99 protein-coding genes, 1 tRNA gene and 1 pseudogene (1 of these 101 only partly in view) are annotated in these 115,343 nt (G+C 71.2%); 39 read left to right on the top strand and 62 right to left on the bottom strand.

The features are described 5' to 3' along the window. On the bottom strand, positions 1–202 hold the beginning of the coding sequence (locus ACZ4N4_RS16820; protein WP_453570021.1) for an MDR family MFS transporter. It extends 1,403 nt beyond the left edge of the window; the window shows 202 of its 1,605 coding nt (coding positions 1–202); the start codon lies at positions 200–202; its stop codon lies beyond the left edge, outside the window. A 159-nt stretch (positions 203–361) separates the two neighbouring features. Here ACZ4N4_RS16820 and ACZ4N4_RS16815 point away from each other — a divergent pair, with 159 nt between their 5' ends. Then, positions 362–961: a TetR/AcrR family transcriptional regulator gene (locus tag ACZ4N4_RS16815; RefSeq protein ID WP_467589042.1), complete on the top strand. Its 600-nt coding sequence runs from the start codon at positions 362–364 to the stop codon at positions 959–961. Positions 962–974: 13 nt separating this feature from the next. On the opposite strand, the gene ACZ4N4_RS16810 is transcribed toward ACZ4N4_RS16815, so the two are convergent. Next, on the bottom strand, positions 975–1,526 hold the full coding sequence (locus tag ACZ4N4_RS16810) for a M23 family metallopeptidase (RefSeq protein ID WP_467589040.1): 552 nt from the start codon (positions 1,524–1,526) through the stop codon (positions 975–977). Positions 1,527–1,972: 446 nt separating this feature from the next. On the opposite strand from ACZ4N4_RS16810, the gene ACZ4N4_RS16805 reads away from it, so the two are divergent. After that, positions 1,973–2,575, top strand: coding sequence for an HAD family acid phosphatase (locus ACZ4N4_RS16805; protein ID WP_453570030.1), 603 nt, complete (start codon positions 1,973–1,975; stop codon positions 2,573–2,575). Between the two features lie 128 nt (positions 2,576–2,703). Here the strand turns inward: ACZ4N4_RS16805 and ACZ4N4_RS16800 are convergent, their stop codons facing one another. Next, the gene (locus ACZ4N4_RS16800) at positions 2,704–5,229 is read right to left on the bottom strand and encodes an ATP-dependent Clp protease ATP-binding subunit (RefSeq protein WP_217559641.1); all 2,526 of its coding nucleotides are present in this window, start codon (positions 5,227–5,229) and stop codon (positions 2,704–2,706) included. 430 nt (positions 5,230–5,659) lie between these two features. On the opposite strand from ACZ4N4_RS16800, the gene ACZ4N4_RS16795 reads away from it, so the two are divergent. Beyond that, positions 5,660–6,451 (top strand): SCO3374 family protein, encoded by a 792-nt coding sequence (locus ACZ4N4_RS16795; RefSeq protein WP_467589037.1) that lies wholly within the window; start codon positions 5,660–5,662, stop codon positions 6,449–6,451. Here the strand turns inward: ACZ4N4_RS16795 and ACZ4N4_RS16790 are convergent. The 10 genes from ACZ4N4_RS16790 to ACZ4N4_RS16745 form a co-directional block, all read right to left on the bottom strand. Then, positions 6,430–6,765, bottom strand: coding sequence for a histone-like nucleoid-structuring protein Lsr2 (locus tag ACZ4N4_RS16790; RefSeq protein ID WP_351317758.1), 336 nt, complete (start codon positions 6,763–6,765; stop codon positions 6,430–6,432). The genes ACZ4N4_RS16795 and ACZ4N4_RS16790 overlap by 22 nt on opposite strands. A gap of 278 nt (positions 6,766–7,043) precedes the next feature. Next, positions 7,044–7,577 (bottom strand): amino-acid N-acetyltransferase, encoded by a 534-nt coding sequence (locus ACZ4N4_RS16785; protein WP_351712168.1) that lies wholly within the window; start codon positions 7,575–7,577, stop codon positions 7,044–7,046. A gap of 9 nt (positions 7,578–7,586) precedes the next feature. After that, positions 7,587–8,000, bottom strand: coding sequence for a BlaI/MecI/CopY family transcriptional regulator (locus ACZ4N4_RS16780; RefSeq protein ID WP_467589138.1), 414 nt, complete (start codon positions 7,998–8,000; stop codon positions 7,587–7,589). 180 nt (positions 8,001–8,180) lie between these two features. Further along, complete coding sequence (locus ACZ4N4_RS16775) at positions 8,181–8,372, bottom strand: hypothetical protein (RefSeq protein ID WP_450761454.1); 192 nt, start codon at positions 8,370–8,372, stop codon at positions 8,181–8,183. A 117-nt stretch (positions 8,373–8,489) separates the two neighbouring features. Next, entirely contained in the window at positions 8,490–9,095 is a 606-nt protein-coding gene (locus ACZ4N4_RS16770) for a hypothetical protein (protein ID WP_450761985.1), read from the bottom strand. A gap of 137 nt (positions 9,096–9,232) precedes the next feature. Further along, positions 9,233–10,030: a type III pantothenate kinase gene (locus ACZ4N4_RS16765; protein ID WP_351714172.1), complete on the bottom strand. Its 798-nt coding sequence runs from the start codon at positions 10,028–10,030 to the stop codon at positions 9,233–9,235. 4 nt (positions 10,031–10,034) lie between these two features. Next, a complete protein-coding gene (gene nadC / locus ACZ4N4_RS16760; RefSeq protein WP_450761456.1) occupies positions 10,035–11,012 on the bottom strand; it encodes a carboxylating nicotinate-nucleotide diphosphorylase in 978 nt (325 codons plus the stop codon). Between the two features lie 5 nt (positions 11,013–11,017). Beyond that, positions 11,018–12,739, bottom strand: a complete 1,722-nt coding sequence (locus ACZ4N4_RS16755) for an L-aspartate oxidase (protein ID WP_467589031.1) — start codon at positions 12,737–12,739, stop codon at positions 11,018–11,020. Further along, the gene (gene panC, locus ACZ4N4_RS16750) at positions 12,736–13,737 is read right to left on the bottom strand and encodes a pantoate--beta-alanine ligase (protein ID WP_453570043.1); all 1,002 of its coding nucleotides are present in this window, start codon (positions 13,735–13,737) and stop codon (positions 12,736–12,738) included. Before panC ends, ACZ4N4_RS16755 begins: the two co-directional genes overlap by 4 nt. Further along, positions 13,734–14,672, bottom strand: a complete 939-nt coding sequence (locus ACZ4N4_RS16745) for a Rossmann-like and DUF2520 domain-containing protein (RefSeq protein WP_453570046.1) — start codon at positions 14,670–14,672, stop codon at positions 13,734–13,736. The genes panC and ACZ4N4_RS16745 overlap by 4 nt, the downstream gene beginning before the upstream one ends. Positions 14,673–14,858: 186 nt before the next feature. Between ACZ4N4_RS16745 and ACZ4N4_RS16740 the strand changes: the two genes are divergently transcribed. After that, entirely contained in the window at positions 14,859–16,052 is a 1,194-nt protein-coding gene (locus tag ACZ4N4_RS16740; protein ID WP_467589027.1) for a threonine aldolase family protein, read from the top strand. Positions 16,053–16,143: 91 nt separating this feature from the next. Here the strand turns inward: ACZ4N4_RS16740 and ACZ4N4_RS16735 are convergent, their stop codons facing one another. Continuing rightward, on the bottom strand, positions 16,144–16,350 hold the full coding sequence (locus tag ACZ4N4_RS16735; protein WP_467589024.1) for a hypothetical protein: 207 nt from the start codon (positions 16,348–16,350) through the stop codon (positions 16,144–16,146). A gap of 102 nt (positions 16,351–16,452) precedes the next feature. On the opposite strand from ACZ4N4_RS16735, the gene ACZ4N4_RS16730 reads away from it, so the two are divergent. Continuing rightward, positions 16,453–17,553, top strand: a complete 1,101-nt coding sequence (locus ACZ4N4_RS16730; protein ID WP_467589021.1) for a DUF5937 family protein — start codon at positions 16,453–16,455, stop codon at positions 17,551–17,553. A gap of 35 nt (positions 17,554–17,588) precedes the next feature. On the opposite strand, the gene ACZ4N4_RS16725 is transcribed toward ACZ4N4_RS16730, so the two are convergent. Together ACZ4N4_RS16725 and ACZ4N4_RS16720 are read right to left on the bottom strand one after the other, a co-directional pair. Beyond that, positions 17,589–18,263: a response regulator gene (locus ACZ4N4_RS16725; protein WP_450761467.1), complete on the bottom strand. Its 675-nt coding sequence runs from the start codon at positions 18,261–18,263 to the stop codon at positions 17,589–17,591. A gap of 88 nt (positions 18,264–18,351) precedes the next feature. Continuing rightward, the gene (locus tag ACZ4N4_RS16720; protein WP_467589019.1) at positions 18,352–19,557 is read right to left on the bottom strand and encodes a sensor histidine kinase; all 1,206 of its coding nucleotides are present in this window, start codon (positions 19,555–19,557) and stop codon (positions 18,352–18,354) included. Between the two features lie 118 nt (positions 19,558–19,675). On the opposite strand from ACZ4N4_RS16720, the gene ACZ4N4_RS16715 reads away from it, so the two are divergent. After that, positions 19,676–20,698 carry an SAM-dependent methyltransferase gene (locus ACZ4N4_RS16715; RefSeq protein WP_453570061.1) on the top strand — a complete coding sequence of 341 codons (1,023 nt, stop codon included), beginning with the start codon at positions 19,676–19,678 and terminating at the stop codon, positions 20,696–20,698. Between the two features lie 103 nt (positions 20,699–20,801). Here the strand turns inward: ACZ4N4_RS16715 and ACZ4N4_RS16710 are convergent, their stop codons facing one another. Beyond that, on the bottom strand, positions 20,802–21,953 hold the full coding sequence (locus tag ACZ4N4_RS16710) for an NADH-quinone oxidoreductase subunit D (RefSeq protein WP_453570064.1): 1,152 nt from the start codon (positions 21,951–21,953) through the stop codon (positions 20,802–20,804). A 31-nt stretch (positions 21,954–21,984) separates the two neighbouring features. Between ACZ4N4_RS16710 and ACZ4N4_RS16705 the strand changes: the two genes are divergently transcribed. Next, positions 21,985–22,488: a PH domain-containing protein gene (locus ACZ4N4_RS16705; RefSeq protein WP_453385273.1), complete on the top strand. Its 504-nt coding sequence runs from the start codon at positions 21,985–21,987 to the stop codon at positions 22,486–22,488. Next, positions 22,485–23,813 (top strand): PH domain-containing protein, encoded by a 1,329-nt coding sequence (locus ACZ4N4_RS16700; RefSeq protein ID WP_467589015.1) that lies wholly within the window; start codon positions 22,485–22,487, stop codon positions 23,811–23,813. Before ACZ4N4_RS16705 ends, ACZ4N4_RS16700 begins: the two co-directional genes overlap by 4 nt. Before the next feature lie 142 nt (positions 23,814–23,955). Here ACZ4N4_RS16700 and ACZ4N4_RS16695 read toward each other — a convergent pair whose 3' ends face one another. Both ACZ4N4_RS16695 and ACZ4N4_RS16690 read right to left on the bottom strand, forming a co-directional pair. Further along, positions 23,956–25,140 carry a hypothetical protein gene (locus ACZ4N4_RS16695; protein ID WP_467589012.1) on the bottom strand — a complete coding sequence of 395 codons (1,185 nt, stop codon included), beginning with the start codon at positions 25,138–25,140 and terminating at the stop codon, positions 23,956–23,958. Between the two features lie 97 nt (positions 25,141–25,237). Continuing rightward, positions 25,238–26,365 carry an alpha/beta hydrolase gene (locus tag ACZ4N4_RS16690; protein ID WP_467589009.1) on the bottom strand — a complete coding sequence of 376 codons (1,128 nt, stop codon included), beginning with the start codon at positions 26,363–26,365 and terminating at the stop codon, positions 25,238–25,240. Positions 26,366–26,589: 224 nt separating this feature from the next. On the opposite strand from ACZ4N4_RS16690, the gene ACZ4N4_RS16685 reads away from it, so the two are divergent. From ACZ4N4_RS16685 to ACZ4N4_RS16660, 6 genes are all read left to right on the top strand, one after another. Continuing rightward, positions 26,590–28,401 (top strand): phosphatidylglycerol lysyltransferase domain-containing protein, encoded by a 1,812-nt coding sequence (locus tag ACZ4N4_RS16685; protein ID WP_453570073.1) that lies wholly within the window; start codon positions 26,590–26,592, stop codon positions 28,399–28,401. Positions 28,402–28,513: 112 nt separating this feature from the next. Next, positions 28,514–29,512, top strand: coding sequence for a dihydropteroate synthase (gene folP, locus ACZ4N4_RS16680; RefSeq protein WP_467589005.1), 999 nt, complete (start codon positions 28,514–28,516; stop codon positions 29,510–29,512). Then, positions 29,509–30,012, top strand: coding sequence for a nuclear transport factor 2 family protein (locus ACZ4N4_RS16675; RefSeq protein ID WP_360492231.1), 504 nt, complete (start codon positions 29,509–29,511; stop codon positions 30,010–30,012). The genes folP and ACZ4N4_RS16675 overlap by 4 nt, the downstream gene beginning before the upstream one ends. Before the next feature lie 333 nt (positions 30,013–30,345). Continuing rightward, positions 30,346–30,705 (top strand): dihydroneopterin aldolase, encoded by a 360-nt coding sequence (gene folB / locus ACZ4N4_RS16670; protein ID WP_351748877.1) that lies wholly within the window; start codon positions 30,346–30,348, stop codon positions 30,703–30,705. Next, entirely contained in the window at positions 30,702–31,313 is a 612-nt protein-coding gene (gene folK, locus ACZ4N4_RS16665) for a 2-amino-4-hydroxy-6-hydroxymethyldihydropteridine diphosphokinase (RefSeq protein ID WP_453570077.1), read from the top strand. Before folB ends, folK begins: the two co-directional genes overlap by 4 nt. 50 nt (positions 31,314–31,363) lie before the next feature. Beyond that, entirely contained in the window at positions 31,364–31,852 is a 489-nt protein-coding gene (locus tag ACZ4N4_RS16660) for a DUF3180 domain-containing protein (RefSeq protein WP_467589001.1), read from the top strand. Positions 31,853–31,868: 16 nt separating this feature from the next. Here ACZ4N4_RS16660 and folE read toward each other — a convergent pair whose 3' ends face one another. The 6 genes from folE to dacB form a co-directional block, all read right to left on the bottom strand. Then, positions 31,869–32,474, bottom strand: a complete 606-nt coding sequence (gene folE, locus ACZ4N4_RS16655; protein WP_450761489.1) for a GTP cyclohydrolase I FolE — start codon at positions 32,472–32,474, stop codon at positions 31,869–31,871. Positions 32,475–32,609: 135 nt separating this feature from the next. Continuing rightward, positions 32,610–34,649, bottom strand: coding sequence for an ATP-dependent zinc metalloprotease FtsH (gene ftsH, locus ACZ4N4_RS16650; protein WP_453570080.1), 2,040 nt, complete (start codon positions 34,647–34,649; stop codon positions 32,610–32,612). 209 nt (positions 34,650–34,858) lie between these two features. Continuing rightward, positions 34,859–35,419 (bottom strand): hypoxanthine phosphoribosyltransferase, encoded by a 561-nt coding sequence (gene hpt / locus ACZ4N4_RS16645; protein WP_360492421.1) that lies wholly within the window; start codon positions 35,417–35,419, stop codon positions 34,859–34,861. A gap of 49 nt (positions 35,420–35,468) precedes the next feature. Then, positions 35,469–36,563 (bottom strand): tRNA lysidine(34) synthetase TilS, encoded by a 1,095-nt coding sequence (gene tilS / locus ACZ4N4_RS16640; protein WP_453570083.1) that lies wholly within the window; start codon positions 36,561–36,563, stop codon positions 35,469–35,471. Between the two features lie 192 nt (positions 36,564–36,755). Then, positions 36,756–37,889, bottom strand: coding sequence for a zinc-dependent metalloprotease (locus tag ACZ4N4_RS16635; RefSeq protein WP_453570085.1), 1,134 nt, complete (start codon positions 37,887–37,889; stop codon positions 36,756–36,758). Between the two features lie 142 nt (positions 37,890–38,031). Beyond that, positions 38,032–39,630: a D-alanyl-D-alanine carboxypeptidase/D-alanyl-D-alanine endopeptidase gene (dacB, locus tag ACZ4N4_RS16630; RefSeq protein WP_467588996.1), complete on the bottom strand. Its 1,599-nt coding sequence runs from the start codon at positions 39,628–39,630 to the stop codon at positions 38,032–38,034. Between the two features lie 124 nt (positions 39,631–39,754). Here dacB and ACZ4N4_RS16625 point away from each other — a divergent pair, with 124 nt between their 5' ends. Further along, positions 39,755–40,246 carry an inorganic diphosphatase gene (locus ACZ4N4_RS16625; protein WP_020941402.1) on the top strand — a complete coding sequence of 164 codons (492 nt, stop codon included), beginning with the start codon at positions 39,755–39,757 and terminating at the stop codon, positions 40,244–40,246. A 173-nt stretch (positions 40,247–40,419) separates the two neighbouring features. After that, positions 40,420–42,075 (top strand): threonine/serine exporter family protein, encoded by a 1,656-nt coding sequence (locus tag ACZ4N4_RS16620; protein WP_453570090.1) that lies wholly within the window; start codon positions 40,420–40,422, stop codon positions 42,073–42,075. Positions 42,076–42,169: 94 nt separating this feature from the next. On the opposite strand, the gene ACZ4N4_RS16615 is transcribed toward ACZ4N4_RS16620, so the two are convergent. Further along, complete coding sequence (locus ACZ4N4_RS16615; protein ID WP_467588991.1) at positions 42,170–43,165, bottom strand: DedA family protein; 996 nt, start codon at positions 43,163–43,165, stop codon at positions 42,170–42,172. A gap of 138 nt (positions 43,166–43,303) precedes the next feature. On the opposite strand from ACZ4N4_RS16615, the gene ACZ4N4_RS16610 reads away from it, so the two are divergent. Continuing rightward, positions 43,304–43,687: a YbjQ family protein gene (locus ACZ4N4_RS16610; protein ID WP_467588989.1), complete on the top strand. Its 384-nt coding sequence runs from the start codon at positions 43,304–43,306 to the stop codon at positions 43,685–43,687. 57 nt (positions 43,688–43,744) lie between these two features. Here ACZ4N4_RS16610 and ACZ4N4_RS16605 read toward each other — a convergent pair whose 3' ends face one another. After that, positions 43,745–44,506 (bottom strand): MerR family transcriptional regulator, encoded by a 762-nt coding sequence (locus ACZ4N4_RS16605; RefSeq protein WP_453570099.1) that lies wholly within the window; start codon positions 44,504–44,506, stop codon positions 43,745–43,747. A gap of 129 nt (positions 44,507–44,635) precedes the next feature. On the opposite strand from ACZ4N4_RS16605, the gene ACZ4N4_RS16600 reads away from it, so the two are divergent. After that, complete coding sequence (locus tag ACZ4N4_RS16600) at positions 44,636–45,922, top strand: ion channel protein (protein ID WP_467588986.1); 1,287 nt, start codon at positions 44,636–44,638, stop codon at positions 45,920–45,922. 34 nt (positions 45,923–45,956) lie between these two features. Beyond that, a complete protein-coding gene (locus ACZ4N4_RS16595) occupies positions 45,957–47,366 on the top strand; it encodes a glutamate decarboxylase (RefSeq protein ID WP_467588984.1) in 1,410 nt (469 codons plus the stop codon). A 46-nt stretch (positions 47,367–47,412) separates the two neighbouring features. Here the strand turns inward: ACZ4N4_RS16595 and ACZ4N4_RS16590 are convergent, their stop codons facing one another. From ACZ4N4_RS16590 to ACZ4N4_RS16580, 3 genes are all read right to left on the bottom strand, one after another. Next, positions 47,413–47,952, bottom strand: coding sequence for a DinB family protein (locus ACZ4N4_RS16590; protein WP_453570107.1), 540 nt, complete (start codon positions 47,950–47,952; stop codon positions 47,413–47,415). A 103-nt stretch (positions 47,953–48,055) separates the two neighbouring features. Further along, on the bottom strand, positions 48,056–49,516 hold the full coding sequence (locus tag ACZ4N4_RS16585) for an aldehyde dehydrogenase family protein (protein ID WP_467588981.1): 1,461 nt from the start codon (positions 49,514–49,516) through the stop codon (positions 48,056–48,058). 161 nt (positions 49,517–49,677) lie between these two features. After that, the gene (locus ACZ4N4_RS16580) at positions 49,678–50,502 is read right to left on the bottom strand and encodes a helix-turn-helix domain-containing protein (RefSeq protein WP_467589134.1); all 825 of its coding nucleotides are present in this window, start codon (positions 50,500–50,502) and stop codon (positions 49,678–49,680) included. A gap of 333 nt (positions 50,503–50,835) precedes the next feature. On the opposite strand from ACZ4N4_RS16580, the gene ACZ4N4_RS16575 reads away from it, so the two are divergent. Beyond that, entirely contained in the window at positions 50,836–51,336 is a 501-nt protein-coding gene (locus ACZ4N4_RS16575; RefSeq protein WP_467588978.1) for an ATP-binding protein, read from the top strand. Between the two features lie 90 nt (positions 51,337–51,426). Here the strand turns inward: ACZ4N4_RS16575 and ACZ4N4_RS16570 are convergent, their stop codons facing one another. Next, entirely contained in the window at positions 51,427–51,645 is a 219-nt protein-coding gene (locus tag ACZ4N4_RS16570; protein ID WP_453570542.1) for a DUF397 domain-containing protein, read from the bottom strand. Positions 51,646–52,574: 929 nt separating this feature from the next. Here ACZ4N4_RS16570 and ACZ4N4_RS16565 point away from each other — a divergent pair. Then, positions 52,575–53,105 (top strand): hypothetical protein, encoded by a 531-nt coding sequence (locus tag ACZ4N4_RS16565; protein WP_453570113.1) that lies wholly within the window; start codon positions 52,575–52,577, stop codon positions 53,103–53,105. Between the two features lie 172 nt (positions 53,106–53,277). Then, positions 53,278–53,793, top strand: a complete 516-nt coding sequence (locus ACZ4N4_RS16560) for a DUF4232 domain-containing protein (protein WP_467588976.1) — start codon at positions 53,278–53,280, stop codon at positions 53,791–53,793. Between the two features lie 152 nt (positions 53,794–53,945). On the opposite strand, the gene ACZ4N4_RS16555 is transcribed toward ACZ4N4_RS16560, so the two are convergent. Next, entirely contained in the window at positions 53,946–55,076 is a 1,131-nt protein-coding gene (locus ACZ4N4_RS16555) for a DUF2786 domain-containing protein (protein ID WP_467588974.1), read from the bottom strand. Positions 55,077–55,219: 143 nt separating this feature from the next. On the opposite strand from ACZ4N4_RS16555, the gene ACZ4N4_RS16550 reads away from it, so the two are divergent. Together ACZ4N4_RS16550 and ACZ4N4_RS16545 are read left to right on the top strand one after the other, a co-directional pair. Next, on the top strand, positions 55,220–56,032 hold the full coding sequence (locus tag ACZ4N4_RS16550) for a Clp protease N-terminal domain-containing protein (RefSeq protein WP_467588971.1): 813 nt from the start codon (positions 55,220–55,222) through the stop codon (positions 56,030–56,032). Between the two features lie 67 nt (positions 56,033–56,099). Further along, entirely contained in the window at positions 56,100–57,788 is a 1,689-nt protein-coding gene (locus ACZ4N4_RS16545) for a bifunctional 3'-5' exonuclease/DNA polymerase (protein ID WP_467588968.1), read from the top strand. On the opposite strand, the gene ACZ4N4_RS16540 is transcribed toward ACZ4N4_RS16545, so the two are convergent. Both ACZ4N4_RS16540 and ACZ4N4_RS16535 read right to left on the bottom strand, forming a co-directional pair. Then, complete coding sequence (locus ACZ4N4_RS16540; protein WP_467588965.1) at positions 57,789–61,124, bottom strand: AfsR/SARP family transcriptional regulator; 3,336 nt, start codon at positions 61,122–61,124, stop codon at positions 57,789–57,791. A 400-nt stretch (positions 61,125–61,524) separates the two neighbouring features. Further along, the gene (locus ACZ4N4_RS16535; protein WP_467588962.1) at positions 61,525–62,418 is read right to left on the bottom strand and encodes a glycosyltransferase family 2 protein; all 894 of its coding nucleotides are present in this window, start codon (positions 62,416–62,418) and stop codon (positions 61,525–61,527) included. An 859-nt stretch (positions 62,419–63,277) separates the two neighbouring features. Between ACZ4N4_RS16535 and ACZ4N4_RS16530 the strand changes: the two genes are divergently transcribed. After that, complete coding sequence (locus ACZ4N4_RS16530) at positions 63,278–63,436, top strand: hypothetical protein (protein ID WP_467588960.1); 159 nt, start codon at positions 63,278–63,280, stop codon at positions 63,434–63,436. A gap of 88 nt (positions 63,437–63,524) precedes the next feature. Here ACZ4N4_RS16530 and ACZ4N4_RS16525 read toward each other — a convergent pair. From ACZ4N4_RS16525 to bldG, 11 genes are all read right to left on the bottom strand, one after another. After that, a tRNA-Thr gene (locus tag ACZ4N4_RS16525) sits at positions 63,525–63,601 on the bottom strand. Between the two features lie 106 nt (positions 63,602–63,707). Then, the gene (locus tag ACZ4N4_RS16520) at positions 63,708–65,321 is read right to left on the bottom strand and encodes an alpha/beta hydrolase (protein WP_467588957.1); all 1,614 of its coding nucleotides are present in this window, start codon (positions 65,319–65,321) and stop codon (positions 63,708–63,710) included. Positions 65,322–65,516: 195 nt separating this feature from the next. Then, the gene (locus tag ACZ4N4_RS16515; protein ID WP_453570136.1) at positions 65,517–66,722 is read right to left on the bottom strand and encodes a DNA polymerase III subunit delta'; all 1,206 of its coding nucleotides are present in this window, start codon (positions 66,720–66,722) and stop codon (positions 65,517–65,519) included. Positions 66,723–66,973: 251 nt separating this feature from the next. Beyond that, entirely contained in the window at positions 66,974–70,270 is a 3,297-nt protein-coding gene (gene tmk, locus ACZ4N4_RS16510) for a dTMP kinase (protein ID WP_467588954.1), read from the bottom strand. A 180-nt stretch (positions 70,271–70,450) separates the two neighbouring features. Further along, positions 70,451–73,273, bottom strand: a complete 2,823-nt coding sequence (gene topA / locus ACZ4N4_RS16505) for a type I DNA topoisomerase (RefSeq protein WP_467588951.1) — start codon at positions 73,271–73,273, stop codon at positions 70,451–70,453. A gap of 255 nt (positions 73,274–73,528) precedes the next feature. Next, complete coding sequence (locus tag ACZ4N4_RS16500; RefSeq protein ID WP_467588948.1) at positions 73,529–73,726, bottom strand: hypothetical protein; 198 nt, start codon at positions 73,724–73,726, stop codon at positions 73,529–73,531. A gap of 629 nt (positions 73,727–74,355) precedes the next feature. Next, entirely contained in the window at positions 74,356–75,885 is a 1,530-nt protein-coding gene (locus ACZ4N4_RS16495; protein ID WP_453570147.1) for a DUF7059 domain-containing protein, read from the bottom strand. A gap of 133 nt (positions 75,886–76,018) precedes the next feature. After that, the gene (locus tag ACZ4N4_RS16490) at positions 76,019–76,627 is read right to left on the bottom strand and encodes a small secreted protein (protein ID WP_467588945.1); all 609 of its coding nucleotides are present in this window, start codon (positions 76,625–76,627) and stop codon (positions 76,019–76,021) included. Between the two features lie 363 nt (positions 76,628–76,990). Next, positions 76,991–79,399, bottom strand: coding sequence for a sodium-translocating pyrophosphatase (locus tag ACZ4N4_RS16485; RefSeq protein ID WP_453570151.1), 2,409 nt, complete (start codon positions 79,397–79,399; stop codon positions 76,991–76,993). Positions 79,400–79,726: 327 nt separating this feature from the next. After that, the gene (locus ACZ4N4_RS16480) at positions 79,727–80,161 is read right to left on the bottom strand and encodes an ATP-binding protein (RefSeq protein ID WP_450761553.1); all 435 of its coding nucleotides are present in this window, start codon (positions 80,159–80,161) and stop codon (positions 79,727–79,729) included. Positions 80,162–80,398: 237 nt separating this feature from the next. Continuing rightward, on the bottom strand, positions 80,399–80,740 hold the full coding sequence (gene bldG / locus ACZ4N4_RS16475; RefSeq protein ID WP_010986038.1) for an anti-sigma factor antagonist BldG: 342 nt from the start codon (positions 80,738–80,740) through the stop codon (positions 80,399–80,401). Between the two features lie 83 nt (positions 80,741–80,823). Between bldG and ACZ4N4_RS16470 the strand changes: the two genes are divergently transcribed. Next, a complete protein-coding gene (locus tag ACZ4N4_RS16470; protein ID WP_453570154.1) occupies positions 80,824–83,292 on the top strand; it encodes a DEAD/DEAH box helicase in 2,469 nt (822 codons plus the stop codon). Between the two features lie 5 nt (positions 83,293–83,297). Here the strand turns inward: ACZ4N4_RS16470 and ACZ4N4_RS16465 are convergent. From ACZ4N4_RS16465 to ssd, 7 genes and pseudogenes are all read right to left on the bottom strand, one after another. Further along, positions 83,298–83,630: pseudogene (locus ACZ4N4_RS16465) on the bottom strand (Rv3654c family TadE-like protein); the annotation flags it as partial. Continuing rightward, on the bottom strand, positions 83,627–83,947 hold the full coding sequence (locus ACZ4N4_RS16460; protein ID WP_453570157.1) for a TadE family type IV pilus minor pilin: 321 nt from the start codon (positions 83,945–83,947) through the stop codon (positions 83,627–83,629). The pseudogene ACZ4N4_RS16465 and the gene ACZ4N4_RS16460, both read right to left, overlap by 4 nt. A 28-nt stretch (positions 83,948–83,975) precedes the next feature. Further along, entirely contained in the window at positions 83,976–84,155 is a 180-nt protein-coding gene (locus tag ACZ4N4_RS16455; protein ID WP_453570160.1) for a DUF4244 domain-containing protein, read from the bottom strand. 63 nt (positions 84,156–84,218) lie between these two features. Next, on the bottom strand, positions 84,219–84,998 hold the full coding sequence (locus ACZ4N4_RS16450; RefSeq protein WP_467588939.1) for a type II secretion system F family protein: 780 nt from the start codon (positions 84,996–84,998) through the stop codon (positions 84,219–84,221). After that, positions 84,995–85,855, bottom strand: a complete 861-nt coding sequence (locus ACZ4N4_RS16445; protein ID WP_467588936.1) for a type II secretion system F family protein — start codon at positions 85,853–85,855, stop codon at positions 84,995–84,997. Before ACZ4N4_RS16445 ends, ACZ4N4_RS16450 begins: the two co-directional genes overlap by 4 nt. 19 nt (positions 85,856–85,874) lie before the next feature. Beyond that, positions 85,875–87,056: a TadA family conjugal transfer-associated ATPase gene (locus tag ACZ4N4_RS16440; protein ID WP_467588934.1), complete on the bottom strand. Its 1,182-nt coding sequence runs from the start codon at positions 87,054–87,056 to the stop codon at positions 85,875–85,877. Further along, positions 87,053–88,147, bottom strand: coding sequence for a septum site-determining protein Ssd (gene ssd, locus ACZ4N4_RS16435; protein ID WP_467588931.1), 1,095 nt, complete (start codon positions 88,145–88,147; stop codon positions 87,053–87,055). The genes ACZ4N4_RS16440 and ssd overlap by 4 nt, the downstream gene beginning before the upstream one ends. A 582-nt stretch (positions 88,148–88,729) precedes the next feature. On the opposite strand from ssd, the gene ACZ4N4_RS16430 reads away from it, so the two are divergent. Then, positions 88,730–89,554 (top strand): HAD family hydrolase, encoded by an 825-nt coding sequence (locus tag ACZ4N4_RS16430; RefSeq protein WP_467588928.1) that lies wholly within the window; start codon positions 88,730–88,732, stop codon positions 89,552–89,554. A gap of 399 nt (positions 89,555–89,953) precedes the next feature. Here the strand turns inward: ACZ4N4_RS16430 and ACZ4N4_RS16425 are convergent, their stop codons facing one another. Next, on the bottom strand, positions 89,954–90,778 hold the full coding sequence (locus tag ACZ4N4_RS16425; protein ID WP_467588925.1) for a Fic family protein: 825 nt from the start codon (positions 90,776–90,778) through the stop codon (positions 89,954–89,956). Between the two features lie 101 nt (positions 90,779–90,879). On the opposite strand from ACZ4N4_RS16425, the gene ACZ4N4_RS16420 reads away from it, so the two are divergent. Then, complete coding sequence (locus tag ACZ4N4_RS16420; RefSeq protein ID WP_467588923.1) at positions 90,880–91,860, top strand: ATP-binding protein; 981 nt, start codon at positions 90,880–90,882, stop codon at positions 91,858–91,860. 46 nt (positions 91,861–91,906) lie between these two features. Here ACZ4N4_RS16420 and ACZ4N4_RS16415 read toward each other — a convergent pair whose 3' ends face one another. Beyond that, positions 91,907–93,169 carry a polysaccharide deacetylase family protein gene (locus tag ACZ4N4_RS16415; protein WP_467588920.1) on the bottom strand — a complete coding sequence of 421 codons (1,263 nt, stop codon included), beginning with the start codon at positions 93,167–93,169 and terminating at the stop codon, positions 91,907–91,909. Positions 93,170–93,508: 339 nt separating this feature from the next. On the opposite strand from ACZ4N4_RS16415, the gene ACZ4N4_RS16410 reads away from it, so the two are divergent. The 6 genes from ACZ4N4_RS16410 (at position 93,509) to ACZ4N4_RS16385 (ending at position 101,502) form a co-directional block, all read left to right on the top strand. Continuing rightward, positions 93,509–95,911: a bifunctional SulP family inorganic anion transporter/carbonic anhydrase gene (locus ACZ4N4_RS16410; RefSeq protein ID WP_467588917.1), complete on the top strand. Its 2,403-nt coding sequence runs from the start codon at positions 93,509–93,511 to the stop codon at positions 95,909–95,911. A 171-nt stretch (positions 95,912–96,082) separates the two neighbouring features. Further along, a complete protein-coding gene (gene acs / locus ACZ4N4_RS16405; RefSeq protein ID WP_453570288.1) occupies positions 96,083–98,041 on the top strand; it encodes an acetate--CoA ligase in 1,959 nt (652 codons plus the stop codon). 192 nt (positions 98,042–98,233) lie between these two features. Further along, complete coding sequence (nhaA, locus tag ACZ4N4_RS16400; protein WP_467588913.1) at positions 98,234–99,622, top strand: Na+/H+ antiporter NhaA; 1,389 nt, start codon at positions 98,234–98,236, stop codon at positions 99,620–99,622. A 170-nt stretch (positions 99,623–99,792) separates the two neighbouring features. Further along, positions 99,793–100,278 (top strand): phage holin family protein, encoded by a 486-nt coding sequence (locus tag ACZ4N4_RS16395; RefSeq protein WP_453570293.1) that lies wholly within the window; start codon positions 99,793–99,795, stop codon positions 100,276–100,278. Next, positions 100,275–101,195 (top strand): alpha/beta fold hydrolase, encoded by a 921-nt coding sequence (locus ACZ4N4_RS16390; protein WP_450761583.1) that lies wholly within the window; start codon positions 100,275–100,277, stop codon positions 101,193–101,195. The genes ACZ4N4_RS16395 and ACZ4N4_RS16390 overlap by 4 nt, the downstream gene beginning before the upstream one ends. Before the next feature lie 127 nt (positions 101,196–101,322). Further along, complete coding sequence (locus ACZ4N4_RS16385; protein WP_351713367.1) at positions 101,323–101,502, top strand: hypothetical protein; 180 nt, start codon at positions 101,323–101,325, stop codon at positions 101,500–101,502. 4 nt (positions 101,503–101,506) lie between these two features. Here ACZ4N4_RS16385 and ACZ4N4_RS16380 read toward each other — a convergent pair whose 3' ends face one another. The 3 genes from ACZ4N4_RS16380 to nth form a co-directional block, all read right to left on the bottom strand. Further along, positions 101,507–102,706, bottom strand: a complete 1,200-nt coding sequence (locus ACZ4N4_RS16380) for a MarP family serine protease (protein WP_467589131.1) — start codon at positions 102,704–102,706, stop codon at positions 101,507–101,509. 13 nt (positions 102,707–102,719) lie between these two features. Then, positions 102,720–103,427, bottom strand: a complete 708-nt coding sequence (locus ACZ4N4_RS16375; RefSeq protein WP_453570297.1) for an NUDIX hydrolase — start codon at positions 103,425–103,427, stop codon at positions 102,720–102,722. A 97-nt stretch (positions 103,428–103,524) separates the two neighbouring features. Then, positions 103,525–104,571, bottom strand: a complete 1,047-nt coding sequence (gene nth / locus ACZ4N4_RS16370; protein ID WP_467588908.1) for an endonuclease III — start codon at positions 104,569–104,571, stop codon at positions 103,525–103,527. Positions 104,572–104,823: 252 nt separating this feature from the next. Here nth and ACZ4N4_RS16365 point away from each other — a divergent pair, with 252 nt between their 5' ends. Together ACZ4N4_RS16365 and ACZ4N4_RS16360 are read left to right on the top strand one after the other, a co-directional pair. Beyond that, entirely contained in the window at positions 104,824–105,498 is a 675-nt protein-coding gene (locus tag ACZ4N4_RS16365) for a Crp/Fnr family transcriptional regulator (protein ID WP_018547939.1), read from the top strand. A 104-nt stretch (positions 105,499–105,602) separates the two neighbouring features. Continuing rightward, positions 105,603–106,433 (top strand): nucleotidyltransferase, encoded by an 831-nt coding sequence (locus ACZ4N4_RS16360; RefSeq protein ID WP_453570302.1) that lies wholly within the window; start codon positions 105,603–105,605, stop codon positions 106,431–106,433. A 178-nt stretch (positions 106,434–106,611) separates the two neighbouring features. Here the strand turns inward: ACZ4N4_RS16360 and ACZ4N4_RS16355 are convergent, their stop codons facing one another. From ACZ4N4_RS16355 to ACZ4N4_RS16340, 4 genes are all read right to left on the bottom strand, one after another. Continuing rightward, complete coding sequence (locus ACZ4N4_RS16355) at positions 106,612–107,442, bottom strand: MBL fold metallo-hydrolase (protein WP_467588904.1); 831 nt, start codon at positions 107,440–107,442, stop codon at positions 106,612–106,614. A 2-nt stretch (positions 107,443–107,444) separates the two neighbouring features. Beyond that, the gene (locus ACZ4N4_RS16350) at positions 107,445–108,320 is read right to left on the bottom strand and encodes an NUDIX hydrolase (RefSeq protein ID WP_467588902.1); all 876 of its coding nucleotides are present in this window, start codon (positions 108,318–108,320) and stop codon (positions 107,445–107,447) included. A 164-nt stretch (positions 108,321–108,484) separates the two neighbouring features. Next, a complete protein-coding gene (locus ACZ4N4_RS16345) occupies positions 108,485–108,952 on the bottom strand; it encodes a RidA family protein (RefSeq protein ID WP_360492406.1) in 468 nt (155 codons plus the stop codon). Beyond that, a complete protein-coding gene (locus ACZ4N4_RS16340) occupies positions 108,949–109,107 on the bottom strand; it encodes a DUF4177 domain-containing protein (RefSeq protein ID WP_019992579.1) in 159 nt (52 codons plus the stop codon). The genes ACZ4N4_RS16345 and ACZ4N4_RS16340 overlap by 4 nt, the downstream gene beginning before the upstream one ends. Positions 109,108–109,259: 152 nt before the next feature. On the opposite strand from ACZ4N4_RS16340, the gene bagA reads away from it, so the two are divergent. Both bagA and ACZ4N4_RS16330 read left to right on the top strand, forming a co-directional pair. Further along, a complete protein-coding gene (bagA, locus tag ACZ4N4_RS16335; protein WP_453570309.1) occupies positions 109,260–110,237 on the top strand; it encodes an ATPase BagA in 978 nt (325 codons plus the stop codon). Next, a complete protein-coding gene (locus ACZ4N4_RS16330) occupies positions 110,234–111,802 on the top strand; it encodes an ArsA family ATPase (protein WP_467588898.1) in 1,569 nt (522 codons plus the stop codon). Before bagA ends, ACZ4N4_RS16330 begins: the two co-directional genes overlap by 4 nt. A 155-nt stretch (positions 111,803–111,957) precedes the next feature. On the opposite strand, the gene wblA is transcribed toward ACZ4N4_RS16330, so the two are convergent. Beyond that, positions 111,958–112,296 carry a transcriptional regulator WblA gene (wblA, locus tag ACZ4N4_RS16325; protein WP_132856581.1) on the bottom strand — a complete coding sequence of 113 codons (339 nt, stop codon included), beginning with the start codon at positions 112,294–112,296 and terminating at the stop codon, positions 111,958–111,960. Positions 112,297–112,877: 581 nt separating this feature from the next. Between wblA and ACZ4N4_RS16320 the strand changes: the two genes are divergently transcribed. Further along, entirely contained in the window at positions 112,878–115,190 is a 2,313-nt protein-coding gene (locus ACZ4N4_RS16320) for a transglycosylase domain-containing protein (protein WP_467588895.1), read from the top strand. Positions 115,191–115,343: the final 153 nt, after the last annotated feature.

Here is a 115,343-nt window from a genome sequence, read left to right as displayed (position 1 = left end):
GATGTTCGAGGCCGCCCAGGTCACCCACGATCGTCGGCATCGCCGTACCGACGATCATGTTGTCGAGCATCGCGAGCATCATCGCGATCATGAGCGCGAGGATCACGACCCGCACGCTCCTGGGCTGTTTCGCCGACGCATCCGCCGCGACCGGTGCCCCCGGTGACTCCTGGCCGGTGCCGGCCGCCTGGGTGTCCGCCATCTCTCCCACTCCCCCTGGCGGCAGCTACTTACTTGCCGCCCGGCTAGTTCAGTACACTGGAAAGGTAAACCTGTCACTAGCCGGTCGTCAAGTAAGTTACCGGGCCGGCCGTCGGTATCCGACAGGGCGAGTTTTCGCGGGAGTGCGAGGAGTAAGAGGATGGGCGTCACCATGGACGGCACCAAGCAGCAGCGCCGGGGCAACACCCGCCAGCGCATCCAGGACGTTGCCCTCGAACTCTTCGCCGAGCAGGGCTACGAGAAGACCTCCCTGCGGGAGATCGCCGAGGGCCTCGACGTGACCAAGGCGGCCCTGTACTACCACTTCAAGACCAAGGAAGAGATCCTGGTCAGCGTCTTCGAGGACCTGACGCAGCCGATCCAGGACCTGATCGAGTGGGGCGAGGGCCAGCCGCACACCCTGGAGATCAAGCTGGAGATCGTACGGCGCTACAGCCGGGCGCTCGCCGAGGCCGGACCGCTGTTCCGCTTCATGCAGGAGAACCAGGCGACCGTGCGGGAACTGCGGATCGGCGACACCTTCAAGGACCGGATGCGCGGCCTGCGGAGCATCTTCGTCGACCCGGACGCGCCCCTGACCGACCAGGTCCGCTGCATCAGCGCGATGTTCACGCTGCACGCGGGCATGTTCGTCATGCAGGACCTGGAAGGCGACCCCCAGAAGAAGCAGGAAGCCGTTCTGGAGGTCGCCCTGGACCTGGTGACCCAGGCCCACCAGGGCTCGGATCGCTCCGCCTAGACCATCACGCGCCTCAGACGGTCACGCCCTTGGCGCGGAGGAAGGCGACCGGGTTCACCGCGGAGCCGTAGTTCGGGGTCGTACGGATCTCGAAGTGCAGGTGGGGCCCGGTGGAGTTGCCGGTGCTGCCGGAGAGCGCGATGTGCTGGCCGGTCCTGACGACCTGGCCGACCTTGACGTCGACGCGGGACAGGTGCGCGTACTGCGAGTACTGACCGCCGGTGTGCTTGATGACGACGGCGTTCCCGTAGGCGGGACCGTCACCGGCGCCGTTGCCGCCGGCCTTGACGACGGTGCCGCCGTGCGCGGCGACGACCTGGGTGCCGGTCGGCACCGCGAAGTCCTGGCCGCTGTGCTTGGCGGTCCACAGGCCGCCGGCCTGGGCGAAGCTCGCGGAGAGGGTGTACTTCTTCACCGGGTCGATCCAGGCGGCGGCACTGGAGGTGGCGGCCGACGCGACCCCCGAACCCACCACGGCCGTGACTCCGACACCGGCGGCCAGAACGGCGGCCCGCTTGCGGAGCGAGGACGTACGGGGGGAACGGAGAGTGGCGCGCAGGGACATCGGAACCTCGTGGAGTAGACAACGGGGATCCCCCTCCGGCACCGGCTGAACACTGACAGCCGCCGAACGGGGCATCCCTTGGTAACCCGAAAGCCGCGCACCGCTCAAATGCCACCATCTACGACATGCCCTAGTACCCATATGTAAAGTTGACCCTTTCTTGACAGAGCACCCTTGGCCGGACAGTCAGAGGCCCGCCGTGTCCATCCGAGGGCGGGATGGGGTAAAAAATCCCCTTCCCCGGTCACCCGGGCCCCACTATCCCGGCTAGTAACGGGCATTCCGCCCGTGCGCTATGTCACCGGCGACCGGGACCCGGAGCCGTCGGGATGTGACCCACACCTCGCCCGTTCTACCCGCAAGTAACCCCACGGTTCCCTCCGCGCCATGTCCTCCACTCACCATGCCCCTGACACAGCCGTGGACGTGAGAGGACACCCCCACCGATGACCACAGGCACCTGGACCCGCCGCATGTCCGTCACCGCCGTCTCCGTGGCCGCGCTCGCCGGGATGGCCGCGCCGGCCCAGGCGGCGACGGAGAGCAGCTCCACCACGGTCGACTACGCCACCTGGCAGAGCGACTGCCAGTCCGTGATGGACCAGGCCCTGCCCTACCTGAAGCAGCGCATCGCCGCCGCCAAGCCGGGCGAGCGGCAGGCGATCGTCTTCGACATCGACAACACCACCCTGGAGACCGACTTCGGCTTCAGCTTCCCCCAGCCGGCCAACAAGCCGGTCCTGAACGTCGCCCGGTACGCCCAGGAGCACGGCGTCTCCCTGTTCTTCGTCACGGCCCGCCCGGGCATCATCTACCTGCCGACCGAGTACAACCTCGAACACGACGGCTACGACGTCTCCGGCCTGTACGTCCGCGGCCTCTTCGACCTCTTCAAGGACGTCGCCGCCTACAAGACCGCCCAGCGTGTCGACATCGAGAACAACGGCTACACGATCATCGCGAACATCGGCAACAGCGCCACCGACCTCTCGGGCGGGCACGCGGAGAAGACGTACAAGCTGCCGGACTACAACGGCCAGCTGTCGTAGTCGCACGGAGTTCCGCACCGCGTCCCGCACCGCGTCCCACGCGGCGGTGGGCAGCCTGCGCGGCGGCATGCGAAAGGGGCCGGTGCTTCGAAAAGCACCGGCCCCTTTCTTCGGCGAACCCCGAAGGGCTACGCCTCCTTGCTCAGGTTCGGACCGGCTCCGCCGGCCGCCTGCTCGATCGGCGGGACGTCGGGGAGCGCCGACTTCTCCTCACCCCGGAAGGTGAAGGTCTTGGCGTCGCCCTCGCCCTCGGTGTCCACGACCACGATGTGACCGGGGCGCAGCTCGCCGAAGAGGATCTTCTCGGAGAGCGTGTCCTCGATCTCGCGCTGGATCGTGCGACGCAGCGGACGCGCGCCCAGCACCGGGTCGTAGCCCTTCTTGGACAGCAGCTCCTTGGCGGACTGGGAGAGCTCGATGCCCATGTCCCGGTCCTTGAGGCGCTCGTCCACCTTGCCGACCATCAGGTCGACGATCCGCAGGATGTCCTCCTGCGTCAGCTGCGGGAAGACGACCACGTCGTCGACGCGGTTGAGGAACTCGGGCCGGAAGTGCTGCTTGAGTTCGTCCGACACCTTGTTCTTCATGCGCTCGTAGTTGGACTTCGTGTCACCCGTGGCCGCGAAGCCCAGGTTGAAGCCCTTGGAGATGTCCCGGGTGCCGAGGTTGGTCGTCATGATGATGACCGTGTTCTTGAAGTCCACGACCCGGCCCTGGGAGTCGGTCAGACGACCGTCCTCCAGGATCTGCAGCAGGCTGTTGAAGATGTCCGGGTGGGCCTTCTCGACCTCGTCGAAGAGGACGACGGAGAACGGCTTGCGGCGGACCTTCTCGGTCAGCTGGCCGCCCTCTTCGTAGCCCACGTAACCGGGGGGCGAACCGAAGAGACGCGACACCGTGTGCTTCTCGCTGAACTCCGACATGTCGAGGGAGATCAGCGCGTCCTCGTCACCGAAGAGGAACTCGGCGAGGGCCTTGGACAGCTCGGTCTTACCGACACCGGACGGGCCGGCGAAGATGAACGAGCCACCGGGGCGCTTCGGGTCCTTCAGACCGGCACGCGTACGGCGGATCGCCTTCGACAGCGCCTTGACGGCGTCGACCTGGCCGATGACCCGCTTGTGGAGCTCGTCCTCCATGCGCAGCAGACGCGAGGACTCCTCCTCGGTGAGCTTGAAGACCGGGATGCCCGTGGCCGTGGCCAGCACCTCGGCGATCAGCTCGCCGTCGACCTCGGCGACGACGTCCATGTCGCCGGCCTTCCACTCCTTCTCCCGCTTGGCCTTGGCGGCCAGGAGCTGCTTCTCCTTGTCGCGGAGGGAGGCGGCCTTCTCGAAGTCCTGCGAGTCGATCGCGGACTCCTTGTCCCGGCGGACGGCGGCGATCTTCTCGTCGAACTCGCGCAGGTCCGGCGGAGCGGTCATCCGGCGGATGCGCATCCGGGAGCCGGCCTCGTCGATCAGGTCGATCGCCTTGTCCGGCAGGAAGCGGTCCGAGATGTAGCGGTCGGCCAGGGTGGCCGCCTGGACCAGCGCCTCGTCCGTGATGGAGACCCGGTGGTGGGCCTCGTACCGGTCACGCAGACCCTTGAGGATCTCGATCGTGTGCGGCAGGGACGGCTCGGCGACCTGGATGGGCTGGAAGCGGCGCTCCAGGGCCGCGTCCTTCTCCAGGTGCTTGCGGTACTCGTCCAGGGTGGTGGCGCCGATGGTCTGCAGCTCACCGCGGGCCAGCATCGGCTTCAGGATCGAAGCCGCGTCGATGGCGCCCTCGGCGGCACCCGCACCGACCAGCGTGTGCAGCTCGTCGATGAACAGGATGATGTCACCGCGGGTGCGGATCTCCTTGAGCACCTTCTTCAGGCGCTCCTCGAAGTCACCGCGGTAGCGGGAGCCGGCGACCAGGGCGCCGAGGTCCAGGGTGTAGAGGTGCTTGTCCTTGAGGGTCTCGGGCACCTCGCCCTTGACGATGGCCTGGGCGAGGCCCTCCACGACGGCGGTCTTGCCGACGCCGGGCTCACCGATCAGGACCGGGTTGTTCTTGGTACGGCGGGACAGCACCTGCATGACCCGCTCGATCTCCTTCTCGCGCCCGATGACCGGGTCGAGCTTGGACTCACGAGCGGCCTGGGTGAGGTTCCGGCCGAACTGGTCGAGGACCAGGGACGTCGAGGGGGTGCCCTCGGCAGGCCCGCCGGCGGTGGCGGTCTCCTTGCCCTGGTAACCGGAGAGCAGCTGGATGACCTGCTGCCGCACCCGGTTGAGATCTGCGCCCAGCTTGACCAGGACCTGGGCGGCGACGCCCTCGCCCTCACGGATCAGGCCGAGCAGGATGTGCTCCGTGCCGATGTAGTTGTGGCCCAGCTGAAGGGCCTCGCGGAGCGACAGCTCCAGGACCTTCTTGGCACGGGGGGTGAAGGGGATGTGCCCGGACGGGGCCTGCTGGCCCTGGCCGATGATCTCCTCCACCTGCTGGCGGACCGCCTCGAGCGAAATCCCGAGGCTCTCAAGGGCCTTGGCGGCGACACCCTCACCCTCGTGGATCAGGCCCAGGAGGATGTGCTCGGTGCCGATGTAGTTGTGGTTGAGCATCCGGGCTTCTTCCTGAGCCAGGACGACAACCCGCCGCGCGCGGTCGGTGAACCTCTCGAACATCGTTAATCGCTCCTCAGAGCGGTCAGGCAGTGGGGGGAACTTCCCCTCTCTGTCCTTCCGCAGCTTAGTCCCGCAAGCGGGGACCGCTCATTCCAACTGCCGACACCGTCGATGGCCTCCTGACCCCGAACGCCGACATATGCTCCAACCCGATGGTGCGAGACGATGTTCCCGCAGGCCAGGCAGTTACCCTTTCCTCCAGTACGCCGATGGCGAACGTGAGACGGCCTCGCCTGCGTGTCGCCCCCTCCCACTAGGGATGTCTTACCCGCCCGGACTGACAGTCCATGCCGTATGCCCCCGGTCCCTCCGCTATGGGCGAACAACCTTGCGTCTCTCCGGACCCCCGAAGGCCCCCTCTTCCGGCACTCGGCGCATTCACCCGCACACCCAGCGTAACTTGGGCGGGTTCGCGACGGTTGCACTGGGCATGGCTGGCACGGTCCCTCTGTCCGCTTCAACGGTCCCTCATCCCCGTCGTCCGCTCGGTTCCGGTGTCGATTCCGCCGTCGCGTCCGGTTCCGGTTGCACCCTCGCACCGGGTTCCGGCCGCGCCGTCGGGCCGGACGGGCGGGCGGCCCGGCTCCGGCACTGGTACGAGAACGATCTGGGCTGGGCGACAGTGCCCGAAGCGCCCGGAAAGCCGCTGCGGCTGGTCACGGGCGTGCGTTTCGACGTGCTGGACGTGCCGGCCCCGGCGGGCGCAAGGGCGCTCAGGCATCTGGGGCCGGGCTCTCCGGTGGCACTCCAGGGCGACCGGATGCTGCTGCTGGTGGCCGCGGGCAGCGCGGAGGAGCTGCCGGCGCTGCTGGACTGGCTGGAGTGGGGCGCGCTGGCCCTGGATCTGCGGGCACTGGGCGCGCACGGCCGGATGGACGCTCCGGTACGGCACGAGCCGGTCTCCACCAGGACCCGATCGGTTCCCGAAGCCGCCCAGGCCGCCGAAGGCCCCGAAGAACCGTCGGACCCTCCGGAACGTTCGGAACTTTCGGAATCCGTGCAGGGGGCCGCCTTCTGGTTGCGGCCCCCCGAGTCGGGGTGCGAGGTCGAGGCCTCGCTGCCGAGCATGTCGACGCTGTCGACGAGGTCGGCCATGGGGGGCGTCTCAGGCGCCCCCGATCTCGTACGGCTGGTGGACACGGTGGCCACCGAATGCCACCGGGTCCGGTTGTGGCGCGCGAGCCACGGGCCGGAGGACCGTCAGGCGTTGGCGTCCTCGTAGGCCTGGCGAATCGTCGCCGGAACACGGCCGCGGTCGTTGACCTCGTAGCCGTTCTCCTTTGCCCACGCGCGAATCTGCGCGGTGTCCTGGCTGCCGCCGGCAGCCGCACGGGCCTTTCCACGTCCGCCCGACGCACGGCCACCGGTACGACGACCGCCCTTGACATAGGGGTCGAGAAGGCCGCGCAGCTTGTCCGCATTGGCAGTCGTGAGATCGATCTCGTACGTCTTGCCGTCCAGCGCGAACGTCACGGTCTCGTCCGCCTCGCCGCCGTCGAGGTCGTCGACAAGAAGGACCTGAACCTTCTGTGCCACCGGATTTCCTTTCATCGATAACTTCAGGGCCGGGGGTCCGCGGCGCCCGCCGTTTCGCCGCCCCCTGTTATATGCAGTACTGCAGTACGTCGGAAAGCAAACCGCTTTTGCGGGAAAAACACAAACCCCTGGGAGAGACCGAGGGGCCTGCTCCCGCCCAGAAACATGCGCGTTTCGGACATAGGGCACCGGGGCAAGGCGAGGTACCCGGAATTGGGGCCCGATCTCCCACCCAACTCGCTCCGATGCCTCTTGTCCGCCCCGATCCCTCTGGGCGATCACAGATGCAGAAGCATCCGGCTGTTGCCCAAGGTGTTCGGTTTCACTCGTTCGAGTCCGAGGAACTCAGCGACACCCTCGTCATAGGAGCGCAACAGCTCGGCGTAGACATCGGTGTCCACGGGTGTCTCGCCGATCTCCACGAAGCCATGCTTCCCGAAGAACTCGACTTCGAAGGTCAGACAGAAAACCCGGCGAACACCAAGCCAACGCGCGGTCTCCAGCAACTTCTCCAGCAACTGATGACCGACACCGGCGCCCTTGAGGCCCGGCTTCACCGCGAGAGTGCGCACTTCGGCGAGGTCTTCCCACATCACGTGCAGTGCGCCGCAGCCGACCACCTCGGCGTTGTCGTCGCGTTCCGCGACCCAGAACTCCTGGATGTCCTCGTAAAGCATCACCGTGGCTTTGTCGAGGAGGATGCGGTCACGGACGTACGCGTCAAGGAGCCGGCGCACCGCCGGGACATCGCCGGTCCGGGCCCGCCGGACGGTGATGGCTTTTGCGGTGACTTCGGGGCGCATCGCTGACATGAGCGGACGCTATCGCCCGCCGCGGTCCGCCATGGAGCCGGGGTTCTCCTCTTGCGGGGCTTCCCGGTCTTCGCGTTCTTCCTGCTGTTCCCGCGTATCCGGGCCCTGCACCATCCGTACGGCGTCCCGCAGTGCCTGGCGCTGTTCGTCGCTCATCATCCCGAAGAAGGCGACGAGAGCGGCGGCCGGGTTGTCGCTCTGGGACCACGCGTCGTTCATGAGGGCGGCGGCGTAGGCGGCCCGTGTGGAGACGGCCTCATATCGATAGGCACGCCCTTCGGCCTCCCGCCGCACCCAGCCCTTCTGATGGAGATTGTCCAAAACGGTCATCACCGTGGTGTACGCGATGGACCGTTCCTGCTGGAGGTCTTCCAGGACTTCTCGAACGGTCACCGGGCGGTTCCACTTCCACACCCGCGTCATGACCGCGTCTTCGAGTTCTCCCAATGGGCGAGGCACAGCTCAGACAATAGTGGTAGATCCCACCAATGGCGTGCCGGACGTGCACTTCCGCCAACAAAGGCGAACAAAAAGGGCGTACGACCCGGAAGGCACGGCTGTGACCGTGCGGCGAGTCGTACGCCGGGGTGGTGCGGTCGGCGATCAGGCGTCGCCGCTGGGGGCGGCGGTCTTCGGGCCGCTCTCCCCGCGTGCCGCGCGCGCGAGGGCGGCGTCCACGGCGGCGTCCTCCTTGGCCTTGGCGGCGCCGCCCTGGGTCTTCACGATCACCCGGACCAGACCGATGAAGAAGACGGCCATGACGACCGGGGGCAGGAGCGCGGAGACGTATTCCATGCGTCCAGGGTAGCCACGGGGAACCGGGCGAAAGGTGCGGGGTGGGCGCAGTGTCGCGCAACGCGCGCGAGCTGCCGTTTTCCCCGCCGCTTCCGCGCTGTGCCGCCGGGCGTCCGGTCAGCCGGCGGCGAGCTGCTGCGGCGGCGGGGTGGGCCGGCGCCGGGGGAAGACCTCGCCCGGGGTCGGAATGGGCCGCTTGGGCGCCACGGGCTCGGGGGCCGCGGGCTGCGGGGCGGGCCGCTCGGCGGGCCTTTCCTTCGGCTTCTTCTCCGGCTCCTTGGCCACACCGCCCGGCAGGGCCGTCAGGCGGACCCTGGACGCCGGAACGGCCGGTGCGGGCACCTTGCGGGCGCCCTGCGCGAGCCGGGCCCGCACATCACGCTCCGCGAGCCCCTGGCAACGGTCGAGCAGCGCGGCGGCGCCGGGGTTGCCGCGCAGCGCCCTGAGCGCGGCGAGGTCGTCCGGGGTGGGCCGGTGTCCGGCACTCAGCGCCTCCTCCAGGAGGGTGAGATAACCGGCGACGGTCCCGGGCAGGGCCGCGCGGTACCGGACCAGATCGGCCACCAGGAAGGCACGCAACCGGGCCCCCTCACGCATCGCCTCGTCGAACGACTCGGCGAGCCGATGACAGTCCTTGATGTCCTCGGCGGAGGCGGGACCGGGGTGAAGGGCGAGGGCGAGAGCACGGCGGAGCACACGTAGCTCCTCCGCACCGAACGCCATGCCGCCGCGGGATCCGTATGGCGTGGGCATGGACCGAAGATACGCGTAAATCAGACAAACTCGACATAGGGGGCGGGGTGTGGCGCATCAGGGCCACCCACCTGGACGCCGGGGCCCGTGCCCCCGCCCCCGCCACCTCACATCCGCGAGACGTTCCGCTCGTACACCAGGCGCAGCCCGACCAGCGTCAGCCACGGCTCGTGCTCGTCGATCACCGAGGACTCCCCCAGCACCATCGGTGCCAGCCCGCCCGTCGCGATCACCGTCACGTCGTCCGGATCGTCCGCCAGCTCCCGCGCCATCCGGCCGACCACTCCGTCGACCTGCCCGGCGAAGCCGTACACGATGCCCGCCTGCATAGCCTCCACGGTGTTCTTGCCGATCACACTCCGCGGCCGGGCCACCTCGATCTTCCGCAGCTGCGCGCCCCTGACGCCCAGTGCCTCCACGGAGATCTCGATGCCGGGCGCGATCACGCCGCCGACGTACTCCCCGCGCGCGGAGACCGCGTCGAAGGTCGTCGCCGTACCGAAGTCGACGACGATCGCCGGGCCGCCGAACAGCTCGACGGCGGCGACCGCGTTGATGATCCGGTCCGCGCCGACCTCCTTGGGGTTGTCGGTGAGGATCGGCACCCCGGTCTTCACCCCCGGTTCCACCAGCACCGCCGGCACATCGCCGTAGTACCGCCGGGTGACCTCGCGCAGCTCGTGCAGCACGGACGGCACGGTCGCGCAGATCGCGATGCCGTCGATACCGTCACCGAGTTCGTCGCCGAGCAGCGGGTGCATGCCCATCAGGCCCTGGAGGAGCACCGCCAGCTCGTCGGCGGTACGGCGCGCGTCCGTGGAGATGCGCCAGTGCTCGACGATGTCCTCGCCGTCGAAGAGCCCGAGGACGGTGTGCGTGTTGCCGACATCGATGGTGAGGAGCATGGGGTCACTCCGCCTCGCGCAGATCCAGGCCGATGTCCAGGATCGGCGAGGAGTGGGTCAGGGCACCGACGGCCAGGAAGTCCACGCCGGTGTCGGCGTACGCCCGCGCGTTCTCCAGGGTGAGCCGCCCGGACGCCTCCAGGAGCGCGCGGCCGTGCACGATCGCCACGGCCTCCTCGCACTCCCCCGGCGTGAAGTTGTCCAGCAGGATCAGGTCGGCGCCCGCGTCGACGGCCTCGCGCAGCTGGTGCAGGGTGTCGACCTCGACCTCGATCGCCAGGTCCGGGAAGGCCTCGCGGACGGCCTTGAAGGCCTGCTCGACGCCGCCGGCGGCGACCACGTGGTTGTCCTTGACCAGGGCCGCGTCGGAGAGCGACATCCGGTGGTTGACGCCGCCGCCGCAGCGCACCGCGAACTTCTCCAGGGAGCGCAGCCCCGGGGTGGTCTTCCGGGTGTCCCGCACGCGGGTGGTGGTGCCCTCCAGCGCGTCCGCCCACGCGCGCGTGGCGGTCGCGATGCCGGAGAGGCGGTTCAGGATGTTGAGCGCGCTGCGCTCGGCGGTGAGCAGGTCGCGGGTGCGGGTGGTGATCGACAGCAGCGGCTGTCCGGCCTCGACCCGGTCGCCGTCCTCGACGTGCCGCTCGACCTCGAACTCGTCCGTGCAGACCACGGAGACCACGGCCTCGGCGACCCGCAGCCCGGCGACGACGCCCGCCTCGCGCGCGACGAAGTCGGCGGTCGCCACGGCCTCCTCGGGGATCGTCGCGACGGTCGTCACGTCCACGCCGTTGTCCAGGTCCTCCTGGATGGCCACGTTGGCGATGTCCTCGACCTCCACGGGGTCGAGTCCGGCGGCGGCGAGGAGTTCGGCGAGCGCGGGGTCGAGCCCGCACTCCAGGTACTCCTCGTCGCCCTCGGCGCCGCAGGCACAGCCGTCGCCGCAGCCGCCGCCGTTGGCGAGGGGAAGGTCGTTGGTGCTCACGTCTGTCACTGCTCCTGGGATGGCTGGTGCGGCCGGGTCGGGGGGAAGTCTGCGGTGTCGGTGGTGCCCACGGCCAGCGAGCGGTCCGGATTCAGCCGTACGACGATGTGGCGGCGCCACGCGGTGTCGTCGCGGTCGGCGTGGTCCTCGCGCCAGTGGCAGCCGCGGGTCTCCTGGCGGCGCCGGGCCGCCTCGACGAGCACCCGCGCGACGCACAGGAGGTTGGTGGCCTCCCAGGTGTCGACGCCGGGCTCGGCGGTCTTGCCGTTCTCGGCGAGGGCGTCACGGGCCTCGGTGTGCAGGCGCTGGAGCTGCTCGGCGGCCCTGGCCAGGGATTCCTCGGAGCGCAGCACGCCGGCGCCCTCGGTCATGATCCGCTGGATCGCGAACCGCGCCTCGGGGGCCAGCAGCGGGTGCGCGGGCTTGTCGGGGTGCGGGACCGGGACGGGCACGCGCGCGTGGAGGCGGTTCTCCGCGTGCCGCGCCGTGATGTCGGCGGCGATGCGCTCGGCGTAGACCAGACCCTCCAGGAGGGAGTTGGACGCCAGCCGGTTCGCGCCGTGCACACCGGTGCACGCGACCTCGCCGCACGCGTAGAGCCCGCGCACGGTCGTGCGCCCGCGCGCGTCGGTGCGCACGCCCCCGGAGGCGTAGTGCGCGGCCGGCGCTATCGGGATGGGCTCGGTGACCGGGTCGATGCCGTGCGCCCGGCAGGCGGCCAGGATCGTCGGGAAGCGGTGTTCCCACATGTCGGCGCCGAAGTGCCGGGCGTCCAGGAACATGTGCTCGGCGTCCTGCTCCTGCATGCGCCGCATGATGCCCTTGGCGACGATGTCCCGGGGCGCCAGCTCGGCCAGCTCGTGCCGGCCGACCATGAAGCGCACGCCGTCCGCGTCGACCAGGTGCGCGCCCTCCCCGCGCACCGCCTCGGAGACCAGCGGCTGCTGGCCCTCCGCGTCGGCGCCGAGGAACAGCACGGTCGGGTGGAACTGGACGAATTCGAGGTCGGAGACCTCCGCGCCGGCCCGCAGCGCGAGCGCCACGCCGTCGCCGGTGGACACCGACGGGTTGGTGGTGGCGGAGAAGACCTGGCCCATGCCGCCGGTGGCGAGGACGACCGCGGGGGCGTGCACGGCGCCCACGCCGTCGTGCTGGCCCTCGCCCATCACGTGCAGGGTCACGCCCGCCGTGCGCCCCTCGGCGTCGGTCAGCAGGTCGAGCACCAGCGCGTTCTCGATCATCCGCACGCCCCGCGCGCGAGCCGCTTCCACCAGCGCGCGCGAGACCTCCGCGCCGGTCGCGTCCCCGCCCGCGTGCACGATCCGGCGCCGGTGGTGGCCGCCCTCGCGGGTGAGCTCGATGTCGCCGTCCGCGTCGGTGTCGAAGTGGGCCCCGGTCGAGATCAGCCGCCGTACCGCGTCGGGGCCCTCGGTGACGAGGATCCGTACGGCCCCCTCGTCGCACATGCCCGCGCCCGCGACCAGGGTGTCGTCCAGGTGCTGTTCGGGGGTGTCGCCCTCGCCCAGGGCGGCTGCGATGCCGCCCTGGGCCCAGCGGGTGGAGCCGTCGTCGAGGAGCGCCTTGGTGACGACGACCGTGGTCAGTCCGGCGGCCTCGCAGCGCAGGGCGGCGGTCAGGCCGGCGACGCCGGACCCGACGACCACCACGTCCGCGTCGATGGACCACCCGGGGGCGGGTGCGTGCAGTCGTATGCCTGTGCTGGTCACGAGGCGGCTCCGGGAGCGGCGAAGGTGAGCGGGATGTTGTCGATCAGCCGGGTCGTCCCGACCCGGGCGGCGACGGCGAGGACGGCTTCTCCGGTGAAGTCGTCGTCGATCTCGGTGAAGTCGGAGGGGTCGACCAGGGCGAGATAGTCCAGTTCGAGCGGCGGGTCGTAGTGGACGGCCTCGTCCAGGACCGTCCGCGCGGCCGCGCGGACTGCCGCGGCGGCGTTCGGCACGGCCTTGGCGACGGCGTGCGCGTCGGCCGCCGCGCGGGACTCCCCTATGGCGCTGAGCGCCTCGGCACGCGCCCGCGTGGACGGCACCTCGCGCGCCCGCGCACGCAACGCCTCCTGCGCCGCGTGCCGGTCGCCTCCGGCGAACAGCGCCCGCGACAGCGTGAGCGCCGTGCGGCGCTCGTCGGCCGACAGATAGCGGTTGCGGCTGGAGAGCGCGAGCCCGTCGGCCTCGCGCACCGTGGGTACACCGACGATCTCGATGCCGAAGTTCAGGTCCCGCACCATGCGCCGGATCACGGCCAGCTGCTGGGCGTCCTTCTGCCCGAACAGGGCCGCGTCGGGGCGGGTGAGGTGCAGCAGCTTGGCGACGACGGTGAGGACGCCGTCGAAGTGCCCGGGCCGCGAGGCGCCCTCCAGGAGCGTGCCCATCGGACCCGCGGTGACCCGCACCTGGGGCTGGCCGCCCGGGTAGACCTCCTCGACCGACGGGGCGAACACGGCGTCCGCGCCCGCCTGTTCCGCGATCTTCAGGTCGGCGTCCAAGGTGCGCGGGTAGCGGTCGAGGTCCTCGCCGGCCCCGAACTGCAGCGGGTTGACGAAGACCGTGACGACGACCTCGCCGTCCGGGCCGGCGATCTCGCGGGCGCTCCGGATCAGCGTGGCATGGCCCTCGTGCAGGGCGCCCATGGTCATCACGACGGCGCGGCGACCGTGCCGCACGCGCGCGTGCAGTTCGTCGGCGGTGCGCAGCAGGATGGTGCTCATCGGGGGTTCCCCTCGGTGCCGTGGGTGCCGTTCGTGCCGCCGGCGAGGACGCCGAGGAGGTCCTCGGCGAGTTCCGGCTTCAGCAGGCCCTGGGCGAGCGCCCGGTCGGCCGTGGCACGGGCCATCGCCAGATAGCCGTCGACGGTCTGCGGGGCGTGCCGGCGCAACTCCGTGACGTGCGCGGCGACGGTGCCCGCGTCCCCGCGCGCGACCGGCCCGGTCAGTGCCGCGTCGCCGGAGCGCAGGGCGTTGTCCAGGGCGGCGCCGAGCAGCGGGCCGAGCATTCGGTCCGGGGCCTCGACACCGGCCGTGCGGAGCAGCTCCATGGACTGGGCGACCAGGGTGACCAGGTGGTTGGCGCCGAGGGCGAGGGCCGCGTGGTAGAGCGGGCGGTTCTCCTCGGAGATCCACTCCGGCTCGCCGCCCATCTCGATGACGAGGGCCTCGGCGGCCAGCCGCAGCTCCTCGGGCGCGGTCACCCCGAACGAGCAGCCCGCGAGCCGCTGCACGTCCACCGGTGTCCCGGTGAAGGTCATCGCCGGGTGCAGGGCCAGCGGCAGCGCGCCCGCGCGCAGGGCCGGGTCGAGGACCTTGGCGCCGTATCGCCCGGAGGTGTGCACGAGCAGCTGGCCCGGCCGTACCGCGCCGGTCTCGGCGAGGCCGGCGACCAGGCCGGGCAGGGCGTCGTCGGGGACGGTCAGGAGCACCAGGTCGGCGCGCTGGAGGACCTCGGCGGGGGGGACCAGCGGGATGTCGGGCAGCATCGCCTCGGCGCGCCGCCGGGAGGCGTCGGAGACCCCGGAGACCGCCACCGGGCGGTGCCCGGCGAGCTGCAGGGACGCGGCGAGCGCGGGACCCACCCGGCCGGCGCCGACGACGCCGACGGTGAGCCGCGCGGGGCGGTCACTGGGGTCTGGCTGTTGGACTGTACTCACGCGACGGTGGCCTTCCCGTTCCAGTCCGCTCTGGGTACCGGACGATTTCTCGTCATGTTAACGCTATCGGGTTCGGGCCCAGTTGGCTGTCCACAGGCTGTGGGTGACCCGTCACACCGCCCGGGACGGCCCCCGGTACGGAAAATGCGAGGACCTCCGGCCCGGCGCCACGGCATCATCCACGGCATGAGCGATACGGCGACGACGCCCCAGGACGAGCAGCCGAACGAACCCCGGTCGGCGGAACAGCGGATGCGAGAGCGGCGCGCGGCCGCCTACCGGAAGGCCGATCGCGTCCTCGCGCGCGTGGGCCTGCGCGCCCCCCTGCGCGAACGGCTCGCGCTGCTCCACGAAGCGGCCCCCGACGTGTACGACCTGGACGAACCGGGGGACGTCTACGGCAACGGGATCGTCGCGGCCCTGGAGGAGCGGGTCGCGGCCCTGCTGGGCACGGAGTCCGCCGCGTTCTTCCCGACCGGCACGATGGCCCAGCAGGTGGCCCTGCGCTGCTGGGCGGCCCGGACCGGCAACCCCACGGTCGCCCTGCACGCCCTCGCCCACCCCGAGGTCCACGAACGCGACGCCTTCCGCGAGGTCGCCGGCCTGCGCACGGTCCGCGTCACGGGTGAGCCCCGGCTCCCCACCGCACAGGAGATACGCGACTTCGAGGAGCCCTTCGGGGCGCTGATGCTGGAACTGCCCCTCAGGGACGCCGGTTACGTGTTGCCCACCTGGGAGGAGCTCACCGAGGTCGTGGAGGCGGCGCGGGAGCGCGACGCGGTGGTGCACTTCGACGGCGCACGCCTGTGGGAGTGCACCGTCCGTTTCGGGCGCCCCCTGCACGAGATCGCGGACCTCGCGGACAGCGTCTACGTGTCGTTCTACAAGTCCCTCGGCGGCATCGGCGGCGCCGCCCTGGCCGGCCCGAAGGCTCTGGTCGAGGAGGCGAAGACCTGGCGCCACCGCTACGGCGGCATGATCTTCCAGCAGTTCCCGACGGCGCTCGCGGCCCTGATCGGCCTGGAGCGCGAACTGCCCCGCCTCCCGGACTACGTACGCCACGCGCGCCTGGTCGCCGCCGCCCTGCGCGAGGGCTTCGCCGAGGCGGGGCTCGCGTGGACGCGCGTGCACCCCGAGGAGCCGCACACCCACGAGTTCCAGGTCTGGCTGCCGTACGACGCCGACGTGCTGCTGGAGGCGGCGGCACGGCAGGCCGAGGAGACCGGCACGTACCTCTTCGCCGGCTTCTGGGAGACGAAGGGCCCGGGTCTGTCCATGACCGAGGTGACGGTGTCGGAGGCCGGCCTGGGCTGGACGGCGGAGGAGGTGCGGGCGGCGGTCGCGGAATTCGCGCGCCGGTTGCCCACAGCGCCGCGCTAGGGGCGCGGGGACCCGTGTGTGCAGCCCCCACCGGCGCGCACGCTCCGCCAAGCGCTGCCCGGCACCCCGGTGGGCGACCGGCGCACGCCTCCTACGAGGCGCGCGGGCGCGCCCACCGCACCACGGCGCCCCGGATCCGCCCGCGCGCCGGCCGTCCCGCGACAACCGCACGGAACCGCCGGTAATCGCGTGCCGCGCGCGCCACGAGCACATCGTGCGCGCCGGGCGCGGGCGGCGCGGGCTCCCCGTGCTGCTGAGCGCGGTACGTGTCGAGGAAGTGCTGCTGGACGATGCTCATGGCTCCCCAGCCTCGCGTGCCCGCCGCGCCGCCGTCGTGTCGATTGACGGCGCCCGTCAATCGGGGGAGGCGTTGTCGGTGGCGGGGTGCACGATGGGGGACATGAGCGTACGTATCGACATCGCGGGGCTGCGGCCGGAGAGGGTCGCCGTGGTGCCCTCGCCCCTGGCCGAGCTCGGCATGGCGCTGCACGCGCTGTCGGAGCCGGGGCACCATCCCGGCCTCCAGGGCTGGGTGACGGGCGTGACCGCCCGGATGGAGCCGCATCTGGCCGACCGCCTGTGCGAGGCGGACTTTCTGTGGCGGTCGACGTTCTCGGACCTGTTCCTGCCGTACGCGGCCGTTCCCGGCGCCGTCCCGGGCGGGACGCTGGCCGAGGAGCTCGGCCAGCTGGACAAGCTGACGGACGAACAGTTCGTGGACGCGGCCCTGGAGTTCACCTGCGTGCTCTCCTACGACACGCAGGCGCCGGCCCTTCTGTCGGATCCGGTCGGGCGGCGCAGGGCGCTGGAGGTGGCCGCCTCGCGCGGTCCGCAGCAGGTCCGGTTCGCGCAGCGGCTGCTCGACGATCCGCCGAGTGTGCGCGCGTGGCTGCGCCGGTTCCTGGAGGACTGCGCCGAGGCGTTCTTCGACGAGGCCTGGTCGCGGCTGCGCCACCAGCTGGCGGCCGACGCCCGGCACAAGACGGAGCTGCTGCGCCGCAAGGGGCTGGCCGAGGCGCTGGCCGCGGTCTCGCCGGTCGTGACGCTCGACGAGGCGGGCGCGCGGATCACCGTGGACAAGCTCACCGACGGCCATGCCGTGGTCGACGCCGACGGCCTCCTGCTGGTGCCCACGAGCCTCGGCTGGCCTCATCTGATGGTCCTGCACCGCTACGGCTGGCAGCCGGTGTTGCACTACCCGGTCGGTTCGCCGGAGCTGGCCTCCCCGGCGTCGGTGGAGGCGCTCACGCTGCGGATGGCGGCGCTGTCCCATCCCGTCCGGATGCGGCTGTGCCGGTACCTGGCCCGCAGCGCGTACACCACCAGCGAACTGGCGCAGGTGCACGGCCTTTCGGCACCCGAGGTCTCCCGGCACCTGGGCGTCCTCAAGAAGGCGGGCCTGGTCACCACGCGCCGCCGCGGCCGGTACGTGCTGCACCAGCTGGACGTCACGGTCGTGGCCCGCCTCGGCAGCGACTTCCTGGAAGGGATACTCCGCTAGCCGCGCGGGCCGTACGTCAGCCGCGCGGGAGTGGGTCAGCCGTGGCCGCCGCCCGCGCGGACCAGTCCGGTCTCGTAGGCGAGCACGACCACCTGGACCCGGTCGCGCAGGCCGAGCTTGGTCAGGATGCGGCCCACATGGGTCTTCACGGTCGCCTCGGAGAGCACCAGCCGGCTCGCGATCTCGCCGTTCGACAGGCCCTGCGCGACCAGCACCATGACCTCGCGCTCGCGGTCGGTGAGCCGGTTCAGCTCCTGGTGCTGGGACTCCTTGCCGGCGGAGGGCAGCATCGGGGCGAACCGGTCGAGGAGCCGCCGGGTGGTGGAGGGCGCGACGACGGCGTCGCCGCTGTGCACCGAGCGGATCGCGGCCAGCAGCTCGCCCGGCGGCACGTCCTTGAGCATGAAGCCGGAGGCACCCGCCTTCAGCCCCGAGAAGGCGTACTCGTCGAGGTCGAAGGTGGTCAGGATGAGCACCTTGGGCGGCTCGGGCTCCGAGCAGATGCGGCGGGTGGTCTCCACCCCGTCCAGCTTGGGCATGCGCACGTCCATCAGGACGACGTCCACATCGGCGGACTTCAGCACCTGGAGGGCCTCGACGCCGTCGCCCGCCTCCGCGACGACCTCCATGTCCGGCTGGGCCGCGAGCACCATCCGGAACCCGGTGCGCAGCAGCACCTGGTCGTCGACGAGCATCACGCGGATCGTCATCGGGTCCTCTTCCGTTTCCGTTCGTCGGTCTGTTGCGGGGACTTCCCCGGGGGGCGTGACAGGTGTCAACCGGGGGCGCGCGTCTGTGTCAATGCGCCGGTTTGAGCGGCAGCAGAGCACTGATGCGGAATCCTCCGCCGGGACGGGGCCCCGCGTCGAGCGTGCCGCCGACCATACCGACCCGCTCGCGCATGCCGATCAGGCCGTGCCCCTGCCCGTCGGCGCCGCCCTCCTCGTACATCTCGTGCGGGGCGCCCTTGCCGTCGTCCTCGACCAGCAGGCCGAGTCCGTCGTCGAAGTAGACCAGCCGCACGCTGGCACCCGTGTTGGGCCCGCCGTGCTTGCGGGTGTTGGTGAGCGCCTCCTGGACGATCCGGTACGCCGTGAGCTCGACGCCGCTGGGCAGCGGGCGCGGGGTGCCCTCGACCTTGAAGTCGACGGGCAGGCCGGAGCTGCGGCACTGCTCGATGAGCTCGTCGATCTGCTCGACGTCGGGCTGCGGAACGTACTCGCCGACCTCCTTGTGCTCGCCCGTGCGCAGCACGCCCAGCAGGCGGCGCATCTCGGCGAGGGCCTGGCGGCCGGTGGAGGAGATCGTCTCCAGGGCCTTCTTGGCCTGGTCGGGGGCGACGTCGAGGACATAGGCGGCGCCGTCTGCCTGGACCACCATCACCGACACGTTGTGCGCGACCACGTCGTGCAGTTCGCGCGCGATCCGGGCGCGCTCGGCCGCGACCGCGACCTTGGCCTGCGCCTCGCGCTCCTTCTCGAGCCGGGCGGCACGCTCCTCCAGCTGTGCGAAGTAGGCGCGGCGGGTGCGCATGGAGTCGCCGAGCACCCAGGCGAGCACGAACGGCACCGTCTGGAACACCACGAGGGCCAGGTGCCCGACGAGACTCGTCCTGTCCTGGGGCCACCGGATCTGTGCCAGGGACGCCGCGCACAGCCCCGCGTAGAGGGCGAACCGGGACGCCCAGCTCTCGCCGACCGCGGCGACCGTGCAGACGATCACCAGCATCGCGAAGTTGGCGACCGTCGTCTCGACGTCCAGGATCAGCTGGGCCAGGCCGGTCGCCGCGGCCAGCAGCAGCATCGGCTCCGGGAACCGGCGGCGCAGTGCGACCACCACCCCCATGACCACGGAAACTGCCAGCATGGCGGCGGTCGAACCGTGGTGCTCGGGCGCCCCACTGAGGTTCACGACACTCACGCAGGAAACCCCGAGCAGGACGACGGCCCAGAAGCTGTCGACCCATGTCGGGTTCCTGCGGAGGAAGTCATAGAGGCGCTGCACGTAACCCAGAGTAGGGAAGCGTGATAGGTGCAGGGGTCAACCGGAGGGCCGATCCCTGTTCCGCACACGTACTCCGCAAGGTGGAGAAGGTGATCACCTGTGCGCCTAGTCTGGCCCGGTGACGGATGAGGCGACGCGGGAGACGGCAGACGACTTCCGTGGCTGGCGGGCGGCCACCGAGGCGGCCCTGTACGGCCCTGGCGGCTTCTACCGCCGGCCGGAGGGACCGGCCGGCCACTTCCGTACCTCGGTCCACGCGTCGCGGCTGTTCGCCGAGGCCGTGGCCGAGCTGCTGTGCCGGGTCGACGAGGCCCTGGGGCGCCCCGGGACGCTGGACTTCGTCGACATGGGCGCCGGCCGGGGCGAGCTGGTCGCCGGCGTGCTAGCCGCGCTGCCCGCCGACGTGGCGGCACGCACGCGGGCCCGCGCCGTCGAGGTCGCCGACCGGCCGCCCGGCCTGCCCGACCGCATCACCTGGCTGACCGAACTGCCGCGCACGATCACCGGCCTGCTCTTCGCCAACGAATGGCTCGACAACGTCCCGGTCGACGTCGCCGAGGTGGACTCGGCCGGTACGCCCCGACTGGTGCACGTCCGGCGCGACGGCACCGAACTGCTCGGAGAGCGTGTCTCGGGCGCGGACGCGGAGTGGCTCACGCGGTGGTGGCCGCTGGGCACTGAGCCGGGGCTGCGCGCGGAGATCGGGCTGCCCCGGGACCGGGCGTGGGCGGACGCCGTCACCTGTGTGCGGGAGGGGCTCGCGGTGGCCGTGGACTACGCGCACACCGTGGACACACGCCCCCCGTTCGGCACGCTCACCGGCTTCCGGGAGGGGCGCGCGACGACGCCCGTCCCGGACGGGTCGTGCGACATCACCGCGCACGTCGCGCTGGACGCGTGCACGGCGCTCGATCCGGCGTACGCCCTCCCCGAAGCGCTCTTCCTCACCCAACGCGCCGCCCTGCGCGCTCTGGGCCTCCTCGGCGCACGCCCCCCGCTCACGCTCGCCTCCACCCACCCCGCCGCCTACGTACGCGCCCTCGCGAGCGCCGGCGAGGCCGCCGAGCTCACCGCCTCCGGCGGCCTCGGCGACTTCGGGTGGCTGCTGCAGCCGGTGGGCATCGAGAACCCGCTGCGGTGACCGCGCGTCCGGCACGCAGGCCCCAGCACCACACGCCTGGCACGCCACACGCCCCCCGCCCGGCGCGCACAACCCCATGCCGCAGGCCCCGCGCGCCCGCGCCCTACTTGTCGATGTCCCCCACCACGAAGAACATCGACCCCAGAATCGCGACCATGTCCGCCACCAGCGTCCCCGGCAGCAGCTCCATCAGCGCCTGGATGTTGTTGAACGACGCCGAGCGCAGCTTCAGCCGGTACGGGGTCTTTTCGCCCTTGCTGACGAGGTAGTAGCCGTTGATGCCGAGGGGGTTCTCGGTCCAGGCGTAGGTGTGGCCCTCGGGCGCCTTGAGGACCTTGGGGAGCCGCTGGTTGATCGGTCCCGGCGGCAGCTCGGCGACCCGGTCCAGGCAGGCGTCGGCCAGGTCCAGGGCGTTGTGGGTCTGCTCCAGGAGGCACTCGAAGCGGGCCAGGCAGTCGCCCTCGGCCCGGGTGACCACCCGGAGTGTGTCCTGGAGTTCTCCGTAGGCCAGGTAGGGCTCGTCACGGCGCAGGTCGAAGTCGACGCCCGAGGCACGCGCGATGGGCCCGCTCACGCCGTAGGCGTGCACGGCCTCCGGCGCGAGGATGCCCACGCCCCGGGTGCGCCCGCGGAAGATCTCGTTGCCGAGGACCAGGCCGTCGAAGACGTCCATACGGGAGCGCACGGCGGAAACGGCGGTACGCGCGCGTGCGGTCCAGTCGGCCGGGAGGTCCTCCTTGAGGCCGCCGACACGGTTGAACATGTAGTGCATGCGTCCGCCGGAGACCTCCTCCATGACGTTCTGGAGCTCCTCGCGCTCGCGGAACGCGTGGAAGACCGGGGTGATCCCGCCCAGCTCCAGCGGGTAGGAACCGAGGAACATCAGATGGTTGAGCACCCGGTTCAGCTCGGCGAGCAGGGTGCGCGTCCACACCGCGCGGACGGGCACCTCCATGCCGAGCATGCGCTCGACGGCGAGGACCACGCCCAGCTCGTTGGAGAAGGCCGACAGCCAGTCGTGGCGGTTGGCGAGCATGATGATCTGCCGGTAGTCGCGCGCCTCGAAGAGCTTCTCCGCGCCGCGGTGCATGTAGCCGATCACCGGCTCGGCGGAGACGATCCGCTCGCCGTCCAGCACGAGCTTCAGCCGCAGCACGCCGTGCGTGGAGGGGTGCTGGGGGCCGATGTTGAGCACCATGTCGGTGCTCTCCGCGGCGCCGCCGATGCCGACCGTGGTCTCCGTCGTAGGAGTCATGAACCCAGTCTCTCGTACGTACGCTGACCTCATGGAGACGGGGAGCCCGGCCGGTGCCGGGGCGACGGAGACCGAGCCGGTGTGGACGGGGCTGCCGCCCGGCCTGCTGCGGATGCGGCGGCTGCTGCTGGTGGTGTGGCTGGGGCTGCTCGCGCTCGCCGTGGGCCTGCTGCCGGGTCTGCTCGCGGGGCCGGTGTGGGCGGCCTTCGCGCTGCTGCCGCTGGCCTTGATGGCCTGGGGCTGGGTGCTGATCGGCCGCAACTGGCGTTCCTGGCGGTACGCCGAGCGCGCGGACGACCTGCTGATCAGCCGCGGGGTGCTGTGGCGCGAGGAGACCGTGGTGCCGTACGGGCGCATGCAGCTGGTGGAGGTGACCTCGGGGCCCGTCGAACGGTACTTCGGCCTGGCGAGCGTGCAGCTGCACACCGCGGCCGCCGCCACCGACGCGGCCATCCCCGGCCTCGACCCGGCCGAGGCGGAACGGCTGCGCGACCGGCTCACCGAGCTCGGCGAAGCCCGATCGGCGGGCCTGTGACCGCGCCCGGCGTCGACGGCGTCATACGCCCCGGCAAGGCCGTGGGCGAGCGGCGGCTGCATCCCGTGACGCCGTTCCGGCGGGCGTGGGCGCCGGTCGCGGTGCTCACCGGCTGGGCGGTGCACGACCCGAACCAGGCCCAGGAACAGCTGACGAAGCTGACCACGACCATGCTCCTGGCCGGACTCGCCGTCCTGGTCACGGCGGGCGCCCTGTACGGCTTCCTGAGCTGGTGGTTCACCTACTTCGCGGTGACCGACAGCGAACTGCGCATACGCACGGGGCTGTTGTTCCGGCGCACCGCGCACATCCGGCTGGAGCGGATCCAGGCCGTCGACGTGACCCAGCCGCTGCTCGCGCGTGTGGCGGGTGTCGCCAAGCTGCGCATCGACGTCGTCGGCACCGACAAGAAGGACGAGCTGGCCTTCCTGGGGCAGGGTGAGGCGCGTTCGCTCCGCGCGGAGCTGCTGGCGCGCGCCGCCGGATTCGCGCCCGAGACGGCGCGCGAAGTCGGCGAGGCGCCGGCGCACGAGCTGATGCGTGTGCCCCCGGGCAAGCTCGCGCTCTCCCTCGTGCTGACGGGCGCCACCTGGGGCTCCCTGGCCGCCGCCCTCGTCGTACCGCCGGTGCTGTGGCTGGCCACCCACAGTGTGTGGACGGTCCTCGCCACCGCCCTGCCGCTGCTCGGCGCGGCGGCCACGACCAGTGTGGGGAGGTTCGTCGGGGAGTACGACTGGACGGTCGGGGAGTCCCCGGACGGACTGCGCATCGACCACGGGCTGCTCGACCGCACGCACGAGACGGTGCCGCCGGGGCGGGTGCAGACCGTGCGGATCGTGGAGCCACTGCTGTGGCGGCCGCTGCGTTGGGTGCGGGTGGAGCTGGACGTGGCCGGGTCGGCGAACTCCGTACTGGTGCCGGTCGCGCCGCGCGCGGTCGCCGAGTCGGTCGTCGCGCGCGTGCTGCCCGGTGTGACGGTGCCCGATGAGCTGCCCCGGCCGCCCCGGCGGGCCCGCTGGTGCGTTCCGTTGTGGTGGCGCGGCTACGGGCTCGCGGTCACGGAGACGGTGTTCGCCGTGCGGCACGGGTTGCTGCGCCGGCGCCTGGCACTGGTCCCGCACGCCAAGGTCCAGAGCGTACGGCTGACGCAGGGGCCCTGGGAGCGGCTGTGGCGGCTCGCGGACGTTCATGTGGACACGGGGGCCGACAAGACCGTGACGGCCCGTCTGCGGGACGCGGAGGCGGCCGCTTCGCTGCTGCGGGAGCAGGCCGAGCGGTCCCGGACGGGCCGCCGCTCGGCGCGCCCGGACCGCTGGATGGCCTGAGCACGGTGCCCGAAGGGCGTCGGGGAGGCCCGCGGACGGCCAGCGGAACGCCTGAGCCGGGGCACCCGGCGGGTGCCCCGGCTCAGGACCGGCTCAGGACCGGCTCAGTATCGGCGCGGCTTGCGCGGTGTTGTCGCGGTGGTCAGGAGGCTGCGCTGCGCAGGCCCCCGAGGTTGATCTGCTCGGTCTCGTCGTGCGCGGTCAGGTCGATGATCTGGCCGACGCCCCGGGTCTCCGGGTCGGCGGGCTTGAACTCGGCCTCGGACTCGGCCTTGTGGAGCGCGAGCGCCTCCTGGCCGACGACGTCCGCGAGGTCCTCGTTGTGCATGGAGTCCAACCCGCCGGCGGCCGAGCCCTTCTGGGTGCCGAAGAAGTCGAAGCCGCCGGTGACCAGCGGACGCGGGATGGGCGCGGCCGGCAGCACGGCCACCGCGGTCGGCACGGTGAAGTGCCCGGTGGGCTTCACGGAGTTGGCGGACGGTGCCGACGTGGTGCGGGCGTCCTCCTCCGTAGGCGCCGGGGTGGTGTCCGCCGGCTCGGCAGTGGTGACGGCGGCCGCGCGCGTGTGCCCGTCGACCGCCTCGGGCTGCCCCTGTTCCTCGTCCTCCGGTGCGGACTCGCCCTTCGGCGCGTCGGGTGCGGCGGCCGTCTCCGTCGCGCCCTCGGTGTCGGCGTCGGCGTCGGCCGCCGGTGCGTCGCCCTCGTCGAAGCGGGCCAATGCCACCTTGGCCCGCAGGAACAGCTTGGAACCCTCCGGCGAGAAGACCGCCGGGGTCGTCTCCTCGACCTCCGGCTCCTCGACGCCCGCCGCCTCCGCGGGCTCTTCCGCCTCCTCGGCGGTCCGGGCGGCCGGCAGGGCGTTCGACGGCACGGTGGCCTCGATCTCCAGCAGGCGGCGGCCCTCCAGGGCACTCGCGCGCTCGGTCTCGGCCGTGGCGTAGCGACGCAGCAGGGACGCGTGCTCGTTGCGCAGTCCCGCCAGCTCCGACCGCTTCGCGCGCAGTCGCTGCTCCAGCTTGGCGCGCAGCTCCCGCGACTCCTCGAGGTCGGTCTCCAGCTCGGCGATCCGCTCCTCGTGGCGCCACTCGTCACTCGCACGCGCGCGTGACAGGTCGGCCACCTGCTTGCCCGCCTCGCTGTCCCAGCGGCGCATGACGGCGGCGCCGACGGCCGCGGTCGCCGCGGCTATCGCGGCCAGCGTGCGCAGCACCGTCGGTTGGGAGAACAACCAGGGGCCCAGAGCGCAGACGAGGGAGACACCGGCGATCGCCGAAGGAGGCAACAGCCTGTGCAAAGGCGGGGAATGACGGTGACGTCCACGTGGCATGGCCAGAAACTTACCGCGCGTAGGCGAATCGTGGTGCCCCGGGCCGTAAAAACACGGCGACAACGAAGTCCTCGCATTGCGTCGCCAGGGGCCGCGCTCAGCGGTCGCTCAGCCGGCTGCTGATCCACTGGAGCGTCGCGGGGATCTCGCGGCGCCAGGTGTTGAAGTTGTGGCCGCCGCTGTCGAGGATGATCGACGAGATCCGGGTCAGGTTCGTGGCCTGCACGCGCGCGATGAATTTCAGCGTGTCCTTGTAATTGGTCTCTCCGATTCTGCTGCTGGTGACCAGCAAGGACGTGTCCGGAGCGGGTTGGTGCCCGAGGAGCCACCACAGGTTCGCGCGGTCGCGGAGTTCTCCGTCGCCCTGGAAGAGATCACCGGTCGTGGGGTCGACGGGCGCCTTGTAGTACGGGGACAGGCCTGCGCCGACCGCGTACACGCCGGGGTGGTGCATCGCCAGCTTGAGCGCGCAGTAGCCGCCGGTCGAGTCGCCGACGATCCCCCAGCGTCCCGGCTTCCCGCCGACCCTGTAGTGCGCGGCCACGGCGTCGGGCAGGTCCTTGGCGAAGAAGCTCTCGCTCCGCGGGCCCCCCGGGACGTCCACGCACTCGGTGTCCCGGGGCGGTGCGACCGTGGGCCGCAGCATCACCAGGATCATCGGCCGCATCCGCCCGTCCTTGGCCAGTTGCTGTGCCGTACGCGGGTAGTGCAGTTTGTCGACGAGCGACCGCGCGGTGCCCGGGTAGCCGGTGAGGACGACCGTCACCGGGAACGTGCGGGTGCGGTACTGCGGCTGGAAGTACTCCGGCGGCAGGTACACGTAGGCGGGCGTGGCGATGTGGGTGGTTCGGCCGACGATGTCGACCTGCTGGATCTGACCGGCCGACTGTGGCTGCACACCGGGGGCGCCGTGCACGCGGGAGGTGGCGATCACGTGGAGCGGGCCGCCGCCCGCGCCGCCCACCGCGTGGTCGACGACGACACCCTGGTCCGTCTCCCTGCCGAACAGGTCTGCCCAGCTGGCGTAGAAACCGAAGGACTGGTTGGCCGCTATCCCGAGGCATGCGAAGAGCACCGTCTGCGTGGCCAGGAGAAGGCCGACGCGACCGCTGACGGCCCGCCAGTTCCGGCGGGACAGCCGGGGCCACAACCACACCGTGCCGGCGAACAGCAGTACGGCGAACAGGATCGCCAATGCCAGCGTTTTATCGCTCGTGAGTCCCATGAGGTGCTCCCTGCCTGCGCTTTCCCCCGTGACGACCGCCGCTTTCAGCGAGGCTTGCCCCGGACTTTCCTTGGCCTTTGACCCGGCTTTCCGATGGGGAGTGAACCTCTCCCCCCGAGACACCGTCCTAGAGGGCGCAATGTCGCCGGATGCCCGAATCGGGCCCGGATTCAAGGTCTCTCGCAGAACTACGGGATGCGATGTCTGTCAGGATAGATGGGGAAATGTCGGGCGGGGTTCCGGGCCGATCAAGCCGGGCGCGGCGCATAGTCCGTGGTCCGCGCCCTGAGGCGGTCCCCGCTCTGGTCGGCAGGGCGTGCGCGGTCGTAGGCGTCCTGGACATCGCCGCGGGTGTGTTCCCGCGCTTCCGGCACAGCCGTATGCACGCCATGGCCGAGGTGCTGCCCGGGTCGCTGGGGCCGTTCGCCGCCGCGCTCTCGCTCAGCGTCGGCGTGTTGTTGCTGCTGCTCGCGCACGGGCTCAGGCGGCGCAAGCGCCGGGCGTGGCGGGCCGCGGTCGCGCTCCTGCCGGCCGGCGCCGTGTCGCAGTTCGTGTACCGGCACTCGGTCATCGGGGCCCTGATCTCACTGGCGCTGTTCGTGCCCCTGGTGATCCACCGGAGCGAGTTCAAGGCGCTGCCCGACCCGCGCAGCCGGTGGCGGGCGCTCGCCAACTTCGTGCTCATGAGCGCCGGTTCGCTGGCGCTCGGGCTGGTCATCGTCAGTGCCCACCCGAAGCGCACGATCGGCGACCCGAGCCTGGCCGACCGCATCACCCACGTCCTGTACGGACTGTTCGGCTTCGAGGGCCCCGTCGACTACGAGGGGTCCACCTCCTGGACGGTCGCCTTCTCGCTCGGCGCCCTCGGCCTGATCACCGCGGTCACCACCATCTACCTCGCCTTCCGCCCCGAACACCCAGCCGCCCACCTCACCGAGGAGGACGAGGCCGGGCTGCGCGCCCTCCTGGAGAAGCACGGCGCCCGTGACTCCCTCGGCCACTTCGCGCTCCGCCGCGACAAGGCGGTCGTCTTCTCGCCCAGCGGCAAGGCGGCGGTGACGTACCGCGTCGTCTCCGGCGTGATGCTCGCCAGCGGCGACCCGATCGGCGACGTCGAGGCCTGGCCCGGCGCCATCGAACGCTTCATGGACGAGGCCAAGGCCCACTCCTGGACCCCCGCCGTGATGGGCTGCTCGGAGACGGGCGGCGAGGTGTGGACCCGGGAGACCGGCCTGGACGCCCTCGAACTGGGCGACGAGGCGGTGGTGGACGTAGCGGATTTCTCGCTCGCCGGACGCGCGATGCGCAACGTGCGCCAGATGGTCAAGCGCATCGAGCGGGCCGGCTACGAAACCCGGGTGCGGCGCATCCGTGACCTCGGCGAGGCCGAACTGGACCGCATCCGCCGGGCGGCGGAGGACTGGCGCGGTACCGACACCGAGCGCGGCTTCTCGATGGCCCTGGGCCGCATCGGCGACGCCGCCGACGGCGACTGCCTGATCGCCACCGCCCACAAGGCCGACGAGACCCCCGGTCCCTACGGCGACCTCAAGGCGATCCTGCACTTCGTGCCCTGGGGCACCGACGGCGTCTCCCTGGACCTGATGCGCCGCGACCGGGCGGCCGACCCCGGGATGAACGAACTGCTCATCGTGGCCGCCCTCCAGGCCGCCCCGAAGCTGGGCATCGCCCGGATCTCGCTCAACTTCGCGATGTTCCGCTCGGCGCTCGCGCGGGGCGAGAAGATCGGCGCGGGCCCGGTGCTGCGCGCCTGGCGCGGGCTGCTGGTCTTCCTGTCGCGCTGGTTCCAGATCGAGTCGCTCTACAAGTTCAACGCGAAGTTCCAGCCGCGCTGGGAGCCGCGCTTCGTGGTCTACCGGGCCTCCGGCGACCTGCCGCGGATCGGCCTCGCCGCCATGCAGGCCGAGGGCTTCGTCAACCTCGCCCTTCCGCTGCCGCGCTTCCTGCGCCGCAGCACCCCGGCCGCCCGCCCCTGCCCCCACGGCGTCGCCGAGCAGGGCATACGAGCGGCCTGACCCCACGACCGGCCCGAGCGGGCGCCCCTCCCCCCTCCAGCCCGGGGCCCCGCTCGGGCCTGCCCGAAGGCCACCCGGCAGGCCCGCCGTTTCCTGGGCCTACGCTGAACGTATGAGCAACCACAGCGGACGTGGCCAGGTGGCAGGGCTTCCGGCATGGGACCGGTGCGCGGTCATGGGGGTCGTGAACGTCACCCCCGACTCCTTCTCCGACGGCGGCCGCTGGTTCGACACGACGATCGCCGTCAAGCACGGCCTCGACCTCGTCACCGCGGGCGCCGACCTCGTCGACGTCGGCGGTGAGTCCACCCGCCCCGGCGCCACCCGCGTCGACGAGGACGAGGAACTGCGCCGTGTCATCCCCGTGGTCCGCGGCCTCGCCGCCGAAGGCGTCGTCGTCTCCGTCGACACCATGCGGGCCTCCGTCGCCCGGCAGGCCCTCGCGGCCGGCGCGGCCCTCGTCAACGACGTCAGCGGCGGCCTCGCCGACGCCGACATGATCCCGGTCGTCGCCGAGGCGGGCGCCCCCTTCGTCGTCATGCACTGGCGGGGCTTCCTGGACGGCGGCAACGTCAGGGGCGTATACGACGACGTCGTCGCCGAGGTCCTCGACGAACTGCACGCACGCGTGGACGCGGTCCTGGCCGGCGGCGTCTCTCCCGACCGCATCGTCGTCGACCCCGGCCTCGGCTTCTCCAAGGACTCCGAGCACGACCTGACCCTGCTCGCCCACCTCGACCGGCTGCACGCCCTGGGGCACCCGGTGCTCGTCGCCGCCTCCCGCAAGCGGTTCCTCGGCCGGGTCCTGGCCGGACCCGAGGGAGCGCCTCCGCCGGCCCGGGAGCGCGACGCGGCGACGGCCGCCGTCTCCGCGCTCGCGGCGCACGCCGGGGCGTGGGCGGTGCGTGTGCACGAGGTGCGCGCCACGGCGGACGCGGTACGGGTCGCACGCGCGATAGAGGGGGCGCGCACAGGAGGGGACGCGCCGGGTGCGCACGCCTCGCACGCCCTGCAGGCGCCCCCGGCCCCCCAGGCCTCGCAAGCTCCCCAGGCCCCGCACGCCTCGCACGCCCAGCAGGACGCTCCCCACCGCGCAGAGGGAGCCCGGTGAGCGCCCCCCATACGGACGTCGAGCAGGTCGAGGCCGCCAACACCGCCTTCTACGAGGCAGTGGAGCGGGCCGATTTCGAGGCGGTGTCCGGCCTCTGGCTCACCCCCGCCGACCTGGGCGTCGACGAGGAGTACCACGATCCGGCGGACACCGGCGTGGTCTCCTGTGTGCACCCGGGCTGGCCGGTGCTGACCGGCCGTGGTGAGGTCCTGCGGTCGTACGCGCTGATCATGGCGAACACCGACTACATCCAGTTCTTCCTGACCGACGTGCATGTCTCGGTCACCGGCGACACCGCCCTGGTGACCTGCACGGAGAACATCCTCAGCGGCGGCCCGGCCCCCACGGGCGGGCAGGAGCTCGGCCCGCTGGTGGGGCAGCTGGTCGTCGCCACGAACGTGTTCCGGCGTACCCCGGACGGCTGGAAGCTCTGGTCCCACCACGCCTCCCCGGTGCTGTCGGAGACGGACGAGGACGAGGACGACGACACGCCCTCCTGAGACCCGCCCTCCTGAGCCCCGCCTCGTGAGACCCGCGCCCCCGAGCCGTCCAGCCGGTCCGCCGCCGTCCAACCGCCGTCCGCCGAGGCCCGTACGGTCCCGCGTGGCCCAAGAAGTGGCTGGAATCACGAACTCACCGGTAGGTGCGGCTACCGGCCCGTGAGCCGCCGGGTTCTCCAGGGAAAACACGCGATGAACCCTGGAGCACCCGGCGCGGGCCGCCGCCCCGTGACCCGGCTATGTCAGTGCCCGCAGGTAGATTCGTCTGAGGCCGGTCGATCGCCCGCACGCGATGCGGCCTCGCCGTTACCGACGATTGCAGGAGTGATTCGCGTGGATCGTGTCGCGCTGCGCGGCCTGAAGGCCCGCGGGCACCACGGTGTCTTCCCCAAGGAGCGCGAGGAGGGCCAGACCTTCCTCGTGGACGTCGTCCTTGGCCTGGACACCCGGCCGGCGGCGGCCGACGACGACCTGACGAAGACCGTGCACTACGGCGTGGTGGCCGAAGAGGTCGTCGCCGTGGTCGAGGGGGAGCCGGTGAACCTGATCGAGACGCTCGCCGAGCGGATCGCCCAGGTCTGCCTCAAGCACGAGGGGGTAAGAGAGGTCGAGGTCCAGGTCCACAAACCGGACGCGCCCATCACGGTCCCCTTCGACGACGTCACCGTCACCATCACCCGGAGCCGAGTATGACCGCATCCTCCCTGCGGGGTCCCAGCGACCCGACCGTCCAGCCGGTGCCCGCCTCCGTCGTCGAACAGGTCGACGCCGCCGACACCACCCTCTCCAACCCGAAGCGAGCCGTGGTCGCCCTCGGCTCCAATCTCGGCAACCGCCTGGAGACCCTGCAGGGCGCGATCGACGCCCTGGAGGACACCCCGGGCGTCCGCATCAAGGCCGTGTCGCCGGTGTACGAGACGGAGCCGTGGGGCGTCGACCCCGGCAGCCAGCCGACGTACTACAACGCGATCGTGGTGCTGAAGACCACCCTCCCGCCGTCCTCGCTGCTGGAGCGGGCGCACGCGGTGGAGGAGGCGTTCAACCGGGTGCGGGACGAGCACTGGGGCCCGCGCACCCTGGACGTCGACATCGTCGCCTACGCGGACGTCGTCTCCGACGATCCGCAGCTCACCCTGCCGCATCCGCGTGCCCACGAGCGTGCCTTCGTGCTGGCGCCCTGGTACGACGTCGACCCCGAGGCCCGGGTGCCCGGCCGTGGCACGGTCGCCGAGTTGCTGGCGGCCGTCACCCGGCACGGTGTGGAACCACGTGCGGACCTGGAACTCCGACTGCCCGAGTAGTCGTTAAGGTCGACACGACCACATCGCTGCGGGGGAGCTGAAGGAAGACAGTGAAAGAGCTGCGGATCAGGGTGCTGGCCGGCGTGTTCGTCGTGGCCGGGGTGCTGTCCTGGGCGGGGGCCCGCCTGTGGAACGCGGTGGGGACCCTGCCCAGCGTGCCGGTGGCCGCCCCGATCGTCCTCGCCCTGATCGCCGTGGTACTGCTCGCCACGGCACTCTCGCTGCGCGCCCGTCTCCGGGCCCAGCGCGAGCGTCGCCCTGGTGCCAAGGGTGTCGATCCCCTGATGGCCGCCCGCGCGGTCGTCTTCGGCCAGGCCAGCGCCCTGGTCGCGGCCCTGGTCTCCGGCATGTACGGCGGCACGGGCGCCTTCCTGCTGGAACTCCTCGACCTCCCCGCCCGCCGCGACCAGGCCCTCTACGCGGCCTTCTCGGTGGTCGCCGGCATCGGTGTCATAGCGGCGGCGATGTTCCTGGAGCGGGTGTGCAAGCTCCCGGAGGACGACGACAACCACCACAGCGGAGCCGAGCCGGCCGCCTGAGCCCCGCCCGGGCGGGTCAGCGGGCCAGTATCAGGCTCATCGCCTCGGCGCGCGTCGTGGCGTCCCGGAGCTGGCCGCGGACCGCCGACGTCGTCGTCTTGGCACCCGGCTTGCGGATCCCCCGGACCGACATGCACATGTGCTCCGCCTCGATGACGACGATCACACCCCGGGCCTCCAGGATGCGCATCAGGGAGTCGGCGACCTGCGTGGTGAGCCGCTCCTGCACTTGGAGACGGCGTGCGAACACCTCGACCAGGCGGGCCAGCTTCGACAGTCCCGTGATCTTGCCGGTCTCCGCCGGGATGTAGCCGACGTGGGCGACGCCGTGGAACGGCAGCATGTGGTGCTCGCACAGGCTGACGATCTCGATGTCCTTGACCAGGACCATCTCGTCGTGCCCGAGATCGAAGGTCGTCGTCAGGACCTCTTCGGGCTGCTGGTGGTTCCCCGCCAGCAGCTCGCGGTACGCCCGCGCCACCCGCGCCGGAGTCTCCCGGAGCCCCTCACGGTCGGGGTCCTCGCCGACCGCGATCAGGAGTTCGCGTACGGCGTTCTCGGCACGTTTCTCATCGAATTCGCCGATGGTGCCCTCGCCGTCCAGCGTCACGGGGTCGGTCATCTGAGGTGCCTCGTTCCTTGGGGGGGCGCCTGTGGGTCACGCGCCTCATATGCGGGCATACCGAAAAGCCGCGCCCCCCAGGCTAGATCCTGGGGGGCGCGGCATCCATTCCGAGCCGGGTGAGACCGGTGTGACTCAGCTCTCGGGACGGTCCTCCGGGGCCTTCTCGACCGCCGGGGCGGACTCGGCCGCCGTGGACTTCGCCGTGCTGATCGCCGGCGTCGCGCCGTTCGCCCCGTTGGTCAGTGCGAGCTCCTTCGGGGAGAGCACCGGCGGGCGGGTGGACGGCGTACGGCGGGAGGAGCCGGTCCACGCGGGCCGCGCGGGCCGCTTGTGGATCGCGGCGAAGATCTCGGCGATCTCCTCCTTGCCCAGGGTCTCCTTCTCCAGGAGCTGGAGCACCAGGTTGTCGAGGACGTCGCGGTTCTCGACCAGGATCTCCCAGGCCTCGTTGTGCGCGTTCTCGATGAGCTTCTTGACTTCCTCGTCCACCAGGGCGGCGACCTCTTCCGAGTAGTCGCGCTGGTGGGACATCTCACGGCCGAGGAAGGGCTCGGTGTTGTCGCCGCCGAACTTGATCGCGCCGAGACGCTCGGTCATGCCGTACTGCGTGACCATCGCGCGGGCGGTGGCCGTGGCCTTCTCGATGTCGTTGGCGGCGCCGGTGGTCGGGTCGTGGAAGACCAGTTCCTCGGCCGCGCGGCCGCCCAGCATGTAGGCGAGCTGGTCGAGCATCTCGTTGCGCGTGGTCGAGTACTTGTCCTCGTCCGGCAGGACCATCGTGTAGCCGAGGGCCCGGCCACGGGACAAGATCGTGATCTTGTGGACCGGGTCGGAGTTGGGGGAAGCCGCCGCGACCAGGGCGTGACCGCCCTCGTGGTACGCGGTGATCTTCTTCTCCTTGTCCGACATGATCCGGGTCCGCTTCTGCGGGCCCGCGACCACACGGTCGATCGCCTCGTCGAGCATCTGGTTGTCGATGAGCTTGCGGTCGCTGCGGGCCGTGAGCAGCGCCGCCTCGTTCAGCACGTTCGACAGGTCCGCGCCGGTGAAGCCCGGCGTGCGGCGGGCGACCGCCGCGAGGTCGACGTCGGGCGCGACCGGCTTGCCCTTCTGGTGGACCTTGAGGATCTCCAGACGGCCCTGCAGGTCCGGCGGGTCGACCGCGATCTGACGGTCGAAACGGCCGGGGCGCAGCAGCGCCGGGTCGAGGATGTCGGGCCGGTTCGTCGCGGCGATGAGAATCACACCGCCCTTGACGTCGAAGCCGTCCATCTCGACGAGCAGCTGGTTCAGGGTCTGCTCGCGCTCGTCGTGACCGCCGCCGAGGCCGGCGCCGCGATGACGGCCGACCGCGTCGATCTCGTCGACGAAGACGATCGCCGGGGCGTTCGCCTTGGCCTGCTCGAAGAGGTCGCGGACCCGGGAGGCACCGACACCGACGAACATCTCGACGAAGTCGGAACCGGAGATCGAGTAGAAGGGCACCCCCGCCTCGCCGGCGACGGCACGCGCGAGCAGCGTCTTGCCGGTGCCGGGACGGCCGTAGAGGAGCACGCCCTTGGGGATCTTGGCGCCGACCGCCTGGAACTTGGCCGGCTCCTGGAGGAATTCCTTGATCTCGTGGAGCTCCTCGACGGCCTCGTCACAGCCCGCGACGTCCGAGAACGTCGTCTTCGGGGTGTCCTTGGTGATGAGCTTCGCCTTGGACTTGCCGAAGTTCATGACCCGGGAGCCGCCGCCCTGCATCTGATTCATCAGGAACAGGAAGACGACCACGATGAGGACGAAGGGGAGCAGGGAGAGCAGGACACCGACGAAAGCGTTCTGCTTGGTCGGCGAGACGGTGTAACCGTCGGGGATCTGCTTGTCCTGGTACTTGGTCTGCAGCGTGTTGGCGATGGTCACGCCCTGGTCGCCGATGTAGCTCGCCTGGATCTTCGAGCTGCCGTCGACCTTCTGACCGTCCTTGAGCGTGACCTTGATGGTCTGCTCGTCACCGGTGGTCAGCTTCGCCGATTCCACCTTGTTGTCGTTGATCGCCGCCACGACCTGGCCGGTGTCCACCGTCTTGTAGCCGCCGGACGAGCCGACGACCTGCATCAACACGACCACGGCAAGGACGGCCAGCACGATCCACATGACCGGCCCACGGAAGTATCGCTTCACGTCCATCCATACGGAGCGGTGTCGCCCCGTCCCTCCTGCCATAGTGAGTTTGATAAGACAGTTCTTCTGACGGTACCCCAGCATGACTACCCGAAGCCGCACGGAGCGGGCTCGGACGGCTGGCAAACCCGTCTCTGCATGCTCCAACGGCGCGAAACCCGCTGGGGTTCCCGATCGTCTTACGTAAGTGGACCCTCCGGCGTATCAGCCGGGGTTCAGCCGCCGTAGACGTGGGGCGCGAGCGTACCGACGAACGGGAGATTGCGGTACTTCTCGGCGTAGTCGAGGCCGTAGCCGACGACGAACTCGTTGGGGATGTCGAACCCGACCCACTCGACGTCGATGGCGACCTTGGCCGCGTCCGGCTTGCGCAGCAGGGTGCAGATCTTCAGGGTCTCGGGCTCGCGGGAGCCGAGGTTGTTGATCAGCCAGGACAGGGTCAGTCCGGAGTCGATGATGTCCTCGACGATCAGGACGTGCTTGCCCTTGATGTCGGTGTCGAGGTCCTTGAGGATCCGCACCACACCGGAGGACTGGGTGCCCGCGCCGTAGGAGGACACGGCCATCCAGTCCATGGTGACGGGGGTGGACAGCGCCCGGGCGAGGTCGGCCATGACCATCACGGCGCCCTTGAGGACGCCGACGATGAGCAGGTCCTTGCCCGCGTACTCCGCGTCGATCTTCGCGGCCAGCTCGACCAGCTTCGCGTCGATCTCTTCCTTGGTGATGAGTACCCGCTGAAGGTCGGCACCCATGTCTTTCGCGTCCACCCGCATCACTTTCGGTCGTCCCACCGGCGGAGCCCGGACCCCGGGGGGTACGGAATCAGCCTTGCCGGATCACCAGTCTGCCACCCTGACGCTGGGCGACGACCTTGCCGGGGAGATTGATGACTCCCTGACCGCGCCAGCCGGTGATCAACCGGTCGACTTCCTCGATGTGCCGGGCGAAGAGCGAACCGGCCGGTGCGCCCGCCTCGATGGCCGCCCGGCGCAGGATCCGGCGGCGGACGGCGGGCGGCAGGGCGTAGAGCTTGGCGCACTCCAGCTGACCCGCCGCGTCCCGTACGGAGGCCTCGGCCTGGCTGGCCCAGGTGTCGAGGGCGTCGGCGTCGTCGCGGGAGAGCTGGGCGGTGCGGGCCAGAGCCTCGACGACGCCCTTGCCCAGGGCCTTCTCCAGGGCGGGCAGGCCCTCGTGGCGGAGCCGGGAGCGGGTGTAGGCCGGGTCCGCGTTGTGCGGGTCGTCCCAGACCGGCAGGGACTGGACCATGCAGGCCTTGCGGGCGGTCTGCCGGTCCAGCTGGAGGAACGGGCGACGGTAACGGCCGCCGGCCCCCGAGACCGCGGCCATTCCGGACAGGGAGCGGATGCCCGAGCCGCGGGCGAGGCCGAGCAGGACGGTTTCGGCCTGGTCGTCCCTGGTGTGGCCGAGCAGGACCGCGGTGGCGCCGTGCCGCTCGGCGGCGGCGTCCAGGGCGGCGTAGCGGGCGTCCCGGGCGGCGGCCTCGGGGCCGCCGTCGCGGCCGACGGTCACGGTGATCGACTCGACCGGGTCCAGGCCGAGTTCGCGCAGCCTCAGGACGACTTCTTCGGCCCGCAGGTCGGAGCCGGGCTGCAGGCCGTGGTCGACGGTGATGCCGCCCGCGCGGACGCCGAGTTTGGGGGCCTCGAAGGCGAGGGCGGAGGCGAGCGCCATCGAGTCGGCGCCGCCGGAGCATGCCACGAGGACGAGCGGGGAGGGGGGCCGCTCGTTCGGTGACTGTTCCGGGATGTCTCCGACGGGGCGCGTGAGGCGCGCGACGATGCGCCCACCGGCGCGTTCACCGGTGGTACGGCTGTAGGAACTGTTGTCGGTGAGGACGTCGTGGAGGACGCGGCGGACCGCCAGGCGTATCGCCGCGACCGCAGGATGGGGACCCATGTCCGGTTCCCTTCATGAAGTTTTCGGGGGGTGAACCCGAGATCGGTCACTCAGAGTATGTAGATGGTGACAGAAACGGGCCGTTCCCCGAGCATCGCACGCCTACCCATCGCTCACGGTCCCTCGGACGGGTGATTGGAGGGGCGTTCGCCTGCCGTCGGCGGGATCCGATTCACCACGCCCCCGGTCGGTTCACGACTCGGCCTTGCGATGCACCCGCGCGACCCAGTCCGCCGGTTTGGCGATCTCGGCCTTCGTGGGCAGGGTGTTGGGGGAGGTCCACACCCGGTTGAAGCCGTCCATGCCGACCTGTTCTACGACGGCCCGCACGAACCGCTCGCCGTCCCGGTACTGCCGGAGCTTGGCGTCCAGGCCGAGCAGCTTGCGCAGGGTCATGTCCAGCCGGGAGGCGCCCTTGGCCCGCCGCTGCTGGAACTTCTCGCGGATCTCGGCGACGGTCGGTACGACCGACGGTCCCACCCCGTCCATGACGAAGTCGGCGTGGCCCTCCAGGAGGGACATGACGGCGGTCAGCCGGCCGAGGATCTCGCGCTGGGCCGGGGTCTGCACCAGCTCGACGAACGACCGTCCGCCGTCGTCCTCCTCGGCATCCGGGCGGCCCCCGGCGAGCGACTGGGCGGCGTCCCGGACCCGTTCGAGGACGGTCATCGGGTCGACGTCGGTCTCCGACAGGAATCCCTGGATCTCGCCCTCCAGGTGGGCGCGCAGCCAGGGCACCGCCGTGAACTGGGTGCGGTGGGTCTCCTCGTGCAGGCACACCCACAGGCGGAAGTCGTGGGGCTGTACGTCGAGTTCGCGCTCCACGTGGACGATGTTCGGGGCGACCAGCAGCAGCCGTCCGCCGCCGTGCTCGTCCGCGGGAAGGTCGCGGGAGGCGGGGGCGAAGGTCTCGTACTGGCCGAGCACCCGGGAGGACAGGAACGACAGCAGCATGCCGAGTTCCACGCCGGTGACCTTGCCGCCGACCGCACCGAGTACCGCGCCGCCCGGACTGCCGGCCCGCCGCTCCTGCATCTTGTCCAGCAGCGGCTTGAGGAGTTCACGGAACCCGGCGACGTTGGCCTTCACCCAGCCCGGGCGGTCCACCACCAGGACGGGGGTGTCGTGGATGTCGTCGTTCCCCATACGAGTGAAGCCCCGGACGTGTTCCTCCGAGGCCTTCGCGTGCCGCCGCAGCTCCGCGACGATGGCCCGGGCCTCGTCGCGGCTCACCTCGGGGCCCGGCCGCACGAGCCGGGTCGCGGTCGCCACCGCGAGATTCCAGTCGACCATCCCAGAAGAAGCAGCGCCACCGATGCTCGTCATGCGTCAACCGTACGTTAGCGCTCCCACTTGGGGCAGGCCGTGGAGGTTGGTGAAGGTGCGGCTGATTTGTGCGGTGGGCGGGGTTGGTGGTGCTTGCGCCGGCCGATGCGGGCGTGCGTCGGCGCCGGCCGGGCGCCGCGGTTCACAGGCCTGCCAGCGCCGTCGCCGTCCGGTCCAGTGCCTCCTGGGCCTCCTGCGGACTCGTGGTGTCCGCCGCGAGAAAGGCGAACGCCAGCAGGCGGCCGTCCTTGTCCACGAGCGTGCCCGCCAGGGTGTTGACCCCGGTCAGGGTGCCGGTCTTCGCGCGTACGACGCCTGCCGCGCCGTCCGTGTAACGCGTGCTCAGGGTGCCCGTGAACCCGGCCACGGGCAGGCCGGTGAGGACCGGACGCAGGCCCGGCCGGTCCGCGTCGGCGGCCTTGACGAGCAGGGCGGTGAGCAGGTTCGCCGTCAGCCGGTCGTCGCGGTTCAGGCCGCTGCCGTCGTGGAAGGAGGCGCCGGTCATCGGCAGGCCCAGCTGGGCCAGTTGGGCGTGGATGGCGGCCGCTCCCCCGGCGAAACTGGCCGGCCGGCCGCTCGCCAGTGCCGTCTGGCGGGCCAGGGCCTCGGCGATGTCGTTGTCGCTGTTGGTCAGCATGCGCTCGACGATCGCGGACAGCGGAGGCGAGGAGACGGTGGCGAGGGTGTCGGCCCGGCTGCTCGCCTTGGAGGTACCGGGCGACGAGGTCTTGATGCCGGCGTCGGTCAGGAAGCCTGCGAACTTCCGTGCCGCGTCGGCCGCCGGGTCGCTCACCCGGATCGCGGGGCCGTTGGCGGAGCCGTCGGTGCGGGCCTCGTCGGCCATGAGGGGGCTCACGCGCGCGATGTTGTCGTTGACCCCGATGGGGTGCAGGTCGGGGCCGCTGTAGAGCGTGGTGTCGTACGAGAGCGTGATCTGTTTGATGCCCCGCGCGGTCAGCGATCTCGCCGTCTCGGTGGCGAGGGTGCGCAGGCCGGCCCAGCCGCCCGTGTCCTTGCGGGCGGTCAGGGTGGGGTCGCCGCCGCCGACCAGGACGACCTCCCTGGTGCCGGGTTCGAGGGCCACGCGCGTGGTGATGCGGTGGTCGGGACCGAGGGCGGAGAGGGCGGCGACGGCGGTGGCGATCTTGGTGGTGGAGGCGGGGGTGAGGGCCGTGTCGGCGCCGGCGCCGTAGAGCCGCCTGCCGGTGGCCACGTCGACGACCACGGCGGTGCGGGTGGCGCCGAGCGCCGAGGAGTCCAGAAGGGGCCCCAGGAGGTCCGTGACGGCCGTTCCGGAGATTCCCGCGGGTTCTCCGCTCGGCGCCGACTTCACGGTGTTCATGGCGGCGCCCAGGCCCGTCAGGACGGATCCGGCGCTGGGCGCGGGACTCGGCTCTCCCACGGCGGTGCCGGCACCGTGATCTGCGCCACCCGTCCGTTCCGGAGCGGCGGCCCGGTCCCGCTCGGCCGTACGCTGACCGTTGGCGTCCCAGGGGCCCGCCGCGGTCACCACACCGGCGGCCAGCGCGAGCCCCGCCGTGGCGGCGCCCGCCGTGTACTGCCAGGTCCTGAGGTTCCGGGGACGAGGGGTGCGGACCAGGGTGGCCGGCCGGGGTCCCCGTGCACGCGTGATGCGTGCCAGCTGCGGTCCGACTGCTCGCCCCAACCGCTTGACCTGCGGTTTCGTGGCGGTCACCACGCGTGCCAGACCCGGTCGCACGGCACCCGCGATCTTCCGCACACGCGGTTTCGCGGACTGCCAAGGCCTCAGCTCTGGCACGACCACCAGCCCCTTTCGCGATCACACACCTGCGTGAGGGACACTTAACCACCAGAACTATGTGTTGATCATGGAGGAGCCACCGGTGGAGTTCGACGTCACGATCGAGATCCCGAAGGGTTCGCGGAACAAGTACGAGGTGGACCACGAGACCGGTCGGATCCGCCTGGACCGTCGTCTCTTCACCTCGACCGCTTACCCGACCGACTACGGATTCGTCGAGAACACCCTCGGCGAGGACGGCGACCCGCTGGACGCGCTGGTCATTCTTGACGAGCCGACGTTCCCGGGCTGCCTCATCAAGTGCCGCGCGATCGGCATGTTCCGGATGACGGACGAGGCGGGCGGCGACGACAAGCTGCTGTGCGTCCCGGCCACCGACCCGCGCGTGGAGCACCTGCGCGACATCCACCACGTGTCGGAGTTCGACCGCCTGGAGATCCAGCACTTCTTCGAGGTCTACAAGGACCTGGAGCCCGGCAAGTCCGTCGAGGGCGCCAACTGGGTGGGCCGCACCGACGCCGAGTTGGAGATCGAGCGGTCGTACAAGCGCTTCAAGGAGACGGGCGGCCACTGAGCCAGTCCGCGCACGGGAAACGGGCCTCACGCGTGCGTGCGGCCCGTTTTTCGTGTCCACCGGGTGTTCGCCGGATCTCCACCGGCCCGCGCGGGCCGGTTTTTGGTGGCCGCTGAGTGGTCATGCGCATACTGAGGCGTACGTGAAATTGTCGTTCAGGGAGCGTTACGACGGTGACCGAGGAGGAGGACCGCAAGCCCCGGTCGGACGAGGCGCGGTACGACCCGGAGATCACGTCCGAGTTCGCCGTTCCGGCGGGCATCGCGGTTCCCGAGGCCGGCGTCGAGCCCGAGACCACGTCCGAGTTCGTGGTACCTAAGGGGCTGGCGACGCCGCAGCAGGCGTCCGGCGAGCCGGAGGGCTCGGCGTTCACCATGCCGAGCACCTACAGCGCCTACGACGCCCCGACCGCCTTCACGCCCGCTTCCGGATTCCCCACGGTCAGTCTCGTCAAGGACGCGCCCTGGCAGGACCGGATGCGCACGATGCTGCGCATGCCGGTGACCGAGCGGCCGGCGCCGGAGCCGGTGCAGAAGGCCGAGGAGGGCGGCCCTGCCGTCCCGCGCGTGCTCGACCTGACGCTGCGGATCGGGGAGTTGCTGCTGGCCGGCGGCGAGGGCGCGGAGGACGTGGAGGCCGCGATGTTCGCGGTCTGCCGGTCGTACGGACTCGACCGCTGCGAGCCGAACGTCACCTTCACGCTGCTGGCCATCTCCTACCAGCCCTCGCTGGTCGACGACCCGGTGACGGCGTCCCGGACGGTGCGGCGGCGCGGGACCGACTACACGCGGCTGGCCGCCGTCTTCCGGCTCGTGGACGACCTCACCGACCCCGAGACCCATGTCTCCCTGGAGGAGGCCTACCGGCGGCTCGCGGAGATCCGCCGCAACCGGCACCCGTACCCCGGCTGGGCGCTGACCGGCGCGAGCGGGCTGCTCGCCGGGGCCGCCTCGGTGCTGGTCGGCGGTGACTTCCTGGTGTTCGTGGCGGCCGCGATCGGCGCGATGCTCGGCGACCGGCTGGCGTGGCTGTGCGCGGGGCGGGGGCTGCCGGAGTTCTACCAGTTCATGATCGCCGCGATGCCGCCGGCCGCGATCGGGGTGGCCTTCGCGCTCGCCCACGTGGATGTCGCGGCGTCCGCCGTCGTCACCGGTGGACTCTTCGCGCTGCTGCCCGGGCGGGCGCTGGTCGCGGGCGTCCAGGACGGGCTCACCGGCTTCTACATCACCGCCTCCGCGCGGCTGCTGGAGGTCATGTACTTCTTCGTCGGCATCGTCATCGGGGTGCTGACGGTCCTGTACTTCGGCGTGAAGCTGGGCGGCCGGCTCAACCCCGACGCGACGCTGATCGGCTCCGAGCGGCCGCTGCTGCAGATCGCCGCGTCGATGGTGCTGTCGCTGACCTTCGCCGTGCTGCTCCAGCAGGAACGATCCACCGTGCTGGCCGTGACCCTCAACGGTGGTGTGGCCTGGTGCGTCTACGGCGCGATGCACTACGCCGGCGGGATCTCACCGGTCGCCTCCACGGCCGCGGCGGCCGGGCTGGTGGGGCTGTTCGGGCAGCTGCTGTCGCGGTACCGGTTCGCTTCCGCGCTGCCGTACACGACCGCGGCGATCGGGCCCCTGCTGCCGGGGTCGGCGACCTACTTCGGGCTGCTGTCGATGGCGCAGAACGAGGTCGACAAGGGGCTGGTGTCGCTGGCCAAGGCGGCGTCGCTCGCCATGGCCATCGCCATCGGGGTCAACCTGGGTTCGGAGATCTCGCGGCTGGGGCTGCGGGTGGGTTCCGCCGGCAAGCGCAGGGCCGCGAAGCGGACGCGGGGGTTCTGAGCGCCTCAGGGGGCACATCGGTCCGTGCGCGACCGCAGGCTTGTGGGGGTTGATCGCGCAGTTCCCCGCGCCCCGAAAAGTAGGGTCCTGCCGCTTACGGCGCTCGGTGGTGGTCCTCGCTGTACGGGTTCTCCTGCTGGCCGTAGCCGTTGTGGCCATAGCCGCCCTGGCCGTAATCGTTCTGGTCGTAGCCGTTCTGGTCGTAGCCGTTCTGGTCGTAGTACGGCTGCTGCTGGCCGTACTGAGGCTGGGGCTGGCCGTACTGCGGCTGGGGCTGCGGCTGGCCGTACTGCGGCTGGGGCTGCGGCTGGCCGTACTGCGGCTGCCGCTGGGGCTGGGGCTGGCCGTACTGCTGGTGGGGCTGTTGCGGGGTGTACGTCGGCTCGATCCTGCGGAGCTGGGTCGTCGCGTCGTCCGTCAACGGCGGGGCGGGGTACTGCTGGAGCGGCTGCTCCGCCGGCGTCGCCTTCTTGCTCTTCGCACGGGCCCGCAGGAACTCGATGGCGATCGGGATCACCGAGACGAGGACGATCAGGATCAGGATCGCCTCGATGTTGTTCTTGACGACGTCGATCTTGCCGAGCCAGGAGCCGAGCAGGGTGACACCGGCGCCCCAGAGGACACCGCCGATGACGTTGAACACCAGGAACGAGCGGTAGGCCATGCCGCTGACGCCGGCGATGATCGGCGTGAACGTGCGGATCACCGGCACGAAGCGGGCCAGGATCAGGGACTTCGGGCCGTGCTTCTCGAAGAACTCGTGCGCCTTGGCGACGTTCTCCTGCTTGAAGAGGCGGGAGTTCGGGCGGTTGAAGAGCGTCGGGCCGACCTTCTTGCCGAACATGTAGCCCGCCTGGTCGCCGAGGATCGCGGCGACGCAGATCAGGGCGATGGCACCCCACAGGGGGAAGTCCAGCTTGTTCGAGGTGATCAGCAGGCCGCAGGTGAACAGGAGGGAGTCACCCGGCAGGAAGAAGCCGATCAGAAGGCCGGACTCGGCGAAGACCACCAGGAGCAGACCCCAGATGCCGAACGAGTCGAGAAGGTTGTTCGGATCCAGCCAGCTCGGGCCGAGGGCGAGCGTCATCACGGTTCCGGGCTCCTGTGGGGTGAAGGCACAGCGGGTTCCTTGTGCGGCCGCACAAAACTATCAACGCAATGTGTCCACCCCAGGTTCCACCGGTGGAACCTGGATGCACTGTGCCTGCCCTGGGGAATGGCTGTGGACATGGGTATCGAAGAATACGGCGGCGGTCAGGGACCCCGTCCCGATGTGCTGGTGGTCACCACGAACGACGTTCCCGGGTACCGGGTGCGGGAGGTCATGGGCGAGGTCTTCGGACTGACCGTGCGCTCCCGGCACCTGGGCAGTCAGATCGGCGCGGGTCTGAAGTCGATGATCGGCGGTGAGCTGAAGGGGCTGACGAAGACGCTCGTCCAGACCCGCACCCAGGCCATGGAGCGGCTGGTGGAGCAGGCACGCGCGCGTGGCGCCAACGCCGTGCTGGCCTTCCGGTTCGACGTGACGGAGGCGGCGGACGCGGGCACCGAGGTGTGCGCGTACGGCACGGCCGTCATCGTCGAAAGACTCGACCAGCCCGACAGGGCCTGACCCGACGAGACCCGGCTCGACAGGGCCCGGCCCGACGAGGCCCGGCCGGACGCCGGGTCACGTCGTGTGCCGCGCCGCGTTCGCCTCGATCGCCGCCTTCAGGTGCTCGGCCAGGCCCGGGGCCATCGAGTCGTAGAACGCCTTGAAGCGCTCGTCGGACACGTACATCCCGGCGAGGCAGCGGTGCATCTCGTACGGGCAGTCGTAGAACCAGGCCGAGATGTGCCGCCGGTGTTCCTCGGCCATGTCCATGGCCCGTGTGCCGGTCGGCGGCTCGGCCTCGTTCACCAGGGCGGCGTAACGCTCGCCCCAGTCGTCGACCTCGGCCTTCATCCGCTGCCAGTCCGCCTTGGTGTAGCGGGCGGCCCGGCGCTGCGACTCGGCGTAGGCGTCGGTGCCGCCCCAGCGCTGCTCGGCCTCCTCGGCGTACTGCTCGGGGTCCTTGTCGCCGAAGACCTCGAAGCGTTCCTCGGGGGTGAGGTTGATGCCCATCCTGCGTGCCTCCATGGCGTGCTCCACGGCCGCGGCCATCTTCCGCAGCTTCTCGATCCGGGCGGTCAGCAGTTCGTGCCGGCGGCGCAGGTGCGCGCGCGGATCCGCGTCCGGGTCGTCGAGCAGCGCCGCGACCTCGTCGAGCGGGAAGCCGAGCTCCCGGTAGAACAGGATCCGCTGCAGCCGGTCGAGGTCGGCGTCGCCGTACCGCCGGTGCCCGGCGGGGCTGCGCTCGCCCGGGACCAGCAGGCCGATCTCGTCGTAGTGGTGCAGGGTGCGCACGGTGACGCCGGCGAATCGGGCGACCTGTCCTACGGAGTAGCTCACTTCCGCTCCTTTCCGGGCTCCACCTTGGGTCCTCACGTCACGTGAGGTGCAAGTCGGCTGGGTTCGGGGCCTCCCGACGCCCGATTCCGCCGGGATGTTGTGTCGGTTTTGCCCGCTTATGGTGGGGCCGTGGCCCAGGACACCGCGCGACAGGCGCTCCCCACCCCGCCCTCGGCCCCCGCGCGTGCCCTGCTGCCGCTGATCGTGCCCGCCCTGGTCGTCGGGGTCGGCAGCAGCCTGCTGTACCTGGTCGTGAGCTCGCTGGCGGAGCGGTTGCAGCACGTGCTCTGGAACAACCTGCCCAACGCGCTCGGCATCGGGCGCTACTCGGTGCTGTGGATGCTGGTGATGCTGACCGCGACCGGCGTGGCCGTCGGGCTGGTGGTGTGGAAGGTGCCGGGGCACGCGGGGCCCGATCCGGCCACCCTGGGCCTGGAGGCGGTGGCGCTGCCGCCCGTCGTCCTGCCGGGGCTGCTGCTGGCGACCGTGCTGATGCTGGCCGGTGGCCCGAGTCTCGGTCCCGAGAACCCGATCATCGCCGTGAACGTGGGGCTGGCGTTGTGGCTGGGGCGCCTCGCGATGCCCCGGATGCCGGGCTCGCTGTGGCCCGCGCTGGCCGATGCGGCGACCCTGGGCGCGCTGTTCGGTACGCCGGTGGCGGCGGCCCTGGTGATCTCCGAGGCGCTGGCCGGGAAGCCGCTGAAGGGGGCGCTGTGGGACAACCTCTTCGGGCCGCTGATGGCGGCCGGCGCGGGTGCGATGACGACCGCCCTGGTGGCCCGTCCGACCCTGGACCTCGGGCTGCCCGCGGTCGGCAGGCTGCGCTGGCCCGACCTGCTGGCGGCTCTGGTGATCGCCCCCGTGGCCGCGCTGCTCGGCATGCTCGCCGTCTACGCCCTGCCGTACGTCCACGGGGCCTTCCTGCGCCTCGGACACCCGATGGTGGCCCTGCCGGCCGGCGGCGTGGTCCTCGGCCTGCTAAGCGCGCTGGGCGGCCATCTGACGCTCTTCAAGGGGCTGGCCGAGGTCGCGGAACTGGCGAAGAACCCGTCGGGCTGGTCGGCGGGCCAGTACGCGGTGATGACGGTCGTCAAGCTGGCCGCGCTGCTGGTGGCCGCCTCCTGCGGTTTCCGCGGTGGCCGGATCTTTCCGTCGGTTTTCATCGGCGCGGCCCTCGGGCTGTGCGCCCACGCCCTGGTGCCCGCCGTCCAGCCCTCGGTGGGCGTGGCGGCAGGCGTGCTGGGCATGCTGTTGGCGATCACCAGGCAGGGCTGGGTGAGCCTGTTCACGGCCTCCGTGCTCGTGGCCTCGACGACGATCCTCGCCCTGCTGTGCATCGCGTCGCTGCCCGCCTGGCTGCTGGTGACCGGACGGCCGAAGATGCAACTGAGGGCGGACGGCACGGCCCTGCGCTGAACCTTGTGAAACTGCTCTAGGAGGCACACCTGTCATGCCGCTCCACAAAGGATCCGGGAAGCACCGCGACCGCTCCGTGTCCGTCAACCCGTTCTTCGGTGAGGCGAACCCGGTCGCCGGCATGGCCGAGGCGCCGCCCACGCACCGGCTGCCGGACGGCCCACTGCCGCCCTCGACCGCCTACCAGCTGGTTCACGACGAGCTGATGCTGGACGGCAACGCCCGGCTGAATCTGGCCACGTTCGTCACCACCTGGATGGAACCGCAGGCCGGTGTCCTGATGGCGGAGTGCGACGACAAGAACATGATCGACAAGGACGAGTACCCGCGCACCGCCGAGCTGGAGCAGCGCTGTGTGGCGATGCTCGCCGACCTGTGGAACGCGCCGGATCCGGCCGGCACCATCGGATGTTCGACGACGGGCTCCAGCGAGGCCTGCATGCTGGCCGGGATGGCGATGAAGCGCCGCTGGGCGCAGCGCAACGCCGACCGCTATCCGGGCGCCGCCCGGCCGAACCTGATCATGGGCATCAACGTCCAGGTCTGCTGGGAGAAGTTCTGCAACTTCTGGGAGGTGGAGGCCCGGTTCGTGCCCATGGACGGGGACCGCTACCACCTGGACCCGCAGGCCGCCGCCGAGCTGTGCGACGAGAACACCATCGGGGTGGTCGGCATCCTCGGCTCCACCTTCGACGGGTCGTACGAGCCGATCGCCGACCTCTGTGCCGCCCTGGACGCCCTCCAGGAGCGCACCGGCCTCGACATCCCGGTCCATGTCGACGGCGCGTCCGGCGCGATGATCGCGCCCTTCCTGGACGAGGACCTGGTGTGGGACTTCCGCCTGCCGCGGGTGGCGTCGATCAACACCTCCGGGCACAAGTACGGCCTGGTCTACCCGGGCGTCGGCTGGGCGCTGTGGCGCGACAAGCAGGCGCTGCCCGAGGAACTGGTCTTCCGGGTCAACTACCTGGGCGGCGACATGCCCACCTTCGCCCTCAACTTCTCCCGCCCCGGCGCCCAGGTGGTCGCGCAGTACTACACGTTCCTGCGCCTCGGCCGGGACGGCTACCGCGCGGTGCAGCAGGCCTCCCGGGACGTGGCCACCGGGCTCGCCCAGCGCATCGAGGCGCTCGGCGACTTCCGGCTCCTCACCCGGGGCGACGAGCTGCCCGTGTTCGCCTTCACCACCGCCGACCAGGTGACGTCGTACGACGTCTTCGACGTCTCCCGACGGCTGCGGGAGAGCGGCTGGCTGGTGCCGGCGTACACCTTCCCGGCGAACCGGGAGGACCTGTCCGTGCTGCGGGTGGTGTGCCGCAACGGCTTCTCCAAGGACCTGGCCGAGCTGTTCCTGGAGGACCTGACCCGGCTGCTGCCCGAACTGCGCCGGCAGCCGCATCCTTTGATCAGGGACAAGGACGCGGCCACCAGCTTCCACCACTAGGAGCGGCCAAGAGCGGCCAAAGGCGGCTGGGAGCTGCCGAGAACGGCTAGGAGGCCTGCTCCAGGGCCACCAGCTCGAAGGCCGTCTTCCCGTCCAGGGACTCGCGGATGATGTCGGCATGGCCCGCGTGGCGGGCGGTCTCGCGGATCAGGTGGAGGCAGACCCAGCGCATGGAGACCCGGCCCTCCGGCGGGAACCAGGGCTGCGGCGGGAGCGGGAAGGTGTCGTCGAGGCTGGGGACGGAGCGGATGAACTTCTCCGTCTCGGCGGCGACCTCCTCCCAGTAGGCGAGCTGCGAGGCCACCGTCTCGTCGCCGACCAGCTGGAAGGTCTCGTGCCAGTTCGACTGGTCGCGCTCGATCGCCGGCGGCTCCTGCTTGGCGCGGGCGATCCAGCTCTGCTCGACCTCGGCGACGTGCTTGAGCAAGCCCGACAGGGTCAGCTCACTGGCGCTGGGCCTGCTCGCCGCCTGCTCGTCGGTCAGGCCGAGCAGTGCCCGGCGGATGCCGCCGCGCTGCTCCTCGATGAAGGCGAGCAGCGCTCCGCGCTCGTCGCCCTGTGCTTCGGCGGAAACGTGAGTGACCATGACCGGCAGCCTTTCCTCGGATCGTGTTGCCCTGACACCGACGAAGCTACGGGCCCTTTAGGACAGATCGCGTCCTAAAGGGCCCGCCGCGGCCGGACGGATCTCAGAACGGGAAGCCGCTCCGGCCGTGCTGGACCGAGATCCACTTCAGGGTGGTGAAGGAGTCCACCGTGGTCTCGCCGTTCAGGCGGCCGAGGCCGGAGTGCTTCTCGCCGCCGAAGGGGACGACCGGCTCGTCGTGGACCGTGCCGTCGTTGACGTGGAACATGCCGGTGTCGATCTGCTTGGCGAAGGAGACGCCCCGCTCGATGTCACCGGTGTGGACGGCGCCGCTGAGGCCGTACGGGGTGTCGTTGACGATGCGTACGGCCTCCTCCTCGCCGTCGAAGGGGATGAGGAAGGCGACCGGGCCGAAGACCTCCTGGCGGAGCAGTTCGGACTCGGCCGGGACGTCGGTGAGGACCGAGGGCTCGACCAGGTTGTCGGTGGTCGTGCCGTGCACCAGGGCCGTGGCGCCCTCGGCGATGGCCTGCTCGACCGTGGCCGAGATCGACTCCGCCTGCTGGGAGTTGATCAGCGGGCCGATGACGGTCCGGGGGTCCTGCGGGTCACCGGCCCTGAGGGTCTTCACCTTGGCGACGAACTTCTCGGTGAACTCGTCGGCGATCGACCGGTCGACGAGCACGCGGTTGGCCGCCATGCAGACCTGGCCCTGGTGGACGTAGCGGCTGAAGACCGCCGCGTCGACCGCGTAGTCGATGTCGGCGTCGTCGAGGACCACGATCGCGCTGTTGCCGCCCAGTTCGAGCACCGAGCGTTTGAAGAGCGAGGCGCAGACGGTGGCCACGTGCCGGCCGACCTTGTCGGAGCCGGTGAAGGAGATGACCTTCGGGACGGGGTGCTCGATGAAGGCGTCGCCGATCTCCGCGATGTCGGTGACGACGACGTTGAGCAGGCCGCCCGGCAGGCCCGCGTCCTCGAAGAGCTTCGCCACCAGGGTGCCGCCGACGATCGGGGTGTTCTGGTGCGGCTTGAGGACCACGGCGTTGCCGAGCGCGAGCGCCGGCGCGACCGACTTGATCGACAGCAGGAAGGGGAAGTTGAAGGGGCTGATCACGCCCACGACACCGACCGGCACGCGGTAGACGCGGTTCTCCTTGCCGTCCACCGGGGAGGGCAGGATCCTGCCCTCGGGGCGCAGCGACCACTGGATCGACTCGCGCAGGAACTCCTTGGCGAGGTGCAGCTCGAAGCCGGCCTTCAGGTGCGTGCCGCCGAGCTCGGCGATGATCGCCTCGGTGATCTCGGCCTCGCGCTCCTCGATGAGGCGCAGGGCCTTCTCGAAGACGGCACGGCGGGCATAGGGGTTGGTGGCGGCCCACTGCTTCTGGGCGCGCGCGGCGGCCCGGTAGGCCTGATCTATCTCCTCGACCGCGGCTATGGTGATCGACGCCAGCTTCTCGCCGTCGTACGGGTTGAAGTCGATGATGTCCCAGGAACCGGTCCCCGGGCGCCACTCACCGTCGATGTACTGCTGGGCCAGGTCGGTGAAATAGGACGACATGTGATCCCTCGATCCCCTGCTGCGTCGGCAGTCGATGCAGACACCCGATCCACATCACGGTCTGATCACGCGTCATCGTACTTGTGTGACAGGGGAGTTGGGACATCAGTTCGGTGATCTCCCGGCAGGGTCGAGGGTAATCCCCCGGTGCACCGATATATCTACGACAGCTGGAGCAGCCCGCGCAGCAGGTCCCGGCTCTCGTCCGGTCCGGGGCTGTCCTGCTGGAGCTCCTTCAGCGCCTGCTCGTACTGGGTGACGTCCTCACGCTTGTCGAGGTAGAGGGCGCTGGTGAGCTGCTCCAGGTAGACCACGTCGGACAGGTCGGACTCCGGGAAGCTCAGGATCGTGAAGGAGCCGCCCTCGCCGGAGTGGCCGCCGAAACTGAACGGCATGATCTGGAGCCGCACGTTGGACCGCTCGGAGATCTCGACGAGATGCTGCAGCTGACCGCGCATCACCTCGCGGCTGCCGTAGGGCCGGCGCAGGGCGGCCTCGTCGAGGACGATGTGGAAGTCGGGGGCGTTTTCGGCCACCAGGTACTTCTGCCGCTCCATGCGCAGGGTGACCCGGCGCTCGACATCCTCCTCGCTGGCCCCCTTCATGCCGCGCCGCACCACGGCGCGCGCGTACTCCTCGGTCTGCAGGAGGCCGTGCACGAACTGCACCTCGTACGCGCGGATCAGATGTGCCGCGCCCTCGAGGCCGACATAGGTGGGGAACCAGCTCGGCAGGACGTCCGAGTAGCTGTGCCACCACCCCGCCACGTTGGCCTCCCGGGCGAGGGAGACGAGCTGTTCGCGCTCGGCCTCGTCGGTGATGCCGTACAACGTCAGCAGGTCTTCCACGTCCCTCGTCTTGAAGCTCACCCGGCCGAGCTCCATGCGGCTGATCTTGGATTCGGAGGCACGGATCGAGTACCCCGCGGCCTCGCGGGTGATGCCCCGAGCCTCACGCAGCCGCCTGAGTTGCGAGCCGAGCAGCATTCGCCGCACCACCGATCCGGGCTCTCCCGCGCTCACGTTCGCCAGCCTCCCCAACCGTCTTCAGGGCCCGCAGTCTGCCACTAAAACACTTCGAGCAGTACTCGTCCGGTTACGGAAACGGAAAGCGGCCAAAGTTTAAGCACAGGAAGTTGCAAGCAGGTAGTGAGCCAACGACTGCAAGTTGGCGGAAAAAATGGCCAACAAGCGGTACGGGAGGGTCCAATTCGGTCGCGTGCACGTGCATCTGCCCTTGCATCTGCTGTGCGCATCCGAAACCATGGTCCCGCGCCACCGCTGCATCGCAACGACCGCGAATTCCCGGGAGTGCCTCGCATGGGGACGAATGGATCGACCATGCTCAAGCCATTACGGCAGGGCCTTCCGCCGCTTGATCCCGCGGCCGTGTCCAACGCCGCCTCCTGCGCCCTGCCGGCCCGCTACGAAGCGGTGCGCGAGGCCCGGCTGTTCACCCGGAGAACGCTCGACCAGTGGGATGTCGGGGAGCGCTTCGACGACATCTGCCTCGTCGTCTCGGAGCTCGTCACCAACGCCCTGCGGCACGCGGTGCCCGGTGAGTCCGAGCGCTCCGCCGCACCGCAGGCCCCGGCCGTCCGGCTGCACCTGATGCGGTGGACCGAGCGGCTGGTGTGCGCGGTGCGCGACCCGAGCCACGGCACCCCCGCCCCCAGGGACTCCGACGACTTCTCGGCGGAGTCCGGCCGCGGGCTGTTCCTGGTCGACTCCTTCAGCGACAGCTGGGGCTGGCACCCGCTGGCGGGCACCCTCAGCGGCAAGGTGGTGTGGGCGCTGTTCCGGCTCCAGTCCGCCGAATAGGAAACCCGGCGTCTTCGGACGCCGGGTTTCTACGCGCGTTACCGCGCATTCCGCGGCGAATGCGCCGGGTTCCTCCTGATGGGCCCGGCGTCAGCCCACTATCAGGTGATCGAACTCCCCGTCCTTGACGCCGAGGAGCATCGCCTCGATCTCCGCCCTCGTGTAGACGAGCGCCGGCCCGTCCGGGAAGCGCGAGTTGCGGACCGCCACGTCGCCGCCCGGCAACCGCGCGAACTCGACGCAGGAACCCTGCGAGTTGCTGTGCCTGCTCTTCTGCCAGGCCACTCCGTCCAGCTGCGTCGCAGCCATGCCGTTGTACACGTCAAACCCCCCGTACACGCCGTCAACGTCGAGGTTCACAGGTCGCTCCCCGGTGGTGCACTAACTGGCTGATGTGGCCATTGATGCAGTGGTCAACTGACCCGGATCATAACTCTGTTCACGTGCACATGCATGAGCAGATGCACGTGCACGGGGGGTGTTCCTGCGGTTACAGCTTTGACGACCGCTTTACCCAAGCCGTTCCAGCGTCTGCCCCGGAGCTGCCCAGACATGCGACCGCCGGCCCCCGTCCATGATCGTGCACGCCGTCATCCACGCCCGGCCGTCGAGATCGAACCCCTCATGTACTAGGAAGAGACGCGTACCGCGCCCCTCGTGTTCCAGCGTCCATGTGATGGTCCGGTGAGCGAGACCGGCCGGAAGGCCTCACGGGGCGGGAGCGGGAAGGAACTGGTCCGCGTAGGCCCGGGCCGTTCCCGCCCGCTCCCGGCTCCCGGCTCGTTCCCGGCGGGGCGTCCTGGCGGGGGGCTCCGTACGGCAGCGGCGCCATCTCGCGCGCGCTCTTGATCGCCCGGGCCGGCAGTCGCTGCTGCTGGGCGGAGCCCGGGTGCCGCGGCGGCTGCCTCCGCGGGGGCAGGCTCACAGCGGATATCTACCTGGCGTCCGCAAGTCCTCCTGGTGAGTCCTGGTAGCTTGCCGCTGTCGTTCGGGCGGCCGGGCGGCCGACCCCCCTAGAGCTTGGGAGCGTTGCGGTGACCACGGCTGAGGCGAGTACGACTACGACGCACACGGAGACGGCTGGGGCCGCGACTTCGGCTTCGACTTCGGCGCACGCGGGGACAGCTGCGGCTGCGGCTGCGGCTGCGGCGCACGCGGGTACAGCTGCGGCTGCGGCTGCGGCGCACGCGGGGACGGCTGCGACTTCGGCTTCGGTACGCACGGGGACGACTTCGGTCGTGGCGGGTGGCGCGTCGGCCGGGCGGCCGGGCGCGCGACCCGCCGTGCGGATCGTGGCCGCCGCCGCGGCGGGCCTGGTGGGCGCGCTCGCGCTGGCCGCGTGCAGCAGCGGCGGCTCCGGCAGTTCCGGCGGTGACTCCTCGGCCACCTCGCCCGGCACCTCGTCCGCGGCCGCGACCGCCACGTCAGGATCGGACGGCACCACGGCCTCCTCCGACGCGCTGCAGGGCAGCTGGATCACCACGAGCGGTGGCAAGATCGTCGCCCTTGTGGTCACCGGCAAGAGCGCCGGGCTCTTCGAGACCGGCGGGTCGGTGTGCAGCGGAACCGCCGGCGAGGAGGCCGGGATGCGGATGATCCACCTCACCTGCACGGGCGGCAGCAAGGACCGGGTCACCGGAATGGTCGACTCGGTCAGCAAGAGCGGCATGAAGGTCACCTGGTCCGGAAAAACCGGCGAGGAGACCTACACCAAGGCCGAGGGCGGCAAGTTGCCGTCGGGGCTGCCGACGGCGAGCCTCGGACAGTAGGAGAAATAGGGGCAATAGGCGCGTATTCGGTGACCGAGACATACTTTCACCGGTCCGCGCCGATCGGCCGGAGTGCGCCGTGAAGCGGTCAGGGGCAGGGGCGGGCGCGCGGCACCCGGGCGGGGGCGTGATGATGCTGGGACACCGCCACGACCTCGATGGGGATCTGCTCATGCGCGTCATTCCGCTCACCGTCACGGCCCTCGCCGCCACCCTCGCCCTGACCGCCTGCGACGACGGCAACGCCGGCGCCAGCGGCAAGAACAGCTCGGCCTGCGAGGTGGGCAAGGTCTCCGTCCAGGTCGGCTCCGCCAGCGTCGCGCCGGCCGCGGGCGACACCGGCGAGGTACCGGTGAGCCTCACGAACCAGAGCGCACCCTGCACACTGGACGGCTTTCCCGGCGTCAAGCTCAAGGCGGGTGGCACGTCGGCGACGGTGTCCGCCCTGTCGGGCGCGAAGGCCGACAAGCTCAAGCTCGCCAAGGGCGACTCCGCGACGTTCTCGATCAGTTATGTGCGCGCCAAGGACGGCGACAAGGCGGGCCTCGCGGCCACGTCGATGACGGTGTCCCTGCCGGGGAGCGACGCGACGCAGAGCTTCCCGTGGAAGTACGGGCCGGTGGCGGGCAAGGGTTCCGCGGACAAGCCGAACGCGACGGTGGGGGCGTTCCAGCAGGCGGGAGACTGAATTCCGGGGCAGCCGGGCTGAGCTTGGCCGGTCCGGGTCGTACGGCAGTCCGGACCGCACGTCGGCTCGGGTCAACGCCTTGCTCCGGGCCGCGCGTCGGCCCAGGCCTCGCGTCGATCCGAGCCGCCCGTCGGTCCGGGCCGCCCGTCTGCCTAGGGCAGGGGGGAGCGGGAGTGGACCTGGGCCCGGTCCGCCGCTCTCGTGCCCTCCGTCCAGCCCGCCTCGTCGGTCACCCCGCGCAGGCGGGTCGTGGTGGTCTCCGGGAACATCCGCTCCATGTGATCGGTCACGGCCATCTCCCTGGTGGCCAGGACCGGGAGCAGGTCCTGGGGCGCCTCGGTCCCGGTGACGGCCGCCCGCGCGGCGGCCGCCAGCCGGTCGCCGACCCGGTGGGCGTACGCCGCCAGGAAGGACTGACGGAAGGTCTTCGTCCGCTTCCGGCCGCCCGCCCGCTGCGCCGCCTCCGCCTTCGTCATCGCGTGCGTGGCCTGCACCAGCAACGAGGTGTAGAGCAGCTCGACCGCCTCCAGGTCCGCCTCGAAACCGACGACCGTGGAGAACGCCAGCGGCTCGTTCCACACCGCCCGGCAGTGGTTGGCCGTGGCGACCGCGTCCAGCAGCACCGCCTTGGCCTGTTCGTACGGCGGCTCGACCCCGATCCGGCAGGCTCCGGGCGCATCCGGCGCGGGCGCCCCCGCGGCGAGCAGCGCCTCGTCGACGCTGTGCCGGGCCATCAGCTCCTGGGCCTTGGCGCTGAGCGCCTCCGCCTCCTCGGGATAGCCGGTCGCCTCGGCCTTGGCGAGCAGCGCGCGGATCCGGGTGAGCATGCGGGACTCCGGCCGGTGCGGGTCCGCGCGGGGTCCGGACTCGTCGAGAGGCTCCAGGGAGGGCAGCCGCAGCAGCAGCCGGTACAGCTCCAGGACGGCGGTGGCCTGCGAGAAACGGTCGCCCGCGCGCGCGTGACCGTCCGGCAGCGCGTCCAGCTGCGCCCGCCAACGGGGGCCGCGCGACCGGTCGTCCGGCGCCTGGGCCCGGATCAGCCCGGCGGCGAGCCGGACGTGCGGGTCGTCCAGCTCGCGCCGCACCAGTCGTACAACGTCGGCGGGCTGCCAGCCGCGCCGCCAGGCCGCGGCGACGAACTCCCGCCCCCGGCGCGCGAGTTCCGCGTCCGCGCCGGAATCGGCCGCGAGAAGGGACGCGCCCGTGTCGAGGCCGGAGTCGGTGCCGTCGTACAGGGCGGTCTGGAAGGCTCGGTCGACGGTGCTGGGTTCACTGCTGGTCACACCTCGATCGTGCCACGCGCCACCGACAGCGGTCGGCGGCCGTCCACACCCTGTGGACAACTGTCCGGCGCCCGGCCGCCGCAGCGGAACCGTGGCGTCAACCGAGGGTTGACACCCTAGCACTGTCAACCTACGGTTGACACATGGCGACCAACCCGAACATCACGGCATCCGTACGCCTCGACGACCTCATCGCGGCGATCAAGACGGTTCACCCCGAACCCCTCGACCAGCTCCAGGACGCGGTGATCGCCGCCGACCACCTGGGCGACGTGGCCGACCATCTGATCGGCCACTTCGTCGACCAGGCCCGGCGCTCGGGCGCGTCCTGGACCGAGATCGGCAAGAGCATGGGCGTGACCCGGCAGGCGGCCCAGAAGCGCTTCGTGCCCAAGGAGTCGGCCGACCTCGACCCCAGCCAGGGCTTCAGCCGCTACACGCCACGGGCGAAGAACGTGGTCATGGCCGCCCACAACGAGGCGATCGCTGCACGCAACCCCGAGGGCCGACCCGAGCACCTGGTCCTCGGCCTCCTGTCCGAGCCGGACGGCATCGCGGCGAAGGCGATCGTCGCGCAGGGCGTCCTGCTGGACACCGTGCGCCAGGCGGCGACGGCCGCGCTCCCGCCGGCCGCCGAGAACGTCCCGGAACTCATCCCCTACGGCCCGGAGGCCAAGAAGGCCCTCGAGCTCACCTTCCGCGAGGCCCTGCGCCTCGGCCACAACTACATCGGCACCGAACACCTCCTGCTGGCCCTCCTGGAACACGAGAACGGCGACGGCGTCCTCAGCGAACTGGGCATCACCAAGCCCGCGTCCGAGGAGTACATGCACAAGGTGCTGGGGCTGCTGCTGGAACAGAAGAACGCGGCCGCGGAGGCCGCGGGGGCGGCGGCGGAGGCGGAGGCAGCGGGCGAGCCGAAGGAGGGCGAGGCGAAGGAGGGCGAGGCGGGCTGAAAAGTCCTTCGAGACGCTGAATCCCCAGGTCAGGACCATTGTCAGTGCCAGGTGCCACACTCGCACCATGACCGACCGGTGGGCTCTCGCTCCGGCCGAGGACGGTGGCGTGGATGTCGCCCCCCTCGGCCCGGACGGGCTGCCCGCCGGGCCGGTGCGGCGGGAGTCCGATCTCGCCGGGGCGGTCAGGGACCGCCCGGAGGTCACGCGCTGGGTGTGGCGGTCGACCGCCGAGGTCTACCCGCGTCTGCTCGCCACGGGGGTGCGAGTAGAGCGGTGCTACGACATCGAGGACGCCGAGACACTCCTGCTGGGCCACGAGGGACGGTCCGGTGAGCCGCACTCGGCCGCCGCCGCCCTGGCCCGCCTCCGCGGCGGCCCCGTACCACCCGATCCACCACAGCGCTCGGCCGTACCGGGCGCGCAGTCGCCGCTGTTCGAGCCGCAGGGCACCGCCCGCCTGACGCTCGACGAACTCCTCGCGGTCTACGCCGAGCAGCAGCGCCGACACGACCGGGCCGAGCGCCCGGACCGGATGCGGCTGCTGACGGCCGCGGAGTCCGCGGGGATGCTGATCGCCGCCGAGATGAACCGCGCGGGCCTGCCCTGGAGCGCCGAGGTGCACCGCGAGGTGCTGCTCGAACTGCTCGGCGAGCGGTACGCGGGGGGCGGCGAACCCCGCCGGCTGGCCGAGCTGGCGGACGAGGTGTCGGCCGCGTTCGGCAGGCGGGTCCGCCCGGATCTGCCGGCCGATGTGATCAAGGCCTTCGCCCAGGCCGGGATCAAGGTGAAAACCACCCGCCGCTGGGAGCTCTCCGACATCGACCATCCGGCGGTGAAGCCGCTCCTCGAATACAAGAAGCTGTACCGGATCTGGGTGGCGCACGGCTGGACCTGGCTCCAGGACTGGGTGCGCGACGGCCGGTTCCGGCCCGAGTTCCAGGCGGGCGGCACGGTCACCGGGCGCTGGGTGACGAACGGCGGTGGCGCGCTGCAGATCCCCAAGGTGATCCGGCGGGCCGCGGTCGCCGACCCCGGCTGGCGGCTGGTCGTCGCCGACGCCGACCAGATGGAGCCGCGGGTCCTCGCGGCGATCTCCCGGGACCCCGGGCTGATGGAGGTCGCCGGGCGGGAGACCGACCTCTACCAGTCCGTCTCCGACCGCGCCTTCTCCGGCGACCGCGGACAGGCCAAGCTCGCCGTGCTGGGCGCGGTCTACGGCCAGACCTCCGGTGACGGCCTGAAGAACCTGGCCGCGCTCAGACGCCGTTTCCCCAAGGCGGTGGCCTATGTCGACGACGCGGCGCGGGCCGGCGAGGAGGGCCGGCTGGTGCGGACCTGGCTGGGCCGGACCTGTCCGCCGGCGGCCGGTGCGGGCGACGGCGCGGAGGAGGCGGGCATGCCCCAGCAGGAAGCGGAGGAGCAGACGGCCGACGGCTGGGTGCCGGGCTACGCCTCCACCAACTCCCGTGCCAGAGGCCGCTTCGCGCGCAACTTCGTCGTCCAGGGCAGCGCCGCCGACTGGGCTCTGCTGATGCTCGCGGCGCTGCGCCGGACCTGCGCGGACCTGGCGGCCGAGCTGGTCTTCTTCCAGCACGACGAGGTGATCGTGCACTGTCCCGAGGAGGAGACCGGGGCGGTCGTGGCGGCGATCCGGGAGGCGGCCGACCTGGCGGGACGGCTGACGTTCGGGGAGACGCCGGTCCGCTTTCCGTTCACGACGGCGGTGGTGGAGTGCTATGCCGACGCGAAGTGATCAGTCGGCGGCCGACAGCAGCTCGCGCAACTCCACGAGGACCTCGGGCTCGTCGGTGCCGTCCAGGGCTGCCAGGGCGGCGCGCCAGACGTCCTGCGCCTCGCTCGTGCGCCCCTGCTCTCGCAGGAGGAGACCGAGCTGGTGGCGGGCCAGACCGCCGCTGTAGCGGTCGGCGCGGGCGTCGGCGCGGTGCAGGAGTTCGACGCACTCGTGGTGGGCGCGGTCGGTGCGGCCGAGGCCGCGCAGGGCACGGACCAGACCGAGCCGGGTCTGGGACTCGCCGTGCCAGTCGCCGTGGTGGCCGAGGATGCGCAGACTCTCCTCGAAGTGCGGGGCGGCGGCCGCCGGTTCGCCCAGGGCGAGATGGGCGTAGCCGATGTTGCAGTGCGCCGAGTGCTGCACGATGACGGCTCCGATCGCGTCCCCGATCGCCAGCGAGCGCCGGTGCTGCTCGATGGCGGCGCGGGGGTCGGTGTGCTCGTAGAGGTTGCCGAGGTGGCTGTGGGTGACGGCCTCGCCGTAGGGGTCGTTGAGCTGCCGGGAGTACTCCAGGCTCTGCCGCAGCGCCTCGCCCGACTCGTCGTACCGTCCAAGCCCCTCGAGGAGCAGCCCCCGGTTGTTCAGGCAGCGCCGGATCCAGGACACCACGTCCAGCCGCCGCCAGATGACGAGGGCCCGGTCGGTCAGGGCGAGGGCCTCCCGCTGGCGGCCGGTCAGGAAGTGCAGCCCGGCGAGGTCGCCCAGGGCGTAGGCCTCGGCGGCCTCGTCGTCCAGACGCCGGGCGGCGGCCAGCCCGGCCCTGCCGAGCACCTCCATCTCGGCGACCCGCCCGCCGCGCAGGACATAGGGGAAGAGCAGCCGGACCAGTGTGGAGAGGTAGGCGCTGGTGCGCGGGTCGGCCGTGTCGGCGTACCGCTCCACCAAGGCGACGATGTTCTCCAGCTCCACATCGCCCCAGGCGAAGGCGTGCTCGGCGCACTCGAAGGGGGCCAAGGCGGCCGTGTACGACTGGTGTTCGGCGGGCTGGGCGGCGGTGGGCCGGCGGCGGTCGCCCTGTTCGAGGCCGGGTTCGAGGATGGCGACGAGGGCGAGTTCGGCGACGGCGGCGAACCAGCGCAGGGCGGTGAGTGCGGCCTCGGTGCGGTCGGTTCCCTCGGCCAGCTCCCGTGCGAAGTCCCGCACCAGGTCGTGCGGGGTGTAGCGGCCGTAGGCGGTCTCCTCCAGGAGCGCCACCTCGACCAGCCGGTCCAGGGCGGCCTCGGCGCGGCCCGCGTCGAGGCCGGTGAGACGGGCGATCAGCAGGGTGCCGTAGGTGGGCAGGTCGAGGGCGCCGATATGGCGCAGGGCGACGGCGGCGTCGCGGTCGGGTGCCCGGTCGGAGGCGGCGAGGGCGTCGTGCGCGACGGCGAGGGAGCGCCGGACGCTCAGGTCGTCGTACTCGAGGTGCTGCAACCTGCCCTCGGTGGCGGCGAGCTGACCGGCCAGCACCTCGGGGGTGAGGGCACGGCGCGCGGCCAGCCGGGCGGCGACCACCCGCAGGGCGAGCGGCAGCCGGCCGGTGAGGCCGACGAGCGGGTGACCGGCGTCGATCTCCGCCCGCCCGCTGACCGTGCGCAGCAGGGCGGCGCTGTCCTCGCCGGTCAGCGGCCCGAGCGGAAACCGGCGGGCGCCGTCGAGCGCGGTGAGCGGCGAACGGCTGGTGACGATCACCGCGCAGCCGGGGCCGCCGGGGAGCAGCGGTCGTACCTGGGCGGCGTTCGCGGCGTCGTCGAAGAGCAGCAGGGTGCGGGTAGGCGCGAGCAGGGAGCGCAGCAACGCGGATGCCGCGTCCGGGTGTTCGGGGATGTGCCGGGGGTCGGCACCGAGGTCCCGCAACAGGGCGGCGAGCGCTTGGGCGGGGGCGAGCGGCGGTACGCCCGGGGTGGCGCCGTGCAGGTTGACGTAGAGCTGGCCGTCGGGGAAACGTTCCCGCAGGTGATGGGCGATATGCAGCGCGAGCGCGCTCTTGCCGACACCGGCCATACCGCTGACGACGGCGACAGCCGGACCGGCCGCGGCGGCGAGGGCACCGCCCAGCTCGTCACGGACGGCGGCGCGTCCGGTGAAGTAGGCCGGGGGCGGGGGAAGTTGGGCGGGCCGGGGCGCCGGGGAGTCGCCGCGCGTAGAACTGGGACCGGCGGGCCGCTCCTCATCCGGGTCGCACCCCGTACCGGCGTCAGCGCCCTCGCCCGTCGGTCGACGGTCCGCCGGCGCGCCTGTCAGGGACGCGGGGAACTGCGCGACCAGCCAGGACGCCCCCGCGCCCGCCTCAGCACCCTCACGCACCCCCTCGCGTGCCATGCCCGCGTCCGGCATACCCTCGCCCGAACCCCGCGGGTCCGGCCCGCCCCTATCGGCTACCCCACTGCCCTGCACACCCGGGCGGCTTACTCCGCTGCCCTGCACCCCCGCATCGCCCACACCACTGCCCTGCACCCCCGCATCGGCAACGCCACTGCCCTGCACGCTCGGGTCGGTCACACCGCTGTGCACGCCCGGGTATGACCCGCCGCCGGTCTCCCCGGCCCCGCCGCTCCCCCGCAGCACCTGCACATGGGCCTCGCGTACCGCCGCTCCCGGCTCGACGCCGAGTTCCTCGATCAGGCGGTGGCGCAGGTCGCGGTGGACGGCGAGGGCCTCGGCCCGGCGGCCGGTGCGGTACAGGGCGAGCATCAGCTGGCGGTGGTAGGCCTCACGGAACGGGTACTCCGCGACCAGCGCCGCCAACTCCGGCACGACACCGCCCAGTCGCGGCCCGCCGAGGGCGAGCTCCGCGTCGTAACGCCACTCCAGCAGGAGCAGCCGTGCCTCCTCCAGGCGCTGCACGAAGGCGTAGCCGCCGAACTCGGTGGGGAGGCCGCCGAGCGGGCTGCCGCGCCAGAGCGCGAGCGCCTCGGCGCACGCGCTCAGCACCGGCGCCCACTCCCCGCGCCCGTGCGCCGCGCGCGCCTGCGCCACCTGCGTGTCGAACACCTCGACGTCCAGCTCGCCGTCGTCGACGCGCAGCAGATACCCGGGCGGTACCGCGCGCAGCCGTTCCGGGTCGTCCAGGAGCCGGCGCAGCCGGGTGACGTGGTTGTGCAGCGAGGCCTGTGCGGACACCGGGGGCGCCCCGCCCCACAGCGCGTCCTTGACCGACTCGACGGAGACGGCCCGCCCGGCCTCCAGGAGCAGCGCGGCGAGCAGTGCGCGCACCTTGGGGCTGCCGATGGGCCGGACCTCGCCGCCGGGGAGATACAGCACCGGAGCTCCCAGCAGTCCGAACCGCAGCTCGTACCGCCGCATCACTCCGCCCATCGCCTTCCCCTACGGCCCTCGCCGACCGCGCTGCACGGCGGGGATGCCCGCCGGTACCTGGCCCCTGGCGGAATTCGATCCCGTCGAGGACGAGTTCCCGCCACCTTCTCCGTGCCGCCGGGGCCGGAATCCGCAGGGTTTCCGGCCTGTTCCCGGAGTCGAACGACGCCTTCACGCCAACCGGCCGGCGACTTCCGGGAGAACTGCTGGCCATATGTTAGCGATCCGTTGGCGAGCCCTGATGTGATCTTCACATCGGATCGGGGCCGACGGCGCGCGTGTATACCGCGCAACTCGGGGGAGTGTCGCCGCAGACCTGGATCCGGGGACGCGAGAGGGTCCCGGTCGGCGGAGGTGAACGACCGGGGGCCTCGTCCCGTCTCCGGCACGGTCGCCGGACTCAGATGACAGGCGGACGGCCCAGCCGGGTGAGCCGCCAGACCGTGCGCCAGCGCATCGGCCGGCGCTCACCGGCAGGTTCGCGCATCCCCTCCACGAAGCCCCCGAACCAGGCCCGCAGCCCGCCGGTCGAACGGGTCCGCAGGAGGGTGATCAGCGTCCACACGGCCAGGTGCACCGGGATCAGCGGCAGGGGCAGCCGACGTCGGGTCAGCCAGACCCGGTTGCGGGCGGTCACCCGGAAGTAGACGGCATGCCGGGCCGGCGAGGTCCGGGGGTGCTGGAGGAGCAGTTCGGGCGCGTAGAGGATCTTCCAGCCGGCGTCGGCGGCCCGCCAGGCCAGGTCGGTTTCCTCGTGCGCGAAGAAGAACTCGGCGGGCCAGTCGCCGGTCTCCGTGAGCATCGCCAAGCGCAGGGCGTGGCCGCCGCCGAGGAACCCGGTGACGTAACCCCCGCGCATCGGGTCGGCGTTGCCGACGCGGGGCACGTGCCGCTGTTGGGTCTCGCCCTGTTCGTCCGCGATGCGGAAGCCGACGATGCCGAGGCGGGGATCGGCGGCGAACAGATCCCGGACCTGCCGGAACACCTCGACGTCGACAAGCACCCCGTCGTCGTCCAGTTCGACGACGACGTCCACGTCGCCGTACGCGCGCAGCCGGGCGAGGGCGATGTTGCGGCCGCCGGGGCAGCCGAGGTTGTCCTCGACCTCGATGGTGGTGACCTCGCCGGGCAGGTCGAGGCGGCGGGCGAACTCGGGGAGCCGGCAGCCGTTGCCGACGACCACGATGCGGTCGGGGGTGAGGTCCTGCTTGGCGACGGACCTGAGCAGGGCGTCGACTTCGTCGGGCCGGTTCCCCATGGTCACCACGGCAACCGCGAGCCTCGGCTGCGCCATGCCCTCACCCCATCCGGCCGACGGCGGTGCCCGCGCCTGACCGAGGGACACTCACCGTTCACCAGGATGTTGCCTCAGATACCCTAAAGCTCCGGGCATGGGCCCACTTTGTGTCGGCTTTGACAATGATTTGATCGACTATTTTCGCCGACCATAAGTTCCCTCACCCGAAAGGCCTCTCCTTCGTTCGATTCGCCTGCCGGAACGAGGGGATTCGCGCTCCCCACCGGAAATGGGACATGACGACGGAACATGACGACGTCACGCAAGCCGCGACATCCCAGCACATGAAGCCATGCCGGCCTCGCACATGACGCCGTGTCGGCACATGCCGACGGCACGTCATCGCAGGACATGGACCACGGGACATGAACCGCAGGACATGAACGGGACGGACCATGCGAAGACATCTGCGCCGGTTACGCGGGCGGTGGTCCTACGCGCCGAAAACGGCAAGACTGTCACTGATATCGATCCCCTGCGCGACCCTCCTCGTCGCCGAGCCGGAACGCTGGCTGACCAACGCGGTCGCACTGCTCAGCCTGGCGTACACGGTCTACGCGGTACTGGCACCGCGGACCGGTCCCACCCCCGGAACCGCCGGACCGGAGGACGAGATCCTGGCCCTCGAGCGCAAGGACACCCTGAACCTGATCTGGGTCCAGGAGGCCGTCCGCCGTGGACTGGACTCCGGGGTGCTGCTCCCCCTCCCGCTGTCCGCCCGGACCGGCCTGGCCGGACAGGACCACCGGGTGGTCGTCGACCCGCTCGACGGACCGGCGCCGACGAGATCCCGCGCGAGGCGTGGGACGACGCCATCGCCCAGCTCCGGGACATCTCGGCCGAACGCCAGCTGCTGGTGCTCGGCCGCCCGGCCTTCGCCGACCTGCTGGCGGAGGCACTGGCGCCGCGCCGCCTCAGACGCTTCGACCTGCTGCCGCCGGAACCCGCCCGGGTCCGCCGCTACCTGACCCAGCCGGCGACCGAATCGGGCACCCTCACCCGCGGGAACCGCTGATCCAGGAACTCCGGACCGACCGATCTCTGACCCGAGCTCCCGGAACGGGAAAACCCCGGCTCGGAAGAGTCCGAACCGGGGTTCTGAGTGGAGCCGCCTTCGGGATTCGAACCCGAGACCTACGCATTACGAGTGCGTTGCTCTGGCCATCTGAGCTAAGGCGGCGCGTCGCCCGCACTATGGTGCGATCAGCGACGTCGGTAAGTCTACACAGTTTCCGGGGGTGCTCGGGACACGCCCCGGCAGCGGGGCTTCCGGGGCGTGCGCAGGGCTATGAGCAGCGCTTTCCGTTCGCCGGCGGGGTGCCCTTGAGGAGGTAGGCGTCGATCGCCGAGTCGATGCAGGCGCTGCCCCGGCCGAATGCGGTGTGGCCGTCGCCGACGTAGGTGAGGAGCCGGGCCGAGGTGAGCTGGCGGGCCAGGGACTGGGCCCAGGGGTACGGCGTCGCCGGGTCACGGGTGGTGCCGACCACGACGATCGGGGCGGCGCCCTTCGCCTCGATGCGGTGCGGCTCCCCCGTGGCCCTCACCGGCCAGTACGTGCAGTTCAGCGAGGCCCACGCCAGGTTGGCGCCGAACACCGGCGACGCCTTCTCGAACTGGGGCAGCGCCTTCTCGACCTGCTCGGGGCTCGTGAAGGCGGGCGGCAGGTCAAGGCAGTTCACCGCGGCGTTGGCGAACATCAGGTTCGAGTAACGACCGTCGGCATCACGCTCGTAGTAGCTGTCGGAGAGCGCAAGCAGGCCCGCGCCGTCGCTCTCCTTCATCGCCGAGTGCAGCGCGTCACGCAGCTGTTCCCACTCCGCCTGGTCGTACATCGCCGCGATCACGCCGGTCGTGCCGAGGGACTCGGTGAGCTTGCGGCCGTCCGCGTCGCCGGTCGGGATCGGGTGTGCGTCGAGCTTCCGGAAGAACGTACTGAGGTTGTCCGCGATCTGTGCCGGTGAGCTGCCCTTCGGGCCCAGCGGGCAGTCCGTGCGCTTCGCGCAGTCCTTCGCGAACGACTGGAACGCCGTCTCGAACCCCGCCGTCTGCTCCAGATTCATCTGCCGCGCGGACAGGGAGGGGTCCATCGCGCCGTCCAGGACCATCCGTCCGACCCGCTCCGGGAACAGCCCCGCGTAGGTCGCGCCGAGCAACGTGCCGTACGACGCCCCCACGTAGTTCAGTTTCGGATCGCCGAGCACCGACCGCAGGATGTCCATGTCGCGCGCCGAGTCGGCGGTGGAGACATGGCGCAGCAGCTCCGCCGAGTGCGTCCCGCACGCCTCCGCGAACTTCTTGTACTCCCCGACCAGTTCGCCCGTCTCCTTCCGGTCGTCGGGCGTCACGTCGGTCTCGGTGTACGTGTCCATCTGCGGTCCGTCGAGGCACTCGACGGGCTCGCTGCGGGCGACTCCGCGCGGGTCCATCGCGACCATGTCGTACCGCGCCCGCACCTCGGAGGGGTAGCCGATGCCGGCGTACTGCTGGAGGTAGTCCACCGCCGAGCCGCCCGGGCCGCCCGGGTTGACCAGCAGCGAACCGAGCGGCCTGGCCTGGCCGGTCGCCTTCTTCCGGGCGACCGCCAGCCGCACGTCACCCGCGCCGGGCTTGGCGTAGTCGAGCGGGGCCTTCATCGTGGCGCACTGGAAGCCGGGGACGCCGCAGCTGCGCCAGCTGAGCTTCTGGTCGTAGTACGGCGCCAGCGCGGACGGGGTCGACCGGGGCAGCGCGGCCAGCTCGGCGATGTCGGCCGAGGCCGATGTCGATGTCGACGCGCTTTCCGGGGAGGAACACGCGGAGACGAGCAGGGCGGCGGCCGGCAGCAGAGCCCCCGCGGTCAGGGCGCTGATGCGAGTCCGGGTCCGGGTCCGGGTACGGCGGAGGGTTCGCCTGATGTGCATCAATCGAGCGTAACGCTGAGAGATGATCTCCGTGCGGTGCGTGTTGGTTGTGGCTCGTACGGGTGACGCCGGTCAACCACGGGACGTCTGCCCCACACGGCCCGGTCAACCACGGGCCGTCTGCCCCACACGGCCCGGTCAACCACGGGCCGTCTGCCCCACACGGCCCGGTCGACCACGGGACGTCTGACCCGCTCAGCCCGCTCTGAGCGCCATCGTCATCGCCTCCACCGCGAGCAGCGGCGCCACGTTGCGGTCGAGGGCGTCCCGGCAGGCGGCGATCGCCTCGATCCGGCGCAGCGTGGACTCGGGCGAGCCGGACCGGGCCAGCCGGTCCAGGGCGTCCTCGGCGTCCCCGTTGGCGATCGCGACCCTGGAACCCAGCTGGAGGGCGAGAACGTCGCGGTAGAAGCCGGTGAGGTCGGTGAGGGCGACGTCGAGGCTGTCCCGCTGGGTCCGGGTACGACGGCGCTTCTGCATGTCCTCCAGGTCCTTCATCACGCCCGCCGTGCCACGCGGCAGCCGCCCGCCCTCGGACGCGCCGAGCGCCGCCTTCAGCTCCTCGGTCTCCTTGCCGTCCGTCTCCTCGGCGAGCTGCTTGGCGTCCTCGGCCGCCGCGTCCACCAGCTCCTGGGCGGCCTTCAGACACGCGCCGATCTCGTCCAGCCGCAGCGGCAGCTTCAGCACGGCGGCACGGCGCGCCCGGGCGGCCGGGTCGGTGGCCAGCCGGCGGGCCCGGTCGACATGCCCCTGGGTGGCCCGGGCGGCGGCCGCGGCCGCCTCGGGCTCGATGCCCTCGCGCCGTACGAGCATGTCGGCGACCGCCTGCACCGAGGGGGTGCTGAGGTTCAGGTGACGGCAGCGGGAGCGGATCGTGGGCAGCACGTCCTCGATCGACGGCGCGCACAGCAGCCAGACCGTGCGGGGGGCGGGCTCCTCGACGGCCTTGAGGACGGCGTTGGCCGACTTCTCGTTCAGCCGCTCGGCGTCCTCGACGAGGATGATCTGCCAGCGGCCGGTCGCCGGGGACGTGTAGGACTTGCGGACCGTGTCGCGCATGTCCTTGACCAGGATCTCCGAGCCGACGGCGGCGACCGAGGTGACATCCGCGTGGGTGCCGATCAGGGCGGTGTGACAGCCGTCGCAGAAACCGCAGCCGGGGACTCCGCCGAGGGCGCGGTCGGGGCTCACGCACTGGAGGGCCGCGGCGAAGGCCCGCGCCGTCTGGTTCCGGCCGGCACCGGGCGGGCCCGTGAAGAGCCAGGCGTGCGTCATCTTCGACGTCTCCGGCGGCGGCTGGTCGGCCGCGGCGGCGGTGACCTGGGCGTCGGCGTCCCGGGCGGCGGCGGTGAGCACCTCGCTCACCCGCTCCTGCCCGACGAGGTCGTCCCATACGGTCATGGGTCACGCCGCCCTTCCGTGCGTCACGCGTCCTGATCCCTGATTCCGGATCCGGAGTCCACCGGTTCCGTGGCCTCGCCCTCCATTGTGCGGGCGCCCACTGACAACGGGTTCCACACCGGCAGGCCCCTCACCGACAGGCCCCTGCCCCTCACCGACGGGAGGCCCGCACCGACGGCAACGGGGGCGGCACCGGTCGGCACCCGACCCGCGCCGCCCCCGTAGGAACGTTTCCGGCCCCCGGAGCCGGGTCAGCCGCGCCGCCCGCGACCCCGTCGGCCCCGCTCGTCGTCGAGCTCCTCTTCCTCGTACGACCCCAGCAGCTCGTCCGCCAGCGACGGCAGGTCGTCCAGCGGGGTCTCCTCGGCCCAGTCGGGCCGGGGGCGCTGCCGCCGGGCCGTACCGTCGTCGTCGACCTGCGGCAGCTCGCGCGTACGGCCCTCGCCGTCGGGGTTCCCGTCCGCCCCTTCCGACCCGCCCGACCGCTCGTCCCGGAAGAAACCGGGCGGCACCCGGTCCGCCGGGGTGTCGGCGGGAGCGGTGGCGTCGTCGCGCACCGGAGGAAGTACGGCGGTCTCGTCGGTCGCGCGCACCTGAGGCAGCACGGCCGTCTCGTCCGCTGCGCCGGGCACCACGGGCGGCCGTATCGCCGTCTCGTCCACGGCCCCGGGCGCCACCGAAGGCAGCACCGCAGTCTCGTCGGACGCCCCCGCCGGTGGCTGTGGGAGCTGCGCCGTCACCTCGGACTCGGACTCCCGGGCGGCGGGCTCGCGGTCCGCGCGCACGGGGCGCAGCACCGCCGTGTCGTCCACCGCGCGCCTCGGCGCCGCCGGCGGTTCGTCGTCCGGCCGCACCACCGGCGTCGGCATGGTCGTCGCCTCCGGAGTCACCCCGGGCGCGGTCGGCCGGGGCGCGGACGACTCCCGAGCGGCCACGTCGGCCGCGGCCGCCGCCTCCGCCGCGGCACGCCGCGCCTGCTCGGCCTTGAGCAGGGCCTCCTCGGCCTTGCGCTGCTTCTCCAGGCGCCGTTCCTCGGCCTCGGCGTGCAGCCGGGCCTCCTCCTCGGCCTGCTGGCGGCGGCGCTCCTCCTCGGCGCGGCGACGGGCCTCCGCCTCCACGCGGGCCTTCTCCTCGGCGAGCAGCCGGGCCTGCTCCTCCTCGGCGCGGCGGCGGGCCTCCTCGGCACGCAGCCGGGCCTCCTCCGCCTGCCGTTCGGCCTCGCGGCGCTGCGCCTCCTCCAGCTCGCGGCGCTTGCGCTCCTCCTCCTCGGCACGGAGCTTGGCGAGCTGCTCCTGGCGCTCCCGCTCCAGGCGCTCCTCCTCGGCCTTGCGCGCGGCCTCTTCCTCGGCCTTGCGGCGGGCCTCCTCCTCGGCGGCCTTGCGAGCCTCCTCGGCGGCCTTGATCTCGGCCTCGGACAGCGGCAGCACGGTGTCGAGGCGGGCCCTGATGACGGTGGTCACCGACTCGGGCTCCTGGCCGGCGTCGACGACCAGGTAGCGGCCGGGGTCGGAGGCGGCCAGCGTCAGGAAACCGGCCCGCACGCGCGCGTGGAACTCCGCGGGCTCCGACTCCAGCCGGTCGGGTGCCTCGGTGAACCGCTCGCGGGCGGTCTCCGGCTCCACGTCCAGCAGGACCGTCAGATGCGGGACCAGTCCGTCGGTCGCCCAGCGGTTGATGCGGGCGACCTCGGTCGGGGACAGGTCGCGGCCGGCGCCCTGGTAGGCGACCGAGGAGTCGATGTACCGGTCGGAGATGACGACCGCCCCGCGCTCCAGGGCGGGCCGGACGACGGTGTCGACGTGCTCCGCGCGGTCGGCGGCGTACAGCAGCGCCTCCGCGCGGTGGGACAGACCGGCGGACGAGACGTCGAGGAGGATCGAGCGCAGCCGCTTGCCGACCGGGGTGGCGCCGGGCTCGCGGGTGAGGACGACCTCGTGCCCCTTGGCGCGGATCCACTCGGCGAGGGCCTCGGCCTGGGTGGACTTCCCGGCGCCGTCGCCGCCCTCCAGGGCGATGAAGAAACCGTTCGTCGTGGGCGCCTGCGCCGGGTCGTCGCCGCCGAGCAGCGCGTCGCGCAGGTCGTGCCGGAGCGGTACGCCCGCGCGGTCGTCGACCTTGGCAAGGACCAGCGCGGCCACCGGCAGCAGCAGCGCGCCGACCAGCATCAGGGTGAACGCGGCGCCGCCGTGCGCGAACACGAACTTGCCGTTCTCCAGCCGGTGCGGCCCGATCAGGGCGGCCACCAGGGGCGCGATCACCGCGCCGAGCGCTATGGCGACCCGGACCACCGCGTGCAGATGCTCGGTGGTGCGGGCCTTGCGGTAGTCCTCGGTCTCCTGGTCGAGCAGGGTGTGGCCGGTGTTGGCGGCCACGCCCGCGCCGATGCCGGCCAGCGCGACGATCAGCAGCACGGTGGTGACGTCCGGGACCAGGCCGCCGGCCAGCAGCGCAATGCCGGTGAAGGCGATCGCCAGCGACAGCAGCCGACGGCGGGAGAGCGTCGGCAGCAGCGCGGGCGCCGTACGGATGCCGACGGCGACCCCGCCGGTCAGCGCGAGCACCAGCAGGCCGTACAGCACCGGGCCGCCGCCCAGGTCCTTGGCGTGCAGCACGGAGACGGCGACCGCGGCGGAGATGGCACCGGCGACGGCGGCGCAGGCCGTCACCAGCAGCGGGATGGCGCCGGTACGGCCCCGGTCGGTGCCGGCGCCGGCCTTGGGGCGACGCAGGCCCTCCAGCGGCGACCGCGCGCGCGGGGTGCGCGTGCCGGGCACCTCCAGGTAGACCAGCACCGAGAGAGAGGCGGCGAACAGACCCGCCGCCACGTACGACCCGAGGGCCGCCTGGTGCTGGGCGAACCACTCGATGCCCGTGCCCAGCAGGTTGTTGACCAGGGAGGCGACGACGAGCGCGGCGGCCGCGAGCGGGACGGCCAGGAAGGTCGTCCGCAGCGACAGGCGGCGCAGTGCGTCCTGGTGGTCCGGCAGCGGTCGTACCGTCGCACCCTCCGGGGGCGGGGCGGGCAGCAGCGCGGGGGCCGCGCCCTCCCGGCAGACCGTCCAGAAGCGCTCGGCGACTCCGGTGACGAAGGCGGTCACCAGCAGCACCGCCGGGGCGTTCTCCGGTGTCCAGTCGATCCACAGGGGCGCGATGATCAGCAGGGCGGCGCGCAGGCCGTCGGCGCCGACCATGGTCCAGCGCCGGTCCAGCGGGCCGTCCTGAGCGGTCAGCGTGGTCAGCGGGCCCAGCAGGACCGCACCGAAGAGCAGGGTGGCCAGAATGCGGACCCCGAAGACGATCGCCACCGCGAACGCCACACCGCGGTAGCCGCCGCCGAACGAACCCTGCGCGATCGCCGCTTGAAGCGTGAGCACGACAAGCACGAGAAGCGCCAGCGTGTCACCCACACCGCTGACTAGCTGGGCGCTCCACAACCGCCTCAGCTCGGGTCGGCGCAGCAGCGAGCGGACGGCGCGTTCGCGGGAATCCGCTACCAGTGCGTCGTCCGGTTCTGTCTGGGGGGCCGTTGGCTGCTCGGCTGGCGTCATGCTTTCAGCCTATCGGCAGCCACCGACAGCCCGTCGCGACCGTCCACAGGTACGCACACCCCGACACCAAGTTGATGCCGGGGCGTTCGCATTGCGAAGACGGTGTGAACCGGTGTGGCCGATATGAACCGACCTGGCCGATAAGAACCGGCACTTCCGGTATGGATACCTGAGGGTGTCTCAGTCCTCCGCGGCCGCCTTGGAAGCCGTCGCCTTTTTGGCGGCCGTCTTCTTCGCGGCCGTCGTCGTCTTGGCGGCGGTCTTCTTGGCTGCCGTCTTCTTCGCGGGCGCGGCCTTCTTGGCGGCCGCCGTCTTCTTCGCGGGCGCCTTCTTCGCCGTCTTCTTGGCGGGCGCCTTGGCCCGCTTCTCGGCGAGCAGCTCGAAGCCGCGCTCCGGGGTGATCTCCTCGACGCTGTCGCCGGAGCGCAGGGTCGCGTTGGTCTCCCCGTCGGTGACGTACGGCCCGAAGCGGCCGTCCTTCACCACGACCGGCTTCTCGCTGACCGGGTCCGTGCCCAGCTCCTTCAGCGGCGGCTTGGCGGCGGCCCGGCCCCGCTGCTTGGGCTGGGCGTAGATCGCCAGCGCCTCTTCGAGGGTGATCGTGAAGAGCTGGTCCTCGGAGGTGAGCGAACGCGAGTCCGTGCCCTTCTTCAGGTACGGCCCGTAGCGCCCGTTCTGCGCGGTGATCTCCTGGCCCTCGGCGTCGGCGCCGACGACCCGCGGCAGCGACATCAGCTTGAGCGCGTCCGCCAGGGTGACCGTGTCCAGGGACATGGTCTTGAAGAGCGACGCCGTGCGCGGCTTGACCGCGTTCTTGCCGGTCTTCGGGGTGCCCTCGGGGAGAACCTCGGTGACGTACGGGCCGTAACGGCCGTCACGGGCGATGATCTGGCGGCCCGTCTCCGGGTCCGCGCCCAGCTCGAAGTCGCCGCTCGGCTTGGCGAGCAGTTCCTCCGCGAGCTCGACGGAGAGCTCGTCGGGCGCCAGGTCCTCCGGCACGTCCGCGCGCTGGTGGCCCTCGGAGTCCTTCTCGCCGCGCTCGACGTAGGGACCGTAGCGGCCGACCCGCAGCACGATGTCGTTGCCCACCGGGAACGACGACACCTCGCGCGCGTCGATCGCGCCCAGGTCGGTCACCAGCTCCTTGAGGCCGCCGAGGTGGTCGCCGTCGCCGTTGCCGGCGTCGGCCGCACCGCCCGTCGCCGCGCCTTCGCCGAAGTAGAAGCGCCGCAGCCACGGCACCGCCTGGGCCTGGCCCGCGGCGATGCGGTCGAGGTCGTCCTCCATCCTGGCGGTGAAGTCGTAGTCGACCAGCCGGCCGAAGTGCTTCTCCAGCAGGTTGACCACGGCGAAGGAGAGGAAGGACGGCACGAGGGCCGTGCCCTTCTTGAAGACATAGCCGCGGTCGAGGATGGTGCCGATGATCGACGCGTACGTCGACGGGCGGCCGATCTCCCGCTCTTCCAGCTCCTTGACCAGCGAGGCCTCGGTGTAGCGGGCCGGGGGCTTGGTGGAGTGCCCGTCGACCGTGATCTCCTCGGCGGAGAGCGCGTCGCCCTCGCCGACCTGGGGCAGCCGGCGCTCGCGGTCGTCCAGCTCTGCGTTCGGGTCGTCGGCGCCCTCGACGTAGGCCTTGAGGAAGCCGTGGAAGGTGATCGTCTTGCCGGAGGCGCTGAACTCGACGTCCCGGCCGTCGGCGGCGGTGCCGGCGATCTTCACGGTGACGCTGTTGCCGGTCGCGTCCTTCATCTGGGAGGCGACGGTCCGCTTCCAGATCAGCTCGTAGAGCTTGAACTGGTCGCCGGTCAGGCCGGTCTCCGCCGGAGTGCGGAAACGATCACCCGAGGGCCGGATCGCCTCGTGCGCCTCCTGGGCGTTCTTCACCTTCCCGGCGTACACGCGGGGGGACGAGGGCAGGTAGTCGGCGCCGTACAACTGCGTGACCTGGGCTCGGGCGGCGGCGACGGCCGTGTCGCTCAGCGTCGTGGAGTCCGTACGCATGTAGGTGATGTAGCCGTTCTCGTACAGCTTCTGCGCGACCTGCATGGTGGCCTTGGCGCCGAAGCCGAGCTTGCGGCTGGCCTCCTGCTGGAGGGTCGTCGTACGGAACGGGGCGTACGGCGAGCGCCGGTAGGGCTTGGACTCGACCGAGCGGACCGCGAACCGGGTGTTCTCCAGGGCGGCGGCGAGAGCGCGGGCGTTCGCCTCGTCGAGGTGGAGGATGTTCGCGCTCTTGAGCTGCCCGAGCGAGTCGAAGTCACGGCCCTGGGCGACGCGCCGGCCGTCGACGGCCTGCAGGCGGGCGACGAGCGACGACGGGTCCGAGGGGTCGCCTGCGCGGCCGGTCGCGAAGGTGCCCGTCAGGTCCCAGTAGTCGGCGGAACGGAACGCGATGCGGTCGCGTTCCCGCTCCACCACGAGCCGGGTCGCGACGGACTGGACACGGCCGGCCGACAGGCGCGGCATGACCTTCTTCCACAGGACCGGCGAGACCTCGTAGCCGTAGAGGCGGTCGAGGATGCGGCGGGTCTCCTGGGCGTCGACCATGCGCTGGTTCAGGTCGCGCGGGTTGGCGACGGCCTCGCGGATCGCGTCCTTGGTGATCTCGTGGAAGACCATCCGCTTGACCGGGACCTTGGGCTTGAGGACCTCCAGGAGGTGCCAGGCGATGGCCTCGCCCTCGCGGTCCTCATCGGTGGCGAGGAAGAGCTCGTCGGAGTCCTTCAGCAGGTCCTTGAGCTTCTTGACCTGCGCCCTCTTGTCGGCGTTGACGACGTAGATCGGCTCGAAGTCGTGCTCGACGTCCACGCCGAGGCGCCGGACCTCGCCGGTGTACTTCTCGGGCACCTCCGCGGCGCCGTTGGGAAGGTCACGGATGTGCCCGACGCTCGCTTCGACGACGTATCCGGGGCCCAGATAGCCCTTGATCGTCTTCGCCTTGGCAGGCGACTCGACGATGACGAGTCGGCGGCCGCCCTGTGCGGTCTCGCTGGTCGGGGACAACTTCGCTCTTCTCTCCGGTTGACGCTGGGGCCTCCCCAGGCCTTGCTCCCGGGGTCGTGGCACGGGCACGGATGCCCGCTCACTTGGTGACGCTGCGGAGTGTGACGGTACATCCCGCCCCCGTGTCAAACGGGAAAAGCCCACAACGGCCACTCGAACGGTAACCCGACTACCGCCATTCCTGCCGCCCGGAGTCCCCGGCCGCTCTCCCGGCCCTGTCCGGAGCGTGATGCTCCGATTACCGGAACGGTGTCCTCAGAGGCGGGTCAGGCAGTACGTCCCGAGGCCCAGCGCGATCACCGCGGCGAGGCTCGCGAGGGTCGCCGATGCGACCTGACTCACACCGTGGGCGACGGGTTCACCACGTCGGACCCGGATGCCGGTCCACACCAGCAGTGCGCCTCCGAACAGGGCGAACACCGCCCCCGCGAAGATCGCCGGTCCGTTCTCCATGACCCGCGCGCCCCTTCCCTGCCGTCCGCGACTGCCCAGCGCCGGGAGACTGGCACGGACGGACGGCGGGTGGGAGTCCGGCGGGCGAAATCGAGGTGAACGGGACACTTTCCCCATCTCGAACATACGACCGACTGACTACGAGGCGAACATTCTCGCCACATTTTTCCCGCCCTTTTCTTTTCCCGGCGCGTCCGGGCGATGGCCGGAACGCCCGGGCGGCGCCCTGCCGAGGCCTACGCGTCCCGCCGGGGCGGGGGGACGGAGAGCAGGGCGGACGGGGCAGGTGCGGCACGGGCGGAATGCCCGGGCAGCGCCCTACAAGGGCCGACGCGTCCCGGCCGGGACGGACGGCGCGGGGCGGACGGCGCGGGGCGGGCTCGGCGTAGCGGGGCGGCGCGGGGCGGGGCGGGGCGGCGCGGGGCGGGGCGGGGCGGGCTCGGCGTAGCGGGGCGGGGCGGGCTCGGCGTAGCGGCGCGGGGCCGGCGCGGCCGGCGGGCGCGGCATGACGACCGGCGGGTGTGTCCCGCGGGTCGGCCGGCAGACCGGGCACGGCCCGCCCTGCCGCGCAACGGAACGGAAGCCGCGCCCTCCGCAGGCGCGGCCGGCCGGTCCGGCCTCACCGTTCGTCAGCTCGCCGGCTCCAGGAACCCCTGCTCCACCAGCAGCCGGATCTGTGCGGGCGTGCGGTCGCGGAGCAACACCGGGTCCTCGCCCATCAGCTGGGCGATGGCATCGAGAATCCGGCCCGCGCTCAGCGAGCCGTCGCACACCCCCGCGAACCCGGCGCCCACCGTGTCCACCTTGGTCGCGCGGCGCATCCCGCGGTGCTGGCGCAGCACCACATGCTCCGGGTCCTCGGCGCCGGGCAGCCCGACCTGCTCCTGGACCACCTCGACGGCGAGCCTGAAGTGACCTTCGAGCAGATCCGCGTCGTCGTGCTCGCGGAGATAGTCGAGGCGTTCGAAGTGCGCGCGGATCGTCTCACCGAGCGGCTGTTCGATCGGATGCGGCCACTCCTCCACCGTGACCGAGGGCACGGCGGCCGCCGTCTTCCGCAGCGTGATCCAGCCGAATCCCACGCCCTTGACCTTGCGCGCCTCGAACTCGTCGAGCCACGCGTCGTACCGCGCCTGGTACTCCGCCGTGTCCCCGCGGTGGTCGCCGGAGTCCCGGAGCCACAACTCGGCGTACTGGTTGACGTCCTGCACCTCGCGCTGCACGACCCACGCGTCGCAGCCGCGCGGCACCCATGACCTGACCCTGTCCTGCCAGTCCTCCCCCGCGACGTGCTGCCAGTTGGCGAGGAACTGCGCGAATCCGCCCTCGGCCAGCCGCTCCCCGGCCTGTTGAACGAGCGAGCGGCACAGATCGTCCCCGCTCATCCCGCCGTCCCGGTACGTCAGCCGGGCCCCCGGCGAGATCACGAACGGCGGATTGGACACGATGAGGTCGTACGACTCCCCCTCCTTGACCGGCTCGAACAGCGAGCCCTCGCGCAGGTCGGCCGCCGGGGCGCCGGACAGCGCCAGCGTGAGGGCCGTGATGTGCAGCGCGCGCGGGTTGAGGTCGGTCGCCGTCACGCGCGTGGCGTGCTGAGCGGCGTGCAGCGCCTGGATCCCGGAGCCGGTGCCGAGGTCGAGCGCGGCGGAGACGGGCGTACGGACGGTGATGCCGGCCAGCGTCGTGGACGCGCCGCCGACACCCAGGACGACGCCCTCGTGGCGCTGCCCGATGCCGCCGGCGCCGCCGACCGCGCAGCCGAGGTCGGAGACGATGAACCAGTCCTCGCCGTCGGGCCCGCCGTACGGCCGTACGTCCACGGTGGCCGCGACCTCGTCGCCGCCCGCGCGGGTCAGCCAGCCGCTCTCCAGAAGGTCGTCCACGGGCAGCATGTCCGCCACGCGCGCGTGCGGAACGGGCTGCTGGAGCAGGAACAGCCGGACGAGCGTCTGCAGCGGTGTGTCCCCGCGGGTGGCCCGGAGGGCGGGCACCGTCTCGCTGCGGGCCAGCGCCGCGTACGCGGGCGCGCCGAGGAGTTCCAGGAGCCCGTCGGCGGTGAAGGAGGCGCCCAGCAGGGCGGTGCGCAGCCGAGCGGCGACGTCGGGGCGGTCGGAGGCGGGCAGGGTGGCGAGGCCGGAGTCAGTCACGCCCTCCATTGTGGCCCGCGCCCCCTTCCGGCCACCGCCTCAGCTCGCGGCGGCCGAGGCCTTACGGACGACCGTCGCCCCATCGGCGCCCATCGCCCCGGGGCACCGGAGGGCTGTCGCCCCGTGCGCTCGCCCCGTGTCGTCAGCTCGCGGTCGACGAGGCCGACGCCGAAGCCGACGACGTCACCGAGACCTTCTTGCAGCTGGCCTGCTCGGCGATCGCGTCCTTGACCTCGCCCTGCTCCAGGGCCTGCAGCGCCGCGGTGCCGCTCTTGTTCTGCGTCTCCAGGTCCGCCATCTGGGAGGCGACGTCGTGCAGACCGGAGGCGAACTTCGCCTGGTCCTTGGTGTCGAGCGCGTCGACCTTCTTCTTCAGGGCGGCGTAGGACGAGGAGAGGCTGTTGAGGTTCTTGACGACGTCCTGCTGGCGCTTGGCGCCGTCGTCGATCCCAGGGGGCGCACCGGCACTGCCGATGGCCGTGGCAAGCGCCTTGTAGCCGTCGGACATGTCCTGGAAGGCCTGGGAGTCGGTCTTCTGGATGGTCGCGGGCGAACTCGTGGTGTCCGAGGCGGTCTGCGCGATGGCCGCGTTGGCCGCCTTGATCTTCGCGTCCTGCGCCGGCACCGCGTCACACACGGTCTTGGCCCAGGCGATCAGCTTGGGGTCGGTGCCCTTGTTGCTGCTGCACCCGGACAGCGCCACTACCAGTACCGCACCGCCGGACAGTGCGGCCGCGAGCTTCTTGTTCACCGGATAGGTCCCTTCAATGGCTCTCGGCCCCCGGAATCTACACGGCACACGGAGCGCACCCCCATGGAGAGCATCCATTAAGTACGCTTTTAGATGGATTTACACCATGAGAGAGAAGGGTCACGACGAGACGACGGGCACACCCGGAGCCGGACCGCCACGGCCGCCCACGACCACGTACGGCCGCGCACGACCACGTACAACCGTGTACGGCCGCGTACGACCGCGTATGGCGACCCCGCGCGCGAGGACCGGCGAGCCCCCCGGCGCACGAAACGGGCGGACGGCGTGTCAGCACACGCCATCCGCCCGCCCGTTGGCCCGGCCCCCTCGCGGGAGCCCCGGTGGCCGTCGTAAGACCGCTTACGAAACCACCGCTGGATCGGCCGACTTGGCCACGCGTTCCGCGCTGTCCTCGTCGTCGCCGACGGTGATACCGCGTCGCTTGGAGATGTACACCGAGCCGACGATCACGATCAGCGCGAGGACCGCGATCAGGATCCGGACGCCGATGCTCTTGTCATGGCCGTACGAGAACTTGATCACCGCTGGTGCGATGAGCAGCGAGACCAGGTTCATGACCTTGAGCAGCGGGTTGATCGCGGGTCCCGCGGTGTCCTTGAAGGGGTCGCCGACCGTGTCGCCGATCACCGTGGCGGCGTGGGCCTCACTGCCCTTGCCGCCGTGGTGGCCGTCCTCCACGAGTTTCTTGGCGTTGTCCCAGGCACCGCCGGAGTTGGCCAGGAAGACGGCCATCAGAGTGCCCGCGCCGATCGCGCCGGCGAGATAGGACCCGAGGGCTCCGACGCCGAGCGTGAACCCGATGAAGATGGGCGCCATCACGGCGAGCAGTCCCGGCGTGGCCAGCTCGCGCAGGGCGTCCTTGGTGCAGATGTCGACGACCTTGCCGTACTCGGGCGTCTCCGTGTAGTCCATGATCCCGGGGTGCTCGCGGAACTGCCGCCGCACCTCGTAGACCACCGAACCCGCCGACCTCGACACCGCGTTGATGGCGAGTCCGGAGAAGAGGAAGACGACCGCCGCGCCGGCGATGAGGCCGACGAGGTTGTTGGGCTGCGAGATGTCCATCGACAGGGTCAACGGAGCGCCCGCACCGGTCAGTTTCACTCCCACGTCCTGCACGTTCGTGGTGATCGCGTCCCGGTACGACCCGAAGAGCGCCGACGCCGCGAGGACGGCGGTGGCGATGGCGATGCCCTTGGTGATCGCCTTGGTGGTGTTGCCGACGGCGTCCAGGTTGGTGAGCACCTGCGCGCCCGCGCCCTCGACGTCACCGGACATCTCGGCGATGCCCTGGGCGTTGTCGGAGACCGGCCCAAAGGTGTCCATGGCGACGATCACACCGACCGTGGTGAGCAGGCCGGTGCCGGCCAGCGCCACCGCGAACAGCGCCAGCATGATCGACGTACCGCCGAGCAGGAACGCCCCATAGACGGCAAGGCCGATCAACAGGGCCGTGTAGACGGCCGATTCGAGGCCGATCGAGATGCCTGCGAGGACCACCGTGGCCGGGCCGGTCAGCGAGGACTTGCCGATGTCCATGACCGGACGCCGGTTGGTCTCGGTGAAGTAGCCGGTCAGCTGCTGGATGACGGCCGCCAGCAGGATGCCGATGGCGACCGCGACCAGCGCGAGGATCCGCGGATCGCCGTCCTTGGCCCTGATGGCCGCGTCGGAGATGCCGTCGAGGTCGGCGTACTTCCCCGGCAGGTACACGAAGACCGCGATCGCGACCAGCACGAGCGAGATCACCGCGGAGATGAAGAAGCCGCGGTTGATGGCGCTCATGCCGCTGCGGTCGCTGCGGCGCGGGGCGACCGCGAAGATGCCGATCATCGCGGTGAGCACACCGATGGCCGGTACCAGGAGCGGGAAGGCGAGACCCGCGTCCCCGAAGGCCGCCTTGCCGAGGATCAGCGCGGCGACCAGGGTCACCGCGTAGGACTCGAAGAGGTCGGCCGCCATGCCCGCGCAGTCGCCGACGTTGTCGCCCACGTTGTCGGCGATGGTCGCGGCATTGCGCGGGTCGTCCTCCGGAATGCCCTGTTCGACCTTGCCGACCAGGTCGGCGCCGACGTCGGCGGCCTTGGTGAAGATGCCGCCGCCGACACGCATGAACATGGCGATCAGGGCGGCGCCCAGGCCGAATCCTTCGAGCACCTTCGGCGCGTCGGCCGCGTACACCAGCACCACACAGGAGGCGCCGAGCAGGCCGAGCCCCACCGTGAACATGCCGACCACGCCGCCCGTGCGGAAAGCGATCTTCATGGCTTTGTGCGAGACGGCGGTGAGATCCTTTTCCGGTTCACCTTCCGCCGGGGTGGCTTCCCGCGCGGCCGCGGCGACGCGGACATTGCTGCGTACGGCGAGCCACATGCCGATATAGCCGGTGGCCGCCGAGAAGGCCGCACCGATCAAGAAGAAGATCGATCGACCGGCGCGTTGATTCCAGTCGTCCGCGGGCAGCAGCAGGAGCAGGAAGAACACCGCGACGGCGAATACGCCGAGGGTGCGCAACTGCCGGGCCAGATAGGCGTTCGCGCCTTCCTGGACCGCCGCTGCGATCTTCTTCATGCTGTCGGTGCCCTCGCCGGCCGCGAGTACCTGGCGCACCAGGATCCAGGCGACCACGAGCGCGGCCAGCGCCACGACGGCGATCACCGCGACCAGGACCCGGTTGTCGTCGGTCAGGACCGCGGCCGCCAGGGTTGTGGGGTGACCCAACTGATGAGGGGTAGAAAGCCCCGCCATTCGTCCTCCTTGACGCTTGGACTGAGCTCAAGATGTGGACGGATTCTAGGTACCCGCGAGTGATCTAAACAGGGGACGGTAAGCGGAATTGGCCTTCTCGTGCTCTTCAGCAAATGATCGAGGTCACGCCGACGAACCCGAAAGTGGTAACGCCCTAAAAGCATTGACGATCACCACTGGCCTATTCGGCGCTTGATCAAATTATCAGGCGATCCGCCGGAGCATTGATCGTGAATTCTTTCACGAATTCGGCGAACGGATGACACCCGAAGGAAAATAACAAGAAGGGCCCTGCTCAGCAGGGCCCTTCTCATGATCGGGTGACTCTCAGGTGAGCGCGACTCCGGGCGGGGTGGTCGGCCAGGTCATGCGGATCAGGCCGCCGTGCTCCCCCGCGGTGACCTCAACGTCGTCGACGAGACCACTGATGACCGCGAGTCCCATCTCGTCCTCCTCGGCCTCCACGTCCGCGTCCGGCGCCGCACCGGTCGCCCGGTCGACGGGAACGGAACGGGGTGCCTCGTCGCCGACCTCGATGGAGAACTGTTTCTCGTCCTCGATCAGCGCCACCCGCACCGGCTCGGTGATACCGGCGCTCTGGTGCAGACCGACAGCGCGGGAACAGGCCTCGCCGACGGCCAGCCGGACCTCGTCCAGGACGGCCTCGTCCACTCCGGCCCTGCGTGCCACCGCCGCCGCCACCAGTCGGGCGGTGCGGACGTGCTCGGGCAGCGCGCTGAAGCGGAGTTCAACGGTGGCCATACGTCCCCCTCGGAACTACAGGCGTGCGGTAGGGGGCCGGATCGCCGAAAACCCGGCCCCCCGATGAATTGCGTCCGTCGCGGGCCTGCGACCCGTGAACGGCTGCCGGCACGGGCATGCGGGCCCGAGCGGGCGGGGGCGACACGGGCCTGCGCACGGCTCTGTACGAGCCCGTGTCGGAGACCGACCGGACGGCGCGGACCGATCGGCGGTCCGGGAGACGTCGGCCGGCCCGGGTCAGTCGGTGGCCGCCACCGCTTCCTCGACCGAGGTGTGGATCGGGAACACCTTGGTGAGACCGGTGATTCGGAAGATCTTCAGAATGCGCTCCTGGTTGCAGACCAGGCGCAGTGAGCCCTCATGGGCTCGCACCCGCTTCAGGCCGCCGACCAGCACGCCGAGCCCGGTGGAGTCGAGGAAGTCCACGCCCTCCATGTCAACGACGAGGTGGAAATTCCCGTCGTTCACCAGCTCGACCAACTGCTCGCGCAGCTTGGGCGCGGTATATACGTCGATTTCGCCACCGACCTCAACGACCGTGCGATCGCCGACGGTACGGGTCGACAGGGACAGGTCCACGAATCCTCCAGCACCTTGCTATCGAGCGGGTCGCCCCTTGGGACACCTCGGCTTGCGGCCCCCGGGACGGTACGCCAGCCGCGATGGCATTCAATCACTTACCGGCAGGCGTGCACGACGCCTTGGCCCCATTGTCCGTCACGCCAGTGACACACTCGGTCCCGATGGCCATAAATCACCGATCCGATCGACCCTCGGCTCCGGCCGCGTCCGGGTTCTCTCCGGGCACGGTCCTGGACCGGCTCGCCTCCGGGCCGAGCCGGGCTTCGCGCATCACTCATACGGAGCACTTGCCCCCGCGGGCGGGTCGGCATGCCGTCTGGCCTGACCGGATTCGTTCGGAGGTCGTCGCGGCGGTGCAGGCGTGCGGCATCGACCATCCCTGGGAGCACCAGGCGCTGGCCGCCGAGCACGCCCTGGACGGCGACTCGGTGGTGGTCGCCACCGGCACCGCTTCCGGCAAGTCGCTGGCCTATCTCGTGCCGGTCCTCTCCACCCTCCTGGACGGCTCCGAGGCACCCAACGGCCGCGGTGCCACCGCCCTCTACCTGGCGCCCACCAAGGCACTGGCGGCGGATCAGTGCCGGTCGGTGAAGGAACTTTCACAACCGCTGGGGACCGCCGTACGGCCCGCGGTGTACGACGGCGACACCCCGTACGAGGAGCGGGAGTGGGTCCGCCAGTACGCCAACTACGTGCTCACCAACCCGGACATGCTGCACCGCGGGATACTTCCCGGGCACGCCCGCTGGTCCTCCTTCCTGAAGTCGCTGAAGTACGTCGTCATCGACGAGTGCCACACCTACCGGGGCGTCTTCGGCTCGCACGTCGCCCAGGTGCTGCGCCGGCTTCGCCGCCTGTGCGCCCGCTACGGCGCCTCCCCGGTCTTCCTGCTGGCCTCCGCGACCGCCGCCGAGCCGGCCGTCGCCGCCCGCCGTCTCACCGGTCTGCCGGTCGTGGAGATCGCCGAGGACGCCTCCCCGCGCGGCGAGCTGGTCTTCGCCCTCTGGGAGCCGCCGCTGACCGAGCTGCACGGCGAGAAGGGCGCCCCGGTCCGCCGTACCGCCACCGCCGAGACCGCCGATCTGCTGACCGACCTCGCCGTGCAGGGCGTGCGGTCGGTGGCCTTCGTGCGCTCCCGGCGTGGCGCCGAGCTGATCGCCCTCATCGCGCAGGAACGGCTGGCCGAGGTCGACCGTTCCCTCGCCCGGCGTGTCGCGGCCTATCGCGGCGGCTACCTCCCCGAGGAGCGGCGCGCCCTGGAACGCGCGCTGCACTCCGGGGAACTCCTCGGACTTGCCGCCACGACGGCCCTGGAGCTGGGTGTGGACGTCTCCGGGCTGGACGCCGTACTGATCGCCGGGTACCCGGGTACGAGGGCCTCTGTGTGGCAGCAGGCGGGTCGGGCGGGGCGCTCCGGGCAGGGCGCCCTCGCGGTCCTGGTGGCCCGCGACGACCCGCTGGACACGTTCCTCGTGCATCATCCCGAGGCCCTGTTCGCCCAACCGGTGGAATCGACGGTCCTCGACCCCGACAACCCGTACGTCCTCGCCCCGCATCTGTGTGCCGCCGCGGCCGAGATCCCGCTCACCGACGACGACCTCGACCTGTTCGGCCCCGCCTGCGAGGAGCTGCTGCCGCAGCTGGAGGCCGCGAAGCTGCTGCGCCGCCGTACCAAGGCCTGGCACTGGACCCGGCGGGAGCGGGCCGCCGAGCTGACCGACATCCGCGGCGAGGGAGGGCGCCCGGTGCAGGTCGTCGAGGAGGGCACGGGGCGGCTGCTCGGCACGGTGGACGCCGGCGCCGCGCACTCCACGGTCCACGAGGGCGCGGTCCACCTGCATCAGGGCCGCACCTACCTGGTGCGTTCCCTGGACCTGGAGGACTCGGTCGCGCTGGTCGAACAGGCCGAGCCGCCGTACTCCACGGTCGCCCGCGACACCACGGCCATCTCCGTCCTGGAGACCGACATCGAGGTCCCCTGGGGCGACGGCCGCCTCTGCTACGGCTCCGTCGAGGTCACCAACCAGGTGGTCTCCTTCCTCCGCCGCCGGCTCATCACCGGCGAGGTACTGGGCGAGACGAAACTCGACCTCCCGCCTCGGACGCTGCGCACCCGCGCTGTGTGGTGGACCGTCACCGAGGACCAGCTCGACGAGGCCCGGATCACCCCGGAGATCCTCGGCGGCGCCCTGCACGCCGCCGAACACGCCTCCATCGGCCTGCTCCCGCTCTTCGCGACCTGCGACCGCTGGGACATCGGCGGCGTGTCCATCCCCCTGCACCCCGACACGCTGCTGCCGACGGTCTTCGTCTACGACGGCCACCCGGGCGGCGCGGGCTTCGCGGAGCGCGCCTTCCACACGGCCCGTGCGTGGCTCACCGCCACCCGGGAGGCGATCGCCGCGTGCGAGTGCGAGGCCGGGTGCCCGTCCTGCATCCAGTCACCCAAGTGCGGGAACGGGAACGATCCGTTGCACAAGCGGGGGGCGGTGCGGCTGCTCGGCGTGCTGCTGAAGGGGGCGCCGGAGGAGAAGCCGACGGAGGGCTAGCGGGCAGCGGGGCCCGCTCTGGCCCGGACCTCCGCCGCGAACGGCCCACCACCCGACGCAGCCGTCACGTCCGAGACGTCTCCCACGATCACGCACCGTGTCAGCCGTGCACCCTGCGCCCTCGCCACCCGGTCCGCCCGGGCGCAGGCCGCGGTGGTGCCCTCGCCCCAGTGATCCGCGGCCGCGAGGGCCGCCATGTCGGCACCCCCGGCCGCGCGGTGCCGGACCACGACAACCTGCCCCAGCCCGAGCACCACGCCGAACACCACGCAGAGGACGCCGATCGCGCCAACGCTCCAGACGGTGGCCGACCCCCGATCCGAGAACCGGCGTCTCACGGCCCCGCCTCCTCCGCCAACGCCACCGCCGACTCCCGCACCTCGAACGGCAGCGCTCCCAGCACCGGCGGCTTCGCCACCACCGTCACCCGGACCTGGTCGCCCTCCCGGCCGACGGTCACCGTCGCGCCGTCCGGCGCCGCCGCCCTCGTCACGGCGACCACCGCGCCCTCGGCGTCCTGCCGCGCGGCGGCCCGCGCCCCGGTGCGGGCGGCGTCCACGCACCGGATCTGGGCGGCCACCACGAGCAGCCCCCACACCAGCGCCATCGTGAACGCCACCAGCACCGGCAGCACCACGGCCGCCTCCGCCGTCACGAATCCGCCATCCGCCCCGCGCCCCCGCTCACATCCGCGCACTGAGGGCTCGTTTCACGATGTCCTGGAGCTCCGCACTGACCTGCCCGCTCGTCACGACCGCGTAGAGCACCGCCGCGAACCCGACGGCGGCGATGATCCCCATCGCGTACTCGGACGTGACCATTCCGGCGTCCCGGCGCAGCAACTGCCGCATCTTCCGGTACATATCGACTCCCTTGAATTCCGAATTCAGTGATCTGTTCCTGTTGACGGCCCGTTATCGCCGCTTTCATCCACCACCCCCTCGCATCACTCCGCCCGCCAGCCCGATCACCACGGGCAGCACCCCGACCGCGACGAACGCGGGGAGGAAACACAGCCCCACCGGCGCGGAGATCAGCACGGCCGCCCGCCGCGCCCGTGCGGTCGCGTTTCTCGCCCACTCCGCGCGAGCGTCCGCGGCGAGCCGGGCGACCGGGGCGGCCGCCGGCAGCCCCGACTCGTCCGCGCGCTCCAGCAGTCGGGCGAGGGCGGCCGCCCCCGGCAGTGCCGCCAACCGCCGCCAGGCGTCCGCCGGTTCGCCGCCCAGCCGGACCTCAGCCGCACCCCGCGCGAGTCCATCCCCGACGGGACCGCCGAGCGCCTCGCCGACGGCCTGCGCGGCGACCACCGGGGCCGCCCCGGCGGCGATGCAGGCGGCCAGCAGGTCGGAGGCGACCGGGAGTTGGCGCGCGGCCCGGGACGCCTCGACCTGCGCCGCCCGTCCCGCGTCTCCCCGCCGGCGCTGCCACCGCCACAGCCCCATGGCCACGCCGAGGCCCAGCAGCGCCCCGACGACCCCACCGAGGAGCACCCAGCCGCCGCACACCACGCCGACCGCCGGCAGCCACCCGCGGACGGCACCTGCGACGTCGGAACGCCGCTCGGGCATCTCCAGGGCCAGCAGTTCGGCCACCCTGCGCCTGGCCCAGCGCCTGCGCCGGGTCCGCTCCAGCAGCCACGCCGACCAGCCCAGGACCAGCAGCACCGCGACCGCTACCCCCAGCCTGTGGACAACCTCCGCGCTCATGCCGCCTCAGCTCCCCGCACGATCCGGACCGCCCACCACATCCCCGCGGCCTCGAACACCACTCCGACGACCAGGCAGCCCAGCCCGGCCCCGGTGTGCAGCAGTACCCGCAGCGGATCGGCGCCCATCGCCGAGCCGAGCAGAAGACCGAGGGCGGGCAGCGCGGCGAGCAGCACCGCGGTGGCCCGGGCCCCGGACAACTGGGCGCGCAGGTCGGCGCGCTGGTCCCGTTCGGCGCGCAGGGCCGCCTCCAGGCGGTCGAGGCCGGCGGCGAGCCCGGCACCCTGGTCGACGGCCACCCGCCAGCACGCCGCGAGGCCCAGCAGGCCGTCGGCGCCCGACTGGCGTGCGGCCGTCGCGAGCGCGCCCGGCACGTCCCCGCCGAAGCGTGCCGCCGCCACCACGGCCGCCTGGGCCTCGCCGAGGCCGGCGGAGTCCCGCGCGGCCCGCAGCAGCGCCTCACCTGGCTGCCGTCCCGCGCGCACCTCACCGGCGAGCGCCCCGCAGAGCACGATCACCGCGTCGGCGCGCGCCTGCCGGAGCCGCCCCGCCTGGCGGGCCAGCCGCAGCCGGCGCAGCACCGGCACCCCGGCCGCCCCCGCGAGGAGCGGGAGCACCGAGGCGGCGACGAGGGCCAGCGCGATGCCGATGGTCAGGGCCCACCATTCGCCCCGCCAACGGCCGCACAGCCGCCGCAACTCCCCGGCCGTCTGCTCCCACAAGGGTGGTCCGGCCGCCACCGCCCCGCCCCCGGCGAGCAACAGCCGCGCCCGCCGTACCTCGCGCTGCCGCTCCGCCAGCAGCCACGCCATGACTCCGCCGCACACCACGACCGCACCCACCGTCGTCTCACCCATCGCACGAACCCCTTTCAACTCACAGATCACTTGCGTCACTTCGCAGCAGCCCCCGCAGCCGCTCCCACCCCGGCTCGCGCGCGAAGGCCTCCGCGCTCCAGCGCAGTGCCGGTACCGTCCGCACCAGACCCGTGGGATCCCGTTCCAGCACATGCACCTCGGCGATCCGCCGGCGGCCCGTGCGGTCCCTTACGAGGTGCAGCACCACCGACAGCGCGGCCGCCAACTGGCTGTGCAGGGCGGCCCGGTCGAGCCCGGCGGCCGTACCGAGTGCCTCCAGGCGGGCGGGGACGTCCGCGGCCGCGTTGGCGTGCACCGTGCCGCAGCCGCCCTCGTGGCCGGTGTTGAGCGCGGCCAGCAGGTGCACGACCTCGGGGCCGCGCACCTCGCCGACGACCAGCCGGTCGGGGCGCATCCGCAGCGCCTGGCGGACCAGGTCCTCCAGGGTGACCAGGCCGGCGCCCTCCTGGTTGGCGGGTCTGGTCTCCAGCCGCACGACGTGCGGGTGTTCGGGCCTGAGTTCGGCCGAGTCCTCGGCGAGCACGATCCGCTCCCCCGGGCCCACCAGACCGAGCAACGCGCTCAGCAGGGTCGTCTTGCCGGTGCCGGTGCCACCGCTGACCAGGAACGAGAGCCGGGCCGCCAGCAGCGCGCGCAGGATCCGGTCGCCGCCCGGTGGCACGGTCCCGGCCACCACGAGTTCATCGAGCGTGAACGCCCGCGGCCGCACCACCCTGAGGGACAGACAGGTGCAGCCGACCGCGACCGGAGGCAGCACCGCGTGCAGGCGGGTGCCGTCGGGCAGCCGGGCGTCCGCCCAGGGTCGGGCGTCGTCCAGGCGCCGGCCGGCCACCGCGGCCAGCCGCTGCGCGAGTCGTCGTACGGCCGCCGCGTCCGGGAAGGCGACGGGGGTCAGTTCCAGGCCGCCGCCGCGGTCCACCCAGACCCGGTCCGGGGCGGACACCAGGACGTCGGTGACCGTGGGGTCGGCGAGCAGGGGTTCCAGGGGACCGCTGCCGACCAGTTCGGAGCGCAGTCGCTCGGCCGCGCCGAGGACCTCGGCGTCGCCGAGCACCCGGCCCTGTGCGCGCAGCGCCTGCGCCACGCGCGCGGGGGTCGGTTCGGCGCCGCTCTCGGCGAGCCAGCGCCGGACCCCGTCGAGCAGCGCCGGGCCGTCCGCGCCCGCGGTACCGGGCCTCATACGCCACCCGCCTCGACGAGCGTGCGCTCCCAGAAGCCCTTGCAGAAGCGGGCCAGTGGTCCGCGGGCGGCGGACCCGGGCGGTTTCCGGTTCGGGCGGGACAGGCCCGGTTCGACGGGCACCTCTCCGGCCAGCGGCAGGCCGAGCAGCCGGGCCACCTCGCGGTCGTCGAGTCCCGGCGCGTACGGGCCCCGTACCGCCACCCGGAGATCGCGCACGACCATGCCGACGGTGGCCGCCACCCGGGCCGCCGCCGCGATCGCACGGAGTTCGGCGGGGACCACCAGGACGGCGAGGTCGAGCTGGGTGAGGACCTCGGCGACCTCGTCGTCCAGGCGGCGCGGCAGATCGACGACGACCGTGCCGCCCCGCCTGCGGACGGCGGCGAGCACCGCGCGGACGGCGGGCGGCGGGATCGCCACGCTGTCGCCGCGGTCCCAGCTGAGGATCCGCAGCGAGTGGAGTTCCGGCAGTGACTCCTCCAGGGCGCCACTGCCGAGCCGGCCGCGGGAGGCGGCGAATGCGGGCCAGCGCAGGCCTTCGGCGGTCTCGGCGCCGAGGAGTACGTCGATTCCGCCGCCCAGTGGATCCGCGTCCACAAGGAGGGTGCGCAGTCCCTCCCGCGCGGAGGTGACGGCGAGGGCGCAGGCCAGCGTGGAGGCACCGGCCCCGCCCCGGCCGCCGATCACCCCGACGGTGAGGGCCGGGCGGCCCACTCCCTCGACGACGTCGGCGATGCGGTCCACGAGCCACTGCTCGCCGTCGGGCAGCATCAGGACGTGGTCCGCGCCGATCTCCACGGCGCGTTTCCACACGTCCGGGTCGTCCTGGTCCTGGCCGACCAGCACCACCCCCCGGCGGCGCGCGGCCCCGCGCACCCGGGGTGCGGCATCGTCGCCGACCAGGACGAGCGGGGCGGACTCCCAGCCGCCGCCGCGTTCCGGTAGCCCGTGATGGACCTCGGGTTTGGCGCCGGCTGCCGCGCACAGGCGCAACAGGTCGTCGAGGAGTTCGGCGTCCTCGGTGACGATCATCGGGCGTCCGGGCCGTCCCGGGGCGGACGGTGGTTCGTGGGTGACAGTTCCGGCCACGTGGGCTTCCCCCTTGGCTGCGTTCTTGCGCGCGGCCTGCGGGCCACGCGATTCCCATACGTGTGAAGAACCGGCAAGCGGCCTCCATATGCACGGCCGACAGAAACCGGCCATGGGCGCCCGACAATCGGAACCGGCCATGAACTCGCCGCCGCCGGAGCGGGCTGGAATCACGGTGCAGCGAACCCGGAAATCGTGTGGATCTTGGTCCAAAACTGTGGACAACTCGATGGTTGTGAATATCGCTGCCACCCATACCGGTGAGGCCCGTTCTGGGCTCTGTGCGACTTCCACAGCGCAGCGCTACGACTACGCAGTGTGACGGATCATGGGTAGGCGAAAGGGGCGGCCGCAGCCGCCCGACCAAGGTCCCAGGACCCGGAGAAGAGAGGAAAAACCCGTCCGGACATGCGACGACCCCCACCGGGGGGGAGAGTGGGGGTCGTCTCCACGGCCGACTCGGGGGGGGAGGAGCCGGACCGGGTTAGCACGGTCGCGAACGATCCGTGACTTCCATGGTGTACCCGAGAGCCCTCTCAGGCAAACCCACGCGCCCCACCTTACGCCGAATGGTGGGCGCCTATGCTCGGGGCTGTGGAAAACCACTCCTTGCCCCGCACAGCGGCCTTCTTTGACCTGGACAAGACGGTCATTGCGAAGTCGAGCACCCTCACCTTCAGCAAGTCGTTCTACCAAGGCGGTCTGATCAACCGCAGGGCGGCGCTGCGCAACGCGTACTCCCAGTTCGTGTTCCTGGTCGGCGGTATGGACCACGACCAGATGGAGCGCACCCGCGCGTACCTGTCCGGTCTGGTCCGTGGCTGGAATGTCCAGCAGGTCAAGGAGATCGTCGCCGAGACCCTGCACGACCTGATCGACCCGATCATCTACGACGAGGCCGCGTCCCTCATCGAGGCCCATCACCGGGCCGGCCGGGACGTCGTCATCGTCTCCACCTCGGGCGCCGAGGTGGTCGAGCCGATCGGCGAACTGCTGGGCGCCGACCGGGTGGTGGCCACCCGCATGGTCGTCGGTGACGACGGCTGCTACACCGGCGAGGTGGAGTACTACGCCTACGGTCCGACGAAGGCCGAGGCGGTCCGGGAGCTGGCCGCCTCCGAGGGGTACGACCTCGAACGCTGCTACGCGTACAGCGACTCGGCCACCGACCTGCCGATGCTCCGGTCCGTCGGGCATCCGCACGCGGTGAACCCGGACCGGGCCCTGCGCCGCGAGGCACTCGGGCGCGGCTGGCCGATCCTGGACTTCCACCGCCCGGTCCGGCTCAAGCAGCGGATCTCCGCGCCCCCGCGCCCGGCCCTGGTCGCCGCGGCCGCGATAGGAGCGGCGGCCGCCACCGCGGGCCTGGTCTGGTACGCGAGCAGGCGCCGGAACCCGGTTGCCTGAACCGGCGCACCACCCCCTCTTTCACCCGTTCGGCCGCTCCACGCCCCTTTTCCGCTCCTTAGTGCGTATTTGAAGTCAAAAGTAAAGAACTGCAGGCAGGGGTTCCGCTTGCTCCGGGCTTGCAGTACAAAGGGGTTAGCGGCCCGCGAGACCGAAGGACATCCGAGAGGATCACCTTTTTAAACGCATTTGGCCCCACGGACCCCGCATGGACACCGGGCACCCACGCGACGTCGACCCGTCGATTACGGGCCAGCCGCACCAGGTGACGGGCAAAGTACCCGACCTGATGGGCGACATTTCGAGGACGCCTGGTAACCCGGTGAACATGCCAGCGGCGGTACGAGAACTCGTACCGCCGCAACCCGTTCCGGCAGCCTTCCCGGCCGCCCGTGGCCTTTACGCCGCGCCGCGCTGCAGCGCCTCGCAGACCGCGGTCGACTCCCGGACACCCAGCTCGACCGCGCGGCCGCAGTGCGCGATCCAGGCAGCCATGCCGTCCGGGGTGCCCGAGACATAGCCGTCCAGGGCCGCCAGATACGAGGCGCGCCCCAGCTCGGCGTGGCCGACCTCGGCGGGACAGATCGACTTGGGGTCGAGGCCGCTGCCGATCAGCACGATCCGCTCGGCCGCGCGCGCGACCAGCCCGTTGTGCGAGGTGAAGGGCCGCAGCGCGAGCAGCTCGCCGTGCACCACGGCGGCTGTCACCAGCGCCGGCGCGGAACTTCCCGCGATGATCAGCTCGGCGAGCCCGTCGAGGCGCCCCGACACCTCGTCGGCGTCCGGCAGCGGCAGCTCGATCAGCGGCTCGTCGACGCCTTCACCGGCCCGGCGCGGCCGGCCCACCTCGTCGTCCCCGGTCGCGGCCGCCACCAGATGCAGCCGGGCCAGTACGCGCAGCGGCGACTGCCGCCAGATGGACAGCAGTTGGCCCGCCTCGGCGGTCAGCCGCAGGGCCGCGCCCACCACGCGCGCCTCGTCGTCGACACCGAAGTCGGAGCGCCGCCGGACCTCCTCCAGCGCCCAGTCGGCGCCGGACAGCGCCGCACTGCCCCGGGCGCCGCGCAGGGCGGCCTCGGACGTGACGGCGTTGCTGCGGCGTCGCATGACCCGGTGCCCGTAGACCCGGTCCACGGCCTTGCGCACGGACTCCACGGACTCGGCCACACCGGGCAGCGAGCCCAGGGCCGCGAGCGGATCGGCGGTCGCACGTGTCGTACTCATGAGTACGACCCTACGCACCTGCGGCCCACCACTCCACGAAGGAGTGGTCTTCTTCACTTCACCCGACACGTACAGCTATCAGCCGACTACTCTTCGTGAACATGAAAATTGCTTTCGTCGGGAAGGGCGGCAGCGGCAAGACCACGCTCTCCTCCCTGTTCATCCGCCACCTCGCGGCCGCCGGCGCGCCGGTCGTCGCCGTCGACGCCGACATCAACCAGCACCTGGGCCCCGCGCTCGGCCTCGACGAGCGGGAATCGGCGGCCCTGCCCGCGATGGGCGAGCGGCTCTCCGTGATCAAGGACTACCTGCGCGGCCACAACCCGCGCATCGCCTCCGCCGCGACCATGATCAAGACCACTCCGCCCGGCGAGGGCTCGCGGCTGGTCCGGGTACGGGAACCCAATCCGGTGTACGACGCCTGTGCGCGCCCGGTGGAACTCGACGGCGGCGCCGTCCGTTTGATGGTCACCGGGTCCTTCACGGACGCGGACCTGGGAGTCTCCTGCTACCACTCCAAGACGGGAGCGGTCGAGCTGTTCCTGAACCACCTCGTCGACGGCCCCGACGAGTACGTCGTGGTCGACATGACGGCGGGTTCGGACTCCTTCGCCTCCGGCATGTTCACCCGCTTCGACATCACGTTCCTCGTCGCCGAGCCGACCCGGAAGGGGGTCTCCGTCTATCGCCAGTACAAGGAGTACGCCCGGGACTTCGGCATCGTGCTGAAGGTCGTCGGCAACAAGGTGCAGGGGCAGGACGACATCGACTTCCTCCGCGCGGAGGTCGGGGACGACCTGCTGGTCACGGTCGGGCACTCGGACTGGGTGCGCGCCATGGAGAAGGGCCAACCGCCCCGGTTCGAGCTCCTGGAGGACGACAACTCCCGCGCCCTGCGCACCCTCAAGGTCGCCGCCGACGCGACGTACGAGCTGCGGGACTGGGAGCGCTACACCCGGCAGATGGTCCACTTCCACCTGAAGAACGCCCAGTCGTGGGGCAACGAGCGCACCGGGGCCGACCTGGCGGCACAGATCGACCCCGGCTTCGTGCTCGGCGAGGGAGTGGCGGCGCCCGTCTGACGGAGGTGGGCTCTCCGCCGACGGGGAGCCGACTCCCGCCCGCCGCCTACTGCTTGACCGCCGGCGCCCCGGGCACCCCCTTCGGTGCCGGGGCGGGGCGGCCGGAGAGGAAGGACGCCCAGCCCTGCCGCGGGGCCTCGCCCACGTTCAGGGTGCGCAGCCTCGCAAGGACCTGCGGGTCCTGGGCGTCCAGCCAGTCGGCCAGCTGGTGGAAGGAGACACAGCGCACCTCGGGCTTGTTGCAGACGTTCTCGACGACCTCGTCGATGGCCCGCATGTAGGTGCCGCCGTTCCAGGACTCGAAGTGGTTGCCGATGACGAGCGGTGCACGGTTGCCGTTGTAGGCCCGGTTGAAGCCCTGGATCAGCCCGTCACGCATCTGGTCGCCCCAGTAGTCGTACTTGTCGGGGTCGCCCTGGGTCGAGGTGCCGGACTGGTTGACCATGAAGTTGTAGTCCATGGTCAGCTGCTCGAAGGAGTGCCCGGGGAAGGGGACGAGCTGCATCGACAGGTCCCACAGCCCTTCCTTCCTCTTGGGCCAGACCTGGTCGTTGACACCGCTGGTGTCGTAGCGGAAGCCCAACTGGCTCGCCGCCTTCATGAAGTTCTTCTGCCCCTCGAGGCAGGGGGTGCGGGCGCCGATGAGCTCCTTGTCGTAGTCGAAGGGCAGCGGTGCGGCGTTCTTCATGCCCGTGTTGGTCTTCCAGTTCTTCACGAACTGCTTGGCCTGGGCGATCTCGCTCTTCCACTCCGCCACCGACCACTCACCGACACCCCCGTCGGGGCCGCAGAAGTGCCCGTTGAAGTGGGTGCCGATCTCGTTGCCCTCCAGCCAGGCCAGCCGCAGCTGCTTGACGGTGTCGGAGATGCCCTGCTCGTCGTTGAAGCCGATCTCGGAGCGGCCGGGCGAGTGCTGCGGGGGCCGGTAGAGGTCACGTTTCTCCTCGGGCAGCATGTAGACGCCGCTGAGGAAGTACGTCATGGTCGCGTTGTTCTCCTTGGAGACCTTGCGGAAGTGCGAGAACAGCTTCTGGCTGTCCTCGCCCGCACCGTCCCAGGAGAACACCACGAACTGCGGGGGCTTCTGCCCCGGCTGGAGCTTCTCCGGCCGGGGCAGATGGGGCTGCGCCCCGGTGTACGCGGTGGAACCGTCGCCGATCAGACGGACCATGCTCTGGGGCGCCGGCGCTCCCTTCTGCGGCCCGGACGTCCCTTCTTTCGTGTTGGTGCCGGTCGCGCAACCCGCCAGCGACGCGGCACATGCCGCGGCGGCCACGGCGCCGACGGCGATCCTCTGGGTGGCGGCCAATTCCGCCCACCTTCTTCCTTCTCTCGGCAAACGCCGATCACGGCGTTTTATGGCGGTGTGCCGGGTATGTGCCGACAGCGCCGCCAAGGTCGCATAGGACCGAGAGAGGGATTAATACGACAAGCCGATGAACTGCTCACTTCACCCATGGAGGTGAAGATGTGCCCCATTTGCGCAGAAAATCCATGCCTGACCTTTACTCTGCATTACGATTCGTTTACCGAGTGTTGATTCATCCCGCCACTGCACGCCGTGCCCCACGGCCGCGACCAAGCCCCAGCCCGCTGGCGAGGGGTCCCCCTGTTCCGCGACCGCGCTGCCCCGGAGGAGACGGGAAACATGTCATCAGCCTGCGTACCCACCCACCCCGAGAACCTCGGCCCGGCCCAGGCCGGAGCCCGGGCCGGAGCCACAAGTCCCCAGCGCACCAAAGGCGCTGACCGGCCGCCGAGCCCGCCCACGCCCCCACGCCGGCGTTTCCTGATCGAGGGCGCCGACCTGTCCGCGTCCCTCTCGGTCTTCCTGATCGCCCTGCCGCTCTCCCTCGGCATCGCCCTCGCCACCGGCGCCCCCCTGCAGGCCGGGCTGGTGGCGGCGGCCGTCGGCGGACTGGTCGCCGGGCGGCTCGGCGGCTGCCCACTCCAGGTCAGCGGCCCGGCCGCCGGGCTCACCGTGGTCACCGCCGATCTGATCCACCGCTACGGCTGGCAGGCCACCTGCGGCATCACCGTCCTCGCCGGACTGGCCCAACTCGGCCTGGGCTGCCTGCGGGTGGCCCGCACCGCGCTCGCCGTCAGCCCGGCCGTGGTGCACGGCATGCTCGCCGGCATCGGTGTCACCATCGCCGTCGCCCAGTTGCACATCGTGCTCGGCGGCAACCCGCAGAGCTCGGTCCTCGCCAACCTCCGCGCACTGCCCGCCCAGTTGGCGAACCTGCACCCGGCCGCCGTGGCGATGAGCGCGCTGACCCTGGCCCTGCTGTTCGGCTGGCCCCGGATCCCCGGCAGAGCGGGCCGTCTGCTGCGCACGGTCCCGGCGGCCCTGGTCGCCGTCGCCGGTGCGACCGCGACCGCCACGCTCACCGGGCTCACGCTGACCCGGGTCGACCTGCCGTCCTGGAGCAGCCATGCCCTGGCGGGGCTGCCCGAGGGACCGGTGCTCGGCATCGTGGCCGCCGTGCTCACCACCACGCTGGTGTGCAGTGTGCAGTCGCTGCTCGGCGCGGTCGCCGTGGACAAGCTGGTGGCCGGCCGTCCCGGAACCCAGTCCCGGGTCGGCCGGTCCGACCTGGACCGCGAACTGCTCGGTCAGGGCGCGGCCAACATCGTCTCCGGGGCGCTCGGCGGACTGCCGGTCGCGGGGGTCGCGGTGCGCAGTTCGGCCAATGTGCAATCCGGTGCCGTCAGCCGGAACTCCACGATGCTGCACGGCGTTTTCGTAGTAGTCGCCGCGCTGCTGATGGTCCCGGTCCTGGATCTCATCCCGCTCGCCTCGCTCGCCGCCCTGGTGATGGCCGTCGGCATCCAGATGGTGTCCCTGCACCACATCCGCACGGTGACCCGCCACCGTGAGGTCGCGGTGTACGCCGTCACCACACTCGGCGTCGTGATGCTCGGCGTCCTGGAGGGCGTGCTCCTCGGGGTCGCCGTGGCCGTCGCCGTCGCCCTGAACCGCCTCGCCCGCACCCTCATCACCCATGAAGAGAAGGGAGGAGTCCATCGCGTACACGTAAGAGGGCAGCTGACGTTCCTGGCGGTGCCCCGGCTCAGCAGAGCCCTGCACCTCGTGCCCCAAGGAGCACCCGCCGTCGTGGAGTTGGACGGCTCGTTCATGGACCACGCGGCGTACGAGTCACTGCGGGACTGGCGCCGGGCCCACATCGCACAGGGCGGCTCCGCCGAGCTGACCGGTTGCCGGGTGGGCGTGCGCTCACCGGAGTACGTCGGCCACGGACCTGAGCACGGGCCTCGCCCCGAGCCCCGTGCCGGTCACGGACATGGGCCGGGCCTCGTCAGGTCGGGCCTCGCCCGCTGGGGCGGCGGCAGGGCCGGCGGAGCCGGTCATGAGCTCGCGCAGGGGATCGGCCTGTTCCAGCGCGACACCGCGCCCCTGGTACGGGAGGAGCTGGCCCGGCTGGCGCGCGAGGGGCAGCGGCCGTCGCAGCTCTTCCTCACCTGCGCCGACTCCCGGCTCGTCACCTCGATGATCACCTCCAGTGGCCCGGGTGACCTGTTCGTGGTCCGCAACGTCGGCAATCTGGTTCCCCTTCCGGGTGAGGAGAACGGCGACGACTCGGTGGCGGCCGCGATCGAGTACGCGGTGGACGTACTGAAGGTGCGGTCCATCACGGTGTGCGGGCACTCCGGGTGCGGGGCGATGCAGGCGCTGCTGAGTTCCGGTGCCGAGGGCGGCACGAGTCCGCTCGGACGCTGGCTGCGGCACGGGCTGCCGAGCCTGGCGCGGGTGGCCGACGCAGGCCGTCCGGGGGTCCGGCTGGCCGGGCGGGCGGCGGCGGACACGGCGGAGCGGCTCTGTCTGACCAATGTGGTCCAGCAGCTGGAGCATCTGCGGGCGCACGACTCGGTGTCGCGGGCGCTGGCGGCCGGCGAGCTGGAGCTGCACGGGATGTACTTCCATGTGGGCGAGGCGCAGGCGTATCTGCTGGGCCGGCCCGAAGGCGAGGAAGAGGGAGAGGTGTTCGAGGGGGTACCGGGCGCGGAGGAGCTGCGCAGCCCGGCCTGAGGAGGCGGCGAGGACCTGTCGGCGCCGTCCAGGCCGGCACCGGCGGGCCCTGCGTGTCCCACCGCAGCCGACAGGTCTAAACCAATTTTTCGACGGCCCTTGTCACCGGGCCCCCGGGTCTGATGAGCTGTGGCCTGGGACACAACGGACACCCTTGGAAAGGGAGATGTCGTGAGCAACGAAAGCCTGGCCAACCTCTTGAAGGAGGAGCGACGCTTCGCGCCGCCTGCTGACCTGGCCGAGAACGCCAATGTCACGGCCGAGGCGTACGAACAGGCCAAGGCTGACAGGCTCGGCTTCTGGGCCGAGCAGGCCCGCCGGCTGACCTGGGCCAAGGAGCCGACCGAGACGCTGGACTGGTCGAACCCGCCGTTCGCGAAGTGGTTCAAGGACGGCGAGCTCAATGTCGCGTACAACTGCGTGGACCGGCACGTGGAGGCCGGCCGTGGCGACCGGGTCGCCATCCACTTCGAGGGCGAGCCCGGCGACAGCCGTGCGATCACCTATGCCGAGCTGAAGGACGAGGTCTCCAAGGCGGCGAACGCCCTGCTGGAGCTGGGAGTCCGCAAGGGCGACCGGGTCGCGGTCTACATGCCGATGATCCCGGAGACGGCGATCGCGATGCTCGCCTGCGCCCGGATCGGCGCCGCGCACTCCGTGGTCTTCGGCGGCTTCTCGGCGGACGCGCTCGCCACCCGTATCCAGGACGCGGACGCCAAGGTGGTCATCACCTCCGACGGCGGCTACCGGCGCGGCAAGCCGTCCGCGCTCAAGCCGGCCGTGGACGAGGCGGCCGGCAAGGCCGGCAACGTCGAGCATGTGCTGGTCGTCCGGCGCACCGGGCAGGAAGTGGCCTGGGACGACACCCGGGACGTGTGGTGGCACGAGATCGTCGAGCGGCAGTCCGCCGAGCACACGCCCGAGGCCTTCGACGCCGAGCACCCGCTGTTCATCCTCTACACATCCGGTACGACGGGTAAGCCGAAGGGCATCCTGCACACCTCGGGCGGCTACCTCACCCAGGCGTCGTACACGCACTGGGCGGTGTTCGACCTCAAGCCGGAGACGGACGTGTACTGGTGCACGGCCGACGTCGGCTGGGTGACCGGCCACTCGTACATCGTGTACGGGCCGCTGGCCAACGGCGCGACGCAGGTGATGTACGAGGGCACTCCGGACACCCCGCACCAGGGCCGGTTCTGGGAGATCGTGCAGAAGTACGGGGTGACGATCCTGTACACGGCGCCCACCGCGATCCGGACGTTCATGAAGTGGGGCGACGACATCCCCGCGAAGTTCGACCTGTCCTCCCTGCGGGTGCTGGGTTCGGTGGGCGAGCCCATCAACCCCGAGGCCTGGATCTGGTATCGCAAGCACATCGGCGCCGACCGGACCCCCATCGTGGACACCTGGTGGCAGACCGAGACCGGCGCGATGATGATCTCGCCGCTGCCGGGCGTCACCGCGACCAAGCCCGGTTCCGCGCAGACCCCGCTGCCCGGCATCTCGGCCACGGTGGTGGACGACGAGGCGCACGAGGTGCCCAACGGCGGTGGCGGCTATCTGGTGCTGACCGAGCCGTGGCCGTCGATGCTGCGCACCATCTGGGGCGACGACCAGCGGTTCCTGGACACCTACTGGTCGCGTTTCGAGGGCAAGTACTTCGCCGGTGACGGGGCGAAGAAGGACGACGACGGCGACATCTGGCTGCTCGGCCGGGTGGACGACGTCATGCTGGTCTCCGGGCACAACATCTCCACGACCGAGGTGGAGTCGGCGCTGGTGTCGCACCCTTCGGTCGCCGAGGCGGCCGTGGTCGGCGCGGCGGACGAGACGACCGGGCAGGCGATCGTCGCCTTCGTGATCCTGCGGGGCACGGCGAACGCCGAGGACGAGGGCCTCGTCAACGAGCTGCGCAACCACGTCGGCGCCACGCTCGGCCCCATCGCCAAGCCGAAGCGGGTGCTGCCGGTGGCGGAGCTGCCGAAGACCCGCTCCGGCAAGATCATGCGCCGGCTGCTGCGCGATGTCGCCGAGAACCGCCAGCTCGGTGATGTGACCACGCTGACGGACTCGACGGTCATGGACCTCATCCAGGCGAAGCTCCCGGCGGCGCCGAGCGAGGACTGATCCCGACCGAAGGTCCCAGAAGGGGCGCCCGGCGCGAAACGCGCCGGGCGCCCCTTTTGCACCTACCGTGAGACTCACCTGGCAACGCTCGCCACACCTTAGGTAAAGTAAGCAAAGTAGCGTGTTCCTCAAGGTGTGCCGGGAAGTCTGGTCGGCAAGTAGACCCGTCCTGCCCACCGACCGGAGGTCTCCGTGTCCGCGCCCCGCACCACCCCCGCCCGCAAGGTCCTCGGCCGGCTCTCGCTGCCCGAGCGGACCATCGTGGCGGACGCGCTGCGGGCCGAGACCGTGGGCGGTGTGCTGCTGCTGATCGCCGCGATAGCCGCCCTGGTCTGGGCGAACGTCCCGGCGCTGCGCCACAGCTACGAGACCGTCGGTGACTTCCACCTCGGCCCGGGCGCCCTCGGCCTGAACCTCTCCGTCACCCACTGGGCCGCCGACGGCCTGCTCGCGGTCTTCTTCTTCGTCGCCGGCATCGAACTCAAACGCGAGCTGGTGGCCGGCGACCTGCGGGACCCGAAGGCGGCCGTGCTGCCGGTGGTCGCCGCGCTGTGCGGGATGGCCGTACCGGCGCTCGTCTACACCCTCACCACCCTCGCCGGCGGCGGCTCCACCCAGGGCTGGGCGGTGCCCACGGCCACCGACATCGCCTTCGCGCTGGCCGTGCTGGCCGTCATCGGCACCTCGCTGCCGGGCGCCCTGCGCGCCTTCCTGCTCACCCTCGCGGTCGTCGACGACCTGTTCGCGATCCTGATCATCGCGGTCTTCTTCACCGCCCGGATCGACTTCGCGGCGCTCGGCGGCGCGGCCTTGGGCCTCGCCGTCTTCTGGCTGCTGCTGAGGAAGGGCGTACGCGGCTGGTACGTGTACGTGCCGCTCGCCCTCGTCATCTGGGCGCTGATGTACAACAGCGGCGTGCACGCGACCATCGCCGGTGTCGCCATGGGCCTGATGCTGCGCTGCACCACCCGCAAGGGTGAGCAGCACTCCCCCGGCGAGCACATCGAGCATCTGGTGCGACCGCTGTCGGCAGGGCTCGCCGTGCCCCTGTTCGCGCTCTTCAGCGCCGGCGTGAAGGTGTCCGGAGGGGCGCTCGGGGACGTGTTCGGCAGACCCGAGACGCTCGGCGTGGTCCTCGGACTGGTGGTCGGCAAGACGGTCGGGATATTCGGCGGGACCTGGCTGACCGCTCGCTTCACCCGGGCCTCGCTCAGCGAAGACCTGGCCTGGGGCGACGTCTTCGCGGTCGCCTCGCTCGCCGGTATCGGCTTCACCGTGTCGCTGCTCATCGGCGAACTCGCCTTCGCCGGCGACGCCGTACTCACCGACGAGGTCAAGGCCGCCGTGCTCACCGGCTCGCTGATAGCGGCCCTGTGCGCCACGGTGCTGCTGAAAATACGCAACGCCCGCTACCGGCGGCTGGTCGAGGCCGAGGAGCGGGACGACGACCTCGACGGCATCCCGGACGTCTACGAGCAGGACGACCCGGCGTACCACCTGCGGATGGCGGAGATCTACGACCGCAAGGCCGCCGAACACCGCCGCATAGCCGCCGAGAAAGCCGGGCAGGCCGCCGGGTAGGCGCCGGCGAAGGTCACCACGGGCACGACCGGGCAGGGGCCGCCGAAGGCCGTCACAGGCGCGACGCGCCTGCCGAAGTGCCGGGCGGGGCAGGCGCGCAGGGCAACCGTCCGGCATGATCTGACGAGACGGTACAAAAGACGATGACAAGTACGCAGAGGGAGACCGCGATGAGCGCACCCGACGGCAGCCCGGTCGGTGCCGAACGCAGCATCGGCCAGTTGTTCGCCTCGGCCACGTCCGAGATGTCGGCGCTGGTGCACGACGAGATCGCGCTGGCCAAGGCCCAGCTGAAGCAGGACGTCAAGCGGGGCGCGACGAGCGGTGGCGCCTTCTCGGCGGCCGGTGTGCTGCTGCTGTTCTCCCTGCCGATGCTCAACTTCGCGCTGGCATACGGCATTCGGACCTGGAGCCACTGGAACCTCGCGATCTGCTTCCTGCTCTCCTTCGCGGCGAACGTCCTGGTGGCCGTCGCCCTCGCGCTGGTCGGCGTGGTGTTCGCGAAGAAGGCCAAGAAGGGCCAGGGCCCGCAGAAGGTCGCCGCGTCGGTGAAGGAGACGGCGGGCGTACTGCAGAACGCCAAGCCGCATCCGCGTCCGGCACTCCCCAGGGATGACATGCCGGCCATCGAGGCTGTGGGACGCTCGTCGTCATGAGCGATCCCGCCCCCTCGGCCGTACGGCTCGAAGGCCCCTGGACCCACCGGGACGTCGCGGCGAACGGCGCGCGCTTCCACATCGCCGAACTCGGCGACGGCCCGCTGGTCATGCTGGTGCACGGCTTCCCGGAGTTCTGGTGGACCTGGCGGCACCAGCTGGTCGCGCTCGCCGACGCGGGCTTCCGGGCCGTCGCCATGGACCTCAGGGGCGTCGGCGGCAGCGACCGGACCCCGCGCGGCTACGACCCGGCCAACCTCGCCCTCGACATCACCGGCGTGATCCGCTCGCTCGGCGAGCCGGACGCCGCGCTGGTCGGCCACGACCTGGGCGGTTATCTGGCGTGGACCGCGGCCGCGATGCGCCCCAAGCTGGTACGACGCCTCGCGGTGGTGTCCATGCCGCACCCGCGGCGCTGGCGCTCGGCGATGCTCCGGGACCGCCGGCAGTCCGCCGCCGCCTCCTACATCTGGGGCTTCCAGCGGCCGTGGGTCCCCGAGCGGCAGCTCACCGCCGACGACGGGGCGCTGGTCGGCCGGCTGATCCGGGACTGGTCGGGGCCACGGCTGCCCGAGGACGAGACGGTGGAGACGTACCAGCGGGCCATGTGCATCCCCTCCACCGCGCACTGCTCGATCGAGCCGTACCGCTGGCTGGTGCGCTCGCTGGCCCGCCCGGACGGCATCCAGTTCAACCGTCGGATGAAGCGCCCGGTGCGCGTCCCGACGCTGCATCTGCACGGCTCCCTGGACCCGGTGGCCCGCACCCGCAGTGCGGCCGGCTCCGGCGAGTACGTCGAAGCCCCGTACCGCTGGCGGCTGTTCGACGGACTCGGGCACTTCCCGCACGAGGAGGACCCGGTCGTGTTCTCCACCGAACTGGTCAACTGGCTGAAAGACCCCGAGCCCGATCGGTGACCGCGCCGATGCGCCCGGTATCCGGATCTGCACACCTGTTCTACGAACGGCCACATGCCCCGCGCATAGGCCGATTGAGGGCCGTGCCGGAGGTTATCGACCTTGGGGCGGGGGCAGACGTCGGGGTATGGGCTGGACGCACGACTACAGTGACGCACCCCGCAACCGCCGTACGACAGGCGGTCTGAACTCCCATCGAGGAGCCGCCCCGCAGTTGCCGGGCACGGACCTCAGGGTGGGGATTCCGCACATCCTGCGGCGCCGGGCCCGCTGGGTCTCGGTCCGTCTGCGCCATACCCGCGCATGATCCCTCACAGCGCGCAGCTGTCGGTCCCGACCTGCTGATTCGCGGTACGGCCCCGGGCGATGTCCGCCTGGATCTCGCCGGCCGTGAGGGCGTACCCGGTGTCCGCGTCGTCCAGTGACTTCGCGAAGACGACCCCGTACACCTTGCCCTGAGGCGTGAGCAGCGGGCCGCCGGAGTTGCCCTGACGGACGGTCGCGTACAGCGAGTAGACGTCACGACGGACGGTGCCCCGGTGGTAGATGTCCGGGCCGTTGGCGGTGATACGGCCGCGCACCCGGGCGGCACGGACGTCGTACGACCCGTTCTCCGGGTACCCGGCGACGATCGCGCTGTCGCTGGTCCCGGCGTCCGCCGCGGAGAACTTCAGGGCCTTCGCCGGCAGGTCCGGCACGTCGAGTACGGCGATGTCGCGCTGCCAGTCGTAGAGGACGACCTTGGCGTCGTACTTGCGGCCCTCGCCGCCGATCTGGACGGTGGGCTCGTCGACGCCGCCGACCACGTGCGCGTTGGTCATGACACGGCGGTCGGCGAAGACGAAGCCGGTGCCCTCGAGGATCTTGCCGCAGCTCTGCGCGGTGCCCGTCACCTTGACGATGGACCGCTTGGCGGTGGTGGCCACCGCGCTGTTCGCGAGCGCCGGGTCGGGCGGTGAGACATCGGTGATCGGCTCGTTGGCGAAGGGGCTGAAGACCTGCGGGAAACCGTTCTGCGCGAGGACCGCGGAGAAGTCCGCGAACCAGGTGTCGGCCTGGTTGGGCAGCGCTCTGGACACCCCGAGGAGCACCTTGGAGTTACGGACCTCCTTGCCGAGGGTCGGCAGCGTGGTGCCCGCGAGCGCGGAGCCGATCAGCCAGGCGACCAGCAGCATCGCCACCACGTTGACCAGCGCGCCGCCGGTGGCGTCCAGCGCGCGGGCCGGGGACCAGGTGATGTACCGGCGCAGTTTGTTGCCCAGATGCGTGGTCAGAGCCTGGCCGACCGAGGCGCAGACGATGACGACGACCACGGCGACCACCGCGGCGGTCGTGCCCACCTCGGCGTTGTCGGTCACCGCGTCCCAGATCACCGGCAGGACGTAGACGGCGACGAGTCCGCCGCCCAGGAAGCCGATCACCGACAGGATGCCGACGACGAACCCCTGGCGGTAGCCGACGATCGCGAACCACACGGCGGCGACCAGCAACAGGATGTCCAGCACATTCACGGTGGACACCCTGTCATGACCGCCAGTCGAGCGGGACCAGCTTCTCGCGGTCCCAGGAGCGCTCCCATCCCGCGTAGTGCAGCAGCCGGTCGATCACCCCGGCCGTGAACCCCCACACCAAGGTCGATTCGACCAGGAATGCCGGACCTCGGTGGCCGCTGGGGTGCACGGCGGTGGCCCGGTTGGCCGGATTCGTGAGATCCGCCACGGGGACCGTGAAGACCCTCGCCGTCTCGTTCGGATCCACCACCCCCACCGGGCTCGGCTCGCGCCACCAGCCCAGCACCGGGGTGACCACGAAGTGGCTCACCGGGATGTACAGCCTGGGCAGTACCCCGAACAGCTGCACACCGGCCGGATCGAGCCCGGTCTCCTCCTCGGCCTCGCGGAGAGCGGCCCGCAGCGGCCCGTCGGCCTTCGGGTCGCCGTCCTCGGGGTCGAGGGCGCCACCGGGGAACGAGGGCTGCCCGGCGTGCGAGCGCAAGCTACCGGCCCGCTCCATGAGCAGCAGCTCCGGCCCCTGCTCGCCCTCGCCGAACAGGATCAGCACGGCCGACTGCCGCCCCGTGCCGTTCTCCGGCGGCAGGAAGCGGCTCAGCTGGACCGGCTGGACCGTCTCGGCGGCCCGCACGACCGGGTCCAGCCACTCCGGCAGGCCGTCCTTGCTGAGCACCACATCCGCGTGCGGATCCCCCGTGTGCGCCCTGCCGCCCTGTGTCATGGCATCCCCCGTCCCGCCCTGCTGCCCCGGCCTGCCTGTTCCAACGCCCGAAGACTCCTTGATCGTTCCGTCTTTCGCCCCTGGGAAGGTCCCTAGTTCATGTCCCTGATACGGCGCCGAGTGGCGGCGCCGGCCTGCCGCCCGCGTCCAGATACGCCTGCGGGGGCTTGAGGCGCTGGCCGGGGAAGCCGCCCTTCTCGTACTTGAGCAGCTTCTTCGCCTTCTCCGGGTCGGTCTCGCCCTCGCCGTAGGCCGGGCAGAGCGGCGCGATGGGACAGACCCCGCAGGCGGGCTTGCGGGCGTGGCACATCCGGCGGCCGTGCCAGATCACGTGGTGCGAGAGGTCGGTCCACTCGCTCTTGGGAAACAGCGCGCCGACGGCCGCCTCGATCTTGTCGGGGTCGGTCTCCGCGGTCCACCGCCACCGGCGCACCAGGCGCTGGAAGTGCGTGTCCACGGTGAGGCCGGGGCGTCCGAAGGCGTTGCCCAGCACCACGAAGGCGGTCTTGCGGCCGACGCCGGGCAGCTTCACGAGGTCTTCGAGCCGCCCCGGGACCTCGCCGCCGAACGACTCCACCAGGGCCTTGGAGAGCCCTATCACCGACTTGGTCTTGGCCCGGAAGAAACCGCACGGCCGCAGGATCTCCTCGACCTCCTCCGGGTTGGCCTCGGCCAGTTCCTCGGGGGTGGGGTACTTCGCGAACAGGGCCGGGGTGGTCTGGTTGACGCGCAGATCGGTGGTCTGGGCGGAGAGCACCGTGGCGACCAGCAGCTGGAAGGGGTTCTCGAAGTCCAGCTCGGGGTGGGCGTACGGGTAGACCTCGGCGAGTTCGCGGTCGATCCGGCGGGCACGGCGCACCAGGGCGGTGTGCGACTCGGGCTTCCAGGCCGCCTGCGGCTTCTCGGCGACGGCCTTCTTGGGTGCCGCCTTCTTCGCCACCGCCTTCTTCGCGGGCTCCGTCTTCTTCGCTGCCGCCGTCTTCTTCATGGGCTCAGTCTTCTTCGCCACCGCCGTCTTCTGCGCCGCGGCCTTCTTCGTCGCCGTCTTCTTCACGGCCTTTGCGGCTTTCGTCGCCCTTTTCGGCTCATCAGGGGCAGCATCGGACCCCTGTTCGCCCACAGCGGAAACACGACGTACAACCACCCGCCCAGCCCCCTTGGCCTGTGCTCTCACCGGCGATTTGGACACCCGGCCAGCCTAGAGCCCGGCACCGACATCCGCCCCGGACCCGGAAGATCAGCCCCCGATTGGACCCCTGCCGCTTACCTCGGGACACCTGTGCGGCATCCTTGTGACAGATCACACTGTTTGAATCCTCCGGCAAAATGGGGAACACGGTCCCCTGGTAACAAGGGGGAGCAAGATCCCCTGAGCAGGTCGACAAGGAGAGAACTCGTGGACGACGTTCTGCGGCGCAACCCGCTCTTCGCGGCGCTCGATGACGAGCAGTCCGCGGAGCTGCGTGCCTCCATGAGTGAGGTGACCCTCGCGCGTGGCGACTCCCTGTTCCACGAGGGCGACCCGGGCGACCGGCTTTATGTCGTCACCGAGGGCAAGGTAAAGCTCCACCGCACTTCCCCCGACGGCCGCGAGAACATGCTCGCCGTCGTCGGCCCCGGCGAACTGATCGGCGAGCTGTCGCTGTTCGACCCGGGCCCGCGTACGGCGACGGCGACCGCACTGACCGAGGTCAAGCTGCTGGGTCTGGGCCACGGTGACCTCCAGCCCTGGCTGAACGCCCGCCCGGAGGTGGCCACCGCCCTGCTGCGCGCCGTCGCCCGCCGACTGCGCAAGACCAACGACGCCATGTCCGACCTGGTCTTCTCCGACGTCCCGGGCCGGGTCGCGCGTGCCCTCCTGGACCTGTCGCGCCGCTTCGGTGTGCAGTCCGAGGAAGGCATCCACGTCGTCCACGACCTCACGCAGGAGGAGTTGGCCCAGCTGGTCGGCGCGTCCCGCGAGACCGTGAACAAGGCACTGGCGGACTTCGCCCAGCGTGGCTGGCTGCGTCTGGAGGCGCGGGCCGTGATCCTGCTGGACGTCGAGCGTCTGGCGAAGCGTTCCCGGTAGTCGCCCGGTAGTCGCCGTCTCCGGGGGCTGCCGCCCCCGGTACCCCGCCTGTCGGCCTCCGGCCTCGTCCTCAGCCATCGGGCGGGCTCAGATTTGGTTGTTCCATGCCTGAAACGGTCCCGTCCAGAGGACTCGACCCCCTGGGCTTCATCGAGCGCGAGGGTTCGCACGCGCGCGTGCCGCACGCGTTCCGCCCCGTGGTCGCCGCCGCCCGCGACCGCCTCCTGGACGTCTTCGGGGCGCGGCTGGACAGCGCCTACCTCAACGGGTCGATTCCTCGCGGCACCGCGCGCGTGGGACGCAGCGACCTGGACCTGGTGGTCGTCCTGCGGACGGAGCCGAGCGGCGCCGACCGGGACGCGGCCCTTGGCCTCGGCCAGGCCGTCGACAAGGAGTTCTGGGAGATCGACGGGGTCGGGACCCTGCTCTTCTCCCGTGCGCGGGTGCTCGACGAGCGGGAGCGGTACGACATCGGCTGGTTCGTGGCCTGCCTGTGCACCCCGCTGCTCGGCGAGGACCTCGCCGAGTACCTGCCCCGCTACCGGCCCGACTCCCTGCTCGCCCGCGAGACCAACGGCGACCTGGCCCGGTACCTGCCGCGCTGGCGGCAGCGGATCGCGGCCGCGGGCGACAGCGAGGAGGCCCTGCGGCCCCTGGTGCGCTTCATGTCACGGCATCTGGTGCGGACCGCCTTCACCCTCGTCATGCCCCGCTGGAACGGCTGGACCAGCGATCTGCGGGAGATGGCAGAGGTGTTCGCCGGCTACTACCCGCAGTGGGCCGAACAGGTGCGCCGCGCGGCCGGGTTGGGGTACGAGCCCGTCGGCGACCGTACGGTCTTGCGGTCGTACGTCGACGACCTGGGCCCTTGGCTGGCGGACGAGTACGCGCGCGTGCACGGCGTGAGGACCCCAAGACCCGAGGGCTGGGAGTAGGTCCGGCCCAAGGGCTGGGTTCGTCCGGATCCCGGCCTGCGAGATCCCGGGCCTGTGGGCTGCGAGATCCCGAGCCTATGGGCTGCGAGATCCCGGGCCTATGGGCTGCGAGATCCCGGGCCTATGGGCTGCGGGGTCCCAGGCCTGCGGGCTGCGGGCTGCGGGATGCGGGATGCGGCTAGATCAGCCCGTGCTCGCCGAGGTAGTCCAGCTGGGCCCGTACCGACAGCTCCGCGGCCGGCCACAGGGAGCGGTCCACGTCCGCGTAGACGTGGGCGACGACCTCGGCCGGGCTGCGGTGGCCGTTCTCCACGGCCGTCTCGACCTGGGCGAGCCGGTGGGCACGGTGGGCCAGGTAGAACTCGACGGCGCCCTGTGCGTCCTCCAGGACGGGTCCGTGGCCCGGCAGGACCGTGTGCACGCCGTCGTCGACCGTCAGGGAGCGCAGCCGTCGTAGCGAGTCCAGGTAGTCACCCAGGCGGCCGTCCGGGTGGGCCACCACCGTCGTGCCGCGCCCCAGGATGGTGTCGCCGGTCAGGATCGCGCGGTCGGCCGGGAGATGGAAGCTCAGGGAGTCGGCGGTGTGGCCGGGGGTGGGTACGACCCGGAGCTCCAGGCCACCGGTCGTGATCACGTCGCCGGCCGCCAGCCCCTCGTCACCCAGACGCAGCGCCGGGTCGAGGGCACGCACGCGCGTGCGGGTCAGCTCGGCGAAGCGGACGGCGCCCTCGGCGTGGTCGGGGTGGCCGTGGGTCAGGAGGGTGAGCGCGATGCGCTTGCCGGCCTTCTCCGCCGTGTCGACGACGTTCTCGAGATGGCCGTCGTCCAGCGGACCGGGGTCGATCACGACGGCCAGGTCGGAGTCGGGCTCGGCGACGATCCAGGTGTTCGTGCCGTCCAGGGTCATCACGGAGGCGTTGGGTGCCAGCACGTTGACGGCCCGTGCGGTGGCGGGACCCGAGAGGACCCCGCCGCGCGGCTGGCCGGGCAGGGCTGCTGCGTTCGTCATGCTCAGGCTCCCCCGGTCGTGAGGTCGGTCGGTATGTGCTTGGTGAACTCGTCGTGGCCCGGCCAGCTCAGGACGATCTCGCCGTCCTCCAGGCGGGCGCGGGCCAGTACCGGGGTCATGTCCCGCGCGGGCGCCGCCGCGAGGGTCTCGGCGGCCGTGCCGTACGGCATCAGCTGGCGCAGGGTCGCGATCGTGGGCGGCATCATCAGCAGCTCGCCCTTGTCGTACCCGGCGGCCGCCTCCGCCGGGCGGATCCACACCGTGCGGTCGGCCTCCGTGGAGGCGTTCCGGGTGCGCTGGCCCTCCGGGAGGGCGGCGACGAAGAACCAGGTGTCGTAGCGGCGGGACTCGAACTCCGGGGTGATCCAGCGCGTCCAGGCGCCCAGCAGGTCCGAGCGCAGGACCAGGCCCCGCCGGTCCAAGAACTGGGCGAAGGACAGATCACGGGCGACCAGGGCCGCGCGGTCGGCCTCCCAGTCGTCCCCGGTGGTGTCCCCGACCACGACGTCGGCGGCCGGCCCCGCGAGCAGGACGCCGGCCTCCTCGTACGTCTCCCGCACGGCGGCGCAGACGATCGCCTGGGCGCCCGCCTCGTCGACGCCGAGCCGCTGCGCCCACCACGCGCGCGTGGGGCCCGCCCAGCGGACCTGCTGGTCGTCGTCGCGCGGGTCGACACCGCCGCCGGGATACGCGTACGCGCCTCCGGCGAAGGCCATGGAGGCGCGTCTGCGCAGCATGTGGACGACGGGACCGCCGGGGGTGTCCTTGAGGAGCAGGACGGTCGCCGCGCGCTTCGGGGTCACCGGCACGAGGGTGCCCTCCGCGTGTGCGCGGATGCGGTCCGGCCACTCCGGGGGATACCACTGTCCATCGGCCATTACCGGAGGCTATCCCGTGGGGAGCGAATGTTCGAGAGGGGCTCCGGGGCACCCGGAGGTGCCACGGGAAGCACTTTCGGCGGCCACCGGCCGGATGCCGTTACGGCAGCGCTTACGGCGGCCACCGGCCGGATGTGGCTACGGCAGCCACCGGCCGGATCTGGCTACGGCAGCAGTTCGACCTGGACCTCGACCTCGACCGGTGCGTCCAGCGGGAGCACCGCGACGCCCACCGCGCTGCGCGCGTGCACGCCCTTGTCGCCGAGGACCTCGCCGAGCAGCTCGCTGGCGCCGTTGATCACGCCGGGCTGGCCGGTGAAGTCGGTCGCGGAGGCGACGAAGCCGACGACCTTCACCACGCGCGCGATGCGGTCCAGGTCACCGGCGACGGACTTCACGGCGGCCAGGGCGTTCAGCGCGCAGGTGCGGGCCAGTTCCTTGGCCTCCTCCGCGGTGACCTCGGCGCCGACCTTGCCGGTGACCGGAAGCTTGCCGTCCACCATCGGCAGCTGGCCCGAGGTGTAGACGTACACACCCGACCGGACGGCCGGCTGGTAGGCGGCGAGCGGCGGGACGACCGCCGGCAGCGAAAGACCGAGTTCGGCCAGCTTGGCCTCGACGGAGCTCGTCACGGCTTCTCCCGCTTCAGGTAGGCCACGAGCTGCTCAGGGTTGTTGGGCCCGGGCACGACCTGGACGAGCTCCCAGCCGTCCTCGCCCCAGGTGTCCAGAATCTGCTTCGTGGCATGGACGAGCAGCGGCACGGTTGCGTATTCCCACTTGGTCATGGAGCCGACTGTATCCGCTGTGACGGACGGGACACGTGGCCGACCACCGGGCCGGTGACGGCCGGTTGCCACCGGTCTCGGCGGCCGACCGTACGCACGGTTATCCACAGCCTCCCGCGTGAGTGTCCGGCCGACTGGTTAGTCTCGAAGATGTGAGCAGGCTCCAGGTCGTCAGCGGCAAGGGCGGGACCGGAAAGACGACGGTCGCCGCCGCACTCGCGCTGGCCCTCGCGACCGAGGGGAAGCGGACGCTTCTCGTGGAGGTCGAGGGTCGGCAGGGCATCGCCCAGCTTTTCGAGACGGAGGCGTTGCCCTACGAAGAACGCAAAATCGCGGTCGCGCCGGGAGGCGGTGAGGTCTATGCGCTGGCCATCGATCCCGAACTGGCCCTTCTGGACTACCTCCAGATGTTCTACAAGCTCGGCGGGGCCGGCCGGGCCCTGAAGAAGCTCGGTGCGATCGACTTCGCCACCACCATCGCACCGGGCCTCAGAGACGTCCTCCTGACCGGCAAGGCGTGCGAGGCGGTGCGCAGGAAGGACAAGGCCGGCCGGTTCATCTACGACTACGTCGTCATGGACGCCCCGCCGACCGGCCGCATCACCCGCTTCCTGAACGTGAACGACGAGGTGGCCGGGCTCGCCAAGATCGGCCCGATACACAATCAGGCGCAGGCCGTGATGCGGGTGCTGAAGTCCAAGGAAACGGCCGTGCACCTGGTCACCCTGCTGGAGGAGATGCCGGTCCAGGAGACCGCCGACGGTATCGCCGAACTGCGCGCGGCGCGGCTGCCGGTGGGCCGGGTCATCGTGAACATGGTCCGGCCGGAGGTGTTGGACGCGGCCGACCTGGAACTCGTACGGACCGTACCGCGCACCGCCGTGGCGCAGACGCTGTCCGCCGCCGGTCTGGGCGGGGCGCGGCGCGGCGGGAAGGCCGAGCAGCTGGTGGACCCGCTGCTCGCGCAGGCCGCCGAGTACGCCGAGCGGTACGCGCTGGAGCACGAGCAGCGCGCGGTCCTCGCCGAGCTGGACCTGCCGCGGCACGAACTGCCGCTGCTCGCCGAGGGGATGGACCTGGCGGGCCTGTACGAACTCGCCACCGAGCTGCGGAAACAGGGGATGTCATGACTTCGGACCCGGATCCGGACCCGGCGCAGGACGGCACGCGCCGACTGGCCCACGCGCCGGCGCTCGACGTCGACGCGCTGCTCGACGACCCGAACACCCGGATCGTGGTGTGCTGCGGCTCGGGCGGGGTCGGGAAGACGACGACCGCGGCGGCGCTGGGGCTGCGGGCCGCCGAGCGCGGCCGCAAGGTGGTCGTGCTCACCATCGACCCGGCCAAGCGCCTGGCTCAGTCCATGGGCATCGACTCGCTCGACAACGTGCCACGGAAGGTGAAGGGCACCGAGGACCAGGGAGAGGCGTCACGCGGCGATGCGACCGCGGGCGACGGACACCGGGCGGGCAGCGGTTCGGCCGGGGACGGCGGGAAGCGGGCCGGCGGCGACAAGACCGACGACGGCGGGCAGCGGGCCGGCGGCGAACTACACGCCATGATGCTCGACATGAAGCGCACCTTCGACGAGGTCGTCGAAGCGCACGCGGACGCCGAGCGGGCGGCGGCCATCCTGGCCAACCCCTTCTACCAGTCGCTCTCGGCGGGCTTCGCGGGCACGCAGGAGTACATGGCCATGGAGAAGCTGGGCCAGCTGCGGGCCCGGGACGAGTGGGACCTGATCGTCGTCGACACCCCGCCCTCCCGATCCGCGCTGGACTTCCTGGACGCGCCTAAGCGGCTGGGCTCCTTCCTGGACGGCAAACTGATCCGCCTGCTCACCGCGCCGGCGAAGCTGGGCGGCCGCGCGGGCATGGCCTTCCTGAACGTCGGCATGTCGATGATGACCGGCACTCTCGGCAAGCTGCTCGGCGGGCAACTGCTCAAGGACGTGCAGACGTTCGTGGCCGCGATGGACACGACGTTCGGCGGGTTCCGTACGCGCGCGGACGCGACGTACAAGCTGCTTCAGGCGCCCGGTACGGCGTTCCTGGTGGTGGCGGCTCCGGAGCGGGACGCGCTGCGTGAGGCCGCGTACTTCGTGGAGCGGCTGGCCGCGGAGGACATGCCACTGGTCGGTCTGGTCCTCAACCGTGTCCACGGCAGCGGTGCCGCCCGGCTGTCCGCCGAGCGCGCGCTCGCCGCCGCGGAAAACCTTGAGGTCGCGGAAAATCTTGAGGAGTCCCGCATTGTGGATCAGGGTGACGGGAAAGCTGGACTTCGTAACTCTCCCGACACGTACGGCAGTTCTGAATCATCCGCGTCCGAGTCCGACGGCTCCCCCTCGTCCGGCCTCGACGGGACGACGACGCCCCAGACGCCCCCGGCAGACCAGGTACCCCAGACAGACGAATCCCCCTCGTCCCTGCCAGGGTCCGACGCGTCCGAGCCCGACTCCGACCCGGCCGGCGGCGCGGACCGCACCGTGGACCAGCTCACCGCAGGCCTGCTGAGGCTGCACGCCGAGCGCATGCAGCTGCTCTCCCGCGAGCAGCGCACACGTGACCGCTTCACCGCACGCCACCCCGAGGTGGCCGTGGTCGAAGTGGCCGCGCTGCCCGGCGATGTGCACGACCTCGCGGGACTGCGGGACATCGGCGACCGGCTCGCGGCCGACCGACCGGAGCTGCCGTAGCCGAACCGCCGTAGCCGAACCGCCCCGGCCAAGCTGCCGTAGTCGTATGCCGGTAGCCGGCCGAATGCCCGTTGCCGTATGCCCGCGGAGTCTCCGGAGGGCGTATGCCACCGGCAGGTTCTGCGGGTTGTTCAGTCGGTGGCGCGGCGGGTGATTCAGCTCACTGCCGCGTAGTTCTCGTACACCTCGTCGCTGTCGAGGGGGACGATGCCGGTCCCCCGCTCGTACTCCGAGCGCGCTGTCTCCAGGAGCCTGCGCCAGGAGGTCACGGTGGGACGCCTGCGCAGTAGTGCGCGGCGCTCCCGCTCGGTCATTCCTCCCCACACGCCGAACTCGACGCGATTGTCCAGCGCGTCGGCCAGGCATTCCGTGCGTACCGGACACCCGGTGCACACCGCCTTGGCCCTGTTCTGCGCTGCTCCCTGAACGAACAGTTCATCCGGATCGGTAGTGCGGCAGGCAGCCTGCGCACTCCAGTCGGTTACCCAGCCCATACCGGCGCCGTCCTCTCCCGAATCGAGGCTCCCCCACGGCGGCAGCGGCATATTCACCGCCGCCAGTTGAGGACGTTACGGAAGGTGGGCACAGCGCAACACCCCCTTCGGGCCCAATCTTGAATGGCCCGAACGGACTATGGGTAAGCGGCAGATCACCCGCGGGAGTGAGCTGACGACATGCGTGATCATCCCGACAAACCGGTACAGCTGTGGTGCGTCACAACGGACGCCGGATGACACACGAGGCGGATTCGGGCACGCCTTCAACACGTCACCCGAAAAAAATGGGCGGGTTCCGGAACGATTCGGGGTCGCCGGACGTATTGATACGTGGCCGCGCTGCTGTGACAGTTGAGAGCAGCTTAGGCCAAGGCCTGCACGTGTGTCCGGCGAATGGCGAGGTAGACCGTTCATGTCGTCGTGCCGTCGGCTAGGCGCAGCCATGCGGTCAGGCGGATCGGGCCGCGGCGGGCCGGTGTTCTGGTCGTGTCGCCCTCTATGTCACGATCCGGCACCCGAACATCCCGAGAGCAGCCCGCTCACGCGGAATGCTCATCCCTACGGATTAGGCTGCCCCCATGCCAAAGAAGCGCTCGGGCGGTGGTCTGTCGACCACGCAGCAGGCCGCCAAGTTCCTCGGTGTCAGTGTGCTCGCGGGAGCCGTGATGGCGGGCATCGCACTGCCCGCGGCCGGCGCCCTGGGCCTCGCGGCCAAGGGTTCGGTCCAGGGCTTCGACGACATCCCGGCCAACCTGAAGAGCCCGCAGCTCAGCCAGCGGACCACGATCCTCGACAGCAAGGGCAACCAGATCGCCCAGGTCTACTCCCGTGACCGCACGGTGGTGGACCTCAAGGACATCTCGCCCTACATGCAGAAGGCGATCGTCGCGATCGAGGACTCGCGCTACTACCAGCACGGCGCCATCGACCTGAAGGGCGTCCTGCGCGCGCTGAACAAGAACGCGGTGAGCGGCGGAGTAGCCCAGGGCGCCTCCACACTCACCCAGCAGCTGGTGAAGAACTACTTCATCGAGGAGGCCGGCGACGACCCCACCAAGGTCGCGCAGGCCACCCAGCAGACCCTCGGCCGCAAGGTCAAGGAGCTGAAGTACGCGATCCAGCTGGAGGAGAAGCTCGGCAAGAAGAAGATCCTCGAGAACTACCTGAACATCACCTTCTTCGGAGAGCAGGCCTACGGCATCGAGGCCGCCTCCCAGCGCTACTTCTCCCAGCACGCCAAGAACCTCAACCTCCAGCAGTCGGCCCTGCTGGCCGGCATCGTGCAGTCGCCCAGCCGCTACGACCCGGTCAACGACGAGGCCGAGGCCACCAAGCGGCGCAACGTCGTGCTCGAGCGCATGGCCCAGCTCGGCGACATCTCCCAGGCGGAGGCCGACAAGGCCAAGGAAGCCCCGCTCGGTCTGCATGTCACCCAGCCCAAGAACGGCTGCATCACCGCCTCCAAGGGCGCCGGGTTCTTCTGCAAGTACGTGGAGAACGTCTTCCTCACCGACCCGACCTTCGGCAAGACCCGCGAGGCGCGCGCCAAGCTCTGGAACCAGGGCGGTCTGACCATCCGCACCACCCTGGATCCGCAGGCCCAGGACTCGGTGCAGAGCTCGATCAAGGACCACGTCTACAAGGCCGACTCGGTCGCCGCGGCCGCCACCCTGGTGGAGCCGGGCACCGGCAAGATCCTGGCGATGGGCCAGTCGAAGCCGTACGGCTACAACAAGAACGAGACCGAGTACAACTTCTCGGTCGACCGGGACTACGGCGGCTCCAACTACGGCTTCCCGACGGGTTCGACGTTCAAGCCGTTCGTGGCCGCGGCCGCCATCGAGGGCGGCAAGCCGGCGACGCAGGAGTACTCGGCGCCGTACAAGATGAACTACCCGAGCCCCGTCCAGCAGTGCGACGGCAAGCAGTGGGTCAACACGGACAACGAGCAGGTCGAGAACGAGAACGAGTCCGAGGTCGGGCCGTACCAGATGAAGAAGGCGATGGCGAAGTCCATCAACACCTACTTCGTCCAGCTGATCTCCGACATCGGCCTGTGCCCGGTGGTCAAGATGACCGACGCGCTCCACGTCCACCAGGGCGACGGCTCGAAGCTCCCGCAGACACCGTCCATCGCCCTCGGCGCGATCGGCCTCTCCCCGCTGACCATGGCGAGTGCGTACGCCACCTTCGCCGACCGCGGCATGTACTGCACGCCGGTCGCCATCCAGTCGATCACCCAGAAGGTCGGCAACGAGCAGCAGTCCCTGCCCGTGCCGAAGTCGACCTGCTCGCGGGCGATGAGCGAGAAGACCGCCGACACCATCAACACCCTGCTGCGCGGAGTGGTCGACTCCGGTACCGGTCAGGAGGCCGGCCTGGACGACCGCGAGAGCGCCGGCAAGACGGGTACGACGGACTCCCGCAAGAACGCCTGGTTCGTCGGCTACACCCCGAACCTCGCGGGCGCGGTCTGGGTCGGCAGCGCCAAGCAGAACATCGAGATGAACCACATCACCATCGGCGGTGTCTACCACGACGAGGTCTTCGGCGCCGACACTCCCGGCCCGATCTGGAAGGACGCCATGACCGGCGCCCTGGAGGGCAAGCAGTCGGAGTCCTTCAACCTCATCGACATCCCGGACGAGGACGACCACGACAAGGGCAACGGAAACGGCCACGGCAACGGGAACGGCCACGGCCGCAACGGCGACGACACGGGCGGCCTGATCGGCGGTCTCATCGGCGGCGGCACGGGCGACGGCGGCACGACGGACGGCGCGACCACCGCCGGCACCACCACCCCGAACCCGACGTTCTCCTTCCCCGACGGCTTCATCCAGGGCAACGGGAACGGCGGGAACAACGGAAACGGAGGCCGCAGGGGCTGACCCGCCTGCTGCCGGCTTTCGCTTTCTTATCGGTACGACGGCGGGGGCGCACCCCCGTGAGAGGGGTGTTGGCCCACCGTCATCCCACCTCCCGCAACTTCCGAGGCTGCGGGTGGTTCTGGTGCTGCCAATGCTGTCAGGGCTTCTGGTGCT

The organism is Streptomyces sp. NPDC026538 (assembly GCF_055567535.1).
Note: the sequence above shows the minus strand (reverse complement) of the source record. Positions and strands in the feature narration are given on the sequence as shown.

Coding starts and splice junctions, on each gene's coding strand:
- ACZ4N4_RS16550 (WP_467588971.1), top strand. CDS start 55,220: ATGGCGACCAACCCGAACATCACGGCATCCGTACGCCTCGACGACCTC.
- ACZ4N4_RS16585 (WP_467588981.1), bottom strand. CDS start 49,516: ATGTCGTCCTATTTCACCGACCTGGCCCAGCAGTACATCGACGGTGAG.
- ACZ4N4_RS16575 (WP_467588978.1), top strand. CDS start 50,836: ATGGGGACGAATGGATCGACCATGCTCAAGCCATTACGGCAGGGCCTT.
- ACZ4N4_RS16520 (WP_467588957.1), bottom strand. CDS start 65,321: ATGCACATCAGGCGAACCCTCCGCCGTACCCGGACCCGGACCCGGACT.
- ACZ4N4_RS16410 (WP_467588917.1), top strand. CDS start 93,509: ATGTCATCAGCCTGCGTACCCACCCACCCCGAGAACCTCGGCCCGGCC.
- ACZ4N4_RS16390 (WP_450761583.1), top strand. CDS start 100,275: ATGAGCGATCCCGCCCCCTCGGCCGTACGGCTCGAAGGCCCCTGGACC.
- ACZ4N4_RS16515 (WP_453570136.1), bottom strand. CDS start 66,722: ATGACCGTATGGGACGACCTCGTCGGGCAGGAGCGGGTGAGCGAGGTG.
- ACZ4N4_RS16350 (WP_467588902.1), bottom strand. CDS start 108,320: ATGGCCGATGGACAGTGGTATCCCCCGGAGTGGCCGGACCGCATCCGC.
- ACZ4N4_RS16500 (WP_467588948.1), bottom strand. CDS start 73,726: ATGGAGAACGGACCGGCGATCTTCGCGGGGGCGGTGTTCGCCCTGTTC.
- ACZ4N4_RS16375 (WP_453570297.1), bottom strand. CDS start 103,427: ATGACACAGGGCGGCAGGGCGCACACGGGGGATCCGCACGCGGATGTG.
- ACZ4N4_RS16450 (WP_467588939.1), bottom strand. CDS start 84,998: ATGAGCGCGGAGGTTGTCCACAGGCTGGGGGTAGCGGTCGCGGTGCTG.
- ACZ4N4_RS16385 (WP_351713367.1), top strand. CDS start 101,323: ATGGGCTGGACGCACGACTACAGTGACGCACCCCGCAACCGCCGTACG.
- folP (WP_467589005.1), top strand. CDS start 28,514: ATGAGCAACCACAGCGGACGTGGCCAGGTGGCAGGGCTTCCGGCATGG.
- ACZ4N4_RS16610 (WP_467588989.1), top strand. CDS start 43,304: ATGGGTATCGAAGAATACGGCGGCGGTCAGGGACCCCGTCCCGATGTG.
- tilS (WP_453570083.1), bottom strand. CDS start 36,563: ATGGGTCCCCATCCTGCGGTCGCGGCGATACGCCTGGCGGTCCGCCGC.
- ACZ4N4_RS16770 (WP_450761985.1), bottom strand. CDS start 9,095: ATGGCGTTCGGTGCGGAGGAGCTACGTGTGCTCCGCCGTGCTCTCGCC.
- ACZ4N4_RS16560 (WP_467588976.1), top strand. CDS start 53,278: ATGCGCGTCATTCCGCTCACCGTCACGGCCCTCGCCGCCACCCTCGCC.
- ACZ4N4_RS16445 (WP_467588936.1), bottom strand. CDS start 85,855: ATGGGTGAGACGACGGTGGGTGCGGTCGTGGTGTGCGGCGGAGTCATG.
- ACZ4N4_RS16730 (WP_467589021.1), top strand. CDS start 16,453: ATGAGCGTACGTATCGACATCGCGGGGCTGCGGCCGGAGAGGGTCGCC.
- ACZ4N4_RS16340 (WP_019992579.1), bottom strand. CDS start 109,107: ATGACCAAGTGGGAATACGCAACCGTGCCGCTGCTCGTCCATGCCACG.
- ACZ4N4_RS16780 (WP_467589138.1), bottom strand. CDS start 8,000: ATGACGCGGGTGTGGAAGTGGAACCGCCCGGTGACCGTTCGAGAAGTC.
- ACZ4N4_RS16495 (WP_453570147.1), bottom strand. CDS start 75,885: ATGGAGGGCGTGACTGACTCCGGCCTCGCCACCCTGCCCGCCTCCGAC.
- ACZ4N4_RS16590 (WP_453570107.1), bottom strand. CDS start 47,952: ATGGTCACTCACGTTTCCGCCGAAGCACAGGGCGACGAGCGCGGAGCG.
- ACZ4N4_RS16800 (WP_217559641.1), bottom strand. CDS start 5,229: ATGTTCGAGAGGTTCACCGACCGCGCGCGGCGGGTTGTCGTCCTGGCT.
- ACZ4N4_RS16430 (WP_467588928.1), top strand. CDS start 88,730: ATGCTCGGGGCTGTGGAAAACCACTCCTTGCCCCGCACAGCGGCCTTC.
- folK (WP_453570077.1), top strand. CDS start 30,702: ATGACCGCATCCTCCCTGCGGGGTCCCAGCGACCCGACCGTCCAGCCG.
- panC (WP_453570043.1), bottom strand. CDS start 13,737: ATGAGCACCATCCTGCTGCGCACCGCCGACGAACTGCACGCGCGCGTG.
- ACZ4N4_RS16570 (WP_453570542.1), bottom strand. CDS start 51,645: ATGGCTGCGACGCAGCTGGACGGAGTGGCCTGGCAGAAGAGCAGGCAC.
- ACZ4N4_RS16470 (WP_453570154.1), top strand. CDS start 80,824: ATGGCATTCAATCACTTACCGGCAGGCGTGCACGACGCCTTGGCCCCA.
- ACZ4N4_RS16595 (WP_467588984.1), top strand. CDS start 45,957: ATGCCGCTCCACAAAGGATCCGGGAAGCACCGCGACCGCTCCGTGTCC.
- hpt (WP_360492421.1), bottom strand. CDS start 35,419: ATGCGGGTGGACGCGAAAGACATGGGTGCCGACCTTCAGCGGGTACTC.
- ACZ4N4_RS16395 (WP_453570293.1), top strand. CDS start 99,793: ATGAGCGCACCCGACGGCAGCCCGGTCGGTGCCGAACGCAGCATCGGC.
- ACZ4N4_RS16710 (WP_453570064.1), bottom strand. CDS start 21,953: ATGACTCCTACGACGGAGACCACGGTCGGCATCGGCGGCGCCGCGGAG.
- ACZ4N4_RS16580 (WP_467589134.1), bottom strand. CDS start 50,502: ATGCTGCTCGGCTCGCAACTCAGGCGGCTGCGTGAGGCTCGGGGCATC.
- ACZ4N4_RS16805 (WP_453570030.1), top strand. CDS start 1,973: ATGACCACAGGCACCTGGACCCGCCGCATGTCCGTCACCGCCGTCTCC.
- ACZ4N4_RS16775 (WP_450761454.1), bottom strand. CDS start 8,372: ATGGAATACGTCTCCGCGCTCCTGCCCCCGGTCGTCATGGCCGTCTTC.
- ftsH (WP_453570080.1), bottom strand. CDS start 34,649: ATGGACGTGAAGCGATACTTCCGTGGGCCGGTCATGTGGATCGTGCTG.
- ACZ4N4_RS16695 (WP_467589012.1), bottom strand. CDS start 25,140: ATGCCACGTGGACGTCACCGTCATTCCCCGCCTTTGCACAGGCTGTTG.
- ACZ4N4_RS16735 (WP_467589024.1), bottom strand. CDS start 16,350: ATGAGCATCGTCCAGCAGCACTTCCTCGACACGTACCGCGCTCAGCAG.
- ACZ4N4_RS16540 (WP_467588965.1), bottom strand. CDS start 61,124: ATGGGCGGAGTGATGCGGCGGTACGAGCTGCGGTTCGGACTGCTGGGA.
- ACZ4N4_RS16810 (WP_467589040.1), bottom strand. CDS start 1,526: ATGTCCCTGCGCGCCACTCTCCGTTCCCCCCGTACGTCCTCGCTCCGC.
- ACZ4N4_RS16485 (WP_453570151.1), bottom strand. CDS start 79,399: ATGGCGGGGCTTTCTACCCCTCATCAGTTGGGTCACCCCACAACCCTG.
- ACZ4N4_RS16815 (WP_467589042.1), top strand. CDS start 362: ATGGGCGTCACCATGGACGGCACCAAGCAGCAGCGCCGGGGCAACACC.
- ACZ4N4_RS16420 (WP_467588923.1), top strand. CDS start 90,880: ATGAAAATTGCTTTCGTCGGGAAGGGCGGCAGCGGCAAGACCACGCTC.
- ACZ4N4_RS16425 (WP_467588925.1), bottom strand. CDS start 90,778: ATGAGTACGACACGTGCGACCGCCGATCCGCTCGCGGCCCTGGGCTCG.
- ACZ4N4_RS16795 (WP_467589037.1), top strand. CDS start 5,660: ATGGCTGGCACGGTCCCTCTGTCCGCTTCAACGGTCCCTCATCCCCGT.
- ACZ4N4_RS16705 (WP_453385273.1), top strand. CDS start 21,985: ATGGAGACGGGGAGCCCGGCCGGTGCCGGGGCGACGGAGACCGAGCCG.
- ACZ4N4_RS16545 (WP_467588968.1), top strand. CDS start 56,100: ATGACCGACCGGTGGGCTCTCGCTCCGGCCGAGGACGGTGGCGTGGAT.
- ACZ4N4_RS16785 (WP_351712168.1), bottom strand. CDS start 7,577: ATGTCAGCGATGCGCCCCGAAGTCACCGCAAAAGCCATCACCGTCCGG.
- ACZ4N4_RS16440 (WP_467588934.1), bottom strand. CDS start 87,056: ATGAGGCCCGGTACCGCGGGCGCGGACGGCCCGGCGCTGCTCGACGGG.
- ACZ4N4_RS16320 (WP_467588895.1), top strand. CDS start 112,878: ATGCCAAAGAAGCGCTCGGGCGGTGGTCTGTCGACCACGCAGCAGGCC.
- ACZ4N4_RS16480 (WP_450761553.1), bottom strand. CDS start 80,161: ATGGCCACCGTTGAACTCCGCTTCAGCGCGCTGCCCGAGCACGTCCGC.
- ACZ4N4_RS16455 (WP_453570160.1), bottom strand. CDS start 84,155: ATGTACCGGAAGATGCGGCAGTTGCTGCGCCGGGACGCCGGAATGGTC.
- ACZ4N4_RS16740 (WP_467589027.1), top strand. CDS start 14,859: ATGAGCGATACGGCGACGACGCCCCAGGACGAGCAGCCGAACGAACCC.
- ACZ4N4_RS16330 (WP_467588898.1), top strand. CDS start 110,234: ATGACTTCGGACCCGGATCCGGACCCGGCGCAGGACGGCACGCGCCGA.
- ACZ4N4_RS16355 (WP_467588904.1), bottom strand. CDS start 107,442: ATGACGAACGCAGCAGCCCTGCCCGGCCAGCCGCGCGGCGGGGTCCTC.
- ACZ4N4_RS16360 (WP_453570302.1), top strand. CDS start 105,603: ATGCCTGAAACGGTCCCGTCCAGAGGACTCGACCCCCTGGGCTTCATC.
- ACZ4N4_RS16690 (WP_467589009.1), bottom strand. CDS start 26,365: ATGGGACTCACGAGCGATAAAACGCTGGCATTGGCGATCCTGTTCGCC.
- folE (WP_450761489.1), bottom strand. CDS start 32,474: ATGACCGACCCCGTGACGCTGGACGGCGAGGGCACCATCGGCGAATTC.
- wblA (WP_132856581.1), bottom strand. CDS start 112,296: ATGGGCTGGGTAACCGACTGGAGTGCGCAGGCTGCCTGCCGCACTACC.
- tmk (WP_467588954.1), bottom strand. CDS start 70,270: ATGACGCCAGCCGAGCAGCCAACGGCCCCCCAGACAGAACCGGACGAC.
- ACZ4N4_RS16685 (WP_453570073.1), top strand. CDS start 26,590: ATGTCGGGCGGGGTTCCGGGCCGATCAAGCCGGGCGCGGCGCATAGTC.
- ACZ4N4_RS16725 (WP_450761467.1), bottom strand. CDS start 18,263: ATGACGATCCGCGTGATGCTCGTCGACGACCAGGTGCTGCTGCGCACC.
- ACZ4N4_RS16765 (WP_351714172.1), bottom strand. CDS start 10,030: ATGCTCCTCACCATCGATGTCGGCAACACGCACACCGTCCTCGGGCTC.
- ACZ4N4_RS16535 (WP_467588962.1), bottom strand. CDS start 62,418: ATGGCGCAGCCGAGGCTCGCGGTTGCCGTGGTGACCATGGGGAACCGG.
- ACZ4N4_RS16635 (WP_453570085.1), bottom strand. CDS start 37,889: ATGACGAGCATCGGTGGCGCTGCTTCTTCTGGGATGGTCGACTGGAAT.